The sequence below is a fragment of the Rheinheimera sp. UJ51 genome (assembly GCF_020819615.1).
Taxonomy (GTDB): Bacteria; Pseudomonadota; Gammaproteobacteria; order Enterobacterales; family Alteromonadaceae; genus Alishewanella; species Alishewanella maricola.
On sequence record NZ_JAJHOG010000001.1, the window covers coordinates 1 to 115,343 of the forward strand.

At 47.8% G+C, this 115,343-nt stretch carries 103 protein-coding genes and 3 tRNA genes (1 of these 106 running past the window's edge); 56 read left to right on the top strand and 50 right to left on the bottom strand.

Annotation, left to right across the window (positions count from 1 at the left end; translation table 11 throughout):
- Positions 1 to 349: 349 nt before the first annotated feature.
- Together LMJ53_RS00005 and LMJ53_RS00010 are read left to right on the top strand one after the other, a co-directional pair.
- Complete coding sequence (locus tag LMJ53_RS00005; RefSeq protein ID WP_229584210.1) at positions 350 to 1,567, top strand: aminotransferase class V-fold PLP-dependent enzyme; 1,218 nt, start codon at positions 350 to 352, stop codon at positions 1,565 to 1,567.
- Between the two features lie 2 nt (positions 1,568 to 1,569).
- Positions 1,570 to 2,013, top strand: a complete 444-nt coding sequence (locus tag LMJ53_RS00010; RefSeq protein WP_226750018.1) for a SufE family protein — start codon at positions 1,570 to 1,572, stop codon at positions 2,011 to 2,013.
- On the opposite strand, the gene tcdA is transcribed toward LMJ53_RS00010, so the two are convergent.
- The 7 genes from tcdA to LMJ53_RS00045 are packed head-to-tail and all read right to left on the bottom strand — an operon-like array spanning position 2,010 to position 9,249.
- Positions 2,010 to 2,795, bottom strand: coding sequence for a tRNA cyclic N6-threonylcarbamoyladenosine(37) synthase TcdA (gene tcdA / locus LMJ53_RS00015; protein WP_229584211.1), 786 nt, complete (start codon positions 2,793 to 2,795; stop codon positions 2,010 to 2,012). The genes LMJ53_RS00010 and tcdA overlap by 4 nt on opposite strands.
- An 11-nt stretch (positions 2,796 to 2,806) precedes the next feature.
- The gene (locus LMJ53_RS00020; protein WP_229584212.1) at positions 2,807 to 3,508 is read right to left on the bottom strand and encodes a pseudouridine synthase; all 702 of its coding nucleotides are present in this window, start codon (positions 3,506 to 3,508) and stop codon (positions 2,807 to 2,809) included.
- On the bottom strand, positions 3,501 to 4,256 hold the full coding sequence (kdsB, locus tag LMJ53_RS00025; RefSeq protein ID WP_229584213.1) for a 3-deoxy-manno-octulosonate cytidylyltransferase: 756 nt from the start codon (positions 4,254 to 4,256) through the stop codon (positions 3,501 to 3,503). The genes LMJ53_RS00020 and kdsB overlap by 8 nt, the downstream gene beginning before the upstream one ends.
- Positions 4,244 to 4,435, bottom strand: a complete 192-nt coding sequence (locus LMJ53_RS00030) for a Trm112 family protein (protein WP_229584572.1) — start codon at positions 4,433 to 4,435, stop codon at positions 4,244 to 4,246. The genes kdsB and LMJ53_RS00030 overlap by 13 nt, the downstream gene beginning before the upstream one ends.
- Positions 4,416 to 5,414, bottom strand: a complete 999-nt coding sequence (gene lpxK, locus LMJ53_RS00035) for a tetraacyldisaccharide 4'-kinase (protein WP_229584214.1) — start codon at positions 5,412 to 5,414, stop codon at positions 4,416 to 4,418. The genes LMJ53_RS00030 and lpxK overlap by 20 nt, the downstream gene beginning before the upstream one ends.
- On the bottom strand, positions 5,411 to 7,162 hold the full coding sequence (msbA, locus tag LMJ53_RS00040; RefSeq protein WP_229584215.1) for a lipid A export permease/ATP-binding protein MsbA: 1,752 nt from the start codon (positions 7,160 to 7,162) through the stop codon (positions 5,411 to 5,413). The genes lpxK and msbA overlap by 4 nt, the downstream gene beginning before the upstream one ends.
- A 35-nt stretch (positions 7,163 to 7,197) precedes the next feature.
- Complete coding sequence (locus LMJ53_RS00045) at positions 7,198 to 9,249, bottom strand: ComEC/Rec2 family competence protein (protein ID WP_229584216.1); 2,052 nt, start codon at positions 9,247 to 9,249, stop codon at positions 7,198 to 7,200.
- 196 nt (positions 9,250 to 9,445) lie between these two features.
- Between LMJ53_RS00045 and LMJ53_RS00050 the strand changes: the two genes are divergently transcribed.
- Complete coding sequence (locus LMJ53_RS00050; protein WP_229584217.1) at positions 9,446 to 9,979, top strand: DUF2062 domain-containing protein; 534 nt, start codon at positions 9,446 to 9,448, stop codon at positions 9,977 to 9,979.
- A gap of 67 nt (positions 9,980 to 10,046) precedes the next feature.
- Here LMJ53_RS00050 and LMJ53_RS00055 read toward each other — a convergent pair whose 3' ends face one another.
- The 3 genes from LMJ53_RS00055 to LMJ53_RS00065 are packed head-to-tail and all read right to left on the bottom strand — an operon-like array spanning position 10,047 to position 13,154.
- Positions 10,047 to 11,285 carry a lipoprotein-releasing ABC transporter permease subunit gene (locus LMJ53_RS00055; RefSeq protein WP_229584218.1) on the bottom strand — a complete coding sequence of 413 codons (1,239 nt, stop codon included), beginning with the start codon at positions 11,283 to 11,285 and terminating at the stop codon, positions 10,047 to 10,049.
- On the bottom strand, positions 11,282 to 11,962 hold the full coding sequence (gene lolD / locus LMJ53_RS00060; protein ID WP_229584219.1) for a lipoprotein-releasing ABC transporter ATP-binding protein LolD: 681 nt from the start codon (positions 11,960 to 11,962) through the stop codon (positions 11,282 to 11,284). The genes LMJ53_RS00055 and lolD overlap by 4 nt, the downstream gene beginning before the upstream one ends.
- Entirely contained in the window at positions 11,955 to 13,154 is a 1,200-nt protein-coding gene (locus tag LMJ53_RS00065) for a lipoprotein-releasing ABC transporter permease subunit (protein ID WP_229584220.1), read from the bottom strand. Before LMJ53_RS00065 ends, lolD begins: the two co-directional genes overlap by 8 nt.
- A gap of 108 nt (positions 13,155 to 13,262) precedes the next feature.
- On the opposite strand from LMJ53_RS00065, the gene LMJ53_RS00070 reads away from it, so the two are divergent.
- From LMJ53_RS00070 to LMJ53_RS00095, 6 genes are all read left to right on the top strand, one after another.
- On the top strand, positions 13,263 to 13,841 hold the full coding sequence (locus LMJ53_RS00070) for a PilZ domain-containing protein (RefSeq protein ID WP_229584221.1): 579 nt from the start codon (positions 13,263 to 13,265) through the stop codon (positions 13,839 to 13,841).
- A gap of 63 nt (positions 13,842 to 13,904) precedes the next feature.
- Positions 13,905 to 17,384 carry a transcription-repair coupling factor gene (mfd, locus tag LMJ53_RS00075; protein ID WP_229584222.1) on the top strand — a complete coding sequence of 1,160 codons (3,480 nt, stop codon included), beginning with the start codon at positions 13,905 to 13,907 and terminating at the stop codon, positions 17,382 to 17,384.
- Positions 17,381 to 18,424: a CsiV family protein gene (locus tag LMJ53_RS00080; RefSeq protein ID WP_229584223.1), complete on the top strand. Its 1,044-nt coding sequence runs from the start codon at positions 17,381 to 17,383 to the stop codon at positions 18,422 to 18,424. Before mfd ends, LMJ53_RS00080 begins: the two co-directional genes overlap by 4 nt.
- Before the next feature lie 81 nt (positions 18,425 to 18,505).
- Positions 18,506 to 19,012, top strand: a complete 507-nt coding sequence (locus LMJ53_RS00085) for a DUF3087 family protein (RefSeq protein WP_229584224.1) — start codon at positions 18,506 to 18,508, stop codon at positions 19,010 to 19,012.
- A gap of 16 nt (positions 19,013 to 19,028) precedes the next feature.
- The gene (gene ylqF, locus LMJ53_RS00090; protein WP_229584225.1) at positions 19,029 to 19,964 is read left to right on the top strand and encodes a ribosome biogenesis GTPase YlqF; all 936 of its coding nucleotides are present in this window, start codon (positions 19,029 to 19,031) and stop codon (positions 19,962 to 19,964) included.
- 11 nt (positions 19,965 to 19,975) lie between these two features.
- Positions 19,976 to 20,389, top strand: a complete 414-nt coding sequence (locus LMJ53_RS00095; protein WP_229584226.1) for a BLUF domain-containing protein — start codon at positions 19,976 to 19,978, stop codon at positions 20,387 to 20,389.
- 26 nt (positions 20,390 to 20,415) lie between these two features.
- Here the strand turns inward: LMJ53_RS00095 and ahr are convergent, their stop codons facing one another.
- The gene (gene ahr, locus LMJ53_RS00100) at positions 20,416 to 21,417 is read right to left on the bottom strand and encodes an NADPH-dependent aldehyde reductase Ahr (RefSeq protein WP_229584227.1); all 1,002 of its coding nucleotides are present in this window, start codon (positions 21,415 to 21,417) and stop codon (positions 20,416 to 20,418) included.
- Positions 21,418 to 21,786: 369 nt separating this feature from the next.
- On the opposite strand from ahr, the gene LMJ53_RS00105 reads away from it, so the two are divergent.
- Together LMJ53_RS00105 and rimO are read left to right on the top strand one after the other, a co-directional pair.
- On the top strand, positions 21,787 to 22,299 hold the full coding sequence (locus LMJ53_RS00105) for a DUF1993 domain-containing protein (RefSeq protein WP_229584228.1): 513 nt from the start codon (positions 21,787 to 21,789) through the stop codon (positions 22,297 to 22,299).
- Positions 22,300 to 22,508: 209 nt separating this feature from the next.
- Positions 22,509 to 23,912 carry a 30S ribosomal protein S12 methylthiotransferase RimO gene (gene rimO, locus LMJ53_RS00110; RefSeq protein WP_229584229.1) on the top strand — a complete coding sequence of 468 codons (1,404 nt, stop codon included), beginning with the start codon at positions 22,509 to 22,511 and terminating at the stop codon, positions 23,910 to 23,912.
- A gap of 71 nt (positions 23,913 to 23,983) precedes the next feature.
- On the opposite strand, the gene LMJ53_RS00115 is transcribed toward rimO, so the two are convergent.
- On the bottom strand, positions 23,984 to 24,682 hold the full coding sequence (locus LMJ53_RS00115) for a hypothetical protein (RefSeq protein WP_229584230.1): 699 nt from the start codon (positions 24,680 to 24,682) through the stop codon (positions 23,984 to 23,986).
- A gap of 115 nt (positions 24,683 to 24,797) precedes the next feature.
- A complete protein-coding gene (locus LMJ53_RS00120) occupies positions 24,798 to 25,511 on the bottom strand; it encodes an RluA family pseudouridine synthase (protein ID WP_229584231.1) in 714 nt (237 codons plus the stop codon).
- A gap of 296 nt (positions 25,512 to 25,807) precedes the next feature.
- Between LMJ53_RS00120 and fusA the strand changes: the two genes are divergently transcribed.
- The 6 genes from fusA (at position 25,808) to LMJ53_RS00150 (ending at position 35,148) form a co-directional block, all read left to right on the top strand.
- Positions 25,808 to 27,913 (top strand): elongation factor G, encoded by a 2,106-nt coding sequence (gene fusA, locus LMJ53_RS00125; protein WP_420778835.1) that lies wholly within the window; start codon positions 25,808 to 25,810, stop codon positions 27,911 to 27,913.
- Between the two features lie 147 nt (positions 27,914 to 28,060).
- On the top strand, positions 28,061 to 29,521 hold the full coding sequence (locus LMJ53_RS00130) for a circularly permuted type 2 ATP-grasp protein (protein WP_229584232.1): 1,461 nt from the start codon (positions 28,061 to 28,063) through the stop codon (positions 29,519 to 29,521).
- A 3-nt stretch (positions 29,522 to 29,524) separates the two neighbouring features.
- On the top strand, positions 29,525 to 30,496 hold the full coding sequence (locus LMJ53_RS00135; protein ID WP_229584233.1) for an alpha-E domain-containing protein: 972 nt from the start codon (positions 29,525 to 29,527) through the stop codon (positions 30,494 to 30,496).
- A 25-nt stretch (positions 30,497 to 30,521) separates the two neighbouring features.
- The gene (locus tag LMJ53_RS00140) at positions 30,522 to 32,888 is read left to right on the top strand and encodes a circularly permuted type 2 ATP-grasp protein (RefSeq protein ID WP_229584234.1); all 2,367 of its coding nucleotides are present in this window, start codon (positions 30,522 to 30,524) and stop codon (positions 32,886 to 32,888) included.
- Positions 32,885 to 33,766, top strand: a complete 882-nt coding sequence (locus LMJ53_RS00145; protein ID WP_229584235.1) for a transglutaminase family protein — start codon at positions 32,885 to 32,887, stop codon at positions 33,764 to 33,766. Before LMJ53_RS00140 ends, LMJ53_RS00145 begins: the two co-directional genes overlap by 4 nt.
- A gap of 104 nt (positions 33,767 to 33,870) precedes the next feature.
- On the top strand, positions 33,871 to 35,148 hold the full coding sequence (locus LMJ53_RS00150) for an acetyl-CoA hydrolase/transferase family protein (protein ID WP_229584236.1): 1,278 nt from the start codon (positions 33,871 to 33,873) through the stop codon (positions 35,146 to 35,148).
- 32 nt (positions 35,149 to 35,180) lie between these two features.
- On the opposite strand, the gene uvrB is transcribed toward LMJ53_RS00150, so the two are convergent.
- Positions 35,181 to 37,196 (bottom strand): excinuclease ABC subunit UvrB, encoded by a 2,016-nt coding sequence (gene uvrB / locus LMJ53_RS00155; RefSeq protein ID WP_229584237.1) that lies wholly within the window; start codon positions 37,194 to 37,196, stop codon positions 35,181 to 35,183.
- A gap of 11 nt (positions 37,197 to 37,207) precedes the next feature.
- Positions 37,208 to 38,542, bottom strand: a complete 1,335-nt coding sequence (locus LMJ53_RS00160) for an MATE family efflux transporter (RefSeq protein ID WP_229584238.1) — start codon at positions 38,540 to 38,542, stop codon at positions 37,208 to 37,210.
- Positions 38,543 to 39,082: 540 nt separating this feature from the next.
- On the opposite strand from LMJ53_RS00160, the gene LMJ53_RS00165 reads away from it, so the two are divergent.
- From LMJ53_RS00165 to nth, 11 genes are all read left to right on the top strand, one after another.
- A tRNA-Asn gene (locus LMJ53_RS00165) sits at positions 39,083 to 39,159 on the top strand.
- Between the two features lie 28 nt (positions 39,160 to 39,187).
- Positions 39,188 to 39,264 (top strand) — tRNA-Asn (locus LMJ53_RS00170).
- 21 nt (positions 39,265 to 39,285) lie between these two features.
- Positions 39,286 to 39,362: transfer RNA gene (locus tag LMJ53_RS00175), tRNA-Asn, on the top strand.
- A 167-nt stretch (positions 39,363 to 39,529) separates the two neighbouring features.
- Positions 39,530 to 41,458, top strand: a complete 1,929-nt coding sequence (locus tag LMJ53_RS00180; RefSeq protein ID WP_229584239.1) for an EAL domain-containing protein — start codon at positions 39,530 to 39,532, stop codon at positions 41,456 to 41,458.
- Between the two features lie 139 nt (positions 41,459 to 41,597).
- On the top strand, positions 41,598 to 42,182 hold the full coding sequence (gene rsxA, locus LMJ53_RS00185; RefSeq protein ID WP_229584240.1) for an electron transport complex subunit RsxA: 585 nt from the start codon (positions 41,598 to 41,600) through the stop codon (positions 42,180 to 42,182).
- Complete coding sequence (gene rsxB / locus LMJ53_RS00190; protein ID WP_226750050.1) at positions 42,179 to 42,730, top strand: electron transport complex subunit RsxB; 552 nt, start codon at positions 42,179 to 42,181, stop codon at positions 42,728 to 42,730. Before rsxA ends, rsxB begins: the two co-directional genes overlap by 4 nt.
- 7 nt (positions 42,731 to 42,737) lie before the next feature.
- Positions 42,738 to 45,212, top strand: a complete 2,475-nt coding sequence (gene rsxC / locus LMJ53_RS00195; RefSeq protein WP_229584241.1) for an electron transport complex subunit RsxC — start codon at positions 42,738 to 42,740, stop codon at positions 45,210 to 45,212.
- Positions 45,209 to 46,276 carry an electron transport complex subunit RsxD gene (rsxD, locus tag LMJ53_RS00200; RefSeq protein WP_229584242.1) on the top strand — a complete coding sequence of 356 codons (1,068 nt, stop codon included), beginning with the start codon at positions 45,209 to 45,211 and terminating at the stop codon, positions 46,274 to 46,276. The genes rsxC and rsxD overlap by 4 nt, the downstream gene beginning before the upstream one ends.
- Positions 46,273 to 46,902 (top strand): electron transport complex subunit RsxG, encoded by a 630-nt coding sequence (gene rsxG, locus LMJ53_RS00205; protein WP_229584243.1) that lies wholly within the window; start codon positions 46,273 to 46,275, stop codon positions 46,900 to 46,902. The genes rsxD and rsxG overlap by 4 nt, the downstream gene beginning before the upstream one ends.
- A complete protein-coding gene (locus tag LMJ53_RS00210) occupies positions 46,899 to 47,594 on the top strand; it encodes an electron transport complex subunit E (RefSeq protein ID WP_229584244.1) in 696 nt (231 codons plus the stop codon). The genes rsxG and LMJ53_RS00210 overlap by 4 nt, the downstream gene beginning before the upstream one ends.
- 13 nt (positions 47,595 to 47,607) lie before the next feature.
- The gene (nth, locus tag LMJ53_RS00215; protein ID WP_226750055.1) at positions 47,608 to 48,267 is read left to right on the top strand and encodes an endonuclease III; all 660 of its coding nucleotides are present in this window, start codon (positions 47,608 to 47,610) and stop codon (positions 48,265 to 48,267) included.
- Between the two features lie 141 nt (positions 48,268 to 48,408).
- Here the strand turns inward: nth and LMJ53_RS00220 are convergent, their stop codons facing one another.
- A complete protein-coding gene (locus tag LMJ53_RS00220) occupies positions 48,409 to 48,807 on the bottom strand; it encodes a MerR family transcriptional regulator (protein ID WP_229584245.1) in 399 nt (132 codons plus the stop codon).
- Positions 48,808 to 48,927: 120 nt separating this feature from the next.
- Between LMJ53_RS00220 and LMJ53_RS00225 the strand changes: the two genes are divergently transcribed.
- Together LMJ53_RS00225 and gloA are read left to right on the top strand one after the other, a co-directional pair.
- The gene (locus tag LMJ53_RS00225; RefSeq protein WP_229584246.1) at positions 48,928 to 51,099 is read left to right on the top strand and encodes a TonB-dependent receptor plug domain-containing protein; all 2,172 of its coding nucleotides are present in this window, start codon (positions 48,928 to 48,930) and stop codon (positions 51,097 to 51,099) included.
- Between the two features lie 221 nt (positions 51,100 to 51,320).
- Complete coding sequence (gloA, locus tag LMJ53_RS00230; RefSeq protein WP_229584247.1) at positions 51,321 to 51,722, top strand: lactoylglutathione lyase; 402 nt, start codon at positions 51,321 to 51,323, stop codon at positions 51,720 to 51,722.
- Positions 51,723 to 51,777: 55 nt separating this feature from the next.
- On the opposite strand, the gene LMJ53_RS00235 is transcribed toward gloA, so the two are convergent.
- From LMJ53_RS00235 to LMJ53_RS00260, 6 genes are all read right to left on the bottom strand, one after another.
- Positions 51,778 to 52,617 carry a substrate-binding periplasmic protein gene (locus LMJ53_RS00235; protein ID WP_229584248.1) on the bottom strand — a complete coding sequence of 280 codons (840 nt, stop codon included), beginning with the start codon at positions 52,615 to 52,617 and terminating at the stop codon, positions 51,778 to 51,780.
- A 45-nt stretch (positions 52,618 to 52,662) separates the two neighbouring features.
- On the bottom strand, positions 52,663 to 53,553 hold the full coding sequence (locus LMJ53_RS00240) for an aspartoacylase (RefSeq protein ID WP_229584249.1): 891 nt from the start codon (positions 53,551 to 53,553) through the stop codon (positions 52,663 to 52,665).
- A 160-nt stretch (positions 53,554 to 53,713) separates the two neighbouring features.
- Positions 53,714 to 53,929, bottom strand: coding sequence for a bacterioferritin-associated ferredoxin (locus tag LMJ53_RS00245; RefSeq protein ID WP_229584250.1), 216 nt, complete (start codon positions 53,927 to 53,929; stop codon positions 53,714 to 53,716).
- A gap of 75 nt (positions 53,930 to 54,004) precedes the next feature.
- Positions 54,005 to 55,207: an ABC transporter permease gene (locus LMJ53_RS00250; protein WP_229584251.1), complete on the bottom strand. Its 1,203-nt coding sequence runs from the start codon at positions 55,205 to 55,207 to the stop codon at positions 54,005 to 54,007.
- Positions 55,207 to 56,007, bottom strand: a complete 801-nt coding sequence (locus LMJ53_RS00255) for an ATP-binding cassette domain-containing protein (RefSeq protein ID WP_229584252.1) — start codon at positions 56,005 to 56,007, stop codon at positions 55,207 to 55,209. Before LMJ53_RS00255 ends, LMJ53_RS00250 begins: the two co-directional genes overlap by 1 nt.
- Before the next feature lie 9 nt (positions 56,008 to 56,016).
- On the bottom strand, positions 56,017 to 56,838 hold the full coding sequence (locus LMJ53_RS00260) for a DUF3025 domain-containing protein (RefSeq protein WP_229584253.1): 822 nt from the start codon (positions 56,836 to 56,838) through the stop codon (positions 56,017 to 56,019).
- Between the two features lie 163 nt (positions 56,839 to 57,001).
- Between LMJ53_RS00260 and asnB the strand changes: the two genes are divergently transcribed.
- Positions 57,002 to 58,666, top strand: coding sequence for an asparagine synthase B (gene asnB, locus LMJ53_RS00265; RefSeq protein ID WP_226750065.1), 1,665 nt, complete (start codon positions 57,002 to 57,004; stop codon positions 58,664 to 58,666).
- Between the two features lie 260 nt (positions 58,667 to 58,926).
- Here the strand turns inward: asnB and secF are convergent, their stop codons facing one another.
- The 3 genes from secF to LMJ53_RS00280 all read right to left on the bottom strand — a co-directional run bounded on the left by secF (position 58,927) and on the right by LMJ53_RS00280 (position 62,263).
- Positions 58,927 to 59,871 (bottom strand): protein translocase subunit SecF, encoded by a 945-nt coding sequence (gene secF / locus LMJ53_RS00270; protein ID WP_229584254.1) that lies wholly within the window; start codon positions 59,869 to 59,871, stop codon positions 58,927 to 58,929.
- 10 nt (positions 59,872 to 59,881) lie between these two features.
- Positions 59,882 to 61,735 carry a protein translocase subunit SecD gene (gene secD / locus LMJ53_RS00275; protein ID WP_229584255.1) on the bottom strand — a complete coding sequence of 618 codons (1,854 nt, stop codon included), beginning with the start codon at positions 61,733 to 61,735 and terminating at the stop codon, positions 59,882 to 59,884.
- A gap of 210 nt (positions 61,736 to 61,945) precedes the next feature.
- Entirely contained in the window at positions 61,946 to 62,263 is a 318-nt protein-coding gene (locus LMJ53_RS00280; RefSeq protein WP_229584256.1) for a hypothetical protein, read from the bottom strand.
- Positions 62,264 to 62,485: 222 nt separating this feature from the next.
- On the opposite strand from LMJ53_RS00280, the gene LMJ53_RS00285 reads away from it, so the two are divergent.
- The 6 genes from LMJ53_RS00285 (at position 62,486) to LMJ53_RS00310 (ending at position 67,851) form a co-directional block, all read left to right on the top strand.
- Positions 62,486 to 62,770 carry a J domain-containing protein gene (locus LMJ53_RS00285; protein WP_229584257.1) on the top strand — a complete coding sequence of 95 codons (285 nt, stop codon included), beginning with the start codon at positions 62,486 to 62,488 and terminating at the stop codon, positions 62,768 to 62,770.
- A 7-nt stretch (positions 62,771 to 62,777) separates the two neighbouring features.
- Positions 62,778 to 63,323, top strand: a complete 546-nt coding sequence (gene atcA, locus LMJ53_RS00290; RefSeq protein ID WP_229584258.1) for a cold adaptation protein AtcA — start codon at positions 62,778 to 62,780, stop codon at positions 63,321 to 63,323.
- Between the two features lie 2 nt (positions 63,324 to 63,325).
- Complete coding sequence (gene atcB, locus LMJ53_RS00295; RefSeq protein ID WP_229584259.1) at positions 63,326 to 64,090, top strand: cold adaptation protein AtcB; 765 nt, start codon at positions 63,326 to 63,328, stop codon at positions 64,088 to 64,090.
- An 11-nt stretch (positions 64,091 to 64,101) separates the two neighbouring features.
- A complete protein-coding gene (atcC, locus tag LMJ53_RS00300; RefSeq protein ID WP_229584260.1) occupies positions 64,102 to 64,998 on the top strand; it encodes a cold adaptation protein AtcC in 897 nt (298 codons plus the stop codon).
- A gap of 91 nt (positions 64,999 to 65,089) precedes the next feature.
- The gene (locus LMJ53_RS00305; RefSeq protein ID WP_226750073.1) at positions 65,090 to 65,947 is read left to right on the top strand and encodes a PA4780 family RIO1-like protein kinase; all 858 of its coding nucleotides are present in this window, start codon (positions 65,090 to 65,092) and stop codon (positions 65,945 to 65,947) included.
- A 386-nt stretch (positions 65,948 to 66,333) separates the two neighbouring features.
- The gene (locus LMJ53_RS00310; protein WP_229584261.1) at positions 66,334 to 67,851 is read left to right on the top strand and encodes a DUF3360 family protein; all 1,518 of its coding nucleotides are present in this window, start codon (positions 66,334 to 66,336) and stop codon (positions 67,849 to 67,851) included.
- Positions 67,852 to 68,029: 178 nt separating this feature from the next.
- Here LMJ53_RS00310 and LMJ53_RS00315 read toward each other — a convergent pair whose 3' ends face one another.
- The 3 genes from LMJ53_RS00315 to LMJ53_RS00325 are packed head-to-tail and all read right to left on the bottom strand — an operon-like array spanning position 68,030 to position 70,419.
- Positions 68,030 to 68,317, bottom strand: a complete 288-nt coding sequence (locus LMJ53_RS00315; protein ID WP_229584262.1) for a hypothetical protein — start codon at positions 68,315 to 68,317, stop codon at positions 68,030 to 68,032.
- A 45-nt stretch (positions 68,318 to 68,362) separates the two neighbouring features.
- Positions 68,363 to 69,532, bottom strand: coding sequence for a vWA domain-containing protein (locus LMJ53_RS00320; protein ID WP_229584263.1), 1,170 nt, complete (start codon positions 69,530 to 69,532; stop codon positions 68,363 to 68,365).
- Between the two features lie 44 nt (positions 69,533 to 69,576).
- Positions 69,577 to 70,419: an AAA family ATPase gene (locus LMJ53_RS00325; RefSeq protein WP_226750075.1), complete on the bottom strand. Its 843-nt coding sequence runs from the start codon at positions 70,417 to 70,419 to the stop codon at positions 69,577 to 69,579.
- A 125-nt stretch (positions 70,420 to 70,544) separates the two neighbouring features.
- On the opposite strand from LMJ53_RS00325, the gene cysK reads away from it, so the two are divergent.
- Together cysK and LMJ53_RS00335 are read left to right on the top strand one after the other, a co-directional pair.
- Positions 70,545 to 71,516 (top strand): cysteine synthase A, encoded by a 972-nt coding sequence (gene cysK / locus LMJ53_RS00330; RefSeq protein WP_229584264.1) that lies wholly within the window; start codon positions 70,545 to 70,547, stop codon positions 71,514 to 71,516.
- Positions 71,517 to 71,687: 171 nt separating this feature from the next.
- Complete coding sequence (locus LMJ53_RS00335) at positions 71,688 to 72,137, top strand: hypothetical protein (RefSeq protein WP_229584265.1); 450 nt, start codon at positions 71,688 to 71,690, stop codon at positions 72,135 to 72,137.
- Between the two features lie 41 nt (positions 72,138 to 72,178).
- On the opposite strand, the gene LMJ53_RS00340 is transcribed toward LMJ53_RS00335, so the two are convergent.
- Together LMJ53_RS00340 and ggt are read right to left on the bottom strand one after the other, a co-directional pair.
- On the bottom strand, positions 72,179 to 72,922 hold the full coding sequence (locus LMJ53_RS00340) for an enoyl-CoA hydratase-related protein (RefSeq protein WP_229584266.1): 744 nt from the start codon (positions 72,920 to 72,922) through the stop codon (positions 72,179 to 72,181).
- Positions 72,923 to 72,941: 19 nt separating this feature from the next.
- The gene (gene ggt / locus LMJ53_RS00345) at positions 72,942 to 74,681 is read right to left on the bottom strand and encodes a gamma-glutamyltransferase (protein WP_229584267.1); all 1,740 of its coding nucleotides are present in this window, start codon (positions 74,679 to 74,681) and stop codon (positions 72,942 to 72,944) included.
- Positions 74,682 to 74,751: 70 nt separating this feature from the next.
- On the opposite strand from ggt, the gene rrtA reads away from it, so the two are divergent.
- Positions 74,752 to 75,330, top strand: a complete 579-nt coding sequence (gene rrtA, locus LMJ53_RS00350) for a rhombosortase (protein WP_229584268.1) — start codon at positions 74,752 to 74,754, stop codon at positions 75,328 to 75,330.
- A 190-nt stretch (positions 75,331 to 75,520) separates the two neighbouring features.
- On the opposite strand, the gene LMJ53_RS00355 is transcribed toward rrtA, so the two are convergent.
- The 5 genes from LMJ53_RS00355 to LMJ53_RS00375 all read right to left on the bottom strand — a co-directional run bounded on the left by LMJ53_RS00355 (position 75,521) and on the right by LMJ53_RS00375 (position 80,256).
- On the bottom strand, positions 75,521 to 76,243 hold the full coding sequence (locus LMJ53_RS00355) for a YdcF family protein (protein WP_229584269.1): 723 nt from the start codon (positions 76,241 to 76,243) through the stop codon (positions 75,521 to 75,523).
- Between the two features lie 97 nt (positions 76,244 to 76,340).
- Entirely contained in the window at positions 76,341 to 77,549 is a 1,209-nt protein-coding gene (locus LMJ53_RS00360) for a hypothetical protein (RefSeq protein WP_229584270.1), read from the bottom strand.
- A complete protein-coding gene (locus tag LMJ53_RS00365; RefSeq protein WP_229584271.1) occupies positions 77,549 to 78,442 on the bottom strand; it encodes a glycosyltransferase in 894 nt (297 codons plus the stop codon). The genes LMJ53_RS00360 and LMJ53_RS00365 overlap by 1 nt, the downstream gene beginning before the upstream one ends.
- Positions 78,443 to 78,452: 10 nt before the next feature.
- Positions 78,453 to 79,199, bottom strand: coding sequence for a WecB/TagA/CpsF family glycosyltransferase (locus LMJ53_RS00370; protein ID WP_229584272.1), 747 nt, complete (start codon positions 79,197 to 79,199; stop codon positions 78,453 to 78,455).
- A gap of 1 nt (position 79,200) precedes the next feature.
- Positions 79,201 to 80,256: a glycosyltransferase family 4 protein gene (locus LMJ53_RS00375; protein WP_229584273.1), complete on the bottom strand. Its 1,056-nt coding sequence runs from the start codon at positions 80,254 to 80,256 to the stop codon at positions 79,201 to 79,203.
- A 229-nt stretch (positions 80,257 to 80,485) separates the two neighbouring features.
- On the opposite strand from LMJ53_RS00375, the gene wecA reads away from it, so the two are divergent.
- From wecA to LMJ53_RS00390, 3 genes are read left to right on the top strand one after another with little or no spacing between them, the layout of a single operon-like run.
- Entirely contained in the window at positions 80,486 to 81,526 is a 1,041-nt protein-coding gene (wecA, locus tag LMJ53_RS00380) for a UDP-N-acetylglucosamine--undecaprenyl-phosphate N-acetylglucosaminephosphotransferase (protein WP_229584274.1), read from the top strand.
- The gene (locus LMJ53_RS00385; RefSeq protein WP_229584275.1) at positions 81,523 to 82,863 is read left to right on the top strand and encodes a flippase; all 1,341 of its coding nucleotides are present in this window, start codon (positions 81,523 to 81,525) and stop codon (positions 82,861 to 82,863) included. Before wecA ends, LMJ53_RS00385 begins: the two co-directional genes overlap by 4 nt.
- The gene (locus LMJ53_RS00390; protein ID WP_229584276.1) at positions 82,856 to 84,019 is read left to right on the top strand and encodes a polysaccharide pyruvyl transferase family protein; all 1,164 of its coding nucleotides are present in this window, start codon (positions 82,856 to 82,858) and stop codon (positions 84,017 to 84,019) included. Before LMJ53_RS00385 ends, LMJ53_RS00390 begins: the two co-directional genes overlap by 8 nt.
- A 106-nt stretch (positions 84,020 to 84,125) precedes the next feature.
- On the opposite strand, the gene LMJ53_RS00395 is transcribed toward LMJ53_RS00390, so the two are convergent.
- From LMJ53_RS00395 to LMJ53_RS00430, 8 genes are all read right to left on the bottom strand, one after another.
- Positions 84,126 to 84,422, bottom strand: coding sequence for a DUF6482 family protein (locus tag LMJ53_RS00395; protein WP_229584277.1), 297 nt, complete (start codon positions 84,420 to 84,422; stop codon positions 84,126 to 84,128).
- A 118-nt stretch (positions 84,423 to 84,540) separates the two neighbouring features.
- Positions 84,541 to 84,978, bottom strand: coding sequence for a nuclear transport factor 2 family protein (locus tag LMJ53_RS00400; RefSeq protein WP_226750090.1), 438 nt, complete (start codon positions 84,976 to 84,978; stop codon positions 84,541 to 84,543).
- 164 nt (positions 84,979 to 85,142) lie between these two features.
- Positions 85,143 to 85,901, bottom strand: coding sequence for an SDR family oxidoreductase (locus LMJ53_RS00405; protein WP_229584278.1), 759 nt, complete (start codon positions 85,899 to 85,901; stop codon positions 85,143 to 85,145).
- A 422-nt stretch (positions 85,902 to 86,323) separates the two neighbouring features.
- Positions 86,324 to 87,220, bottom strand: a complete 897-nt coding sequence (mmsB, locus tag LMJ53_RS00410) for a 3-hydroxyisobutyrate dehydrogenase (protein WP_229584279.1) — start codon at positions 87,218 to 87,220, stop codon at positions 86,324 to 86,326.
- A gap of 3 nt (positions 87,221 to 87,223) precedes the next feature.
- Positions 87,224 to 88,378, bottom strand: coding sequence for an enoyl-CoA hydratase/isomerase family protein (locus LMJ53_RS00415; protein ID WP_229584280.1), 1,155 nt, complete (start codon positions 88,376 to 88,378; stop codon positions 87,224 to 87,226).
- A 93-nt stretch (positions 88,379 to 88,471) separates the two neighbouring features.
- Complete coding sequence (locus LMJ53_RS00420) at positions 88,472 to 89,629, bottom strand: acyl-CoA dehydrogenase family protein (protein ID WP_229584281.1); 1,158 nt, start codon at positions 89,627 to 89,629, stop codon at positions 88,472 to 88,474.
- Positions 89,630 to 89,735: 106 nt separating this feature from the next.
- Positions 89,736 to 91,232, bottom strand: a complete 1,497-nt coding sequence (locus LMJ53_RS00425; protein ID WP_229584282.1) for a CoA-acylating methylmalonate-semialdehyde dehydrogenase — start codon at positions 91,230 to 91,232, stop codon at positions 89,736 to 89,738.
- A gap of 134 nt (positions 91,233 to 91,366) precedes the next feature.
- Complete coding sequence (locus tag LMJ53_RS00430) at positions 91,367 to 92,551, bottom strand: acetyl-CoA C-acyltransferase (protein ID WP_229584283.1); 1,185 nt, start codon at positions 92,549 to 92,551, stop codon at positions 91,367 to 91,369.
- A 266-nt stretch (positions 92,552 to 92,817) separates the two neighbouring features.
- On the opposite strand from LMJ53_RS00430, the gene LMJ53_RS00435 reads away from it, so the two are divergent.
- From LMJ53_RS00435 to LMJ53_RS00480, 10 genes are all read left to right on the top strand, one after another.
- Entirely contained in the window at positions 92,818 to 93,222 is a 405-nt protein-coding gene (locus LMJ53_RS00435) for a MerR family transcriptional regulator (protein ID WP_226750097.1), read from the top strand.
- A 47-nt stretch (positions 93,223 to 93,269) separates the two neighbouring features.
- On the top strand, positions 93,270 to 94,439 hold the full coding sequence (locus LMJ53_RS00440; RefSeq protein WP_229584284.1) for an isovaleryl-CoA dehydrogenase: 1,170 nt from the start codon (positions 93,270 to 93,272) through the stop codon (positions 94,437 to 94,439).
- Between the two features lie 243 nt (positions 94,440 to 94,682).
- Entirely contained in the window at positions 94,683 to 96,227 is a 1,545-nt protein-coding gene (locus LMJ53_RS00445; RefSeq protein ID WP_267867421.1) for a carboxyl transferase domain-containing protein, read from the top strand.
- Between the two features lie 163 nt (positions 96,228 to 96,390).
- Complete coding sequence (locus tag LMJ53_RS00450) at positions 96,391 to 97,209, top strand: enoyl-CoA hydratase/isomerase family protein (RefSeq protein ID WP_229584286.1); 819 nt, start codon at positions 96,391 to 96,393, stop codon at positions 97,207 to 97,209.
- Between the two features lie 4 nt (positions 97,210 to 97,213).
- On the top strand, positions 97,214 to 99,199 hold the full coding sequence (locus tag LMJ53_RS00455) for an acetyl/propionyl/methylcrotonyl-CoA carboxylase subunit alpha (RefSeq protein WP_229584287.1): 1,986 nt from the start codon (positions 97,214 to 97,216) through the stop codon (positions 99,197 to 99,199).
- Positions 99,196 to 100,101, top strand: coding sequence for a hydroxymethylglutaryl-CoA lyase (locus LMJ53_RS00460; RefSeq protein WP_229584288.1), 906 nt, complete (start codon positions 99,196 to 99,198; stop codon positions 100,099 to 100,101). Before LMJ53_RS00455 ends, LMJ53_RS00460 begins: the two co-directional genes overlap by 4 nt.
- Positions 100,102 to 100,918: 817 nt before the next feature.
- On the top strand, positions 100,919 to 101,620 hold the full coding sequence (locus LMJ53_RS00465) for a CoA transferase subunit A (protein WP_229584289.1): 702 nt from the start codon (positions 100,919 to 100,921) through the stop codon (positions 101,618 to 101,620).
- Positions 101,621 to 101,630: 10 nt separating this feature from the next.
- The gene (locus LMJ53_RS00470; protein WP_229584290.1) at positions 101,631 to 102,290 is read left to right on the top strand and encodes a CoA transferase subunit B; all 660 of its coding nucleotides are present in this window, start codon (positions 101,631 to 101,633) and stop codon (positions 102,288 to 102,290) included.
- Between the two features lie 173 nt (positions 102,291 to 102,463).
- Positions 102,464 to 102,913, top strand: coding sequence for an antitoxin Xre/MbcA/ParS toxin-binding domain-containing protein (gene parS / locus LMJ53_RS00475; protein ID WP_229584291.1), 450 nt, complete (start codon positions 102,464 to 102,466; stop codon positions 102,911 to 102,913).
- 1 nt (position 102,914) lies between these two features.
- Positions 102,915 to 103,394, top strand: coding sequence for an RES family NAD+ phosphorylase (locus LMJ53_RS00480; RefSeq protein ID WP_229584292.1), 480 nt, complete (start codon positions 102,915 to 102,917; stop codon positions 103,392 to 103,394).
- Here LMJ53_RS00480 and LMJ53_RS00485 read toward each other — a convergent pair.
- A complete protein-coding gene (locus LMJ53_RS00485; protein WP_229584293.1) occupies positions 103,383 to 104,261 on the bottom strand; it encodes an NAD(P)-dependent oxidoreductase in 879 nt (292 codons plus the stop codon). The two genes, LMJ53_RS00480 and LMJ53_RS00485, sit on opposite strands and share 12 nt — an antisense overlap.
- 83 nt (positions 104,262 to 104,344) lie before the next feature.
- Between LMJ53_RS00485 and LMJ53_RS00490 the strand changes: the two genes are divergently transcribed.
- Positions 104,345 to 104,824: a glutathione peroxidase gene (locus LMJ53_RS00490; RefSeq protein WP_226750108.1), complete on the top strand. Its 480-nt coding sequence runs from the start codon at positions 104,345 to 104,347 to the stop codon at positions 104,822 to 104,824.
- 70 nt (positions 104,825 to 104,894) lie between these two features.
- On the top strand, positions 104,895 to 105,875 hold the full coding sequence (locus tag LMJ53_RS00495) for a 2-hydroxyacid dehydrogenase (RefSeq protein ID WP_229584573.1): 981 nt from the start codon (positions 104,895 to 104,897) through the stop codon (positions 105,873 to 105,875).
- A gap of 85 nt (positions 105,876 to 105,960) precedes the next feature.
- On the opposite strand, the gene LMJ53_RS00500 is transcribed toward LMJ53_RS00495, so the two are convergent.
- Both LMJ53_RS00500 and LMJ53_RS00505 read right to left on the bottom strand, forming a co-directional pair.
- Positions 105,961 to 106,353 (bottom strand): DUF2750 domain-containing protein, encoded by a 393-nt coding sequence (locus LMJ53_RS00500; protein WP_229584294.1) that lies wholly within the window; start codon positions 106,351 to 106,353, stop codon positions 105,961 to 105,963.
- A 90-nt stretch (positions 106,354 to 106,443) separates the two neighbouring features.
- A complete protein-coding gene (locus LMJ53_RS00505) occupies positions 106,444 to 106,866 on the bottom strand; it encodes a YqaA family protein (protein ID WP_229584295.1) in 423 nt (140 codons plus the stop codon).
- A gap of 212 nt (positions 106,867 to 107,078) precedes the next feature.
- On the opposite strand from LMJ53_RS00505, the gene LMJ53_RS00510 reads away from it, so the two are divergent.
- Positions 107,079 to 108,620 (top strand): methyl-accepting chemotaxis protein, encoded by a 1,542-nt coding sequence (locus tag LMJ53_RS00510; protein ID WP_229584296.1) that lies wholly within the window; start codon positions 107,079 to 107,081, stop codon positions 108,618 to 108,620.
- A gap of 16 nt (positions 108,621 to 108,636) precedes the next feature.
- On the opposite strand, the gene rlmC is transcribed toward LMJ53_RS00510, so the two are convergent.
- The 4 genes from rlmC to LMJ53_RS00530 form a co-directional block, all read right to left on the bottom strand.
- Positions 108,637 to 109,800, bottom strand: a complete 1,164-nt coding sequence (gene rlmC, locus LMJ53_RS00515) for a 23S rRNA (uracil(747)-C(5))-methyltransferase RlmC (RefSeq protein ID WP_229584297.1) — start codon at positions 109,798 to 109,800, stop codon at positions 108,637 to 108,639.
- Between the two features lie 4 nt (positions 109,801 to 109,804).
- The gene (locus LMJ53_RS00520; protein WP_229584298.1) at positions 109,805 to 111,064 is read right to left on the bottom strand and encodes an ectonucleotide pyrophosphatase/phosphodiesterase; all 1,260 of its coding nucleotides are present in this window, start codon (positions 111,062 to 111,064) and stop codon (positions 109,805 to 109,807) included.
- 183 nt (positions 111,065 to 111,247) lie between these two features.
- Positions 111,248 to 113,692 (bottom strand): penicillin-binding protein 1C, encoded by a 2,445-nt coding sequence (gene pbpC / locus LMJ53_RS00525; RefSeq protein ID WP_229584574.1) that lies wholly within the window; start codon positions 113,690 to 113,692, stop codon positions 111,248 to 111,250.
- Positions 113,693 to 113,737: 45 nt separating this feature from the next.
- Positions 113,738 to 115,343 carry the end of an alpha-2-macroglobulin gene (locus LMJ53_RS00530; protein ID WP_229584299.1) on the bottom strand. The gene runs 4,226 nt beyond the window's last position, so only the last 1,606 of its 5,832 coding nucleotides appear in the window; its start codon lies beyond the right edge, outside the window; its stop codon occupies positions 113,738 to 113,740.

The following is a 115,343-nucleotide window of genomic DNA, read 5'->3' on the forward strand; positions in this document are numbered from 1 at the left end:
GCGTCCTACTTCTTACTACCTGGACGCCGAGAGCGATGTTATCCTCGCTGCCTAAAGTCGAGTAAGCAGAAATACCCTGTCCGAAAGAAAAATGCCGGCCAGCTTAACTGACCGGCATTAGCCATTGGCCGCTTTTTTCATTGTTATCGCGGTAAATTCGCTCATCATTGTAAAGTAACCTCGGCTATTTTAATTCTTTTTACCTTAGCCTCATGCAGCAAAAACCAGCCGAAATCGCCAACACGCCTGAGTAATGACGCTTTTATTAGGCTCAATAAAAGGTGCTTCTCGCTAAAAGGGGTGGCTTTAGGCATAATAGCCGCCTTGTTTTTGTCTTGAGCTTCCCGACATGTCTGTGTTTGATGCCGCCGCTTTTCGTCAACAGTTCCCTTTTTTTCGTGAACAACCCGCTTGGATCTACCTTGATAACGCAGCAACTACGCACAAACCTCAGGTCGTCATTGATAGCCTGGTACAGTTTTATCAGCATGATAATAGCAATGTGCATCGCGGAACGCATCAGTTAAGCCAACAGGCAACAAGCCAATTTGAAGAGGCAAGACGCACAGTACAGCAGTTTATTAATGCCGCCGAGCCAGCCGAAATTGTCTTTACCAGTGGTACCACGGCGGCGTTTAACCAATTAGCCTTTGGTTTAATGCATACCGTATTGCAAGCCGGTGATCGCATTTTAATCTCGGCCTTAGAACATCACGCGAATATCGTACCTTGGCAACTGCATTGTCAGCGGCACGGGGTTATCATTGATGTGATCCCATTGACCGTTGATAAACAACTTGACCAAGCCGCCTATCAAACACTGTTAGACCGCAAGCCAAAAATTGTCAGTCTTACTCAAGTATCTAATGCACTTGGCAATGTTTTGCCTTTAGCACAGATGTTAAGCGACGCAAAAGCAGCCGGGGCCATTACCATCGTCGATGGCGCTCAAGGCATTGCTTGGCAACGACCCGATGTACAAAAATTGCCTGCCGACTTTTACTGTTTCTCAGCGCATAAGTTATATGGCCCAACCGGGATCGGTGTGTTGTATGGCAAGCGGGCATACTTAGAACGACTGACACCGTTACAGGGCGGCGGTGAAATGATTGAACATGTTAGCTTTAGTGGCAGTCGCTTTAACAGCCTACCCGCCCGTTTAGAAGCGGGTACCCCGCATATTGCGGGTGCGCTGGGCCTTGCTCAGGCCATTAAATTTATTAGTGGGTTTGACGCTCAGCAAATAAACAGTTATAAAGGCCTGTTATTAAAGGCTTTTCATAATGGTTTACAGCATATCCCTGGCATTCAATTGTTATCGTCTCGCCACGATAATGCCGGTATTGTGACCTTGAACATTCAAGGTGAACACCCTGCCGATGTCGCGGCATTGCTGAACGAACAACACATTGCTGTGCGCGCGGGCAGTCATTGTGCTATGCCCTTATTTGAACAATTAGCCGCGCCAGGCGCGCTGCGTTTCGCTTTTGCACCTTATAATCAGTTAACCGAAGTTGAGCAATGTTTAGCGGCATTGGCTCAGGCAGTGGAGATCCTTACGGTATGACCATGGCACAACTTATTACGGATACTGCGACAGCCCTTACGGCTATCCGGCAACAGGATTTGCCACAGTTACAACAACCCCAAGATTGGCAAAGTAAGTATCGTTTATTGATGCAATTAGGTAAAAAATTACCGCCGATCCCAGAAAAAATGCGCCAAAATGAGTGGCTAGTTAAAGGCTGCGAAAGTCGGGCTTGGTTACTGCACTACTATGATAGCCGCACCGAACAACACTTTTTTGTGTTAGACAGCGATGCCCGCATCGTCAAAGGGTTACTGGCCATCATGTTATGCTTTGTTAATGGCCTGACGCGGCAAGAAATCTCTACACTGGATTTACAACGCAGCTTTGATAGTTTGAATTTGAAACCCTATTTAAGCCAATCGCGAGGCAATGGCTTAAATGCGATGGTCAATCGAATAAAAGACGTGGTCGCCGCCCATTAAACGGCGGCTTTTTGCTGCAACTTGATTAAAATTCGCGACACGGCGGCCAAACCAAAGGTTGCCGTAACCACCATAGCGGCGCCAAAACCGCCACTACAATCTAAGCGCATACTGCCTGTATTATCGGGTTTTTGTTGGCAAATACTGCCGTCGGCTTGTGGATAACGTAATTGTTCAGTAGAAAACACGCAATCCACTCCAAAACGCCGCTTAGGATTACGGGTAAACTGATGATCGCGCCTGAGCATATTGCGTACTTTCGCCAACAACGGGTCATTATAGGCTAAGGTTAAATCAGCCAATTGAATTTGCGTTGGATCCAATTGCCCACCGGCCCCACCGGTTGTGATCAGTGGCATTTTATTGCGTTTGCACCATGCAATTAATGCGACCTTTGCTTTAACAGCATCAATCGCATCTAACACATAGTCTGCGTTAGCCGGTAACAGGGTCGCTAAGTTATCCGGGGCAATAAAATCAGCGACTTGATTCACTTTACACTCTGGATTAATTTGTAAAATCCGCTCAGCCATCACCGCCACTTTGTCTTGGCCGACCGTGTCGGTCAGCGCATGCGCTTGCCGATTGATATTACTTATACACACATCATCTAAATCGATTAGCGTTAACTCACCGATCCCTGAGCGCGCTAAAGCTTCACAAGCCCAGCTTCCGACGCCACCAATACCGATCACCACCACATGTGATCGCTGAAATTTTGCTAAGGCCTGCTGACCATATAAACGCGCAATGCCAGCAAAACGCGTATTAAAATCTGACATACTTCTTCCTGTTAACGCTCAAACGGCAAGCTAGGTGCCGCGGGCCAAGCATATTGCCATGGTGTTAGCCACGATCCGGGTAATCCGTGATGCACTAACGCCAGAAACTGCTCACCGCTATCGGGTAATAATTGATATTGATAGTCTATGCCAGCAAAACGAAACGCCAAGGCATAGGCATGCAGATAAACGCGGTCGGCCTCTGCAGCACCATATAAGCTATCGCCTAGGATAGGTGCACCCTGACTTTTTAACGCCACGCGTAATTGATGTGTTTTACCGGTATAAGGCCGCAGTAAATAAGCGCGAAACGGTAAGTTTTCAAAGCCCTGACTAACAAAATACGTGGCCGCTAAAGCCTGTTGTGCCGACGTTAACTTCCAACCGCCGCGCCGGCCAGGCTGCATGGCACCTTTCACCCAACCTTGTTTTTTGTTAGGCCGTACTGCACTTAACGCCAAGTAACATTTCTGGATTTGCCGACGACTAAATAATTGGGTAAATTCTGCTGCTGCAACAGCATTGCGCGCCAACAGCAATAAACCCGAGGTGACTTTATCTAATCGATGCACCGCAAACAACTTTTCGCCTAACTGTTGCTCGGCAATGGCCACTACCCCCGGCCCCTCTTCCGAATGAAAGCTTAAACCTGCGGGTTTATTAATAACCACAAAATCTGCGGTACTATCGACGATAGTCAGTGGTTTAAACATGTTGTTGAGTGGCAAAAGCAATGGCTCGCGCCAGATCTTCTGCGGTATCAACGCCGACCGCCGGCGTTTCTATCGCTGTCGCCACATGAATGGCTTCACCTTGCCAGAGCACTCGTAACTGCTCTAACGCTTCAATTTGTTCCAGGGTTGATGTTGGCCACGCCACGTAGTCGGCAATAAAACCCGCACGATACGCATATAAGCCGATATGCCGCCGATAATGTATTGCAAGGGCATCACGGTAACGATCGTCACGGTCAAACGGAATGGCTGAACGACTAAAATATAAGGCGTAACCGGCATGATCGGTTACCACTTTCACCACATTTGGATTTTTCAGCTCGGCAAGATCATGCAGCGGCACGGCTAAAGTGGCCATCCGAGCTTTTTGTTGCAGCGCTAAATTCTCTGCTACCTGACGAATAATTTGCGGTGGAATAAAAGGCTCATCACCCTGCACATTCACCACGATATCATCTGCAGCTAAACCTAATTGAGTGACCACTTCGGCCAAGCGTTCCGTACCAGAATTATGACTGGCCGCCGTCATGCACACTTCACCGCCAAACTGGCGCACTGCAGCGGCAACGCGCTGATCATCGGTCGCAACCAGCACGCGCTCGGCACCGCTTTGTATCGCTTGTCGATACACACGCTCAATCATGCTTTGACCTGCAATATCCGCTAACGGCTTACCCGGTAAGCGAGAGCTGGCGTAGCGAGCAGGAATAACGACTATGAACGCCATTTTTCACACTCTTCTGAGCTTAATGGCGTTGCTTCATTCGCCAGTAACACCGGGATATTATTGCTTAAACGATAAGCCAGTTGATCAAAGGTGCAGATCAAGCGCTCGCCTGTTTTGTCATATTTTAATTTACCCTTACATACCGGGCAGGCCAAAATATCAATCAATGCCAGATTCATGGCCATATTGACTCCGTAATAAGTTAAGTTTTTTGCTTAGTTGCTCAGTAAATTGGGGATCTAACCGCGCCTGAACGGCTAAATAGTACCAACCGCTTTTGGCAAAAGACCGACATTTTACCGCATCTTTTTCCGTCATTAACAGCGGGAGTGTCAAATCGGTAAAATCGTCAGGGCTAAAAGGATGGTGATCGGCAAAGAAATGCTGCCCTGCAATGTTAAAACCGGCCTCTTGCGCCGAACGAGCAAAACGTGCTGGATTGCCAATTGCCGCCACTAACTGAACCGGTGTCGACACCGCTAACGCCGGTTGCTCAGCCAAAAGGGGCCGCGCAGCAACAACGGCTAGCGTCATGTGGCCATCAACACCGTCTAATGGCCCACTGTTTGCCACCGTAAAATCCACTGAGGCTAAACGAGAAGGCAACTCGCGCAAAGGGCCGGCTGGAAGTAACCAGCCATTCCCCAGAACACGCTGACCGTCAATCAGCACAATTTCTAGATCGCGCGCTAACCGATAATGCTGTAGGCCATCATCAGAGATAATAATGTCGACGTCTGGGCAACGTGACAGCAAATGCTGGCCGGCGCTAACACGATCCGGAAAAACGACCACCGGACAGCCGCTGCGCTGAGCTAATAAGAGTGGCTCATCCCCCACCTGATTTGCCATGCAGTTAGCGGTAACTAAACGTGGCGCCGTTAATTTTACGCCATAGCCCCGACTAATAATGCCTGGGGTAAAGCCCTGCTCGCGCAATAACTGGCATAACCATAACGTAAACGGCGTTTTGCCCGTACCGCCAACGGTAATATTGCCGACAACAATAACCGGCACCGGTAAACGATAATGGCGTTTAATGCCCAGGCGAAATAACGCGCGGCGCAAGATCGACAATAACCAAAACAACAGGCTAAATGGCGCCAGTAAATAACACCACCATCGACCTTGATACCAGCCACGCTCCAGTGCGGTCATTTTTCAGAGCCGAACTGCAATTTATGTAACGAAGCATAAACGCCATCACGCGCTAATAATTCGGCGTGTGTGCCCTGCTCTAAAATACGACCTTGATCCATCACAATAATGCTGTCGGCATTTTCAATGGTTGATAAGCGGTGGGCAATCACAATACTGGTGCGCCCTTTTAACAGTACGTCAAGAGCGGCTTGGATCTTGCGTTCAGATTCTGTATCCAAAGCCGAGGTGGCTTCATCTAAAATCAGTACTGGCGCTTGGCGTAATAACGCGCGAGCAATGGCAATACGTTGGCGCTGACCACCAGATAAACTGACGCCATTTTCACCAATTTGTGTATCGAGGCCCTCTGGCATCTTCTTAGCAAATTCCATCACGTGGGCTTGCTCGGCAACCGCCAATAATTGCTCGCGACTGACCGGCTCTGCCATACCGTAACAAATGTTATTGGCGATTGAATCGTTAAACAGCATCACATGTTGTGAAACTACGGCGATTTGATGACGTAGAGAACTGCGGCTATACAATTGAATGTTTTGACCATCCACTAAAATCTCGCCCTGCGCTACCTCATAAAAACGCGGTAATAAACTGGAGATGGTGGTTTTACCACTGCCTGAACGCCCCACTAACGCCACCGTTTTACCTGCAGGCACGTGAAACGACACATCGTCGAGAACCTGCTGCTGATGGCCAGGATAGTTAAAGGTGACATGTTTAAACTCGATGTCGCCTTTGGCCTGCTTTAATTCAATGGTTCCCGTTTCCCGCTCCGCGGCTTCATCCATAACTCGAAAAATACTGGCAGCGGCGGCTAAGCCGCGTTGAAACTCGCTATTTACCGTGGTTAATTGTTTTAGCGGCTTTAACAGCATGACCATCGACGTGACAATGGCAGAGAAAATACCGGCGGTTAAGGTATCAAGCATTTCCGGTTGACTGGCCATAAACACCACAAAAGCCAAGGCAAAAGAGGCGATCAGTTGGATCACACCAGAACTAATGGCCGAGGTGGCATCCATTTTCACGCCTTGTAAGCGAGTTTGATTATTCACTTCTTCAAAACGCGCATCTTCAATCGCTTGGCCACCAAAGGCTAAAATCACTTTATGCCCATTGAGCATCTGTTCAGAAGCGGTCGTTACGCCGCCCATCGCATGTTGAATTTTATGGCTTAACTTACGAAAGCGTTTCGAGACAAAGCTAACAATAACGGCGATCACCGGTGCAATTAAAAAGAAGATTAACGAGAGCTGCCAGCTATACCAAAACATTACACCAATTAAACCCAGTACCAAGGCACCATCACGCACCAACACGATAAGGGCTTTGGTGAGCGATTGCTTGATTTGCTCTGAGTCATAGGTGATTTTAGAGATCAGCTCACCGGTAGAATGTTTATCATGAAAGCTCACCGGTAAACGCATCATATGGCTGAATAATTGCTGTCGCATATCTTTGACAATTTGATTACCTACCCAACTAATACAATAGGTTGCGGTAAAGTGAAAAATGCCACGCAAGATAAACATCAAAATGACCACTAAAGGCGCTAGGCGTAAAAATTCGGTATCTTTTTCTTGAATGCCGCGGTCAATAAACGGCTGTACCGAAGCAATAAAGCCCGCATCCACCGCTGAATACCCCACCATACCGATAATGGCGGCAACAAAACCTAAGCGGTAGGGTTTTAAATAGCTGAGTAACCGACGATAAACCGCCGCTGACGTTGTTTGCTCTGTCTGCAAAATTCTAAACCTTTTATCGTTATCATCTGGCTATTCTAACGTGTTGAGGCAGAGGTTTCAGCTATTGCTGTCGGCTTTTCTGCCCAAGGGTAGTGTTTTTCTCTATTTTCTTGGCGAATGCGCAGTTTTTCAGCCGTAAATTCAATCTGCAAGCTGCCTTGTAACCCAGTATGATACAGCGGTAAATTCAATAAGTTAATCCGTTGTTGCACGGCAGCTTGTGGATAAGTATAGGGCCCTTGTGCGTTGGCCGCTAATAGCAATTGCCGTGGCGCTAAAGCTTGTAAAAAAGCTAATGAATTAGCGTTAGCGCGCCCATAATCTGCCAGTAAATAAATATCCGCGGTTAAATCAGCATACTGCTGCAATAATGCCCGCTCTTGAGCCTGTTGCAACTTACCCGGCAACAACAGTTGCCAGCCTGCCATATTAACACTGAGCACACAGGGATCGGCTTTAGCTAACAACCAATGCCGAAAGCCAATGTCAGGATAAGCTGCAACTAATTGAGTACAGGTCTGCACTTCTGGTAATGTCGCTACCGCACTGTAAAATTTTGCCATTGGATAAGCGTGTTGAATTAACGCCATAGCCGGCGCCATTTCTCGCTCAAGTGCCGGTATAATGACCGGCCCCAATTGCCGCAACCGTTGTTGCTGTAACAAAGGTAATACCTGCTGGCGAACCAGCCCTTCCAGCTGTGTCGCAGGGGCATCTAAATATAAAATGGCGTTATGAGGTTGCTGTAATAATAATACCGTGCGCTGCCCGCTATCGATTAGCTGTAATTGCGGGTAAACATTCACCGGCAAACAGACCATTAATACCACCACAGTAAGCCATAACAGCCACAGAGAGCCCTTTACACGGCAGGCTAGCAGCAATGCTAAAGCCCCGGCCAGTAATAACGCCGTCAGGGGGGAAAGCTTAGGTAAACTCCACCACACTGCTTGAGAGGCACTCCACTCTAACCATGTCATTAAGGGAATAAACAACACATCGGTTAACTGCCAAAACCATTGAACATAAGGCAAGCCCGCCAAGCTCCAACAGACCGTGATCAATAAAAACGGGATCGCGAGCAACGTACACCAAGGCACAAACAACAGATTAGAGAGAATGGATAAGACACTCACACCCGAGAAAAAAGCCATGCTAATAAATGACATTAACAAGGTTAATGCTAATTGAAACCGCAACCAGTAACGTAATTTTGCCCAGCGCTGTGGCGCTGCAGGAGCTAAGCACCATAGCAGTAACACAATGCAGCCTACGGCTAACATCGACAACCAAAAACTATAACTGAGTAACCACAACGGATTGGCCAGGAGCAATAATGCCAATAACAGCAACCACGCTTGATGCTTGGCTAAGGGGCGCAGTAATAATCGGCTCAGCACAAAAATAGCCAATGCCACGGCCGCGCGTAATGTTGGGATGGTAAAACCAGCCAACCAGCCATAGCCTATGACCGGTAACACACTGAGTAATAAAGCCAGCTCCACTTTAAAGCGCCAGGGGCTAAGGCGTAGCACCCCGCTAAATAACAACAGGCTCCAACCATAGACCAAGCCAAGGTGTAAACCCGAGATAGTTAAAATATGTCCCAAGCCACTGTGCCGGATCCCTTGCCACAATTGCGCATCAAATTGTCGCTCTGCTACTGTTAACGCTAACAGCAGTGGCGCACTGCTAAGGGATGCAGTCGACGTTTTTAGCTGGGTAATGATGGTTTCTCTGGCTGACGCAGGGGCCTGTAATAAGATGACCGGCTGCTCTGGCAACACATATCCCTCGCCAATCACACCTTGCAATAAGGCTTGCAGCGAACGAGGCCGAGACAGTGGAGTCCAACTCTGTGCTACTGGTCGCAATTTTAACGGTAAACGCCAAAGTTGATTATTTTCGAGGCTTGGGGCTTGTCGCCAGCGCACAGAGAGCAGATACTGATCATATGAGCTTTGCTGTAGTTGCAGTTTCACTGTCAAATCACCGGTGCCGTGATCGGTCCAACTGACGATCCGCACATCATGATAGCTGCTTGCTGAGTTTAACAACGTATTCTGTGCCTGCCAGTATGCAGACAACTGCCAATGCCAACTGACTATAAACGCGCTGCAACCGGCTAAAAAAAACAGCCGAAAGCGGCAGCTGACTAGAAAAGCCGCTAGAAAAATATATTGAAAAAAAGCTGGCGGAAGCGGTAAAAATAACGACAATAGGCAGCCAGCTAATACACCTGTGCAAAAGTGTTGCATGTTTACTTTTCGTAAATAGGTTGTAATGCCAAAGAAGACTATTAAGAAATATTTACCATCTCCAGAAAAAATCAAGCAGATGAAATTATTAAATCTGTTCGGTTCGATGCTGCACGATGGTAATTTATGGCACTTAAACCGCCGCTCTGCGCGCGGCGCTTTTGCTGTCGGTCTTTTTTGGGCCTGGATGCCCTTCCCTTTTCAAATGCTATTCTCGGCGCTGATGGCCGTGCCTTTACGCGTTAACTTACCGTTAAGTGTGGCGTTAGTGTGGATTTCAAACCCGCTCACCATGCCGGTAATGCTGTATCTCAGTTATTTAATTGGCAGTGTAGTACTTAAAGCGCCTGCCGAGCCCTTTGCTTTTGAAGCTTCGCTCGGCTGGTTGTGGCATAGCATGCAAACCATCGGCAAACCTTTACTGACCGGCTGTTTATTAATGGGCATTACCGCCAGCATTGTTGGCTATTTTGCCATTGACTGGTTATGGCGTTTATCGGTAAAGAAAGAAAAGCTCGCGCGCTTGTTACGGCATAAAAATCGCCTAAAACAAAACTAATGGCTTAATTAGCGTTGCTTTAGGCAGAGAGTCACTAAAAAGCTTGAATAGAACACAACGGGGGATGTTATCGTTGCCCCAGCACGTTTGCCGGTTGCACCCTACTTGCACGAAATGCCGGATACAGCGTCGATAATAAACTTAAGCCCAATGCCAACAGCACCGTAACGACCACATCCTGCCACAGCAATAACGACGGCACGTAATCGATAAAGTAGATGCTCGGATCTAATAACGATTTGCCAAGTGTCGAGGTTACAAAAGCAAAGATCGGCTCAATGTAATGTGCCAGTAACACGCCAACAACAGCCCCGCCTAAGGTGCCAACCAAACCATTTAGCCAGCCTAACAACATAAAGGTTTTAATTAATGCCGCCGGTCGCATGCCCATGGTCAGCAAAATGGCAATATCCGATTCTTTTTCCCGCACAGCCATCACCAAGGTCGCGACAATATTAAAGCAGGCCACGGCGATCACCAGCGACAACACCAAATATAAGATGGCGCGCACCATTTGAATATCTTGATAAACATGGCCTTGGCTACGAAACCAATCGAGTAGATAGACATAATCATCCGACAACTGCCCGAGTTGCCGTGCCATGGCCGGTGCCGCAAAGATATCGTCTAAACGAAAGGCTAAACCGTGTACGGTGTCTTCTGGCATAGCTAAAAAATCGGCTAATGCATCCAAACCCAGCCACGCTTGGCTATAATCGAGTTGCCCGCCCACCGCAATAATGGCACTGACACTCAGCACCCGATTAGAATAACTGGCTAAACGACCATCATCGGTAAAACGAGGTAGCATTAATTGCACATTATCACCGACCTGCAAACCCAGTGCTGCGGCAATACCGCTGCCTAACACAACTTGCTCTGCCGCCAAGGTCTCTAGGCTGCCGCTTTGTAAGTAAGTGGCAAAGTCACTGAGTTGCTGTTCAAGTTGCAAATCAATACCGCGCAGCTGTACCGCTTTAATTTGGCTGCCCGCACGTAGCATGCCGTTGGCTTTAATATAAGGTGCGCCCGCTATTACGCCTTCTACAGCGCTTAAGCGCGGTAGCTTGCTTTGCCATTGCTGTAAGTTATTTTCCACTGACTCTAATTCAACATGCGGGATCACCGCCAACAAACGCTGTTTTAGTGCCTGCTCAAAACCATTCATCACCGACAGCGCTAAAATTAAAATCGCCACGCCTAAGCCAATACCCCAGGTCGATGAAGCCGAAATAAAGCGAATAAAGCCACTGGTATGGCGAGTATTACGATAACGTCGCGCCAGTTGCCAAACGAGAGCATTCATGGCGCAGGCTCCAAACGACCATCTGTCATCAAATAGTGTTTGTCTAAGCGAGCCGCTAAGGCACGATCATGGGTCACCACCACAAAACTGGTGGCAAATTCACGATTAAGCTCACGTAACAATTGATAAATAGACTCTGCGGTTTGCTGATCTAAATTACCGGTGGGCTCATCGGCTAAAATTAGAGCGGGTTTAGTCACCAATGCCCGAGCAATAGCAACGCGTTGCCGCTCGCCGCCGCTTAATTCAGACGGCTTATGGGTTAAACGATGCGCCAAGCCCACTCGGCTTAGCAAAGCGGTGGCGGCGGCATTCGCTTCGACAGGGGCTTGCCCACGGATCAGTAAGGGCATGGCCACGTTTTCAACCGCCGTAAAATCCATTAATAAATGGTGGAACTGATAAATAAAACCCAGTTTTTCATTACGCAAGCTGGCTTTTTGATTGGCGCTAAGCTTAGCAATCTGTTGCCCAGCGATCTGCACATTGCCACTGTCTGGCGTATCTAAAGTGCCTAAAATATGCAATAAGGTACTCTTGCCCGAGCCTGAACTGCCAACAATGGCCACCATTTGTGCTTTGGCAATGGTTAAATTAACCTGATGCAACACCTCGGTGACCTGCTGGCCATCACGGTAACTTTTACAAATTTGAGAGGCTTCAAGAACATTATTCATCGCGTAATACTTCCGCCGGATTAATTTTTACCGCACGCCAAGCTGGATACAACACGGCGAGCAAGGTTAAGCCAATAGCACTAATGAAGATGGTGGCAATTTGGCTGGCATCCATTAACACAGGTAATTGAATACCGCCTGCAACTTGGAAATTGAACAGATCTAATAACGCATTAAGCTGCCAACTGACTAACACGCCAGCCATCACACCAAGCACAGCACCGAGCAACCCGTTAAATAAACCTTGTATAGCAAACACAAAAAATAGCGCGCGGTCAGTCATGCCTTGCGTTTTTAAAATCGCCACTTCTGCTTGTTTCTCGGTAACCATCATCACTAAAGCTGACACAATGTTAAAGGCCGCCACAGCGACAATCAGCAATAACATCAGCCACATCATGGCTTTCTCCATGGCCACTGCCGCAAATAATTTGCCATGGCTCTGCCGCCAATCTTGCACTGAACTTATCTGCGTATCAGCCGATAATTGCTCTGCTAACAACGGCGCTTGAAAAGGCTCTAATAAACTGACCCGCCAACTCGGCGTGCGCTCGGCCACCGGCAATAACCGCATTAAATCTTCTTGCGCCGTGATCGCGATAACACTATCCACTTCAGAGCCGGTATCAATAATTCCGGCGACGGTAAATAAGCGCTGGCGTGGCATCCAGCCTAAGGGAGTATGGCTGCCACCTTGCGCTAATAGTACCCGAATTTGTTGCCCTAAATGCACATCCAGCTGTTCGGCTAAACCGCGGCCGAGCATCATGCTATAACGCTGCTCGCTTAATGTTTGCCAATCGCCCAGTGCTAAAGATTGTTTTAAAAACTGCGGTAACTGCTCAGGTGTTAAGCCTTGCAGCATCACAGCTGTTAACTGCCGAGGCGCTTGCACTAAGGCTTCAGTTTGCAGAAATGGCGTAATATCCAACACCTTGACTTGTTGTTGTAAGCGTTGTTGCCAGCGGGTATCCCCTTGGGGCGCTTGCACAATAAGATGGGGCACCACGCCTAAGATGCGACGCTTTAATTCCGCCTCAAAGCCGTTCATCACCGAACTGACAATGGTTAATGCCATCACCCCAAGTAAAATACCGGCAACAGAAAATAGGGTGATAAACGAAATAAAGGCATTACCCTTGCGACTTTGGCTATAACGTAAGCCAATAAACAGGCTGACTGGAAGGTGCATGTGAATTTTCAGGACTTTACCTAGGTTAGATGATAAATTAGCGCAAAAGTGGTGCCGATAATAGTGATAATTCGGTGCAATGACAAGCACCAACGGGGGAGAACCCAGATGAGCTCTGAACTGGACAGCCTAGCCGAAGATTTTCAACAGTATTTCAAAGTTGAGCATCGCATTGCCATTAATGTGATACCACTGAGTACGCCTCTGCCAAGCGAAGCAGACTTTACGGCGGCCATCCCCGAGCCTTTTTTGTTAGCTGGGAATGTGGGCCAACTGAATATGAATGCACTGCGCTCGTTACAACGCGTCGGTGAATTAGCCGAAGAGTTAGCGAATTACTTGCAACAGCAAGCAAAAAAGCTCGATTTGCTGCTGCATTACGTTTTACAACAACAAGATGTTGCGGCGTATCGCCATCATACGCAAAGCTACGGCGGTGCTGGCCTCACCTTTAAAACAGATCGCGCCATGCCAGCACTGCAAGCAGTTGAAGTGAAGTTATTTCTTGCTGACAATGCTGGGGCGGTTTTTTGTTTTGGTCAAGTATTAAGCGCTGAGCAAACCACAGATGGCTATCTGATCAAGGTGGTGTTTAAACTGATCCGCGATGAAGATCGCGAACTGCTAGTACGCGCCAGTTTGCAGCAGCAAGCCCGACAATTAAAATTAAAAGCGGAGCAGCGCTGAACTAGCAGCGCCAAATCACTGTAACAGCCAACGCGATTAATCAGGATACGAGTTTATAATTCAATGAGTGTTTTTCCTTCGATACCGCAATTACGCGGCGCTACTGATCAGCAAGCATGGGGCCAACTGACTGGCGCTGCCTTACCTCTAGCCATCAGCAGCTATGTCACACAGCAACAAGGCGTCTGTGTCTTAGTGGTACAAGACACCCCCGCAGCGATGCGCTTAGAGCAAGAGTTAACGGTCTTTCTTGACCCCGCCAAGTGCCCCATTCTCACGCTGCCCGATTGGGAAACCCTGCCCTATGATATGTTTTCGCCGCATCAGGACATTATTTCTCAGCGTTTAACCACGCTGTATCAATTGCCGCGGCTCAGTCATGCCTTAGTGATAGTGCCGGTAAGTACCTTGTTATTGAAAATTGCTGGCCGTGCCCATTTAGAGCAACACAGTTTTATTCTGGCCGAGCAACAACAAACCGATTTAAGTGCTTTTAAGCAGCAATTGGCCGCGGTGGGCTATCGACATGTCGATCAAGTTATGGAGCATGGCGAGTTCTCTGTTCGTGGCTCTTTACTAGACTTGTATCCGATGGGCGCAACGCAGCCTTATCGCATCGACTTTTTTGATAATGAAGTGGATGCCATTCGCACCTTTGATCCTGACACGCAGCGCAGTTTAGATAAAGTGAAACAGATTTCGCTCTTGCCGGCACATGAGTTTCCAACCGACAAGGCAGCGATTGAACGCTTTCGTTTGCGTTATCGCGAACGCTTTGCCGCTCGCAATGAAAAAGAATCTTTATATCAGCAAGTCACCCAAGGTATTTTACCGGCCGGTATTGAATATTATTTACCGCTATTTGCTGAAGATACCTCAAGTTTATTCAGTTACTTACCGGCTAACTCACATATTTTAACCTGTGGTGATATCGAGCACAGTGCCAATCAGTTTTGGCTAGAGTTAAAACGTCGCTATCAAGATCGCGCCATTGATTTACTGCGGCCCATTTTACAACCTACCGAATTGTATTTAGCCACCGATGAGCTGTTTGCCGCGCTAAAAGCTTACCCTAGGTTACGTTTAAGCCGTGCAGAGTTACCGCTTAAAAATGGGCACATTAATGCGCCGATTGCTAACCTGCCTGATCTTAATATTAATCATCAGCTGAAAAATCCGTTAGAAGCCCTTTTAAACTTTTTAACGGCGCTAAAAAAGCAGCAAGGCCGTGCGCTATTTTTAGTGGAAAGTGAAGGTCGTCGTGAAAGTTTATTGCAGCTGCTGCACAAGGCTGCCGTGCATCTACCGCAAACCAGCAGCTTGGCGCAGTTTTTAACGCAACAGCAAGATATTGCCGTGTTGGTCGGAACCCTAGATCAAGGTACCTTCGTTAACACCACCCCGCCGCTGGCCCTGATCAGCGAAAACGAGCTATTTGGCCAAAAAATTAGCCAGCGTAGGCGTCGTAAGAAAAGCCAGCAAATTTCTTCCGATACCATCATTCGTAATCTGGCCGAATTAAGCCTGGGTCAACCTATTGTGCATTTACAACATGGTATTGGCCGCTATCAAGGCTTGCAGGTGTTGGATGCCAATGGCATTAGTGCTGAGTTTGTGACCATTGAATATGCCGGTAGTAGCAAACTGTATGTACCGGTGTCATCACTGCATCTGTTAAGTCGTTACTCAGGCAGCGATGCCGAACATGCCCCCTTGCACAAACTCGGTAACGATACTTGGGAAAAAGCCCGCCGTAAGGCTGCTGAGAAGGTGCGTGATGTTGCAGCAGAATTACTCGATGTCTATGCGCAGCGTGCCGCTCATCAGGGCCATGCATTTAAACTGGATGAAAATGACTATGCGGCCTTTGCCGACAGCTTCCCGTTTGAAGAAACAGCCGATCAGCTCGACGCCATTAACGCTGTATTGCAGGATATGCAGCAACCGCAACCGATGGATCGCCTAGTGTGTGGTGATGTCGGCTTTGGTAAAACCGAAGTGGCTATGCGCGCTGCCTTTGTCGCGGTTAACGGCGGTAAGCAAGTGGCTTTGTTGGTACCAACTACCTTACTTGCACAACAACATTTTGAAAACTTTAAAGATCGTTTTGCTAACTGGCCGGTGCGAGTTGAGGTACTGTCTCGTTTTGTTAGCCCGAAAGCCCAAAAAGCCATTTTAGAAGATGTCAGTAACGGTAAAGTTGATATTGTGATTGGTACGCACAAGCTGCTGCAAGATGATATTAAACTGCACGATTTAGGCCTGCTGATTGTCGATGAAGAACACCGTTTTGGTGTACGCCAAAAAGAGAAAATTAAAGCGCTACGCGCCAACATTGATATTTTAACCTTAACCGCCACGCCCATTCCGCGTACCCTGAATATGTCTATGTCGGGCATGCGTGATCTGTCGATTATCGCCACCCCACCCGCGCGGCGTTTAGCCGTGAAAACCTTTGTGCGCGAGTACGAAAACGGCTTGCTACGCGAAGCGGTGATGCGCGAGATCTTACGGGGTGGTCAGGTCTACTTTTTACACAATGATGTTGCCTCTATCGAAAAAATGGCAGCCGATTTACAAGAGCTGATCCCTGAAGCGAATATCGCCATTGCCCATGGTCAGCTACGTGAACGCGAGCTCGAACAAATTATGGCTGATTTTTATCATCAGCGTTTTAACGTGTTACTGTGCTCCACTATTATCGAAACCGGCATCGATGTGCCCACAGCCAATACCATTATTATTAACCGTGCGGATAACTTTGGCTTGGCGCAGTTACATCAATTGCGGGGTCGGGTTGGCCGCTCCCATCACCAGGCCTATGCCTATTTAATGACCCCGCCGCCCAAGCGTTTATCTAAAGATGCCGAAAAACGCTTAGAAGCCATCGCCAGTTTAGAAGATTTGGGTGCCGGTTTTGCTTTAGCGACGCACGATTTAGAAATTCGTGGCGCAGGTGAGTTATTAGGCGATGAGCAAAGTGGTCAAATTGAATCGGTCGGTTTTAGTTTGTATATGGAAATGCTCGAAGAAGCCGTGCAAGCCTTAAAAGCTGGGCGAGTACCCAGCCTTGAAGCCATGCTCAGCCAACAAACTGAAATGGATTTAAAACTGCCTGCGCTGTTTCCAGAGAGCTACATCCCTGATGTCAATTTACGGCTATCATTTTATAAAAAACTGGCCAGTGCCAAAAATCCAGAAGAGATCGATGAAGTTCAGGTCGAGTTAATCGACCGTTTCGGATTATTACCCGATGCGGCGAAAAACTTAGTGGCCGTTGCTGAGTTAAAATTGCAAGCACAGGCACTGGGTATTAAACGGATAGAAGCCAATAGCAAAGGTGGTGTGGTAGAATTCGCCGAGAAAACCTTGGTCAATCCAAGTTACATTATTACGTTGATCCAAACCCAATCACGCGTCTTTAAACTGGAAGGCGGGCAAAAACTGCGTTTTAGTATTGCCGCAGAGGATCATAAAGATCGACTCAGCCTCATCAGCTCGATGTTGGCTGACTTTACCAAACATAAGGTAGGAAACGCATGAAAGTTCGGCTATTGCTGACCGGATGTCTGTTACTGAACACCATGCTGCTGCAAGCCAATGAGCGCTGGTTTGAAGTAGAACTGATTGTTTTTGAACGCACAGGCGATAGCCAATTACGCGAACATTTTCCCGAGCAGGTTACGCCAATTCGCTTGGGCCGCATTATTGATTTGGTGTCTCCTTTGTATAATCCGACTATTCAGCCGCTAGTCAGTGCTTTAGAAGATTGCAGCCCAGCACCGCTAAATACAGCAGCAAGCAGTGTGTTTCCAAGCGATTGGCAGGCCCCCCATAAACTGATGTGCCAACAGGAAACCCAGCCGTTGGCTTGGCAGCGTCTGGCGTTGTTTCCTGAAAAATGGCTCAGCCATAAGGTGCCTTGGCCCTCACGGCTGCCCCATACCTTAGCCGGTCGCGGTGAGTTTCAAGGCGTGCCCTTTTTAGCAGAGCCTGAAGCCTTTGCTTTAACTGATGTGGTCGCTAAACTGCGCCGACAACGCCAGCAACAAGTGCTGTTGCATACGGTATGGCGTCAAGCACCTGTCACCGAGCGCCGAGCGATCCCCAGCCGTTGGTTTGCCGGTGAAAACTTCAGCCAGCGTTTTGATTATTGGGGACAGCCCATCACCTCTGAGCAACATGATACCCCGGTGAATGACACCCAAGCTGCGGCCAATGCCAGCGACGTGACCAGCGTGCTTGAACAAATTAATAGCCGCCGCCAACAACTGGCCGCGGGTGTGTCGTTGGATCAACCCAGCACGGCGGCAATCGACAATAGCAGCAACGTACAAAACCAGGCCAATTTACCGACGGAAGTATGGCAACTGGATGGTTTATTTAAACTGCATTTAGATCATTATCTGTTTGTCAATACAGACTTTAATCTGCGCAGAATGCATAATGGCGCCCTACAAAGTATCAATGTGAAACAAAGCCGGCGGGTGATCAGTGGCGAAATTCATTATCTGGATCATCCTAAATTAGGCATAATACTGCAAATTCGCCGTTATCAACCGCCTGAAGTCGCGCAGCCATAACCTAGCATGCGCCGCAGTTTCCCCTTTGTCGGGCTGCGGCGTGTCGTTGGTTCAACCCCGCTAACAAATGAACGAGTCATCATGCAATTACGTGTAATTGAAAAACATCGCTATCGCCAACGGCTAAACCGCATCACTATTTCAAGCATTATCGCATTGTTACTGATCAGTTTAGGCAGCTCGACCTTACTGATCGCACTGTTCGCCACCGGATCAGGTTCAAATTTTTGGCTAAATTTTAGTGGTGTGGTGATCGGCTGTTTAGTGGTCGGTTTCAGTTTGAAACGTTTAAAAACGCATCCCTATTTTCATGATGTGGCCTACATTTGGGATCTGAAACACGAATTAAATTTAATCCAACGTAAGCAACGCTCCATCGACGCGGCCGCCGAACAAAATGATGTCATTGCGCTATTAATATTGGCGTACAGCTACGAAGCATCTAAGCTCGTGTGGCAATTGGATGATAATACCTTGATGATGTCTGAGCTCAATTTGGCCGCCAACAAACTGCAAAATAAACTGAACGCGGCAGGCTTAAGCATCAACTTAGCCGATTACCGTCGCGAATTACTGGCGCGTTTTTAACGCCAAAGGAACTGTCATGTCTATTAACTGGTTTCCGGGCCATATGCACAAAGCCCGCAAAGAAATCGCCGAAGTGATGCCGCAAGTCGATATTATTATCGAAATGCTCGATGCCCGTATTCCGTTTTCTAGTGAAAACCCGCTGGTGCCGCAACTGCGCGGTAATACACCCTGTATTAAAGTGTTAAACAAAGCCGATCTGGCCGATCCTGCGCTAACCCAGCGTTGGGTTCAGCACTTTGACAGTCAAAGCGGCGTGAAAGCCATCCCGATCAGTCAGCAAAATCCTGAACATATTCGCGCCCTATTACAGCTGTGTAATGACATGCTGCCAGAGCGTAACCTGGAGATCCGAGGCGCTCGTGCCATGATTATGGGGATACCTAACGTCGGTAAGTCTACGTTAATTAATACCCTTGCCGGGCGGACCATCGCCAAAACGGGTAACGAAGCCGGCGTGACCAAAACACAGCAGCGTATTAAGTTGGATAACAATGTGATTTTAACCGACACGCCGGGCTTTTTATGGCCAAAACTGAGCCCGCCTACCTGTGGCTATCGCTTAGCCGTCACCGGCGCCATCAAAGATACGGTATTTGAATATGCCGATATTGCCATGTTTGCGGCAGAGTATTTATTACAAGCCTACCCTGCTGCAGTGATGCAGCGCTTTGATTTAACCGAGCAACCGGAAAATGATCTGGCGCTATTAGATGCGATTGGCCTTCGTCGTGGCTGTATGCGCAAAGGTGGCGTTGTCGATCTAGAGAAAGCCGGTACTATCCTGATCACTGAACTGCGCGCCGGTAACTTAGGCCCCATTACGCTAGAAACCCCAGAGATGGTTAGCCAAGAGCAAATTGATGCCAAAGCCGATGAAGCGGCGAAAGCCAAAGACAAAGCCGAGCGAGAAGCCGAGCGTAAACGCAAAGCGCAACGTAAATACCGATAATTGAGAACAGCATGCCAGAGCAACCGTTATTGCAACTTGCCTATGTCAGTACTGCCCAAACGGACATAACCGCTGACTGTATTGCTGAAATTCATCAGCAAGCAGAACGTAATAATCGGTTACACCAAATCACCGGTTTGCTGCTCGCCACGGAGCAGCATTTCTTACAACTGCTTGAAGGGCCAAAACGGGATGTCGAGCTCACCTATGCGCGGATCCAACGGGATAAGCGGCATCATCATGTGCGGTTAATTTTTAAACATGGTGTAACTGAACGGCAATTCCCTGAATGGCATATGGGGCTGCGTCGTAGTTTTGATCAAGCACAACAAGATGTGACAGCCATCGTTAATTTGTATGGCCAGCGTTCGCAGTTTTCTGCCCAACATGGCGCAGCGTTAGTCTTGCTGTTAAGCTCGTTGTAAGCCGCTTAACAGCAAGTTAAAGTGGCTTAACGTTCTAACACGATACGATAACGCGCTTTACCACTTTCGAGGTGCGCTAAGGCTTCGTTGATCTGACTAAATTTAAAAGTTTCAACCACCGGTTTAATGTCATGTTGCACGGCAAAATCGAGCATCTTAGCAATGGTTGCAGGGCTTCCCACCGGTGAGCCTGATACCGAACGCTGTGCCATAATCAAACTAAACACATTCAAATCTAACGGCTCTAGCGTTGCGCCGACAAAATGCAAACGGCCTTTCGGTTTTAAAGTACCTAAATACAGGTTCCAATCAAGCTTCACATTGACGGTAGAAATAATAAAATCAAACTTGCCGGCCGCTTGCTCAATGTCTGCGGCGCTGCGTGAATTAATGCAATGATGCGCACCTAATTCTTTCGCTTCAGCGGCTTTACTGTCACTCGAGGTAAAAGCCGTGACTTCACAGCCCCAAGCCCGTAAAAACTGCAAGCCCAAATGCCCTAAGCCACCAATACCAATAACCGCCACTTTATCGGTTGGCTTCACGTCAAACTGCACCATCGGGTTAAACACCGTAATGCCACCGCAAAACAATGGGCCTGCGGTTTTTGCATCCATGCCCTCTGGCAATGGGATCACCGCACTGGCATTGGCCCGTACTTTATCGGCAAAGCCACCATGATGGGCTACGATAGTACCTTGCGCACTGGCGCAAAGGTTGTGATCGCCACTACCGCAGGTGCTACAGACCTTACAGTAATCAGAATGCCAGCCTAAGCCGACCACTTGCCCTATTTTTAAGTGGGTCACATCGGCGCCAACCGCAGCAATGCGGCCCACCACTTCATGCCCAGCCACCAGCGGGTAACTCGACATACCCCATTCATTATTTAACATTGAAATGTCAGAGTGACAGATGCCGCAATAATCCACGTCAATCTCGACTTGATCGCGCGCTAATGCGCCTGGATCATATTGCCAAGGTTCAAGTTTGCCATGGGCTTTCATTGCAGCGTATGCGTTAATCATAAAAACTCCTGTGTGCTAAAAAAATCCAACAGTGCAAAGTACAGTGCTAAGTATTAACCAGATCTCAAGAATTGCTTGTTAAATTTTGGAATAGGCACCTCAAGCACTATTTACAGCTGTTTTGTGCTGTCAATCGTTGAAAATGGCTAAAAGCGCCAGATAATCACTTTATACTTGTGTTTATTTGCCAAACCACAACCCCCGATGGCAAATAAAGAAATCACACCGTAACATTGTTAAACGCACTAAAACACCGCATAGTGCAGCCACATCTAACGTGACGGATATTGGCAAAACCGCAACCAATACCAACTGACCATTTAAGCTGTTCTATCACACTGATTATTAACCCAGCCCGAGGCCAACCCCATGTATTTTCAATTGAGCATTACCCAAGCCACTAAAATGTTGCATAACTTACAGCACATCTTAGACAAAAGCAGCGCTTATGCGCTTAGCAAAAAAATTGATATGAGCGTGCTGTTAAATGCGCGTTTAGCGCCTGACCAATTTCCGTTGATCCGCCAAGTACAAATTGCCTGTGATACCGCTAAGCTCGGTGCCGCGCGCTTGACCAACCAAGTCGAAAATGCACCTAAGCATGCCGATGACGAAAGTACACTTGAGCAACTGACGCAGCGCATCAATGACACTGTCGCGTACTTAGCCAGCTTTAAAGAAGCCGACTTTGCCAGCGCCGCCACGCAGCACGTCAGCCAGCCACGTTGGGAAGGAAAATACCTGACCGGTGAAGCATTTTTAATGCAACATGTACTGCCTAATTTGTATTTTCATATCACCACGGCTTACGCCATTTTGCGCCATAACGGTGTGGATGTGGGTAAAAAAGACTATTTAGGCGCGATGCCTTACAAAGTTTAACACCCCCTCCTCGATCATGCGGGCGATGCCCGTATGATCTTATTTCATCCGCAACGCCTTTGCGCATCAATAAAGCCGGCTTCGCCTTATTTTCCGCTGCAATAACTGACACCAGTGTTCATTTTTTGGTCAGCAACCCCTGTAACTTTGCTACGTATCAGGTATAATCCGCCGACTTTTTTCAGGCAACGCCCAATCTAAGAGACACTATGACTGTTCAAACCTTTGATCCAAGCCAAACCACGACCCTCGATACGCCTCGCAAAAGCCTGACCGAGCAAGCCGGCAGCGCACACAAGGGCAATAACACCATTGGCTTTGTGAGCTTAGGCTGTCCAAAAAACTTGGTCGATTCTGAGCGGATCCTAACGCAATTAAAAGCAGAAGGTTATAACATCGTACCCAGCTATGATGATGCCCAGTTAGTTATTGTAAACACCTGCGGCTTTATTGATTCGGCCGTACAAGAGTCACTGGAAACCATCGGCGAAGCTTTAGCCGAAAACGGTAATGTGATTGTCACCGGCTGTTTGGGCGCGCGCGAAGATGAAATTCGTCAAGTGCACCCGAACGTGCTGGGCATTACTGGGCCGCACAGTTATGAAAACGTGTTAAAGCAAGTTCACGAGTTTGTACCCAAGCCAAAATACGATCCCTTCACCATGCTGGTACCGGATCACGGGGTTAAACTTACCCCTAAACACTATGCCTATTTAAAAATTTCGGAAGGTTGTAATCACCGCTGTACCTTCTGCATTATTCCATCAATGCGCGGTGATTTAGTCAGCCGGCCGGTGGGTGAAGTGTTAGATGAAGCGCAGCGCTTAAAAAATGCGGGCGTAAAAGAGCTGCTGATCATCTCGCAAGACACCAGCGCTTATGGCGTAGATGTGAAACACCGCACTGGCTTTTGGAATGGCCAACCGGTGAAAACCTCGATGCAGTCACTGTGTGAAGCGCTTGGTGAAATGGGCATTTGGGTACGTTTGCACTACGTTTATCCTTACCCGCATGTTGACGATATTATCCCGTTAATGGCTGAGGGTAAGGTGTTACCTTATTTAGATATCCCGTTTCAACATGCCAGCCCACGCATCTTAAAACTGATGAAGCGCCCAGGCCAAGCCGAACGTGTATTAGAGCGCATTAAAAAATGGCGGGCAATCTGCCCAGAGCTGACCATCCGTTCAACCTTTATTGTCGGCTTCCCGGGTGAAACCGAAGAAGATTTCCAAATGTTACTTGACTGGTTAGATGAAGCGCAGCTTGATCGCGTAGGTTGTTTTAAATACAGCCCGGTCGAAGGTGCTAAAGCCAATGAGCTTGCAGACCCTGTGCCACAAGCGGTAATGGACGAGCGTTACGATCGCTTTATGTTAAAACAACAAGCGATTAGTGCGGCGCGGTTACAAGCGAAAGTGGGCAAAACCATTAAAGTACTGATTGATGAAGTTGACGCAGAAGGCGCTATTGGCCGCAGTTTTGCTGATGCGCCAGAAATTGATGGTGCGGTGTATTTAAACGGTTTAACTAACGTCAAACCTGGCGATCTGATTGATGCAGTAGTAGACGAAGCCGATGAATATGACTTGTGGGCGTCAATAGCAGAATAATTTTTTGCAGATGTGAAAAATAGTAACAGGCAGCTTCGGCTGCCTGTTTTTTTGTGCATGACGCACCACGATTAGCGAAACAATGTAAATAGCTCTGCCATATACTCAGCCGCAGCCTCTGCTGTGGTAAATTGCGCCGCTTTTGCCCCTTCAATTTTTAATGTATATAAATAACGGGGCGTTAGCGCGCGAGCAAACCACAGCCCATCTTCAGCTTTTTGCGCATCACTACCAATACAAATTCTATGACGCGGGGTGTGAGCTTGATAAGTAGCATGCCATAGCGGTAAGCCCGTCTGCTCTAAATAATTTAGGCAGTTGCGATAAAGCTGTAATTGCAAATCAATGTTGGCTTGCAGCGCTTTTTTAAAAAAAGCTTTTTGAGTGGTATCCGCCTCAGCCCGATCCCAGCGTTGCAAAGCGGGCATCACATCCAGCCCTAAAGCCGTTACCGAAAACGTCCAAACGCTCTGTTGATCAGCACTCATAAAAGTTGAAGTCGCTGTAGGTAACACCGCATCACAATCCAAATAGTGCTCGCTAATCGCTTCATCATTTAAGGCGTTAGGCAACAACGTAAATAAATCAGTAAAATGAGGGCAATCTATTAATAGGGTGTTTTCATCCGCCGTTGGCGAATCGTCACTGTAGGTTTCATTTATGGCTAGCGGCTGTTCAGACGGCTCGCCCAAACTTTGTGTATTATTTGCCTCAGAACAGGCGACCAACCACAGCAAAGTCCACAACCACCCCATTTTGTTCATCGTCATGCTTTTTCTCATCGGCAAAGTTATTTTGTCGTTTTAGTATTAAGCATCTTTAGCGAAATTCAACTTAACCAAAGACTAAATTTTATTTGCTTACCGCAGCAGGCCTAATGCACGCTTAAAATGGACTTGGACAATGCCAATGCATGGGCTGCAAGCGTGTGGGATGCTCAAAGTCGATATCACTGGCATGCAGTAATAAACGCTCAGCCATCTGCTCACTTTGTGTGTTGTGATATAAATCACAACCTAAAATAGGATGACCAATACTCTGACTATGAATGCGTAACTGGTGGGTTCGCCCGGTGTGTGGCGTAAACGCCACTAGGCTTCGCGGTGGATCATTTAACCGTTTAAGCACTCGAAATTGACTCAGAGCGGCCTTACCGGTATCCGCACACATTCTGACTCGCCCAAAACCGTGTTTATCTTTGACTATCGCCGCACTAATCATGCCTTCGTCCGCCGTTAGCCAACCGTCTAGCATCGCCATATAGCGTTTTTGCACGGCTCTTTTTTGAAACTGTTGGTTTAAATGCTGGGTAGCCTGCTCTGTTAGCGCCACCAACATTATACCTGAAGTGCCGTAATCTAGGCGGTGCGGCAATTTAGCTTGCGCAAATGCGGGGCTGATGCCCTGCTGACCATTTACTAAACGGTAATGCACCGAATCCCAATTAAGTGGGTTTTTACCCGATAAACTGAATAAACCACTGGGTTTGTTGATCACTAACATGTCTGCATCTTGATATAAAATATCAACACTCGCCGCACAGGGTTTGGCAACAAAGTGATCCATCAGACTGTCGTTTGAACGGGTACTGTTTGACATGGCGCTTTCTCAGCTCACTGGAGCATCGTGATAAATAGCTTAGTGATGGTAACCCACTGGCTGTCGAGGCGATACGGCTGATTGCTGCTAGCGCACACCGTTATTGAAAATTTGCCCTAAAATTTAGCGCATTATAAAAGCCGATTAGCGTCATGTCTTTGCTGTTACTGAAAAAGTCTGTAACTGTCAGTTGACAGTATCAGTAAAGAAATTAGCCGGTGACAATAATTTTTTCTGCAAAACATTTAAAAATCCTGTATATTGTCGCACTATTTTCAAACCCCTAGCTTATAGAGATGACTATGTCAGCAGATTTATCCTTATACAGAAACATTGGTATCTTCGCCCACGTTGATGCCGGCAAAACCACTACTACCGAACGTATCCTGAAACTGACCGGTAAAATCCATAAGTTAGGCGAAGTTCACGAAGGTGAATCAACTACCGACTTCATGGAACAAGAAGCCGAGCGCGGTATTACTATCCAGTCAGCAGCGGTTAGCTGTTTTTGGAAAGGCTACCGTTTCAACGTTATCGATACCCCGGGACACGTTGACTTCACTGTTGAAGTATATCGTTCATTAAAAGTATTAGACGGCGGTGTTGGCGTATTCTGTGGTTCTGGTGGTGTTGAGCCGCAATCAGAAACTAACTGGCGTTATGCTAACGACGCTGAAGTATCACGTCTGATCTTCGTTAACAAGCTTGACCGTATCGGCGCTGATTTCATCCGCGTAACTGAACAAGTTAAGAAAGTGTTAGGTGCTAAGCCATTAATCATGGTGTTACCTATCGGTCGCGAAGACACCTTTAAAGGTGTAGTTGACCTGTTAACTGAAAAAGCGTACATCTGGGATGAAACGGGTTTACCAGAAAACTACACCATTACTGATATTCCAGCTGACATGGCTGATGACGTTGCGATGTATCGTGAACAGTTAATCGAAACTGCTGTTGAGCAAGACGATGACCTGTTAATGGCCTACATGGAAGGCGAACAGCCTTCATTAGAAGACATTAAGCGTTGTATCCGTAAAGGTACTCGTGATTTAGCCTTCTTCCCAACTTACTGTGGTTCTGCTTTCAAAAACAAAGGCATGCAATTACTGTTAGACGCCGTTGTTGATTACTTACCGTCACCAACTGAAGTTATTCCTCAGCCACTGACTGACGAAGAAGGTAACGAAACGGGTAATTCTGCTATCGTCTCTCCAGATGAGCCATTCCGCGCGTTAGCGTTCAAAATCATGGATGACCGTTTTGGCGCCTTGACTTTCGTGCGTATCTACTCTGGCGTATTGAACAAAGGCGACACCATCCTTAACTCATTCACGGGTAAAACCGAGCGTATCGGCCGTATGGTTGAGATGCAAGCAAACGATCGTACTGACCTGACTACTGCGCAAGCCGGTGATATCATTGCTATCGTTGGTATGAAAAACAACACGCAAACAGGCCACACGCTGTGTGATCCGAAGCACCCATGTACCCTTGAGCCAATGGTATTCCCAGAGCCAGTAATCTCTATCTCTGTTACACCAAAAGATAAAGGTTCAGTTGAGAAGATGGGTATCGCTATCGGTAAGATGGTTGCTGAAGATCCAACGTTCCGTGTTGAAACCGATGTTGATTCTGGTGAAACCATCCTAAAAGGTATGGGTGAATTACACTTAGATATCAAAGTAGACATCTTAAAGCGTACTTACGGTGTTGAATTAGTTGTAGGTCAACCACAGGTTGCTTACCGCGAAACCATTACCCGTGAAATCGAAGATAGCTACACGCACAAGAAGCAATCTGGTGGTTCAGGTCAGTACGGTAAAATCGACTACCGCATCCGTCCGGGCGAGCAAAACTCTGGCTTCAAGTTCGTTTCTACTGTAGTAGGTGGTAGCGTACCAAAAGAATTTATGCCAGCCATCGAGAAAGGCTTTGCCTCTATGATGTCTACCGGTACTTTAGCGGGCTTCCCAGTATTAGACGTAGAAGTTGAAGTATTCGACGGTGGTTTCCACGCCGTTGACTCATCAGCCATCGCGTTTGAAATCGCGGCTAAAGGTGCATTCCGTCAGTCAATCCCGAAAGCAGGCGCACAACTGCTTGAGCCAATCATGAAAGTTGACGTGTTCACGCCGGAAGATCACGTAGGTGATGTTATCGGTGACTTAAACCGTCGTCGTGGCATGATCTCTGGTCAAGAAGCGGGTGTAACAGGCGTTCGTATCAAAGCTGACGTACCATTGTCAGAAATGTTCGGTTACATCAGTACATTACGTACGATGACATCAGGTCGTGGTCAGTTCTCTATGGAGTTCTCGCACTACTCACCGTGTCCATCTAACGTAGCGGAAGCCGTCATCGCTAAAGAAAAAGAAAAGAAAGCTGCTGCTGCTAAAAACTAAGCTGTAAGCGCATAAAAAGCCCCGCTGGTGAAAACCGCGGGGCTTTTTTTATACTTGTGCTCGCGCTGGCATAAGCTTTGCTATGCTTCTTGTACAAACTAAAGCGATAGCCCGTTGCTATCGGCTCAGAAGTGCAAGGAGCTGTGCATGAGTCTGGAAAATTTTACCGGGGGCCGCTACCCCCTTTTAAAAAATTGTTTTGATGAATTAGTCGCTACCGATGGAAGTGCCAGACCGCCCGCCTCTGCCATTGCCCGCTTTATTGCTAAACATGGTGATTTAGAACTGTGCAAAAGACAACTACAACTAAATCAAACGATTAGCGATATGGGGGTGTGCTTTACCTTGTATGCAGACGGGGCGAATATCGACCGCGCTTGGCCATTAGATGTGATCCCACGTACCATTCCAAGCTCGGAATGGCAACGCACTAGCGCCGGTTTAAAACAACGCTTAGCTGCACTTAATCTGTTTATTGATGATTTATACAACGAGCAGAAAATCCTCAAACAAGGCATTGTGCCGGCAGAATTAATACTCGACTCTAAAAACTTTCTTGCACCATGTCAGGGCGTATCACCGATCCATGGTGTCTGGGCAAACATTTGTGGCACCGATTTGGTGCGTGATGAGCATGGCCAATTTTTAGTGTTAGAAGATAACCTACGAGTACCCTCAGGGGTGTCTTACATGCTGGAAAACCGCACCGTGATGAAACGCGTGTTTCCCGAATTGTTCGCCGACTCTACTATTGTGCCGGTGGATGATTATCCCGCGCAATTGTGGCAAATGCTGGCATCATTATCGCCACGAGGAGAACATGTTCCGCCTTGCATCGTGGTACTCACGCCCGGTATTTATAACTCAGCTTACTTTGAACACAGCTTTTTAGCACAACAAATGGGCGTAGAGTTGGCTGAAAACCATGATTTATTTGTTGAAGATGACCGCGTCTGGCTAAAAACGCTGCGTGGCAAACGCCAAGTTGATGTGATCTACCGTCGAATCGATGACATTTTTATCGATCCGCAAGCCTTTAGGCCCGATTCCGTGTTGGGGATCCCAGGATTGATTGCCGTTTGGCGCAAAGGCTTGGTGGCCATTGCCAATGCACCGGGTTCAGGGGTGGCCGATGATAAAGTGATTTATTCGTTCGTGCCGAAGATTATTCAGTATTATCTGGGTGAAGAGCCGCTGCTACAAAATGTCGAAACCTACTTGTGCCAAGATCCCTTGCAACGCAGCTTTGTGTTAGCCAATTTAGATAAACTGGTGGTGAAACCCGCAAACGAGTCTGGCGGTTACGGTATTTTAATTGGCCCTCGTGCCAGCCAAAGCGAGCGCGATGAGATGGCCATGGCCATTAAAACCAACCCACGTAATTTTATTGCCCAGCCCACACTCAACCTGTCAACAGCACCAACGCTTTGTGAGGGGATGTTAGAACCACGCCATTTAGATCTTCGCCCCTTTATCTTACAAGGTGCCGATTTGTATTGCTCCACTGGCGGTTTAAGCCGTGTCGCACTGACCAGGGGCTCTTTGGTCGTTAATTCTTCACAAGGTGGCGGTAGTAAAGACACCTGGATCATCAATGATGAGGGCTAAGCAATGTTAGCAAGATCCGTAGAAAATATATTTTGGTTAGGCCGTTATTTAGAACGGCTCGACGATACTGCTCGTTTAGTCAATGCCACCAGCCACTTACTGATCGACAGCCATAAAGATACTGAGTTTGGCTGGCCGGTGTTACTCGAGGTAATGGGACAAGACAGTGCGAAGGTACTGGCCAGTTATGGCTTAGAGCATCAAAATCGGCAACAATTAGCGCAAATTGAACAAGCGGTGATGCAACACCTGATCAGCAATATCGACAGCCCCGTTTCTATCCGTAATGCCTGCAGTCAGTTACGTTATAACGCCCGAACAATTCGACAATTATTGCCGCGTGATATGTGGGAAGAGCTGAATAAACTCGACAGTTTCGTCCAGCAGCAATGTGTGGAAACGTTCAGTCGCCAGCAGCGCTATCAATTGATGACCGAAATCAGTCGCCGCTGTCAGATGGTCATTGGCACCTTAGATAGCGTAATGTTACGCGGTGATGCTTTTGATCTCTTTACTATTGGTCGTCATTTAGAGCGTGCGGATATGGTGACGCGGATCATGGACGTGATGGTGCTGCAAACCTTACAACCCACGCAGTTAAAACGGCCACGTTTTCGTTGGATCTCCATTCTAAATGCCTTGGGCGGAGCGGAATCCTATCAATATTATATCGCCAATAATCTGGCTGGGGCGGCTGCCGATGCCATTGATTATCTGTTATGCTATGCCGATTTTCCACGCTCAGTAAGTTATTGTCTGCACCGCATTGCGGCCTCAGGCAAAGCCTTACCGAATAGCCCGGCCATCTTGCAGCAAGTGCATCAATTACAGCATTTGATCACCGAGCAAGCGGTTACCGAGTTAAGTACTGTACAGTTGCATCAACTGATTGACCAGATCCAAACCGGCATTATTGACTCGCATCAGGTTCTGCTCAATATCGCCACAGCTGAGCAGCAACCATTAACCGCCTAGCGCCATCGCGCTTGCAGGAGTAGCCGTGCCAGCAGTGAATGCACCGCCAAGCTCAACCGAACAGCTTTTGGCGTGGTTTGCTAAGTTTCCTTTAGCGCTGCGTAGCCGTTGGTATGATGATATTCAACATCAGCTACGCGAAAATGGCGCAAACTTTGATCGTTGGCAAAAACCAGGGCGCAAACTTGATTTGTATCCGTGGTTAATCAGTACGGCAGATTGGCAACAGGTGCAGGCTGGTATCGCGCAGCGCCATCAATTACTCGCCTTGATCCTGCAAGATCTGTATGGGCCGCAGCAGTTAGTACAAAGCGGGATTATTCCCGCAGAACTCCTGTTTTCCAACCCGCAGTTTCTGTTTGAAAGTGCCAGCTTAGTGCAGCAACCTGAACAATGGCTACCGCTACTGGCAACCGATTTAGGCTTTGATCATCATGGTCAGATTTGCGCCTTTGCCGACAGCTGTAAGGCCCCTGCTGGCTTAGGTTTTGCACTAGAACATCGTTTAGCATTAAAGCAGAGTATTCCTGAGCTGCAACAACTGCGCGCTAAAGCTCATCTGTCTGGTTTTTTTCGGCAGCTACGTTTCTTTTTACAACAACAAGGCAATGGCATTGCGGCTATCTTAACTCATGGCGCGCGCGATGAAGCCTACTTTGAGCAAGCCTTTTTAGCCAACTATCTAGATTTAGCTTTGGTGCATGGTGCCGATCTGATGTTTAGCGAACAACGCATCTGGTTAAAAACACTCAGCGGTTTGCAACCGGTCAGTGCCTTGATGCGCTTTTTAGATGATCGTTTAACCGATCCGCTGGAACTTGACAGTGAAGGTGCTGGCGTAGCCGGGCTGTTACACAGTATTCGGCAACAGCAACTGTTTTGTGCCAACCCTCCCGGCACCGCGTTATTGGATAGCGGTATTTTGTTACCGTTTTTAACGGCCGCAGCCGATTATTTCTGGCAACAGCCGCTGTTGCTCAATACCGTGCAAGCGTATTGGTGCAAAGAAGCGCAACCCTTGCAGCAGGTGCTAAAAAACCCGGAGCAATTTTTACTGCATGACCTATCCGCGCAGCAGCAATATGCGGCAGATAACACCTGCGCCTTATTGCAGCGCCCTGCCGATTTTATTGCGCGGCAAAAATTGTCGTTACACATGCAGCCTTGCTATGATCAGCAAAACCCAACATGGCAATTGCCCGCGGTGCTTAGAACCTTTAGTTTGTACCAATCGAATCAAGCCCCGCTGCTGCTGCCTGGCGGTTTTGCGCGTTTAGGCGAGCTGAGTCAAATTCAATTACCGGTTATTGCCCAAGATGGCTCAGAGTTAAGTAAGGATGTCTGGGTGCTGGGCGTGGATCAACCCACAGAATCTTTACTGCAACCGAGCTACAACTCAATGCCGTTATCACGTGAAGCGGGCTTGCTGCCCAGTCGCGTCGCTGAGCATTTATTTTGGTTAGGTCGTTATAACGAGCGTTTAAACTTATTAATTCGGGCACTGCGGGTGGCGCTGCCGTTATTGCACCCTACTCAAACCAATCAAACTGAACAACAGCTCTATTGCTTTATCGATTTTTGTTTGTTGGCTAATGGCAGCCCTCCGCGCCAAGCCAATGAGCCCATTAGTGTTGCACTGGCGCAACTGTTCTCACCAGATAATCCGCTGAGTGTCATCGGCTTACTGAAAAATTTGATTTACAACGCGCAATCTGTGCGTGAGTACTTTAGTGAAGATACCTGGCTGTTACTCGATAAGTTACAAGCCACCGTCTATCAATGGCCGCAAACGCCAGACTTACAGCAGCCCATGACCATTATTTATCTATTAGATGAGATGGTATTACTACAAACCGCGATTTATGGCCTGAATAACGAAACGATGAGTCGCACCCAAGCATTGCGTTTTATGGATATTGGCCAGCACCTCGAGCGCGCGTTACAAACCAGTTTATTGTTGCAGCGTATTTACAGCCAAGATTTACCCTCTGCCGGCGTGATGGAAGCCTTATTACGCATGGCCGATACGTTGATGACCTATCGACGGCGCTACCGCTCAGAGCTCAACCCGATGGCAATTTTAGACTTACTGCTACTCGATACTACGACACCGCGCTCTGTCGGCTATCAAATCAGTCGATTACATCGACAAACGCGAGCCTTACCGGAATTAAACAGTGCGGATCGGCAGCATTTACCCGTGCTGACCACGGAGCTCAGCCAACTATTAGAACAAGTCAGTACCCAACAATTAGATGCTAATTATCCGTCTTGTTTAACCTTGCACGCGCAGCTTGGCCAGTTACAGTATTTGTTACGGCAACTGTCGAATGAATTATCGCTGTGTTACTTTACCCATGCGCATCGAAGCAGTCCTTGGTCCATGTCATGAATTACCAGCTTAAGCACCTTACCGAATATCAATACGAACATGCTGTAGCGAACAGTTACAACCTCGCGTGTTTAATGCCGCGGCAATTACCCTATCAACACGTTAGCCAGGCCAGTGTCCGTTTAACGCCCGATCTGGGACACATCAGCCAATATCAAGATTACTTTGGTAATACCCGACATTTAATTCATTTACAGCCCCCCCATCAACAACTAAAAGTATGCAGTGAAGCCTTAGTTGAGGTGTTACCGCGCCACAACAGTGCCTTACTCGACAGCGGCAGCGGTGTGGACATGCCACAGCTACAACATTATTTAAATAGCAACCTGTCAGCCGCGGCCATGCAAGCCAAACTGTTTTGCCAAGCCAGTAAGCTCGCTCCGTTTTTAACTGAAACCGCCGCGCTGTTACCGCCGTTACGCGCCCCTAAGCAAACCCTGTTGCAATTAGTAGAATGTTTAAACCAGTATATCTTTGAGAATTTTATCTACACGGCGGGCTTTACTACCGTTGTCACCCCCCTTACCGAGGTGCTACAACATCGGCGCGGCGTTTGCCAAGATTTTGCCCAGTTAGCCATCAGTTGCCTGCGGGCAAATGGCATCCCTTGTCGCTATGTCAGTGGTTATCTCGAAACACAACCACCACCTGGACAAGCACGATTGCAAGGCGCAGACGCCTCACATGCGTGGTTTGCGGTGTTTGATCCAGAGCTCGGCTGGATTGATTTTGATCCGACCAATAACGTATTGCCGTGCCAGCAACATCTGACCTTGGCTTTTGGTCGTGATTATGCCGATGTGGTGCCATTAAAAGGCGTAGTGCAAGGCAGTGGCGCCCATCAATTACAGGTCGCGGTGGATGTGATCCCGTGCTAAGTTAATGGCCTCTTTGCTCTGCACTGGCGCATACTCACGCAACTCAGGGATGTAACCCAGCACACGCCAGCGCAGTGAGCAGTTTTCAGCCAACGGAGTTCTCGATGCGCGTCACCACCGCCGAACAGGCCCTCAGTATTTTGCAAGATAACGATACTATTTGGTGTCAGTCGATGGCGGCAACACCCTATTTTTTATTACACGCTTTAGCCACAGTGGCGTTATCCCGGCGCAATCTTACCTTATTACAATTACATACCGAGCACAGCGAAGTATTGTGCGCACCGGAACTGAGCGGTCATTTACGTCAGCGGGCTTTTTTTGTGGGGAGCAGTACTCGCCAGGCCGTGCAATGTGGCTTAGCCGATTATGTCCCAATATTTTTATCTGAAATTCCCAAATTATTTCGAAGCGGCGAACAACCGCTTGATGCGGTGTTGATCCAGGTTTCTCCGCCAGATAAACATGGCTACTGCAGTTTAGGGATCTCGGTAGAAGCAACGCGTGCCGCCCTACAAATGGCCAAACGCGTGATCGCCTGGATCAATCCGTTAATGCCCAGAACCCACGGTGACTCTTTTGTGCATCTGAGTCGATTTGACCGTTATGTTGAGCACAGCGCCCCGCTACCGCAACATTTGCCCGTGCCGCTGGATGCCATTACCCAGCAAATTGGCCAACATGTCGCCAGCTTGATCCGCGACGGCGATTGTTTACAACTGGGTATTGGCGCCATACCCGATGCCACCCTAGCCTGTTTAGGCCAACATCAGCATTTAGGTATTCATACCGAAATGTTTTCCGATGGGGTGCTACCGCTTATCCAAACGGGCGTCATTAATAATCAGCGTAAACGCAAACATCGCGGTAAAATTGTTACTACCTTTGCAATGGGCTCTCAAGCCTTGTACGACTATGTGGATGACAACCCCGAAGTGGTCTTTTTAGATGTCGAGTACACTAACGATACCGCGGTTATTCGGCAAAACCCGCAAGTGGTCGCGATTAATAGCGCTTTACAAGTCGATTTAAGCGGTCAAGTGTGTGCCGATTCGCTGGGCACCAAAATTTACTCTGGCGTGGGCGGGCAAATGGATTTTGTGCGTGGCGCGAGTTTATCCGAAGGGGGGCGCGCGATTATCGCTCTACCCGCTACCGCAGCGGGCGGCACAGTATCACGCATCAGCAGTGTATTGGCCCCCGGTGCGGGAGTGGTTACCACCCGCGCTCATGTTAACTATATTGTCACCGAATACGGTATTGCTCAGCTTCGCGGTAAAAGTTTAACTGAACGTGCCAAGGCGCTGATTGACATCGCGGCGCCCGCTTTTCAAGAACGCCTGGCGCAGCAAGCCTGGGATGATTGGCGCTTAAAAGTGTAAGCGCCGTTAAGGAAAGCGACAGACGCAAGGGTTTAGCTTTCTGGTAACTCAAGCAAGCGCTGTTTGATTTTATGCACCTGATCACGCAGCGCTGCCGCTTGTTCAAACTCGAGATCCCGGGCATGTTGCAGCATCTTTTGTTCCAGCTGTTTAATTTCAGCCTGCATTTGATAAGGCGTTTTGCCTTTAAAGAAAGCTTTCGTTTCAGCTACTTGGCGCAATACAATATTTTTGGTTTGTGGCGATTGCCCCAGATCCATCACATCGGCTACTTTCTTCAGAATCGCCTTGGGCGAAATACCATGCTCAGCGTTAAAGGCAAGTTGTTTATCGCGACGACGATCCGTTTCATCAATCGCTTTGCGCATAGAATTGGTAATGCGATCAGCATATAAAATCGCCCGACCTGCTAAGTTTCGCGCCGCACGACCAATGGTTTGAATTAATGAGCGCTCTGAGCGTAAAAAACCTTCTTTATCTGCATCAAGAATGGCCACTAATGACACCTCAGGAATATCCAGACCTTCTCGCAGCAAGTTGATGCCCACCAAAACATCGAAGATCCCTAAGCGTAAATCACGAATAATTTCCATGCGCTCGACGGTATCGATATCAGAGTGTAAATAACGCACACGAATACCATGTTCACTTAAGTACTCGGTAAGATCTTCCGCCATCTTTTTGGTCAGGGTTGTCACCAGCACCCGCTCTTGTCGCGCAGCGCGCTGCATCGCTTCCGACATTAAATCATCAACTTGCGTCGCGACGGGGCGAATTTCAATAATCGGATCAACCAAGCCCGTTGGCCGCACCACCTGCTCAATTACTTCGCCATGAGAGTGTTCTAACTCATAAGCCGCCGGTGTGGCCGAAACATAGATGCGCTGCGGTGCGATCATTTCAAACTCTTCGAACTTCAGCGGCCGGTTATCTAAAGCAGAAGGTAAGCGAAAACCATAGTTAACCAAGTTTTCTTTCCGTGACCGGTCGCCCTTATACATCGCGCCAATTTGCGAAATAGTGACGTGCGACTCGTCAATAAACATTAAACCATCGTCTGGAAAATATTCCAGTAAGGTCGGTGGTGGTGCACCATCACCACGGCCGGATAAATAGCGCGAATAGTTTTCAATACCCGAGCAATAGCCTAATTCAATCATCATTTCGATATCAAACTGCGTGCGCTGCGCTAAGCGCTGCTCTTCAACCAGTTTATTGGCACTGAGTAACTGCTGACGACGCTCAGCAAGGTCAACCTTGATTTGCTCTACGGCTTTTAGAATCGTCTCTCTGGGTGTGACATAGTGCGTTTTAGGATAGATGGTATAGCGCGTGACAATTTTTTCCACCGCACCGGTGAGCGGGTCGAATAAACTGATGCGTTCAATTTCTTCATCAAATAATTCGATACGAACAGCAATCTCTTCCGACTCTGCCGGAAACACATCAATCACATCACCGCGTACCCGATAAGTGGCACGCTCAAAGGCCAGATCGTTTCGGCTGTATTGCAGTTCGGCCAAGCGCCGTAAAATAAAGCGCTGGTCAATAATATCGCCTTGCTTTAAATGCAACAGCATTTGCATATAAGACTGCGGATCGCCCAAACCATAAATGGCCGACACCGACGCGATAATCACCACATCACGACGCTCCATCAGCGCTTTGGTCGCAGACAGGCGCATTTGCTCGATATGCTCATTTATCGACGCATCTTTTTCAATAAAGGTATCCGTCGAGGGTACATAGGCTTCAGGCTGATAATAATCATAATAAGAAACAAAATATTCGACGGCATTATGCGGGAAAAACGCTTTCATCTCGCCGTAAAGCTGCGCGGCGAGTGTTTTATTGTGCGCCATAATCAGCGTCGGTCGGCCCACTTGAGCAATCACATTGGCCATCGTAAAGGTTTTACCTGAGCCGGTGACACCTAATAACGTTTGATGCGCTAGGCCACTTTCTAAGCCGCTGACCAACTTTTCGATCGCGCCAGGTTGATCGCCAGCCGGTTGATAATCTGATACCAGTTCAAAAGCACGTGACATGGTGTTTCCTATTACAAATAGCGTTGCTGCACTCGGTTAAACCAATAATAAGCCACGGCAGCCGTGAGCAAATTAGCAAGAATGCATCCGATAAAAATGCCGACCACGCCAAACATAACGCCGCCAAGCCAAGCAAGGGGTACATAGCAAACAAACAAACGGATCACGCTAAGTACTACGGCTTTCGCCGGTAAATGCAACGCATTAAAAGAAGAATTGGTTAAAATGATGATGCCTTGTAAGCCATAAGCCAAAGGCATCAGCCAGATAAACCAACGTAAATAACTGGCGACTTGCGGATTATCCGTGAACATAGCGGCAATCGGATAAGCCAGTAGCGCTAAGATAAGATAAATACCGGCTTGCCAAAACATCACAAAGCGACAACATAACTGATAAGCCTCTTTGACACGATCAAAACGCGATGCCCCAAAGTTTTGGCTAATCACCGGCGGCAGGGTCATCGATAACGCCAACACCACTAACGAAGCGATACTTTCAATCCGTGCCCCCACGCCAAAGGCCGCAACGGCTTCTGGACCATAAGTTGCCATAATCGCCGTGAGAACCGCCATCGCCACCGGCGTCAGCATGTTGGCGCCAGCAGCCGGTAGACCAATATGCAAAATTTTACGACAGATCTGACGAAACAATCCCCAAGGTAATATCCAAGCCGTTAATAAACCGCGCTTAACACTGAGCCAATATAAAATAAACACAAAGCCGGCTAACCAAGAGATGACCGTCGCAATAGCAGCCCCACTGATCCCCATAGCAGGAATAGGGCCAATACCAAAAATCAGGATCGGATCCAAAATGGCATTAATCACACCGCTGCCGGCCATCACTAAACTGGGGATCTTTGTATCACCGGCCGCGCGTAAAATGGCATTGCCGACCATCGGTGTCACTAATAAAATCGACCCCGCCAGCCAAATCAGCATGTAGCGTTCAATGTAAGCAAAGATCTCTGGCGTCGCCCCCAACAAAAAAAACAGCGGCTCTAACAACAGATAGCCCAGCAAGGCGAGAATACTGACTAAAATCGCCGACAGCCATAATGCCGCTAAACTGTCGGCCCGCGCCGTGTCGGTATGCCCTGCCCCCAGTGCTTTGGCAATAATGGCCGAAGTACCAATGCTTAAACCAATCGCTAAACTGATTAAGGTAAAGGTAACCGGAAAGGTAAAACTGATTGCCGCCAGCTGTTGAGTTCCCAGTAAGCTAATAAAAAAGGTATCGACCAGGTTAAAACTCATTAGCGTCAACATCCCGCCCATCACTGGCCAAGTCAGACGTTTTAATAAGGGAGCCATGCTGGCTGTTAACAGTGGATTCGTGCTCATCAAAGATAACTGCTTCTTACGATGTCAGAAAAGTCAGCCTCTATTGTAGAGAAAAGCGCGAGTCAGCACCATGCTCGTCGTCGAATAAGCCAAATTACCGGTTAAGTGGCATAAATGACCTGAAACTCACAAAAACAGTGCACAATGGCAAGCGGATCGGACAGACAGTAAACAAAAACTGCACTGAAAAAGCACAATCTGCATAAAAAATCATAAACCACTGAAATTTAACAAAAAAGATTTTTATCGCAAAGCTATTGACCACGATGAAATTAAGCAATGACAAGGCTTTGCTCGATTAAGCAACCAATCATTCACAGAGTTATCCACAGCTTTAGTGGATAACTCTACACAAGGCTTATTGGCTATGGTGTTGCGGTCATTGCCATCTGAATGACCAGTCATCGTTCGTTGATTCGTACTGAAAATGTGCATTTTGGCGAAACTATATGCAAGTAAACCACTTCTGTAAAAATCAGCTCTGCAAAGTGTTGACAGTCTCCTAAGGTGGCATTAGTATTGCGCCCCGTTGAATGCTGTTCCCTAGTAGCTCAGTTGGTTAGAGCGGCGGACTGTTAATCCGTAGGTCACTGGTTCGAGTCCAGTCTGGGGAGCCAACAGCAACTTCAACGAATGTATCACCCTTCCCTAGTAGCTCAGTTGGTTAGAGCGGCGGACTGTTAATCCGTAGGTCACTGGTTCGAGTCCAGTCTGGGGAGCCAAATCTCTGCACATCTTTTTGTTCCCTAGTAGCTCAGTTGGTTAGAGCGGCGGACTGTTAATCCGTAGGTCACTGGTTCGAGTCCAGTCTGGGGAGCCACAATTTTCTGTTATACTCCTTTTACCCCCTGTGTTTTATAATCTGACATTTGCGTGTTATTTATTTATTTATAAAGATTTTTTTGCTTTAATAGGCACAGTGAGTTGCGTGATAAAAGCCACATTTGCGCTTTTATAATGGATGCAATATTGATTGGTGGTCTGGGAATGATGAAAAACTTTCGAACGTTACTTACAGCACAGTTAGTCTCTGCGACTCTGCTAGTTATTGTCTTGCTGGTCGGTTTCCTCTATTACGGCAAGAACCTACTCATTTTAGAAGAAAATACGGCCAAACTTGCCATAGAACAAACTATCGCAACCCATGTTACCGCAGATGGTAAATCATTAAGCCGTCAACTGGACCGCAGCTTTAAGTTAAAAAGCCTGCAAGTCAGACGTTTAGATGGCACCATTTTATATGAACAAAGCAATAATGCTTATCAAACCAGCTTTATTAGTCAGCTGTTGGCGCTAGCCGGTAAAGCAGACGATACCGTGACCATTAAAGATGAACAACAAGACGTGCTGGTGCGTTATGAGTTAGATCACCGCGCCACCTTAAAAGGCATGCAATATTTTTTATTCGTGCTGGTTGCCAGCCCTTTTATTCTGTTTATGTTGCCAGTGCTCATTATCAAAAATAGTTTACAACGCAAATATCGTCGTATCTCGAGAGTGGTTAATGAGACCATCGAAGCGTTCTTATCAGACAATAAACAAACAAAAGCAGAAAACAGTCAACTCCCCGCTGAATTTTCTGAAATCAGTATTTCATTACGTAAGTTAGCGCAATATACCTCGCAACAAGCTGAAAAAATGAAAGCCGATGCCCAACTGATTGCAGAAGAAGCCTATAAAGATACGGTGACAGGCCTGCCGAACCGTAATCGCTTTGTACAAAATTATGAAGAGCATTTTAATAATACCAGCCAAGCCAACTATGGTATTTTTGGTATTACCCGCTGTACCGAATTACAAAGCATTAACCAAACCCGTGGCTTCCATGAGGGTGATCAATACATTAAAGAAGTGGCAGAAATTCTTAAACGGGTAATAGCAACCTATCGCGATAGCAAGTTATTCCGTTTAAATGGTTCTGACTTTGGTATTTTAATGCCCAAAGTGACCCCTAAAGAAGCAGAAAACTTTGCCCTGCAATTACAAAGCCGCTTTAATGAGTTTCAAAAACTGTCTGAACTTGACTCGGTGGCTTACACCGGTTTAGTGAGCTATGAAAATGGCAAAGCCTTAGGTGAGTTATTGGCCAGTGCCGATACCGCTATCAGTTTAGCGCAAACTAAACAGCCGAATGCCTGGCACTTACAAAAAGAAAGCAGTGGCTTAGACAGTGCGGGTAACAGTTACGGCAATCAAAATTGGCGTAATGTGATTGACGATGTGATCGCAAATAATCGGTTAGTGTTATTAGTTCAACATATCATGCCGTCTTCGCGCGCAGCTAAAGCCTATTCCGAAATTTTGGTGCGCTTTAAGACGCATGAAGAGCAAACGCTGCCTACGGCTTCTTTCTTAGCCATGGCAGAGAAACTGGACAAAATTATTGCCATTGACCGCTTAATTGTTGAAACCTCTTTGACAATGATCAAAACCAAAAGCATGCATGACCAGTATTTTGGTATAAATCTCTCGCCACGCAGTGTGCATGATGATCAATTTGTTATCTGGTTAGAACGGCGCTTGCTAAAAGATGCCAATATTGCCGCTAAATTGGTGTTTGAAGTCAGCGAATTTGGCTTACAACAAAATCTGAAAACCAGTAAACGTTTTATCGACATGTTACATCGTGCTGGTTCACGTATTACCGTTGAGAAATTTGGTGTAGGTATTACCTCATTTAAATTCTTCCGCGATTTAAAACCCGATTATGTGAAAATGGATGGCAGCTACACCCGCCATATCAATGAAGATAAAAACAATCAGTATTTTATGCGGTTAATGATCGATTTGGCACACCGCATTGGTGTGGGTGTGTTTGCTGAAAGCGTTGAAACGCAGGAAGAAAAACACATGCTGGAATCGTTGTTTATTGATGGCAACCAAGGCTATTACATCGGCAAACCTAGCCCCATGTAATACCCCATGCCGTGTCGCGGCTGCCAGCATAGTTTTACAGTTAAGGGCTTCTGCATAGCAAAAGCCCTTACTTTTATCAGGTTGTATGCCATACAGGCTAACGGCATAATACGCGCTGAGAACCCTATAACGTAACCCTATGACTGAATTTTTATTACTCCTTGTAAGTACAGTATTGGTCAATAACTTTGTCCTGGTTAAATTTCTTGGGCTCTGCCCCTTTATGGGCGTGTCGGGCAAGTTAGAAACCGCCATCGGTATGTCTTTAGCGACCACCTTTGTACTGACACTGGCTTCTATCAGTAGCTATCTTGTTGACAGCTATATACTCGCGCCGTTAGATCTGTTGTATTTACGAACCCTGAGCTTTATTTTGGTGATTGCCGTGGTCGTGCAATTTACCGAAATGGTCGTGCACAAAACGAGCCCTAATTTATATCGGTTATTGGGCATCTTTTTACCGCTGATCACCACTAACTGTGCGGTATTAGGTGTGGCTTTATTAAATGTTAATGCACGGCATAATTTTATTAATTCCGCATTATATGGCTTTGGCGCTGCCGCAGGCTTTTCGTTAGTGTTGATCTTATTTGCCGCTATGCGTGAGCGTTTAGCCGCAGCCGATGTGCCGGTACCTTTTAAGGGGGCGGCCATTGCGATGATCACCGCAGGTTTAATGTCGCTGGCCTTTATGGGCTTTAGTGGCTTGGTGAAGTCGGTATGACCATTATTACCGCACTCATCGCACTGGGTGTACTGGCGTTATTGTTCGGTGCTTTACTCGGCTATTCGGCTATCCGCTTTAAAGTGGAAAGCGACCCCTTGGTCGAGCAAATAGATGACATTTTACCGCAAACGCAGTGTGGTCAATGTGGCTATCCTGGCTGTCGCCCCTATGCTGAAGCGATTGCAAATGGCGATGACATTAACAAATGCCCACCGGGTGGCGATGCCACTATAAAAAAACTGTCCGAGCTGATGGGCGTTGAAGCGAAACCGTTAAATGCCGCGCAAGAGCCTGCGGTAAAACGTGTGGCCTTTATTCGCGAAGATGAGTGCATTGGCTGTACCAAATGTATTCAAGCCTGCCCCGTCGATGCCATTGTTGGCGCGTCAAAATTAATGCATACCGTACTGGTTGATGAATGTACGGGCTGTGATCTGTGTGTTGAACCTTGCCCGGTTGATTGTATTGATATGATCCCTGTTCCGGTGACCGCTGAGCGCTGGAAATGGGATTTACAGGCAATCCCGGTAAAAGTGGTGGAGTAACCCAACGGTGCCAAGTTTATTTAAACAAATTCAAGCCGGCGCGCTATGGGACTTTCATGGTGGTGTGCATCCCCCCAGGCGTAAAGCGGTAACCAGCGAAAAGCCGATCATCAGCATGTCGCTTCCCGAGCGCCTGTACATTCCACTGCGCCAACATATTGGTGTTGCGGGTCAATTGCTGGTGGAGGTGGGTGAACGCGTGCTCAAAGGCCAAGCGCTCACCGCTGCCAATAACTCCATGACGGTGCCCGTGCACGCGCCGACTTCGGGAATGATTATCGCCATTACCGATCACACCAGCCCACATCCATCGGCCTTACCTGAAAGCGTCATCGTCATTGAGCCAGATGGCTTAGAAGAGTGGCGTGAGCGAGAGCCGCTGAACTTTGCCACAGCGGACACCCAGACCCTTTTAGAGCGCATTCAAGACAGCGGTATTGCTGGTATGGGCGGTGCGGGCTTCCCCACCCATATTAAAGCGGGCTTGCACCAACCGGTCGATTATTTAATTATCAACGCCGTTGAATGCGAACCCTATATCACCGCTGATGATGCCCTGATGCAAGAAGCGCCAACGACCATCGTCAAAGGCATTGATATTCTGTGCAAGCTGCTCAATCCTAAAGCCGTATTAATTGGTATTGAAGCCGATAAGCCGATTGCGGCAGCCGGTATGCGCGCGGCATGTAGCCAACGCGAACATTACTATGTTCGAGAAGTGCCGGTTAAGTACCCCTCCGGCGGTGAAAAGCAACTGATCCAATTACTGACTAACAAAGAAGTGCCAGCGGGCCGTCGCCCTGCCGACATCGGTATTGTGATGCAGAATATCGGCACCGCCTTTGCTATCGCGCAAGCGGTGTTAGACGATCATCCGTTAATTTCGCGTATTGTTACCGTCACCGGGGAAACCTTGCAGCGGCCACAAAATGTGCAGGCGTTAATCGGCACACCTGTTGCGGCCTTATTAGATTTTTGTGGTTATCAGGCCGAATTGGAACAAAAAGTGATTATGGGCGGGCCGATGATGGGTTTTACCCTACCCGACTTAGCCGTGCCCGTTGTAAAAACCACTAACTGCATTTTAGCGCCCAGCCATACCGAATTACCCAACGCAGGGCCAGAACTAGATTGCATACGTTGTAGCGCTTGTGCTGATGCTTGCCCCGCCACCTTATTACCACAACAATTGCTGTGGTATAGCAAAGCCAAAGATCATGACAAACTCAAAGAGTATAATCTGGCCGATTGTATTGAATGCGGTGCCTGCGCTTACGTCTGTCCCAGTGAAATCCCGTTGGTGCAGTATTACCGTATTGCCAAAGCCGAGATCCGTGAGCAGCAGCGCGAAGCACTAAAAGCCGAACAAGCAAAAGCGCGTTTTGAAGCACGCAATGCCAGGCTGGAGGCGGAAAAACAAGCACGCCTGGCTAAAAATCAACAGCTGGCTGCGGCACGGCAACAGTCTCAACAACAAAATGCCGGCAGCAATACGGTTGCCGCAGCACTTGAGCGCATTAAAGCCAAACAGCAAAACGCTACCGAAACAGCACAGCGTTCGCATGCGGATATCGTGGCTGAACGCGAAGTGAAAAAACAACAAGCGCGCGCGTACCAAGCTCAACAAGCCGCGGCAACACATACCGATGCCGAGTCTGGCGCGCAAAGTCAGTCAACAAGCCAAAATCTCGACGCCACGTCCACCGATCCACGCCAAGCCGCAGTCGCAGCGGCTATTGCGCGAGCCAAAGCACGGCAACAACAACATACCACTGAGCCTGCTCAGACTGCACAGAATCGTGCAAGCGCACCAGCGGTAACTGACAGCCAAGCCACACAAAACCATGCTGATAAGGCACCAAGCCAAGATGATCCGCGTAAAGCCGCGGTTGCTGCCGCTTTAGCTCGGGCTAAAGCACGTAAACAACAGCAAGGCGCGGAAGCTGAACAAAACAGCGCTTTAGACAACAATGGTGAGGCCGCCGCTAGCAGCGAGGCTGCAGCAGATAAGGCGTCAAGCCATGACGACCCGCGTAAAGCTGCCGTTGCCGCCGCTTTAGCACGCGCCAAAGCACGTAAACAGCAGCAGGGCGCGGAAGCTGAACAAAACAGCGCTTTAGACAACAATGGTGAGGCCGCCGCTAGCAGCGAGGCTGCAGCAGATAAGGCGTCAAGCCATGACGACCCGCGTAAAGCTGCCGTTGCCGCCGCTTTAGCACGCGCCAAAGCACGTAAACAGCAGCAGGCCGCGGAAGCTGAACAAAACCATGCTACAGAAAACAATGGTGAGGCAGCCGCTAGCAGCGAGGCTGCAGCAGATAAGGCGCCAAGCCAAGACGACCCGCGTAAAGCCGCGGTTGCCGCCGCTTTAGCACGCGCTAAAGCCCGTAAACAACAAGCCGCTGCCGATACGAGGTCTGCCTCTGAGCACGACGAGAAGGCCCAGGCTGAATTAGCGAAAACAAAAGGTGACTCTGCATGAGTTTTAAAATTGCCAGTTCGCCGCATCATCACAATCGACGTAGTACGGCCAGCTTAATGCAGTTGGTGGCGATTGCCTGTATTCCGGGGATCGCCGTACAAGCCGTGTTTTTTGGTTATGGTGTGCTCGTGCAATTGGTGTTGGCGATTGCGACCGCCTGGTTGGCAGAGGCAATGATATTAAGCTTGCGCCACAAAGCCATCAGACCGCGCTTAATGGATCACAGTGCTTTAGTGACAGCCGTGTTGCTCGCTGTGGCTATCCCACCTTTTGCGCCTTGGTGGTTAATTGTTATTGGCACCGCTTTTGCCATCATCATGGTCAAACAGCTGTATGGCGGTTTAGGGCATAATCTGTTTAATCCGGCCATGGCAGCCTATGTCATGTTATTAATATCCTTCCCGGTACAGATGACACAGTGGCTACCGCCATTGCCCTTACAATCGGTAACCATTAGCCCATTAGATGCCATTTGTACCATCTTTACCCAATTTAGCTGCGGTGGCTTTAGTTTAAGCCAGATGCAACTTAGCGTGGATGGCATCACCCTAGCCACACCACTGGATACCCTACGTACTGATCTGGCTCAAGGCTTAACCTTAACCGAAAGCTGGCAAAGCCCAGTTTATTTAAGCTTTGCCGGCTCAGGCTGGTTATGGGTCAATTTAGCCTACCTCGCCGGAGGCTTATTTTTACTCCAGCAAAAAGTCATTACGTGGCGCATTCCGGTGGCAGTTCTGGCCAGCTTGTTTGTGTTGACTATGCTGAGTTGGTTAGCTTCACCGGATGCTTTTGCCAGCCCGCTGTTTCATTTATTTAGCGGTGGCACCATGTTAGCCGCCTTTTTTATCGCCACCGATCCTGTGTCGGCCTCTACCACCGATCGGGGGCGTTTATGGTACGGGGCGTTAATTGGCCTATTAATTTATTTAATCCGCAGCTTTGGCGGTTATCCTGATGCGGTTGCTTTCGCGGTGTTACTGGCCAATATGTGTGTGCCGCTGATCGACTATTACACTCGTCCGCGTACTTATGGCCACAAAGCCAAAGGAGCAACCAAATGATCCGTATGGTCAGTAAAAATGCCATAGCCCTAGCGCTGGTTGCGGTTATTTGTGTGGTCATTTTAGGCAGTTTACATTTATTAACGCAGCCCAAAATTGCCGAGCAGCGTCGCTTAAGCCAGCTGGCGATCCTCAGTGAAGTGTTACCTGAAGTACAGCAAACGCGGGCATTGTTGGCCAATTGTACGCTGGTTAATGCACCAGACGAGCTTGGCGGTAAGGCGCAGCGCGTGTATCGTTGGCAAGAAGATGACCAACTTCGTGCCTATGTGCTTGATGTCACCGCTCCAGACGGTTACAGCGGTAATATTGAGCTTATTGTTGCGATTAGCCCAACCGGTACCGTGCTAGGTACGCGCGTTTTAAACCATCAGGAAACACCGGGCTTAGGTGATAAAATTGAAACCAGACGCAGTAACTGGATCTACAGTTTCAGTGGCAAAGCCGCCACACCTGCTGAGGCTAAGCACTGGGCCGTTAAAAAAGATGGCGGCGATTTTGATCAATTTACGGGTGCAACCATTACGCCGCGCGCCGTGATTAACGCCGTGTATCGGGCCGCTAGCTATGTGCAGCAGCACCCTGAACTGGCCCGTGCCGCCACAAATTGTGAGTTAACCCCATGAGCCTATTTAAAGAACTGACGCTACAAGGATTATGGAAAAACAACCCTGGCTTAGTGCAATTATTGGGGCTTTGCCCGTTACTCGCGGTGACCAACACCGTGATCAATGCGCTGGGTTTAGGCTTGGCAACCTTGTTAGTGTTACTCGGCTCGAATATCGTGGTGTCGTCAATCCGTAGCCACGTGCCTAATGAAATTCGTATCCCGATTTTTGTGATGATTATCGCCACCTTTGTAACTGCCGTGCAATTGCTGATGAATGCGTTTACCTTTGGTTTGTATCAATCTTTGGGTATTTTTATTCCGCTGATTGTCACCAACTGCGCCATTATTGGCCGGGCAGAAGCCTTTGCTTCAAAAAATGCAGTACTGCCCTCAGCGCTAGATGCACTGATGATGGGGTTAGGTTTTTTATTGGTGTTACTGGTGTTAGGCGCTCTACGTGAAATCTTAGGTCAAGGCAGTTTATTTGCCGGGGCTGATTTATTATTAGGCAGTTGGGCTAGCGGCTTACATTTACAGTTATTTCAAAGCGATAGTCATTTTTTACTGGCGATACTCCCGCCAGGCGCATTTATTGGTATGGGCTTACTTATCGCATTAAAAAATAGTATCGATCAGCATTACGCCAGTAAAAAAGTAGTCAATAAAGGGGATATTGCTCGGGCCCGCGTGACCGGCAGCCCACAATAACCAGAGCGATAGTATGAATAAACAAAAACGTATTGCCATGCTCACTCGGCTGCGCGAGGCCAATCCGCATCCGAAGACCGAACTTGAATACAGTTCACCCTTTGAGCTCCTTATCGCGGTATTGCTGTCGGCACAGGCGACCGATGTTGGCGTCAATAAAGCCACACGGCAGTTATTTCCAGTCGCACGCACCGCACAAGCCATGCTTGATCTGAATGTTGAGGGCGTAAAGCACTATATTAAAACCATCGGCTTGTTTAATACCAAAGCAGAAAATGTCATTAAAACCTGTCGTATTTTGGTTGAGCAGCATGGTGGTGAAGTACCGCAAAACCGCGCGGCCTTAGAAGCACTGCCAGGGGTGGGTCGCAAAACAGCCAATGTGGTGCTTAATACCGGTTTTGGTTTACTGAAAGACAACGAAGGCCATTATTTTATCGCGGTTGATACGCATATTCAGCGGGTTGCTAATCGCACCGGCTATGCCAAAGGCAACACCGTTGAGGCCACTGAACAGAGCATTATAAAAAACACCCCGCAAAAATCTGAATTTATGTTTGATCTGCATCACTGGTTGATCTTGCATGGTCGCTACACCTGCACCGCCAGAAAACCTCGCTGTGGTTCTTGTATTATTGAAGACCTTTGTGACTTCAAACAAAAAACAGAATAAGCATTAATGCCGCTGAGTTTAGTGTTTAGCATCATGCGCTTTGCTGACATCAACACACCATGAATCATCCCATAGGCTCAATGTCGGCCATTCAGGCTGCGCCAACTCCCTAGCAAGCTGTGATGCGAGCGCTCAGTCAGATCATGCCCCGTCAGTGGCGCGCAGGCTTTGCAAAATGCAGCAGTCTTGGATCTGTTCACTACGACACGAGGTGACCAGTGCCTCTAGGGTATGTGCTAACTTTGCTAGCTCGCGCTGAGTTTGTCGCACTCTGGCCAGCTGTTCGCTAATAATGCTATCAACGGTGGCACATGACGCCTCAGGATCTCGCTGCACGCTAACCAACTGCTTGATATCGTCAATTGAGATATTCAACTCTCGACAACGACGGATAAAAACCAGTGTTTCTATATCTGCTGAATGGTAATACCGATAACCATTGGCCTGCCGTACCGCTGTACTCAACAGGCCAATACTTTCATAGTAGCGAATGGTTTTTGCTGGGACCTGGCTGGCTTCGGCCAGTTCACTAATTTTCATCTTGACCTTCCAGTAACGGTAAGCTTTAAGCTGCAAGCTATCACAGCACAAGCTAATTTCAATAAAGCCGGTAATATTCTTGCAAAAATAGTCGTTTTTCTCGTTAGATAAGGGGATTAAATGTCCAAAATGACACCTGCAACCCTGTTGCTGTTATCGCTCAGTGTTCACGGTATTAGTTACGCAGCACAAACCGCTGCTGTTACAGCAGAGCATAATGCCCGTCAGCAGCCGCAATCAGTTAAGCCTACAGCCCACCCAGAGACGGCGCTGGATCAACACGCTGACGAACACGATGACAGCCATGCAGCTGAACATGCAGACGAGCACCATGACAGCCATGCAGCTGAACATGCAGCTGAACATGAAGACGAGCATGAGCATGCCGACTCGCATACGGATGAGCATGATCATCACGAGCATATTGAAAAAATCGTGGTACAGGCGACTCGCAGCGGACGCATTGCCGATGAGCAACCGATCCGTGTTGAGCTGATCAACCGTGAAGAAATTGAAGAAAAAGCGGCTATGCGCCCTGGCAATATCTCCATGCTGGTTGCCGAAACAGGCGGTGTGCGCGTGCAAACGACGTCACCTGCGCTGGGCAGTGCCAATATCCGCTTGCAAGGACTATATGGCCGTTATACCCAACTGTTAGCCGATGGTTTACCGCTTTATGGCAATCAGGCCTCTTCGATTGGCCTGTTGCAAATACCACCAACGGATCTAAAACGTGTCGAAATTATTAAAGGCTCGGCCTCGTCTTTGTATGGCGGTTCAGCCATGGGAGGCGTGATTAATCTAGTCTCAAGAACCCCAGGGGATACACTTCAAGGTGAAGTATTATTAAATGCCACCAGCCGCGATGGCCAAGATATTACCAGCTACATTGAGACGCCACTGACAGCACGTCTGCAAGGTTCGATAACTGCCGGCGCACACCATCAGGCCAGCACCGATGTGGATCAAGACGGCTGGATTGATCTGGCCGGTTATGAACGTTATACCGCAAGGCCCAGGCTTTACTGGCAAGGTGAACAGGGGGCCACGCTATATGGCACGCTAGGCGTGATGTCTGAAAAACGTCAAGGCGGCACCATGCCCGGCAGCAGTGTCAGTGATGGCAACCCTTTTAACCAAAGCCAAGACTCCGAGCGACTGGATGGCGGCGTTGTCTTTAACCTGCCGGTGTTTGATAACCTGATCCTAAATAGCCGTGGCTCAGTCATGCAGCAACAACATTTACATCAATTTGGCGTGGTGCTAGAAGAGGATCAGCATGAGAGTTATTTGCTTGAATCCAGCCTCGCTGGCTACACGGCAAACAGTGACTGGGTGATAGGTGCCGCTTATCAAGCAGAGCAATTCACATCGCAAACCTTTCAACAATTTGATTATCACTACAGAGTGCCGGGGTTATTTTCTCAATTTGATTATGCGTTTAATGCGTTAATGAGTACCTCGTTAAGCGCCCGCCTGGAAAATCACAGTGAGTTTGGTCAGCAATTCAGCCCGAGAGTCTCACTGTTATATCGCCCTGGCGATCTCACGGTTCGCGCGTCTTATGGCCGAGGCTACTTTGCCCCAACCCCTTTTGTCGAAGAGATTGATGCCGCCGGTTTATCCAGACTCGAAACCATTGATAATCTACAGGCCGAAACCGCGCAAACGGCGTCTTTGGATGTTACCTACAGCCATGAAAACATTGAAAGTAGCATCACGCTATTCGCGGCCAATATTGATGATGCTATTGGTTTAGCGCCGATAGCCACGGGCAATGATGGCGTGTTCAATGGCGTACGCTTAGTTAATAATACGGGCGCCAGTAAAATCCGCGGCTCAGAGTTACTGCTGCGTTACTACTGGCAAGATATCAAGTTAACCGCCAGTTACCTCTATCTTGATGCCACCGAGCTCGCAGCAGATACCCTACAACAGCGCGAAATTGCACTAACACCCGAGCATTCAGCAGGCTTTGTCGCCATGTGGGAGCAACATGGTCGTTTCAGAGCGGGCTTTGAAGCCTACTATACGGGAGTACAACGCTTAAACGACAACCCCTTCACTGATTATTCAACGCCCTATTGGCACCTGGGCTTAATGGGAGAAATCACCGTGGGCCAATTTAGCTGGTTTGTGAATTTAGAAAACCTGCTCGATGTGAAACAAACCGATCAACACCCGATGATCTTACCAAACCGAGCCGCGAGCGGTCAGTGGACAACGGATATTTGGTCGCGTAACGATGGCTTTATTGTTAATGCCGGCGTTAGGGTAAAGTTTAACGGTTAACCGTTAAAACGCCTTGCGGTGTTTCTGCAAGGCGTTTTAACCTTAAGCGCTACCAGCACAACACAGATGGGCAGCCTAGCGAATAGCGGTCTTTTCATATAACAGAATATGTTACTATCTGCAGTGCTTTGCCATAGCGCATCCGTGCGATGATGCTGTCGACATTTAGGCAAGCATACAGTTTTAAGAACATTGCAAGCAAACACAGCAAAGGGGTCATCATGCGAATTTTACATACCATGCTACGCGTTGGAAATTTAGAACGGTCAATCGCCTTTTATACCGAGGTGCTGGGCATGAGATTATTACGCCAATCCGAAAACAGTGAATATCGCTATACGCTGGCGTTTGTTGGTTATGGCGATGAGAAAAGTGATGCCGTTTTAGAGCTGACCTACAACTGGGGTGTTGACAGCTATGAGTTGGGTGGCGCTTTTGGTCATATTGCCTTGGAAGTAGAAGATGTTTATGCCGCCTGCGACAAGATCCGCGCTAAAGGGGGTGTGATTAGCCGCGAGCCAGGCCCCGTAAAAGGTGGCACAACAGAAATCGCATTTGTGCGCGATCCCGACAATTACGCTATTGAGTTAATTCAGAAAAAAGCCAGTTACGATACGTTGTAAGGTTTAACCTGAAAACTCGACACTTAGCGGCTGAACGTTAAGTGTCGAGCAAGCATTAGGATGCCGTGTTTGGCGACTTACCGGCTAATTGCTCAAGCTTTTCAATCACGCGCGCTGGGTAATTTGATTGATAAAATCGACGTAAGGTGCCATCGCGATACAATTGTTCTAATTGTTGCTGCCACAACGCAATTTCACTGTCAGAAAAATCCAAAGAAAACGCCATATACAACGCCACTTCATTGAGAGGAATAAGCGGCACTAAACGCAGTTGTGGCTCTTCGTACATGTCGCCACGTCGAAAACCATTCATGGGCGTGACATCGGCGCGCCCTAATCTGAGCATATCTAAACAATCTGTCTGCGTTTTCATTAAGACCAAATTGGTATCTTCAGAAAAGCCTAGAGTCGCTAAGATCGGTAAGTAAGAGGCGCCACGATAACCGCAGGCAACATAATTTTTACTGATCTGCTCTGCATTCATGCCCTTTAGTTTCGGTGGGCCATATAGCTGCATGTCGAAATACATAATAGGGCCGACCCATTTAAATAATGGTTCGCGCTCGGCATTACGCACGGTTTCGAACAAAATACTGCGCGGTGTATGCTGAGCCCGTTGCATCGCTCGCGCCCATGGCATTAAATAAAACACCCTTTCTTTGCCAACACGTTCGGCTAAGATATTCATCAAATCGATAGTTGGCCCGATGACGTCACCATGGCTATCAAGTTGCACACCGGGGTAGCTCGTTTCAGTTAAGAACACCACTGAACTTTGACATTGTTTGCTTTGACAACCAAGTGCCGAGGCAGGCGCACAGGCAACCCCCAACACTAACCACAAGCCAAGTGCTCGAACACGCCGTAAAGTACTATGACTAACAGATAAGCTCATAAACATCCTATGTTTAAAGGCGAACTCGTTTAGCGCACGCCTTTTTTATTCCAATTCTATAATGACTTTTTCATTTAATGACATCGCCAAATTATTATCATAATAAGCCGCTTCATTAATAAAGGTAGGATAAACTACATTTTCACCTTCATAAAGTACTTCAGTACCATCAAACAAGGTGAAGATTGGATCGCCTGGGTTAATCGGTTGATAATCACGATCTTGCACATTTTTATGCACCATACCAATGCGCTCCCCCGCCGCATTCATTGGTAACTTAATCGAATATAAGTAACGAAACGCGTCGGTTTTTTTCGGTAAGACTGGCAAGTTATCCTGATTGTAAAGCTCAACAAAATCAAGAATGTGCTGCACCATTGTTTGCATTAACTCTAACACATCCTGGCGTAAAACCGATTGTGGCTGTGGCCCTACTTCGACCAACACGCCGTAACGGCCTAAGGTACACATTAAAGCGTGCTCTTCTGCCGCGAAATGATCTTCATCACGCGAAATTATCGCTTCTGGCATGTTCATTTTAACGTAGGCCGCCATTTTATTATAAAAAGGCCCGGCTTGCGTCAAAATCAAACAAGCGCCCATATTACTGGTGGTGTTGTGTAAATCGATCAGCAGATCGGTGCGCGCAGCGCCTTTGGGACCTAACTGGGCGTTTAACACTTTAGCTCGGCTTTGTTCGTAATCGGTAAGTTCAGGGTTTGCCAGATCCACGTTTTTAAATTGTCGATTTAAGTCACTGTGCAAATAGCGCTTATTCGCAGCATAAGCCGCAGGATTAGCCCAGACCGTTTCAGTTGTAAAACTGGTACGACGGCAGCGCTCAGGCTCAGCTTGATAGTGTTTCACCAAGTAGATCCCTGAAAACTCATTACCATGTACACCACCGACGATGGCAACCTGCTTAATCTTATCCATTAACTGCTCCAAAGCGTTCGACTTACCTTCACAAAACCACGTTTACTATACAGCAACGCCTTACAGGCCTCTGTATGAGCAAGATTGAGCTATTATGCTGGGCTTTGCGACGGAATGAAAATAGAAATGTGGCGATAAGCGGAATTAATTGTGTACGAACTTAAGCAGCCGGTTTTGCTAACTTATCGATAATATCGGCACTCGGTTGTTGCTTCACCAGTTCATTATGCAGCAACTGTGCAGCCTGACACAGACATTTACCACACTGAGAGCCTACCCCCAGCTGATTTTTGAGTGCGCGCATTGAATCGGCACCTTCAGCAATAGCCTGCTTAATGGCTTTGTCAGATACCGCTTTGCAAACACAAATGAACATGGCGTGATCTCCGTTCTGGACACCACGCCATATTAATACTATTGCGAATCGTTATCAATAGCTTTTAGTTGTCATTTAACGAAACAGCACTTTTTCTTGTTGGAACCAGTGCACACAAAAGGCAATTAATGCCGCAGCTAACAGTACTGTCGCACCAAAAATCAGCGCAATCATACTGGTTTCCGCCGTACCTTTAATCAACTCTTTAATGGCTAACGCGACATTCATTACCGGAATAAAAGCGGTTTTCGCATTTAACTCAACACCTGGCATCATGGCGGCAGCAAGAGGAACAAACATCAAAATACTGAGCGGGCTCATATAGTTTTGCGCTTCTTTAAAGGTTTTGGCATAAATCGAGATCGCCAATAATAAAGAGGCAAAGATGGCCGACGTTGGTACGATCATCATAAAAATTAACAATAACTCTGGTACAGAAATCGCTCCCATCGCCTCTTTGACCACTGAAAAACCGGCAAAAGAGCCTATCACCGCGCCCCATATACCGAAGCTGGCCACCGTGATCAGTGCCCCCGCCAAGCCTGTCGTCAGCACCGTAGCAAATTTACCCAATACAATGGCAGTGCGGCTAATCGGACAAATTAACAAGGTTTCCAGCGTACCCCGCTCTTTCTCCCCCGCGCCCATGTCAATCGCCGGATAAGACGCGCCGAGCAAGCACAACGGGATCAAAATATAAGCCACTAAGGCCCCAAATTTTTCACCCAGGTTTTCACGTTTCGCTGCTGTATCCAGTTTTTCAACCGACACGGGTTTTAAAATCGCAGTCAGCTTTTCAGGATCAACACCCAGTGCACTTAAGGATTGACGTTGTAAGGTGCCGGTATAATTTTCAAGCATTTCATTAAAATAACGAGACATAAAGTCTAACTGGCTAGCTTGGTTATAAATAAGCTGCCATTGGCTTTGCTCAACAGCTTGTTGTTTTGCTTGAAAATCAGCAGGGATCACCACGGCTACGTCAAAATCACCGGCACGAATAGCCGCGATCAACGCTTCAGGCTCGGTCAATGAGGTTGTCACCTGCTTAAAGTTTTTATGATAAAACAACGCTTGGGTAAACTCAGGAGCTTGCTGCTCGTTAATAATGACGTAGCGATGTTGCTCTTGCATGGCTTTATTGGTGGTTGAAGATAACACCAAGCCCATAATGCCGAAGATCACCGGGAAAATAAAAATTGGCAGTAGGATCACGAAAATTAATGTTTTTTTATCCCGCATTAATTCCGTAAGTTCTTTCAGATAAACTTGCCACATTAGACGGCTCCTTGTACTGCAGGTTGTTGCTGTAAGACAGATAAAAAGGCCTGACGTAAATCGCCCGTGGCACTTAAGGCACTAAATTGTGCCAAAGCACCCGAAAAGCTGCTGATCCCTTTATCAATGACCACCACACGATCACACAAACTCGCCACTTCATCTAAGTGGTGAGTAGAGAAAATCACTGGGATCCCTGTCGTTTTTAACGACTGAATAAAATCTAATACCGTTTGCACGGTCATGATGTCTAAACCTGTGGTCGGCTCATCGAAAATCACCACTTTGGGGGAATGAACTACCGCCCGCGCTATCGCCGTTTTTTGTTTCATACCGGTAGACATATTATCGGCACGCCGATTGGCAAAATCGTGCATGTTCAGCAAAGTAAACAGCTCATCAATGCGCTTTTTAATGGCCGCATCAGACATACCATGTAATTTGGCAAAATAAGCAATATTTTCATAGGCGGTTAATTTGCCATATAAGCCGGTATCCGCTGATAAAAAACCAATTAACTTACGCGCTTTTACGGGTTCTTTTAACACATCCACACCGTTAATCAACACCGCACCCGCATCAGGTTTTAAAGCCGTTGACAGCATCCGTAACGTCGTGGTTTTACCCGCGCCATTCGGGCCAAGCAAGCCTAACACTTCACCCTGACCACAGGTAAAACTGACATCACGTACCGAATGAAAGACTTTATTACTGTAGCGAACATCCTGTTTCTCTGTATCAGATAACTTATTGCCTTTACTTAACGTAAAGCCCTTGGCAAGTTGTTTTATTTCTATCATCTAACAGTCCTATTGTTGAGTCTTGCGTGGACGAAAATACTCCGTATTGGCATAAAAAACCTCTGCATTATTATCAGCATACCAACCGGGTAAGCCTAATAACGGCAAAGGTGTAAGCTGGTCATTATTAAGCAGTTGCCCAGTGTTAGCAATTTGTTGAGAGAGTTTTTCATCGAGAAAAGTGTAACGATCTGTTAAAGCCCATTGGCTAAAACCGGTAGGCACATCAATAAACCAGGTTTTCGCGGTTAAGCCGATAAAGGGTTGAGTGGCCATTTCATAAATAGCATGGCCGAAAATCACTGGCACGATAGCGTGCTGCCAATCGTGGCGCTGCTGCCAAAAACTGCGCCGCCAAGCATGTTGTTGTAACCACTGACGATGTGCCTGAGCGCTCGGCTCCAGCGCAATCAGCACACCACATTCATCCAGCAAGGTTAATTTGTTGCGAATTTTACTGCGCTGCTGTTGTCCATGTATGGCCATTTCGCTGATGTGCAGCTGGTTGATCTGACGTTTGGTTTTAGGAAACAACCCCCAAATTAAACCGCCAAACAGATCATGCCAATTTTCAGCACGGGTCGGAATGTGCGACGTCGCAAAAATAAAAGCTTCGTAGTAACGTCCGTCAGCTTGCAACAGCGCATCGTCCACCAAGCGATAATCGCTTTGGCCCAACCAATGATTAAGTTGCACTAAGGTTGGCCAGTTGTTAAGTTCGGTCAGTGGAAACAACTGACACAACTCGCTGAAGATCGGGTTAGTGCTTAAATACTGCGCCGACCAGTTGGCGGGGGCGTTAAAGCGGTTTTTTGCTGATTTTTTATTCATAAGCTTTCACATTTGACGAGAGTGGTTATTTTTTGGACTATTAAAGGAAATAAACCAAAAAGCACTTGCAATTTAACGCTAGCATGGCACATTCAACGGGTACGTATAGACGTACATACTGCCAAAACTTATTGTGTTATTAATTTGATTATCAGAGGTTATCATGTGTTCGATATTTGGGGTGCTTGACATCAAGACAGATGTTAAAGCATTGCGCCAACAAGCGCTGCAGTTATCTAAGTTATTACGTCATCGTGGTCCTGACTGGTCAGGCATTTGGAACGATGATAATGCTATTCTGGTGCATGAGCGCCTAGCGATTGTAGATACTGAAAATGGTGCCCAACCTCTCATTAATACCGAGCGAAATCACATTCTGGCAGTGAATGGTGAGATCTACAATCATAAAGCACTCGAAAAAACCTTGAGTACGCCCTATCCGTTTAAAACAAAATCGGATTGTGAAGTGATCTTACCGTTGTATTTAGAGCACGGTGCTGAATTTATTGATCAGCTGCACGGCATGTTTGCCTTTATTTTGTATGATGCTGAACAGCAACGCTATTTAATTGCGCGTGATCATATGGGCATTATTCCGTTGTATTACGGTTATGACGAACATGGTCAGCTATTTGTCGCCTCAGAGTTAAAAGCGCTGGTACCGGTTTGTAAGCAAATCAAAGAATTCCCGCCAGGCCATTATTTTGATAGCAAAATTGGTGAACTGCGTCAGTACTATCAACGCGATTGGCAAAGTTTCGATGCGGTTAAAGATAACCCTGCCAATGAAACTGAGCTGCGCGAAGCGCTTGAGCACAGCGTAAAAACCCACCTGATGTCAGACGTCCCTTATGGAGTGTTGTTATCCGGCGGTTTAGACTCGTCCTTAATTTCAGCTATTGCTCAGCAATTTGCTAAGCGCCGTGTCGAAGATGATGATCAATCTGAAGCGTGGTGGCCCCGTTTACACTCTTTTGCCGTCGGTTTACCCGGCTCGCCTGATCTGATTGCCGCCCAAAAAGTAGCAGATGCCATTGGTACTGTGCATCACACGGTGCACTTTAGCGTGCAAGAGGCATTAGACTCGCTGCGTGATGTGGTTTATCACCTAGAAACCTATGATGTGACCACGATCCGTGCTTCCACACCGATGTATCTGATGGCTCGTAAAATTAAAGCCATGGGCATTAAAATGGTGTTATCTGGCGAAGGCTCGGATGAACTGTTTGGTGGTTATTTATATTTCCATAAAGCGCCGAATGCCAAAGAGTTCCATGAAGAAACACTGCGTAAATTAGATCGTTTACATTTGTTCGATTGTAATCGTGCTAACAAAGCCATGTCGGCTTGGGGTATTGAAGCGCGTGTGCCGTTCCTAGATAAAGAATTTATGGATGTGGCTATGCGCTTAAACCCACAAGCGAAAATGTGCGGTGGTGGCAAAATGGAGAAACACATTTTACGCCATGCATTTGAGGGTTTACTGCCTAATGAAATTTTATGGCGGCAAAAAGAGCAATTCTCGGACGGCGTCGGTTACAACTGGATTGACAGCTTAAAAGCGCATGCCGCAAAAGAAGTGTCTGATCAGCAGATGGCCACCGCCAGCTTCCGCTTCCCGGTCAACACGCCAGATAGCAAAGAAGCCTATTACTACCGGGTGATCTTTGAAGAGCATTTCCCACATGCAGGTGCCATCTCTTGTGTGCCAGGCGGTAAGTCTGTCGCTTGTTCCACACCAGAAGCCTTAGCTTGGGATGCCAAAATGGCTGAAATGACCGATCCTTCGGGCCGGGCGGTTCGAGATGTTCACGCACAAGGTTATTAAGCCATCGCGTTTTTTAGCTATAAAAGTTGCCTGAAAAAGCGCAACCGCTATACAGTACACTTTTATTGTAGTGGCACAGTAACTCTGTTGAAAAGGACTCAGGTCCTTTTCAACTGAGCGACTCCCCCCCTCAATAGCGTGCTGATACCCTTGGTTGCTTTAAAGAGCACCGCTCATATCCGATGACCGGTGCTATTTTCTGCCCTATTCAGCCTAGTATGCTGAACGTCAAATGATTAACGACCTACCCTTAAGCACTTTTATAGTGGCAAATCATTCGAGGCGCCTTCTTTCTCAATCACGGGCACCAGCAAATCTTCCCGCGTTAAACCCAACACTAAAGCGATGGCACTGGCCACATAAACTGACGAATAGGTGCCGACCAAAATACCGAACAACAACGCCGTTGCAAAACCATGGATCAGTGCACCTCCCATATAAAACAGTACCAGTAACACCAATAGCGTAGTTAACGAGGTAATAACCGTACGGTTTAAGGTGGTGGTAATGGCATGGTTAATGGTTTCTTCCGCGCTACTATCACGCAGTTTGCGAAAGCTCTCGCGAATGCGATCAAATACCACAATCGTATCGTTGATTGAATAACCAATCAGCGCCAATACCGCCGCTAAAACCGTCAGATCAAACTCTAACTGCAATAATGAAAATAAACCCAGCGTTAAAATTACATCGTGCCCTAAAGCCAAAACGGCCCCAAGTGACAAGCGCCATTCAAAGCGCAGGGTGACATAGAGTAAAATACCTAATAAGGCGACTAGCAACGCTAAGCTCCCATCTTGCTTTAAGCCCGCGCCAACACTTGGCCCCACAAACTCAATGCGCTGCAAACTGATCAAAGGATCAATCTGCTGCGTTAACGCGCCTAATACCGTGTTGCCCAACTGTGTTTGTGCAAGCCCCTGCTGCAACGGAATACGGATTAACACATCCTGACTACTGCCAAACAATTGCACAACAGCATCGGCATAACCGGCACCGGCCAAGACCTCGCGCACTTGCACCAAATTAGCGGCTTGCTGAAATGCCACTTCAATCACTGTACCGCCAGTAAAATCTAAACCCCAATTTAAACCACGCGTGGCTAATAGCATCAACGAGCTAAGCACCAGCAGCACTGACACACTCACGGCCAGCCATTTATAGCGCATAAAATTAGCCGGTTGTGTAAAGTTAAATACTTGCATCAAATACCCCTTAAATAGACAGTGACTGCACACGGCGGCCACCCCAAATCATGTTAACGAGCAGGCGAGTACACAGCACTGCAGTAAAAATCGAGGTTAAGATCCCCAGCGCCAACGTAATAGCAAAACCTTTCACCGGGCCGGTGCCAATGCCAAACAGAATTAATGCCACTAACAAGGTGGTAATATTGGAATCGGCAATGGTGGCAAAGGCGCGATCATAGCCTTCATGAATAGCCTGTTGCACAGAGCGCCCTGCGCTGAGCTCTTCTCTGATCCGCTCAAAGATCAACACATTGGCATCCACTGCCATGCCAACGGTTAACACTATGCCGGCCATGCCGGGCAAACTTAGGGTGGCGCCTGGGATCATCGACAATAACCCCACCAGCAACACCACATTGGCGAGCAAAGCAACATTCGCGACCAAACCAAAGCCTTTGTAATACACCAGCATAAACAACAACACGGCCAGCATGCCAAAAGAGATGGCTTGCATACCAAGCTTAATATTTTCTTGGCCTAAACTAGGGCCGATGCTGCGTTCTTCTAAGATTTGGATCGGTGCGATTAAGGCGCCCGCGCGTAATAACGACGCCAGCTGTTGAGCTTCAGCAGACGAGCTTAAACCGGTAATTTGAAAACTATGGCCAAGGCGCATACGAATGGTGGCATCATTTATCACCTCTTGCTGTTTAATCAGCACGGCACTGCCATCCTCAGCACGCTCGGCACTGGCTTTGTATTCAACAAACACCGACGCCATGCGCCGCCCGGTGGCGTTTTTAGTGCCTGCCGATAGCAATTCGCCACCCTGTGCATCCAACATAATACTGACTTGCGGCATGCCATATTCATCGTAGCCAGAGCTGGCATCGGTGATCCGATCCCCGGTCAGCATAATACGTTTTTCAAGTAAAATGGGCTGCCCGTCACGGGTTTGGAATAGCTCAGCATCGGCGGGTACGCGACCGGCGAGCGCAGCGGCTAAATCAGCTTGAGTGTTCACCAGGCGAAACTCTAACGAAGCCGTCGCCCCTAAAATCTCTTTGGCTTGCGCGGTATCTTGCACACCGGGTAATTGCACAATAATCCGATCGGCACCTTGGCGCTGCACAATCGGCTCGGCCACACCAATTTCGTTTACCCGATTACGCAAAATCGTTATATTTTGCTCCAGCGCCTCTTCACGCAGCGCTTTTAATTGCAGCTCTGACAGTTGCAACAGCAAAGTAACACCATCATCGGCACGACTGAGCAACCACTGTCGATCTCGTTTTGACAGCAGTGATTCTAACGAGGCTAAATCAGCAGCACTTCGCAGTGCAATCTGCAGTTGAGCATCAGTTGGATCGGCTTGCACGCTGCGATAACGGATATCGGCTTGCCGCATTTCCACACGCAGTCGTTGCTGCAAATCATTCATGTGTTTTTGCTGTGCCGCTTGCATATCCACCGCTAACAAAAAATGCACGCCACCGCGTAAGTCTAAACCCAACTTCATTGGCGTCGCACCAATCCGGGCTAACCACGCGGGCGTGGCAGGCGCTAAACTCAAGGCCGTAACATAATTATGATCAAGTGTTTTGTTGAACAGCGTTTGCGCTTGTAACTGTGCTTCGGTATCAGCAAAACGTAACAGTACTTGACCATCTTGTAATTGCAGGGCTTTAACGGGGATATTCGCTTGTTGCAGCGTTTGGCTTAACTGCGCCTGAGTTTGTTCGCTGATTTTCGCGCCACGGGTTGCACTGATACTCAGTGCCGGATCGGCTGGATACAGATTAGGCAGTGCATAAATCAGTGCCAACAGCAGCAAACTGATCACCATGCATACCTGCCAAGTTGCATTCTTGTTTAGCATAGCGGCTCCTTGCTAACAGGCGCATCAACATGCCGACACACTTGAAGTAACAGCGGGGTAAATAATATAAAAAGCACAGGCAATAACGCTTTGCCAGGCATAAGCGCAATATCAATAAAAACCATATTTTCCTCTCACACCAAAGCGCTTCTTGGCTTTGGTTAAGCTATCTTAAACAGTGCGACGAACCACAATGGGTCGCGCCATAATCTAAATGCTGAGGAACAAAGGGGGGGCGCGTGCTTGCGCAGATGAAAATAAGCGGTTGGCCAACACCGCTAAGCGCTGCGTCAGCGCAACAACGGTACTAAGATGCCCTTGCCCAAGGTTGCGACTAAGCAGGGCAACATCAGGCTGATCGGGTTCTTCATCCGCTTCGTTAGCTAAAAACTGCGGCAGTGCCACAGGCACCGCTTGCAACTGGCTGTCTATCTGCGGCAATACTCTAACGTCATACACCGCAGACGAATGCGGTGTGCAAAGTACCGTTAGATACAACAGAATGATTAAACCGCTAAACCAGCGCATAACACCTCGATGCAGAGAAAAACCTGTTACGACGCTTAAAAGTGCAGTGTAAACGTAACATAGGCCTGCATATGATGCGGCTAAATAGCGCATTACTCAAGTGGCTAAACTTAATAAAGTGGAATTGCATAATGCGCTGCCAACACTGCATCAGATCTGCTATGATTTGCGGCTATAATTTACTGTTTAACCCCCTAGTCGCCGTCTGTACAGGATAACAACATGATTAATCACTTTCGGGTACTGGGCGTAAAGTCTAATGCCAGTGATGACGAGATTAAAAAAGCGTATCGCCGCTTAGCCAATAAGTTTCACCCCGATAAACTACACGGTTTATCAGAAGAAGAATTGCAGCAAGCCGCCAATCAATTACAACGGGTCAAAACAGCCTATGAAGTGCTGGGAAATCCGAAGTTACGTAGCGCCTTCTTAAAAGATTTTAATAACGTTATTGTTACCGATCCTGCAGCCGCAATGCGTGAGCTGTGGGACGAATATTACGCCTGAGGCCATCATGAGCAGCAAATTAAACTTGGCACGGATCCGCGCCTTACAAACCGACGCCGGTGAAAATATAGATTCGTATAGCGACCCAGAAAATCCGAAAGCGCTTGAGCAATTTACTAGCAAAATGAAAGCCGTATTACTAGCTGATCCTGAAATGCTTGAGTCGGTACCAGAGTATTTACCGATGGCGCTTTATGGCCGCGTTAAGTTCCCCCCTGCCGCGGCAGCAAAATGGCAGCAATGGTTAAGCGCCGCTAAAAAGCCCAGTTGGGAAGAGTTTAAAGTGTCTGTCGCCTTTAATAATGCGGATTTGCCCTTGGTAAAAGCCATTCGTGATTATTCTGAAACGATGTTAATTGAAGCCTGTGCCGCACTGTATTTACTAACGCAAAATGTGGCCATACCCAAAGGCCACGCGGCTGATGACAGCGATGATGAACAAGAAGACGCACCCTATGGTTTTGGTGGTGATGACGAACACGATGACGACGATAGCGATGAAGAAGGCTACGACGATCAATATGATGAAATCCGCTTTAACCGGGAGGGCTGAGAGTGAGTACTGATTTAATTGCTATTGCTGCAGCAGAAATAAAAGAATTAGCGCTAGTCGAACCAAAACAAGCCAGTAAGCGTTTTGAGATTATTGCCAACACCATGAGCGATCAACAACTGGTTGATGTGATTGAGCAAATTGATATTGTTACGCTAACACAAATGAACAGCCAGCATGACTTATCGTTCCCGTCGATTATTTCTGAGCTGATGACGCCAGAGAAGATCCGCGATATTGTGTGTCAGCAACCCTTGTATTGGGAAGAAAAAATCAAAAACAATGCGGAAGATCTGAAACAGCATACCTTTGATTTTTTAACTTACCTGATCCGCACCCAAGATAACGAAGAGAAGCAGGCCGAGATTTTAGAGTGTATTGCTGAAGATCCCGCCGGCTTGTTCTATTTATCCATTCCTTTTATCGAAATTTATCGCGGTGAAATTCTAGAGTATGAAAACTACTGGGAAGATAAGCTGTATGAAGATGAAGAACATTTAGAAGAGGCCGAAAGCTTCACTGAACGCCAGCTTGCCGAAGATGCCCACAATATTGGCTATGATGATCCGAAGAGCTTATTGGCGCTGATCCGCCAATTAACTCCTAAGGTAGAAACAGCCATTAAAGCGCTGATCCGCAATGAAAAATCTGGCTGGGAAGGTATTATCAATAAATTTGCTACCGAGTTGGTGATGCAAGCTAAAGAGAAAAACCAAGCTGAAGACGAATTTAGCGAAGTCGACGATATGTTTAGCTTTTTGGATTAGGGATAATTTTCATGCAGTTAGTGGTGCGGGATAGCCAGCAAGGCCCCTTTTTAACGCAGGTGATTCGACACGCGCAAGCGGCAGAACAATTAAATGCCGCTGAATTAGCGCAAATTAAAAGCAAAGCCGTGTTGATGAGCCTAAAGTTTGCTGACAAGTTCTATAACAAATACAAGATGCACCTGTTAGAACAAGCCGCTTACGATGTCATCGGCATTGTCAGTCTGGGCCTGATGGCATTAAGCGATAAAGATCAAGTACGGGCTCTCCAGCTCTTATTAGCGCCTGAAGGTTTGGTTAAACCGTTTCAAAAAGGCTGGCACATGCTCAGCACTGTGCATCGTAAAACCTCAGGCAAGAGTTCCTTATATGGCGAGGTTGATGAACAATTGCTGTCACAAGTGTCTTGTCCGCCAGATGCGGAAGAGTGGCAAGGTTGGCCAGCCTATCAACAAGCCTTGACCGAGCATCATCGTTTTCAGGCGATGCAGCTATTACGACAACAGTTTTATCAACGGCAACAATTTGATGAATTCGAGCATTTTAGCTTAGAAGAAGTGTTGGCTGAGATTGTGCTCTATCGTGCTTTGACCGGTGGTGGTCAAGTAAAGCAAGATTTAAAACGTCGGCTACGCGAAATTGACTTTGCCGAGCATTGGTTTAATGATGCTTACCTGATGTTACAAACCGAAGCGGTATTAGCTGAATTGCCCGCTGAAAACGCCAGTGCGATCCGCCAGGATCTGGGCCAGCATTTTCATCCTGCCTTACAGCGTACCTTGTTGTTTTGCCGTGAATATCAAAAACAGCAACGGTTAGACGCATCGCCAGAAAAACTCGATGCCTTTGAACATAAACACGGTTTAACCAGCCCACTGCTAGGTTGGCCACATTATTTAGATTTGTAACCTCCCGTTGGCAATATGCTGCTGCAACCGCAGCCTATTGCCATGGTTCGGCTTAACCTTTGGCACTTCGCCAATTTACTATAGGGGTGTTATGAAAACACCAAAACGCATCCAACCTTTAATTGATGAAGGTATTATCGATGAAGTATTACGGCCATTGATGAGCGGCAAAGAAGCCTCTGTCTATGTCGTTCGTTGCGGTAACGCCATTCGATGTGCCAAAGTGTATAAGGATGCTAGCCAACGCAGTTTTAAAAAAGCGGTACAGTATCAAGAGGGCCGCAAAGTGCGCAGCTCACGCCGCGCTCGCGCCATGGAAAAAGGTTCAAGCTTTGGCCGTGAGCAACAAGAAGAAAGCTGGCAACATGCCGAAGTGGATGCTTTATATAAGTTAGCCGATGCCGGAGTACGCGTACCTGAGCCTTACGGTTGTTATGATGGCATCTTGCTGATGGAATTAATTTTAGACGAAGATGGCGATGTCGCGCCGCGTTTAAATGATATTACGTTAGAACCCGAGCAAGCCAAACGCGATCACAAAACCATGATGCAACATATTTTGCGCATGTTAGCCGCAGGTTTGGTGCATGGCGATCTCTCTGAATTTAATGTACTGCAAGATCCTACTGGCCCGGTCATTATTGACTTACCTCAAGCAGTGGATGCGGCAGCCAATAACAACGCTCAGTGGATGTTAAGCCGAGACGTGAATAATATTACCCAATATTATGGGCAATTTGCGCCAGAGCTATTAAACACAAAATATGCTAAAGAAATCTGGGCCTTATTTGAAGCCGGTAACCTGAATCCTGACACTGAACTGACCGGTGAATTTGCCGAAGATGAACAGTTAGCCGATATCGATGCAGTGCTCGATGAAATTAACGCCGCTTATAATGAGATGCAAGAACGTAAAGCGCGCAATGCGGCGGCAGAGCAAGACGATTAGCCACAAAATCAGCGTTGCTTTTTCACCTCTTTCATAACGGACAGCGCATGTCCGTTTTTTTCACCTTGTGCGGGTCAGCAAAGATTCGCCCATCCACATCACGGCCCTGACTCGCTGTCATGCTTTAGCTGACGGCTTTCTTGCTAAGATAAAACCTTCACACATCACACACAACAACCTGCCCTCGCGTCAGCATCAACGCAGCAGAAAAACCACACTCACCTTAACGGTATTACACTAAAACCGCATAAATTTCTGTCAACCTCGACCTTTGACTAATAACAATTTTCTGACGGCTGCTTTATTCTGCTGCCTCAACATGTAATTGCTTATAAAAAAAGCCGTGATTTTAATTTTTTAGTAGCAACTATGTTGCCGGGGATAACATGAACACCAAGCCTGAAGATGACAGCTTGTCTGCAGCTGCACAGGTAACGACGGAGCACGCCGTTACTGATAGCTACCAAAATTTACACAAACCCAGTTCTGAGTTCAGTAGCCGTGAAGCGTACCTCGAGCATGAACTGCAAATTATGCAGCCAAAACGTTGGCGGCCTAATTTACCGTTTCGAGATTATCGATTCGAGTTTGAAGATACCATCCCAGCAATGGCCGCCACCATCGGTAAAGTCGTTATGGTGGCCGCCATTGCTGCGACCTTTGCCAATGCATTAGGTTTAGGCGATGCGTTTATTCTTGAGAACGTACGTTACGAACTCTTAATCGTTTCGGTATTTATTCTGTTATTTTCCGGTTTTATTTTACCCACCGCTAACTTAGCCGGCACCCATGGCCCACTGATCCCGTTGATCCCGATTGTTGTCGCAACAGGCGGTCACCCGATGGCCTTTGGTCTGTTAATTGGCGCTTTTGGTTTAATTTTAGCGCTCAGTAAAGGTGGTAGCTTATTGGCACGACTGACCAGTAAAGGCGTTTGTGGCGGCTTACTGCTGTACCTCGGCTTTATAGGTACCACCTCGCAGGTAAAAAAATTGTTCGTTTGGGCAGAAGGGATCGAAAAAACGCATATCGCCTTTGTGGTCATCCTATCGACCATATTGCTCTATGCGTTCTTAGAACATTTTAAGAAACGCTGGTTAGCCGTGCCCTTAAGCTGCTTTTTAGGGGGCGCGATGGCCTTTGCTCTTGGCGCGCCTTTTGAGTTTCATACGGCACCGGGCTTACCTAATATGAACCCGATGTACTGGTGGGGTGACAACACCGGCTGGATGCTAGGTTTACCCACAATAGAAAGCTTTGTGGTGGTTCTGCCTTTTGCCATCCTTGCCGTAGCCATGTGGTCACCTGACTTTTTAGGTCATCAAGTGTTTCAAAAAATCAGTTACCCACAACGGACTGAAAAAGTATTAATGAACATTGATGACACCATGTTAAGCGCTTCAGCCAGACAAACCTTTGGCTCATTGCTCGGCGGGGCTAACTTTGCGTCTTCTTGGGGAACCTATATTGTTCCTGCCGCTATTGCTAAACGCCCTATCCCCGCAGGTGCTATCCTCACCGCGCTATTTTGTATTATTGCAGGGATCTGGGGTTACCCGATGGATCTGGCCATTTGGCAACCGGTATTGTGTGTCGCCTTAATTGTTGGGGTGTTTATTCCCCTGTTAGAGGCGGGCATGGAAATGACCCGTGAAGGTAAAACCACTCAATCCGCAGCCATTGTGGTCTTTGCTTCAACCTTGGTTAATCCCGCTTTTGGTTGGTCATTAACCATTCTGTTGGACAACTTAGGCTTAATTGGCTGTAAAGAACGTAGCGCTGAGTTAACCCATATGAGCCGTTGGATCATCCCACTGGTGATGTTTATCGTGTTAACTACGGTGATGGCGATTGTCGGTATGCTACCGGGGATCCCCGCGCTGATGCCGAGCTTCCGGCAGTAAAGCCACTGTCATATAGGTTCACTGTTTAGTAAAGCATACCCCCTAAAAAACCCGCTAAGGCGATAAACGTCTTAGCGGGTTTGCAACATGACATCATAATGTTAAAGTGTTACGACGAGTCACCCCTCGCCATTGGCAAAAAATGTCTTTAAGTCATTCGTGTTGAAAGAAATGCTCATTACTTTGCTCGAAATCGTTTTAGATACCAAATCGACAAAGGAATTTCGAGGATCAGATAACATGCCAGCGTAAACCAAAACCAGTTAAGGTGCAGACCAGCCAACTCAAACACTTGCTCTGTTTGCCAATACTTGGTACCCACGATGCCAAGCGCGATGACGGTAGTTAAGCCATCCAATAACGCCACTTTTTTTAGATCAGCGCCAGCCACTCTGGGGTATAACCAAAAGTAGGCCAGTAACAACAATACTGTAGTCAGTAGAATAACACTGAGTTCCGCGCTCATCCGGATACTCCTATTAAGCGGCGCCAATAGCTATGGCCGTTGCGCTTAGCTAAGGCTTTTAATGGCATCAGATAAACCGGTAAGGGTTAACGGAAACATACGCTGCTGCATAATGCTTTGCATCAGACTGATGGAATGATAATGCCCCCACCATGCCAGCGGCTGCGGATTTAACCACGCCGCTTTGGGGTATTGTTGCAGCAAACGGTTTAACCACACTCGCCCCGGCTCGGCATTCCAGTGTTCAACACTGCCGCCAGGATAGTCAATTTCATAAGGGCCCATGGTGGCATCCCCAACAAAAATCAGCTTGTAATCACTACCGTAAGTGTGGATCACATCAAGCACTGAGGTTTGTTCGGTAAACCGTCGGCTATTATCACGCCAGACACCTTCATATACGCAATTATGAAAGTAAAAAAACTCCAGATGCTTAAACTCGGTTTTCACGGCCGAAAAGAGTTGCTGACAAAGCGTGATATGATCATCCATCGAGCCACCCACATCAAAAAACATGAGTACCTTGATGGCATTATGTCGCTCGGGTACAAAGCGCAGATCCAGATAACCGCCCTGCTCTGAGGTGGCTTGAATGGTGCCGTTTAAATCCAATTCCGTCGCCGCACCACTGCGGGCAAAGCGCCGTAACTGACGTAGCGCCAACTTAATACTGCGATTATTGAGCTCAGTATTGCTGTCTAAATCTTTAAACTCGCGTTTATCCCACACTTTTACCGCGCGGCGCGCACCACTGCCTTGTTGGCCAATGCGCACGCCTTCTGGGTTAAAGCCATAAGCGCCAAACGGCGAGGTACCACCGGTGCCGATCCACTTATTGCCGCCAGCATGGCGTTTTTGCTGCTCGGCCAAACGCTCACGCAACTGCGCCATTAAGGCCTCTAAACTGCCCAGCCCTTTTAACGCCGCTTTATCTTCCGCTGATAACTGACGAATAATATCCGGGATGAGCCATTCATCAGGAATGCTGCTGGCTAGATCGACCGCCGCGACCCCTTCAAAATACTCAGCAAAGGCACGGTCAAACTTGTCATACTGACTCTCGTCTTTCACCATGATTAAACGCGCCAGCTGATAAAAGGCTTCGCTATCGGCGAAAATCACCTGCTGCGCTAGCGCGTTGAGTAAATCCAGCAGCTCAGTAATACTGACTTTTAAGCCGTATTTGCGCAGGGTGAAAAAAAACTCAATCAGCATAACAACACACGATGGCAGTCGATAAAACACTTAACGGGCACATTCTAGCGCCCCCGCTTAGCAATAAACGCCAGTTTTTCAACCAACTGCACATCTTGCTCGTTTTTTAAAAGCGCGCCGAACATCGGCATTAAGCCGCCCTGCTGCTGTTTCTGTTGCAACACTTCGGCTGGAATTTGCTCGGCTAACAATAATTTTAACCAGTCAAGTAGCTCGGAGGTAGACGGCTTTTTCTTTAAACCCGGTAGCTCACGTAACTCGAAAAACACCTCAAGTGCGGTACTGAGTAATTGCTGACGAATAGTCGGAAAATGCACCGCCACAATCTCGCGTAACACCTCGGCATCAGGAAAGCGAATGTAATGAAAGAAGCAGCGCCTGAGAAACGCATCCGGCAACTCTTTTTCATTATTGGAGGTAATAATCACAATCGGCCGCTGCTCAGCGCTGATATGCTCACCGGTTTCATGCACATAAAACGCCATCCGATCCAACTCATGCAACAAATCATTCGGAAACTCGATGTCGGCTTTATCAATTTCATCAATCAACAACACAGGTCGTTTTGCCGCAGTAAAGGCCTGCCACAGTTTGCCCGGTTTAATATAATTGGCAATATGTTGCACTTTTTCACTGCCTAGTTGGCTATCACGCAAGCGTGACACGGCATCATATTCATATAAGCCCTGTTGCGCTTTGGTGGTGGACTTAATATGCCACTGAATTAGCTCAGTGCCCAAACTCTCGGCAAGCTCTTCGGCCAGACGTGTTTTACCGGTGCCCGGTTCGCCTTTAATTAATAAGGGTTTTTCTAGGATAACAGCGGCATTAACCGCCAGTGCCAGCTCGGCAGACACGATGTAGTTTTCGGTACTTTGAAAGGCCATACAGGCTCCGTGCTTAGTGAAAAAACTGATATATGTTATAGCAAATTGCTACTTTAATTTTTAGCTAGGCCGCGTATGCTATGGGTTATTGTAATGGTTATTCCCTATCTTTTTTTGGAGTTTTTATGGCTAATGTATACGCAGATAACACATTGTCGATCGGCCGCACCCCTTTGGTCAAATTAAACCGTGTCGTTAAAGGCGCCAATGTCTATGCCAAAATTGAAGCACGCAACCCAAGCTTTAGTGTGAAATGTCGCTTAGGCGCCGCTTTAATTTGGGATGCAGAGAAACGTGGCATCCTGACAAAAGACACCGAATTAGTCGAGCCAACCTCAGGTAACACGGGTATCGCACTGGCATTTGTGGCGGCGAGCCGCGGTTACAAGCTCACCCTCACCATGCCGGCCACCATGAGTTTAGAGCGTCGTAAATTGTTAAAAGCCTTAGGCGCCAACTTGGTGTTAACTGAAGGGCCAAAAGGCATGAAAGGCGCGATTGAAAAAGCCAAAGAAATTCAAGCGTCTAACCCAGATAAATACCTCATTTTGGGTCAGTTCGATAACCCGGCTAACCCACAAATTCACTTTGAAACGACCGGCCCAGAGATTTGGAATGATTTAGACGGCGCAGTGGATGTGTTTATTGCCGGTGTTGGTACTGGCGGTACTATCACGGGTGTCAGTCGCTTTTTAAAACAAGAGAAGCAGCATCCACTGGTCACCGTGGCGGTTGAGCCGTCGGAATCGCCGGTCATTAGCCAAGTTAAAGCCGGTGAAGAAATCAAACCTGGCCCACATAAAATTCAAGGTATCGGTGCCGGTTTTATTCCTGGTGTGTTAGATGTCGATTTAATTGATCGGGTTGAGCAAGTCAGCAGTGATGATGCCATTGCCATGACACATCGCTTGATGAAAGAAGAAGGCATTTTAGCCGGTATCTCATCAGGTGCCGCGGTAGTTGCCGCAGCACGTTTAGCCGAGTTACCCGAGTTTGCCGGTAAAAATATCGTGGTGATCCTAGCCAGCGCGGCAGAGCGTTACTTATCAAGCCCCTTGTTCGCCAATATTTTCACCGAGCAAGAATTAGAAGCCTAATGGATAAAGGCGGCTTTAGCTTTGATGCCCGTCAGTGAAGCATGACAGGTGTGCTTAAGCCCCGTTGTCGGCCATGGATGGCCGGATAAATAGGCTTTTCGCCGCCTTTTTCTTTACAGATAGCCTGAAAACACCCACAATTCTGCTATCGCTTAAGGAAAATATGATGTTATGGCTTATTTAAAACTCCTACTGTTACCACTGCTATTGCTGTTAGCCAGCTGTACTGAAGACAACCCGCAAGTTAATGCGCAAGTTGGCACGCCTGAATTTATTGCCGGTGAATTTTTTCATGCTATTTATAATGAAAAAGATTTAAATCGGGCGAAAAGCTTGTCGACCAACGAATACGCCAAACTTTTAGAGTCTTACGGCTCGGTAAAACAAGTCAGCCGTACTCTATTGAATATGAGCTTTGATACCGTAGTGATTAACGTCAACAATAGCGGTCGTAATTTGCGCCAGCAGTACGATAACGATGCGACTATTCAGCTGGTTTTTGATGGCGAATTTGATAACAAACGCGTGCAAGACACTCGGACAGTTGAAATGGTAAGACATCGAGGTTCCTGGCTAGTCAAAACGGTACAAGCCGACAAGTTTAGTACCGCCATTCGTTAGTTAATGGCGGTACTAAGGCTAAGTCAGTGCTTCGCTTAGCCTTAGCGCCGCTTAAAAAAAGCAGCCAGCTGTTGTTGGCAAGCGTCAGATGACAATAACTGCTGAAAATCCAGCAACTCCTGGCCAATCACTTGCTGCACTAACGCCTGTTGAGGGGCCTTTAATAGCGCCTTACTGCGTAACACCGCTTCGCTAGGTAATGCCGCCAGCGTTTCTGCTTTGGCCGCAACAAAGGCCAATAACTGCTCGGCCGGCACAATGTCATTCACTAAGCCAAATTGTGCGGCTTGCTCACTGCTAAAAGCCTCCCCCAATAACAAATATTGCGCGGCGCGCTGGTAACCGGCGATCTGCGGTAATAATAAACTGGATGCGGCTTCAGGGCATAACCCCAGAAGTGTGAACGGCATCTGCAAACGGCTGGCAGGCGCAGCGTAAACCAGATCGCAGTGCAGCAATAGCGTAGTACCGATGCCAATGGCCAGCCCTGCCACAGCCGCTATTAAGGGTTTGGGGAAACTGGCGGCTTCGTATAAAAACTGCACCACCGGATGCTGCATATCTAAAGCACCCGCAGATAAAAAATCTTGCAAATCATTACCACTGGTAAAGCAATCTGCATTCCCTTGAATTACCACAACCTTGGTCTGTGACTGCTGCCGTGCTTGTTGTAATGCCGCCGTAAGCTGCCGATACATCGCCAGATTTAACGCATTCTTTTTTTCAGGGCGCTGCATCGTCAGTGTTAACACACCGCTGGCCGCTTGCTCAATCAAGATAGTCATTATTACTCCAACCTCACGCTTAAAAACCACTGACCTTGCCTTCGCGGCGGGGATCTGCAGCACCTTCGAGCTGTTTTGCTTGTACTTCAATGGCGTGTAAACCACTGTTGAGATCTTGGATCCGCACATTATAACCCATTGCGGTTAAGCTCTCTTTTAACTCAGCCAACGGCGTGCCCTGCTCTAACGCCAAATAATCATTGCGATGGGTAAAACGAGGCAAGTTGATGGCTTGCTGCACATCTAAATCCCAATCTAATAGGGCGATAATACTTAACGCCACATAATTGATAATACGGCTGCCACCGGGCGAACCAATCACTAAACGTAAATTATTATCGGCATCAAATACCATCATCGGTGCCATCGAGCTGCGAGGCCTTTTACCACCTTCAACACGGTTGGCTACCCAAAGCTCACCATCGCGAGGCGCTAAGCTAAAATCCGTTAACTGGTTATTAAGCAAATAGCCGTTAACCATTAAACCTGAGCCAAACACATTTTCGATGCTGGTGGTCATACTCACCGCATTACCTTTTGCATCCACTACCGAAAAATGACTGGTATTCGGAAACTCCACTGCCTTTGAGGTGGTTTGTGCTTCAGCACCCAGCGGGATACCCGCTGTGGCCATGTGATCTTGAGCACTGATCAGGCTGGCGCGTTGCTTTAAATAGGCCGGATCGAGCAAACCGGCTAGCGGCACATGACCAAAAGCCGGATCAGTGACATACAGATCGCGGTCAGCAAAAGCGAGGCGAGAGGCTTGGCTGATGACATGCACAGCTTGGGCACTATTGGGCTGCATCTCGGCCAGTGGGAAATGCTCTAGAATACCGAGCATTTGCAACACCGCAAGGCCACCAGAGCTAGGGGGGGCCATGCCACACACTTGATATACCCGATACGCCACACAGAGCGCATCGCGTTCAATGGCTTGATAATTGGCTAAATCAGATAACGCCAAACTGCCTGGGTTAATCGCGGCTTGTTGCACCGTTTTGACCATCGCCTCGGCATTTTCACCTTGATAAAAAGCACTGACCCCTTCTTTGGCAATGTTACGTAACAGCGCCGCATACGCCGGGTTTTTCAGCGTTGCGCCTTCAAGTAATGGGCTGCCATTCGGATAAAAAAACTCTTTGGCCGGCGACAGCTGCTTCAAACCACTGTTCCAACCCATCGCTAATTGCTTCGAGGTGCGGCTACTCACGGCAAAGCCCTGCTCGGCTAAGGTAATGGCATCGGTAAATAGCGATTCCCAAGGCAGTTGGCCGTAGCGTTGATGGGCATCGGCTAAGGCTTTAAGTACACCCGGCACCCCCACCGATTTACCGCCAACATAAGCTTCGCGCCAACTCATCACCTTGCCATGATCGGCAAATAAATAAGGACCCGCCGCAGCAGGTGCCGTTTCACGACCGTCAAAAGTGGTTAAGGCTTGGTTATCCGCTTGCCAATGTAAGATAAAAGCGCCGCCGCCGATCCCTGAGCTTTGTGGTTCAACTAAACCCAGCACTAACTGTGTGGCAATAGCCGCATCAATGGCACTGCCGCCAGCTCGCAACACGCGCTCGCCCGCATCAGATGCTAAAGGATGCGCCGCAGAGACCATTGCCGTAGGAAAGCGGGTAAGTTGTTGTTGCACTATACCAGTAGTAGCTTCAGGCTCACGCGTTTCTTGCGTAGCTTGGGCTAATAAGCTGGGGGCAAAACTTATGAGGAATAACGAAACGAGTGGGATAAGAGTGCTTTTCATTATCAAGACTTTCCTTATAATACAGTCATAAACACCCTACTCAGTTCCTATAATAAGATCAACCAGCACTATGCTATCTCAAACAATTAAATCTTATGCGCCCTATTTGTTGCTAGGTTTTTTAATATTCTTGTTACATTTTAGTCCCTTAGCATGGCATGAGCTGCTGCAATACAGCCGACCAGCCATTGGCCAAGGTGAAGTATGGCGTGTTCTGACCGGCCATTTATTACACAGTAATGCCTATCATTTGCTGATGAATATGGTGGGTTTGCTGTTAATTATGCTGATCCATGGGCATTTACCAGGGCGCTTAGCCTTTGGCTGGCAATTACTGATCTTAGGCTTGGGCACAAGTGCGGGATTATGGTGGCTGGCGCCTGACATGCTGTATTACGTAGGGTTATCAGGCGTTTTGCATGGCATTTTATGCTATGGCGCGGTCATTGATATTAAACAAGGCTTTCGTACCGGCTATCTCATTTTAGCGGGTGTACTGGTAAAGATCCTTAGCGAACAATTCTCTGCGCCTGATTTAGCCTTGGCGGCACAAATTAACGCTGATGTTGCCATCGATGCCCACCTGTTTGGTGCCAGTGTCGGTTGTCTGCTAGGTCTGGTGTTATTTAGTCGGACACCACGCCAGTAACCCACCTGTTTGGTGCCAGTGCCGAGAGTCTGCTTGGCCTGGTGTTATTTAGTCGGACACCACGCCAGTAACCCACCTGTTTGGTGCTAGTGCCGAGAGTCTGCTCGGTCTGAAGTTATTTAATCGGACACCACGCCAGTAACCCACCTGTTTGGTGCCAGTGCCGAGAGTCTGCTTGGTCTGGTGTTATTTAGTCGGACACCACGCCAGTCACCTCTTTGCCGGCCACGCGATACACCGCATAACTGGCAAACTCGGCCATCAGCTTACTGTACAAATCCAAATTACTTAAGTTGACCGTTAACAGGCAGTTTAAACTGCAATTGACCGGGCGAAACGTTTGCGAGCGCACCACACCCACACTGGCTGATAATTGATATTCTTTAATTAACTGTCGCACCCGCCAGCTATGAAAATCACTGGTGATAAAGCGAATAGCGTGTTGTGGGTTTAAGCGCTTAGCAAGGGCTTGAAACTCTTGATAAGTATTTTCACCCGCATCAAAACAATCGATAGCGCCATGCGTTACCGTCTGTTGTAGTGCAGCTAAATAAGGCTCGCAATAGCGCGTGGTGATAATCACCGCCAGCGGCGCCGCTTGGGGTAACCGGGCAATTTCACTCTTTAATTGTTGAATACGCGCTGCTGCACAGGCCGGTATCTGCTCGGCTGAGCCACCACAGCCTAACATCACAAATAAATCAGGCGTTTGCCCTAATACACTGGGTGCTGAGGCAACAGCTTGCTGTTGATACCATTGCCTTACCTGATTAGCCACCCAGGTATTACCAAGCAAATAGTAAAACAGCAATAAGCACCACAAGCCCTTTTTGCGATAAGCGATACATGCGAATAACAACCCGTATAACAACAGATTATGCGGATAAATTAGCGGCTCAAGCAGATCTTTCATCAGCGGCTCCCGTTTCGGTCTGTAAAAGCGTTAATGCCAGGGCTCGCGGCAATGCTTGCTGTGCCAGTAAGGCGGCATTAATCAATGCCCAAGGTAGTCATAACATGCCGGAGGTCAGGACATGTCCGGCGAGTAACGCGACCAATAATAACAGGCTATTTAACAGTAACACCGGCCCCGCGGCTGAAGCTTTTTTCAAGGCGCCGGCACTTAAACCAAACACGCGCCAAAAAGATAAGGCGAATAATAAGCCTCCGGCTAAACCGTAAAACAACAGCAGATCGAATAAATCTAATTCGATAAAGTATTTTTTCAAATGCAGACGCAAGCCACCTTGGCCGACACCAAATAATTGTAACCACTCAGGGTAACGCTCAGCGACAAGGGTGAAATTACGCTGTAAATAATAATCGCGAGAGGACAAGATAATGCCCATAATACCCCGCTGTTCATAGGCAAATTGCAGCTTGTCGTAAATTCCTACCCATTGCAGAACACTGCTTAAATGCCACAGCAGTAGCATCAATAGGCCCAGAAGTATGGCGCCTAGCCCCAGCAGCCATTGCCGTTTCGCGTAAAAATAAGCGCGTGGCGTTAATAAAATGGGGATCAGTAGCACTAACAGCAGCACACCAAACAAACCGGTTTTCGTTAGCAATAACGCGGCTATCGACAGTGCCGCCAAACTGAGCAAGGGATAGAACCAGCGAAGCGCTTGCCAACTGCGAACTAACAACCAACAGCTGAGCACCAGTAACAAACCTGACAACTCATTGGTTGAAATAAAGAAACCTTTTACGCCAAGAAAGGGCTGCGCCACTTCATCCATCGGCTGATAGGCCGTGCCACCGTACCCGGCTAACCCCAGCAGGCTATTAACAAACAACAGCAGAAAGCTGGCAGCAAACACACCGTCTAGCCAGCGTAAAAAAGCCAGGGGTTGCTGGCGCGCCAATTCAGAAAAATAAGCCAGTGCCACTAATAGCGCTGCTGATTTACTGATTAATTGCAGATCGGCCAAGCCATAGTGATGGCCTGTTAGCCATAAAACATATAAAGGCCCGGGTAACATCAGCAGCATTAACGCCAAGGGCCAGTGCAAGGCTTGACGATTTAACTGCCAACCACGGTAAATTAACAGCAACAATAGCAGCAGTTTAATACTGGCCGAGAAACCAAAACTACTACCAAAGGTATGCCACAACAGGCCATTACCCCAATCAATAAACACCAACAACGAGGCGAGCAACACCAGAAGCTTATCAAGTGGCGTGGCAATACTGAGGTAATGTCGGATGCTTGGCATTATTTTTTAAATAATCCACTTAAGCCCTTGCTCAGCAATCGCATCCGCAACTGACTTAAACCGGCTAATTTATGTTTAATATAATAACGCCACTTCACTTTAACGATGCCATAACGGCACAGGCTTAAAAATTCTGTGAACCGCAGCACATGATGCTGCATCGTCAGCCGATAAAACATCTGGTTTTGTAAGTTACGCTCGCTCATTAAAGGGCGATGTTTCGCCACAAACTGCTGATGGGCATCTAAGCGTTTCGGTGAATTGGTAATACGGCCTTGCTCATGCCCTACATGCACGCGATAACTGGCTTCCGCCAAACGCAGTGCAGGGCCATAAGCCGCGACCACTCGCACCCACATATCGTAATCTTGAAAGGCGGCCAAGTTAATGTCGAAGCCGCCTAATTGCAGCATGCGTTCACGTTTAACTAAGGCTTGATTCGATAAGGTGTGTAAATCCAGTAAATTGGACAAATTCACGGTTTGTCTTTGCGCAAACAACGTTTTAGTAAAGCTGCCGTAATCCCACAAATAAGCCGAACACACGCAGCTATAACGATCATCATAAGCAGCATAAAGTTGGCTTAGGCGCTGAGGTAAAAATTCGTCATCGTCATCCAAGCCCGTGACAAATTCACCGTTAGCCACTTCAATGGCTCTATTGCGCGCGGCACAAGCCCCCTGCCCCTCGGTTTGCCGTAAAATTCGAACACGCACATCGGATGCATAACGATCGGATAACACCGCAAAGGTGTCATCTTTTGAGGCGTCATCGACCACAATAAGCTCGATGTTAGGATAAGTTTGAGCTAACACCGAATCGATAGCGCGACACGCCATCTGCGCACGATTGTAAGTCGGCATATATACACTGATTAATGGCCATTGCGACATGGTGCTTCCCTTAAATTTTACCCAGTCCATACCACCAAAGGTATCGGAATAAACGAAGTTGACGGCCAATGCGACTGGGCTGCGCTAACAACCGATACGCCCACTCTAAATTTAATTTACACCACAAGGCCGGTGCACGTTTCACATTACCGGTATACACATCATAAGTGCCACCGACTCCCATATAAAAACAGTGAGGATGGGCAGCTTGAATACGCTGGATCAATAATTCTTGCTTGGGCGAACCCATGGCAACGCTGACAATTTTCGCATCGGCGTGTTTAATGGCAGCGATAAGCGCGGCTTCATCTTTAAAATAGCCATCAATAGCCCCGACCACGTTAACACCCTCAGCCAGTAACTTGGCTTGTGTTTGCGCTAATACCTCGGGCTTGGCGCCAACTAAGAACACCGGTACTTGTTGTTTTGCCGCACGTGCCATCAGTTGTTGCCAAAGCTCACAGCCAGGGATCCGTTCAACATGACGACCTAACCGACGACGCATCACTTTCACCACGCCGATACCATCCGCATAACGAATATCCGCTTGCTCGATAACCGACATAATGGCCGAATTTTCCATCGCAGTTAACACTTTTTCAGGGTTAATGGCAATGGCTGAACCAGCATAGCTCTCGCCTTGCTCAGGTAAAATAAACTGCAGCAGATGCGTCATATCTTTAAAGGCTGACACCTTAACCGGGCCAATCTTGACTTCAGCAATGGCCTCCGTCAAATCCTGTTCTGTACCACTCATGCTAAAGTTCCTGATAAAGTTGGGTTAACTGATGTATCACTTCGGGCAACAACACCTGCTCTGCTTGTTGGCGACCCGCTTGCTGCATTGCACGATATTCTGGCTCGTCTAACATTAACAGCGCCTTTATGGCTAAAACCAATTGCTGACAGAGTTGCGCTTCTGCTTGTTGCTGTGAAACGCGATAACCGGTTACCCCCGATGTTATTTGCGCTTTAGCGCCATCCGTATCGGTAGCCACCACTGGCGTATAACAAGCCATTGCCTCTGCCATTACTAAACCAAAAGATTCATTACGCGATAAGCTGATAAAACAGCGGGCACGTTGATACAGTTTGACTAAAGCCGCAGCATCTTGAGCACCTAATAAACGCACATTGGGGTAGTCTGCAACCGCGTGTTCTAGCTGACGTTGCCACGGCCCGGTGCCAGCAATCACGATGTGCAGTTCTCTCAACGCGGGCAACATGGCCAATAGCCTGTCCATGCCTTTATTTCGATCTAAAGCGCCGACATACAACAGATCAATGTCTTTTTCGGTACGCGTTTGAAAACGCGCGGCAGCATAGCGACTCTGGATACCCGCTGACAAGATCCGTTGTGGCTTGGCTTGAAAATAAAACTGTTCACTTAATGCTTGGCTGGTAAAAACCCAGGCTTGCACCTGTTTTGCACACCAACGGTAAAGCTTACTGGGCGGTTGATAATGGTAAATATCACTGCCATGACAGGTAACAACAATCTTAACTTGCCGATTACGCAGGCCTCGATATAACAATGCTAGCCAAATCGTCGGATAAAAAAAGTGCACATGAATAAGGTCATAACGCTGACGGCTCAACATATATCGCCAAAGAAAATCCAAAAAGAAAACCGGATATTTCAATAACCTGTTCAGCCAAGAGTCACTATGCCAGCGCATATAATGATAAGCAGAAGGATGGCCTTGTGCCTCAAGTTCATCTACTTGTGCCCGCACAAACTGGCCTTGAAAAGGCGCAGACGCTTTCGGGCCCATATTGGTGATCACAAGCAGTTTTTTAGTGGCAACTAACACAACGATGAATGCTCCTTAAAGCCAACCGTCTAGTGCTAAAAAACGGGGCGGGGTCAGGGTTAAACAAGCGAGAAAAAACAATATTTTTAACTATTACGTAAAGCCAGTCGTTTATTCTGTCACTAAGCATTATTATTACAACAAGTTTCAGCTGACGCCTGGCTGAATAATTCTGCGGTTTAACAAAATTGAGAAAAATTAGTCGGTTATGAAATCCCAGTTACTGTTAATGAGTTCAGCTTTAGGCTGTTGCCTGTTAGCCATTATTCTATTGTATCCGCTGTCACAACGCGTAGGCTTAGTGGATATTCCTCGGGGTCGTAAACAGCATCAAGGTGCCGTACCGCTGATTGGTGGTTTATCGGTGTTTTGTGGTTTAGCGGTGGCCTTGGGCTTGTTCGCTCCTTCTGAACTGGAACCTATCTATTATTTGTTATTAGCCGGTGCCTTGGTGATCTTAGGTGCCTTTGACGATTACCTCGATCTCAGTGTCAAACTGCGCCTTGCTGTGCAATTAGTCATTGGCCTTGGCATGGTGTTCGCGCTTGATTTACACCTGAATAGCTTGGGCAATATTTTCGGCTTAGGCGAAGTCACCTTAGGCCCACTGGGCATCCCTATTACCTTGATAGCAGTTATTGCCGCGATCAACGCCTTTAATATGACCGACGGTATTGACGGCCTTGCCGGTATGCTCAGTTTGGTTAGCTTTGTGGTCATTGCCGGCTTTATGTTGCTGTGGGGCCAACAAGAATATGCCTTGCTACCGTTAACCTTAATTTGTGCGCTACTGCCCTATTTAGCCTTTAACCTGCAATTGGTTCCGGGTAAAAAAATCTTTATGGGTGATGCCGGCAGTATGCTGATTGGTTTATCTGTTATTTGGTTATTACTGATTGGCACCCAAAGTGAGACGGCCAGTTTTCGCCCAGTTACCGCGTTATGGCTAATTGCTATTCCGCTAATGGATATGGCGGCGATTATGTTGCGGCGCATTCGCAAAGGCCAATCGCCATTTCAAGCCGATCGCGAGCATTTGCATCATATTTCATTACGCTTAGGTTTAAATTCGCGAGAAGCCCTCACTTTAATCGTCGCGTTATCGTGTGTCTTTGCTTGTATTGGCGTGATTGGTGAGTATTTAATGGTGCCCGATCTGGTGATGTTACTGCTGTTTGCCGCTGCCTTTGCCGGCTATATTTTGCTGCTGCAAAATGTCTGGCGTATTGTTTCGACCTTGCGCCGCCGTGCCGCCGGAGCCCGTAAATGAAGATCATTAAAAAGTTATTGATGGCTCGGGCTACCGCCATGCTCGGCGATAAATTAGTTAAATTAGCCGCTGGCGCCATCTTAACCGTCTTTGTGGCGCGGATGCTCGGTGCGGCCGAGTTAGGTATTTATTCTATTGTCATGGCGTGGAGTGCGTTTTTAGTGCCCCTGACCAGCATGGGCTTAAATAACCTTGTGGTCAGGCAAATGACCAAGCTATCAAGCGGTCAAGAAGCCATGACGATGCTGTATACCGCGGTCAGTATTCGTTTAACACTTGGCCTGATAGGCGGTGGTGTCTTACTCGGCTTGTTTTATCTGCTGAACTCGGAACTGTTTAGTGGTCATCTTAACTATGCCATCCCACTGTTATTTATGCTGCAGGCCTTTTTTGGCTTTTTACTGTTTGAGTTTTACCTAAATTACCAAGGCACCTTTCGCAGCCCAGCCTATGCTAAATCGGTTATCTCGCTGCTCAGTTTCGCCATTAAGCTGCTGTTGTTACTGCAAGGTTTTGGCATCGCCAGCTTATTGTTAATGACGGCTATCGAGTTTTTATTGGTCGGCTTAACCCAATATCTGCTGTATCTACGTAAGCACCAACCGTTTAAAGAAGAAACCCAGCGTTGGCAGCGTTACCATCCGCGCCATTTCAGCTTCGCTCAAGCCAAAGTGCTGCTTAAACGCTCCGCTTGGTTATGGTTATCTGGCATTGTTTCGGTCATTTATCTAAAAATCGATATTGTGATGCTTGGCAGTATCGCCGGCGCAGAGCAAGCGGGTATCTATGCCGCCGCCAGTCGACTCTCTGAATTATGGTATATCTTCCCTGCCACCTTAGCGGTGCGCTATTACCCTGATATGCTAAAAGCCTTTGAAAAAGGCTGGAACGGCTATTTATTAAAACTGCGCCGCTTTGCGCTAATGTTTTTTTCTGCAGCCTTAGCTATCGCCCTGGTGATGACGCTTTGTGCCGAATGGTTAATTTTATTACTGTTTGGCGAAGCCTTTAACGATGCCGTAACTGTGCTACGCATCCATATCTGGGCCGGCTGTTTTATTTTCATACGCTACCTGATTGGCCAACACTTAGTGATCACCGAGCAAGAACCGCTATCGTTGTTTAGCCATGGTATGGGTGCGCTGATTAATGTCGGCTTAAATCTTTGGTGGATCCCACAATACGGCATCGTTGGTGCCGCTTGGGCCACCTTGATTTCTTATGCTTACGCCTCTTTTTTCTTCTTATTTTTTGCCAAAAGTACCCGCACGCAATTCTGGCAATTGCTGCGAGTAAAACGCGCATCCTTGACTGATAATGGAACTATGAATGACTAAACCTTATTTTATCGAAATTAAAGGCGTGCAATTTCGCAACAAAGGCGCCTATTTAATGTTATTAGCCTGTTTGCAAGGCTTAAAGGCGAAAGATAAAGCCTTTGAATTGGTGTTATCACCAGGGCCGAATTTGCCCTACCCCGAGCGAGCACGCCACGGGGCTTGGCAAAAATTGGCGTTTCGACGCAAAGGCATTGATTTAACCGGTCTGCTTGGCAAGCTGCCTGGCGGCCTGCGTAATTTATTTAAACGCTATGGCATGGTCACCGAGCGCGATGTCGATTTGGTGTTAGAAGCCAGCGGCTTTGCCTATGGTGATCAATGGCCGCTGACCTTTTTACAAAATACCGCAAAAGAAGTGGTACGCTTTGGCCTAGCGGGCAAACCATTTATCTTTATGCCACAAGCTTTTGGCCCCTTTACTTCCAAAGAAAGTAAAGCGGCTATGCGCGATATTATCCACCATGCTCGGCTGATTTTTGTGCGCGATCCGGTGTCTTTAAAGCACTTACAAAGCTGTGTTGAGGTGTTACCCGAGCATGTCGTGCTCACCCCTGATTTCACCGTAGGCTTAAGCCCTCTCGGCAATCAAGAGTTACCTGAGTTAGATATGCCTTTTGCGGCTTTAATCCCTAACTCCAAGGTCGTGTCAAAGTATAATCATGCCAATGCTGAAGCGATGCGCCAGCAATATGTGATGGCTTTTGCTGCCGCAGCGGATTACTTAACGGTGCTTGGCATTCAGCCCGTGCTGGTTAACCACGAAGGTAAAGAAGACGCCGAGTTATGTGCTGAAATCGCCGCCTTATCACCCTGTGGCTTAGTACAAATTGAGGACCCTCTCGCCGTTAAAGCCTTTATCGGAAAAGCCGAGTTAGCCATTAGTTCGCGCTTTCATGGCGCAGTCAATGCACTAAGCCAAGGTGTGCCTTGTATCGCGACCAGTTGGAGCCATAAATACCACGCCATGATGAGTGATTTTGGTATGGGTAAGTTTTGTGTCGAAGAGTTGACTGAAGACAACCTGCTGCGCAGCGTCGCCGAATTAATTGAGCAAAAAGAAGCACTCACCAAAGAAGTGGCCTTAAAAGCCACGAGCTTAAAGCAGCAGAACAAGCTGATGTGGCAACGTTTGTATCGGGCGATTGGTTGGTAAGCTTGCCACTGAGTGTCTGTTTAGCCGAAAGAACTCACACCGGCTAACAACAAACGGGCGGGTCAGAAAACTGACCCGCCCGTTTTCACAAAAAAAGCGCTAACGTTTAAACGAACAAAGCGAGTTTTAAGGTGTTATCCACTTTTTCTGCGCCACCGCACATTTCATCATAAGCAGATTTGTGAACTAACCAAGCCTTTTTAACCGTGCAGTCGCTGAGCGACTTTTTAACCTGTTCGACACTATGAAAATGTTGTGGTTGATTTTGCTCATCAACAATGAAGCCTTTACGGCCGTCAAAGTCAGCTTCAACCAAATAAAGACCCATTTCATAAGAGTGTACGGTTAACTCATCAATGCGTACGTCTTGATGGTTCAAATGGGTAAGGCGATGATGTGGCATAGCAGTAACTCCAAGCTGTGAAAGTTAAAGGGATTACCTAACTAGAGTTTGTCGAAAGAATGTACGACTTAACCTTAAGATCGGATCTTCACCTCGTCCAGCAGGCGTTTACTGACACTTAATTAATGCTCGGCTCACTCAATTTAGTGGCCTGCCAGTTGACCACTTGCCACTGTCCGTTGCGCTTGACCAAAGTACCACTATTTAAAAAGCGCAGTGTTTCTGTTGCTGATTTTCCTACCAAAACAAAAGCCACCACAGCAGTATCGCCATACTGCATAATTTGCAAATCTTCACGACCATAACGCATGCTCACTTCAGCAGCAGGGATCTCGCCACGGCTGTTTACGCCCTGCATTAACTGCGCTTTACCAAAACGGGTACCCGCAGAACTGGTGTAAATCAGCTCTTCTGCCCAAAAGGCATTATGTATCATGGGATCATTTCGGCTCGCCCCATCTAAAAAGGTGTCCAACATGTTCGTAAGGACGCGTTGTTCATCCGCCCATACGGCGCTAGGCAGCGCTAATAACAAACAAAAAAATAAGCTTTTCATCGGTCAGATCCTCTAAAGATAAGGGTTATCACAGGTTAAGGTGCAAAAGCGGCCATAGTGTCTTGAGCGTTTTGCACAAGCCCCGCTAAAGCCTGCAACACGACCTTTAGGGCGAAGCTCAAGGCTTCACCAATAGCAAACATTAGCACAAGCGCCTAACCGGTTTACATACTGATGCCACCATCGATTTCTAACACACGACCGGTAAAAAAATCATTCTCAAAAATGTACTTAGCGGTATGGGCCACTTCACTGGCCTCACCTAGCCGGCCAACCGGTTTCATTTTCTCTAAACGATCACGCGCTTCTGGCTTCATGGCATCGGTCATAGCCGTACGAATAACGCCCGGGGCAATGGCGCCAACCCGAATACCGTAACGCCCTAACTCACGTGCCCAGGTCACGGTCATTGCCACAACACCGGCTTTAGATGCTGCATAGTTGGTTTGCCCCATGTTACCGCCACGCGCGACACTCGACATATTGATAATAACGCCTTTGTTGCCACGCTTCACCATCGCTGCTGCCGCTTCACGGCCACACAAAAATACGCCTGTCAGGTTAACATCAATAACCGATTGAAATTGTGCCAACGGCATCTTGCTGGTGATTTCGCCATCCTTGAATTTCAATAACAATCCATCACGCAGGATCCCAGCGTTGTTAATCAAACCATCGATACCGTTAAAATCACTGTCGATTTGGCTGAAAGTCGCTTCAACTTCGCCTTCAGCGGCTACGTTAGCTTGGTAAACGTGCACCGTGGTATGTGCCGAGAGTTCGGCTTTAGCGGCAGCCAATTGCTCGGCATTCATATCAATTAACGCCAGCTTGGCGCCTTCACTAGCACACATCCGCGCCATCTCTAAACCCAGGCCTTGAGCGCCGCCCGTGATCACAATGGTTTTGTCTTTTAAATTCATTCTTTGTTCTCCGAAAGCGCCTAAGTTTCAAAGATTTTTGCTAAAACACGCCATAAGTCCATATAGGGGGGCTTTACATCCACCAATTCCGCAACGGTATTAGCAAAAAATATCTACGCAAAGGCTTATATTAAGTGTTACCGCAAAGCTCGCTGAAACATTCTATCTAAACTCACCTGAGTTTGTTATTTAGCAAGGCGGCTGGCACGGATGTACTTTTTTGTCAGACCGTGTTTTTCATGGATGAAAAACAGGAGCCTACAGGGATGTATTCACGGCGTGTCTGAAAAAAAAGTACGCAGTGACAAAAGCCCCCTCAAACAAAAAAATCAATCTATTTAATTAATCAACTAATCAACTAATCAACTAATCAACTAATCAACTAATCAACTAATCAACTAATCAACTAATCAACTAATCAACTAATTAGCATCTGACTTTTTAAATGACGTAAAAATACTCGAAAAATCTAATTTACCGTAACCAGCTTGTTGATGACTGACATACAAATCACGCACCAAACTGCCTAATGGCGTTTTACTTGCGCTTTGCTCTGCCGCTTCCATCGCCAAGCCTAAGTCTTTCGCCATCAAGTCGACCATAAAGCCACCTTGATAATGATTACTTGATGGAACCGTATCAATCACACCTGGGCAGGGATTGTATAACTCTAGCGTCCAGTTACGACCTGAGCTTTTCAGCATGATTTCAGAAAGCACTTTGGGATCTAAACCATTAGCAATACCCATCTGCAAGGCTTCAGAAGTACCCGCCATCAAAATGCTTAACAGCATATTGTTACAGATCTTCGCAACCTGTCCGGCGCCAACATCACCGGCATGAAACAGGTTTTTACCCATGTTCGCTAACACCGTTTTCGCTCGCTCATAATCATCTGCAGTGCCACCGATGATAAAGGTTAAGGTGCCGGCTTTAGCACCACCCACGCCACCCGATACAGGCGCATCAATAAAGGCAATTCCTTGCTCACGCAACCCGGCACCGACTTTACGGGCACTTTCAGCATCAATTGTCGAGCAGTCAATCACTAAAGCCGATTGACTAATATTGCCCGCGATGCCCTGTTCGCCTAAATATAAACCTACAACATGCTTACCCGCAGGCAGCATAGAAATGACAAACTCTGCACCTAACACCGCCTCTGCGGCCGATGCTGCAACAAGAGCACCTGCTGCTTGCACTTGTGCCAGTGCGGCTGCTGATAAATCAAAAGCCGTAACCTGATGACCTGCTTTCAGTAAATTGAGTGCCATCGGGCCACCCATATTACCTAAACCAATAAATGCCACTTTTGCCATGTTCTAATATCCTTGTTGTTGTTTACCCAATTGTGCAAGGGGATGTGCGGCTTCTGGCCATGGCGAACGAAACAGTTCTGCCACCACTTCCACCGGCACGGCTGCCACATCGGGATATAACCACTTAGGTTGTAAGTCTTTATCAATTAATAAAGCTCTCACACCTTCTTGAAATTCGCCTAACTTGCCACATTGCACACTTAAACCCAGTTCCAAACGGAAACTGTCGGCCAGTATTTTTGTTTGACCCAGCTGTAATAAACGAAACACAATATGAGCGGTGATCGGGCTGCCATAGCTCAGCGACGCTTTGGCTTTAGTCAGCCATTTATCTTCACCTGGCATCGCCATAATACTATTAACCACCTCGGCTAAGGTCGCTGCTTGGGCTAAAGCCGCGATAGGCTCTTGATGCACACGGATCTGGCTAAGTGGCATTTGTGTGCGACAACCTTGTTCTTGCACTCGTAGTGCATCAGACAGTTTCTGGTGGTTTAACGACACCGTATCCCCCCAGTTAATACTGCAAAGCTTTTGCACTAACTCGGCTTTTTGCTCATGGCAAATAAATACATCCGCTAAACCAATAAAGCGCGCATCTGCGGCATTAATGGATGCACCGGTTAAACCTAAAAATAAACCACAGCCAGCCGGCATCCGATTTAAAAACCAGCTTGCCCCAACATCAGGATATAAACCGATGGCCATTTCCGGCATGGCAATACGACTGCTCGCGGTCACGATCCGATGTGAAGCGCCCGCCATCAGGCCCAAACCACCGCCCATGACGATGCCATTACCCCACACTAACACGGGCTTGCCAAAGGTATGGATCAGATAATCGAGGGTGTATTCTTTGCAGAAGAAATCAGCAACATAAGGTTGAAATTGGCCGGGGGCATCCTGCATAGCTTGATACAAATCGCGAATATCACCACCCGCACAAAAGGCTTTATCACCCGCGCCTTGCAACATCACCATAGCAACGGTTGGATCCGCTTGCCATGCTTGCAATTGTGGCAGTAAGGATTCAACCATTGGCAAGCTTAAAGCATTAAGTGATTTTTCTGAGTTGAGTGTCGCCACGCCAATCAGTTTACCATTGGCTGCTTGCAACTCCTGATAAAGCACTACACTACTGTCAGTATTTACCAGCATAAACATTCCTTTAAAGTGTACAGTAACGCTTAGGGTAAGCCCTGTGTGTGACATCACATGGCATAAGCTCAGCGTTACCGTGATTTTTTATCGTTATAAGATATCGCCTGCCGCTTCATCTAATAAACGCCGGCCGATAATCAGCCGCATAATTTCGTTCGTACCTTCTAAGATCTGGTGTACGCGGACATCACGGAAATGTCGCTCAAGAGGATACTCTTTGATGTAACCGTAACCGCCATGCAGTTGCAGTGCTTGATCACACACTTGGAAACCAACATCGGTGGCAAAACGTTTGGCCATCGCACAATAAGCGGTGGCTTCACTGTCTTGCTGATCTAATTTAAAGGCCGCTAAGCGCACCAGTTGCCGAGCCGCCACCAGTTCAGTGGCCATATCGGCCAGTTTAAACTGCAGCGCTTGAAACGCCGCTAAAGGCTTACCAAATTGCTGACGCTCCAACATATAATTGCGCGCGGTATTCATCGCTTGTTGCGCTGTACCGATAGAGCAGGTCGCAATATTAATGCGGCCGCCGTCTAAGCCTTTCATAGCAAAAGAAAAACCTTCGCCTTCATTGCCTAATAAATTGTGCGCAGGAATACGCACATCTTCAAAAGTAATTAAGCGAGTTGGCTGTGCATTCCAGCCCATTTTCTCTTCGGCTTTACCGTAAATCACGCCTTTGGCATCGGCAGGTACAATAAAGGCTGAAATCCCTTTCGGGCCAGCTTCTCCGGTACGTGCCATCACCACTAATACTTCGGTTTCACCGGCGCCCGAGATAAACATTTTTGAGCCGTTCAGCACATAATGATCACCGTCTTTCTTCGCGCTGGTACGTAAACCCGCGGCATCAGAGCCTGAGCCCGGTTCAGTTAAGCAATAAGAGGCTAACTTTTGGCCGGTCACGAGCGACTCAACCCACTCACTTTTCGCGGTTGCCGTGCCCCAGGTTGCAATCATCCAGGTCGCCATATTGTGAATGGTCAACATCGCCGTGGTCGCAGTACAGCCCATGGCCAGTTGCTCAAAGATAATCGACGAATCTAAGCGTGATAACCCCATACCGCCATCTTCTTCTGCGGTATATAGCGAACAAAACCCCAGTTCACCCGCTTTTTGGATCACGGCTTTTGGAAAGAAGTGATCACGATCCCACTGTGCAGCATTTGGGGCTAATTCTTGCTCAGCAAACTGCTTAGCCACATCAACAAAGGCTTGTTGGTCTTCAGTTAAATTAAAATTCATAGAGATTTCCTGTACTGATCTAAGCAAAACGGACGACGGCGCAGCTGCAAATTTTTAATGGTTTTGTCTTCGCTGTCACCGTCGCCACGTTCGCCCCTGTCAACTCTTAACGTAAATTAATCGACATATTCGGGCCGGCTACCGGAATATCGTCATCGAACCAACGCGCCGTAATGGTTTTAGTCTCAGTGTAGAAGCGCACAGCTTGTTTACCGTAAGCATGTTGATCGCCGTAGAACGAGCCTTTCCATCCGGTAAAGGAGAAAAAAGGTAGCGGTACTGGAATGGGAATATTAATACCCACCTGACCCACTTCTACGTTGTGCTGATACTTACGAGCGGCAGCGCCACTGGCGGTGAAGATTGACGTGCCGTTACCAAAAGGACTGTCGTTAACGACTTTTAATGCCTCTTCTAACGAATCTACCGTCATGGTAGATAACACCGGCCCAAAGATTTCTTGCTTGTAGATTTCCATCTCGGTGGTGACATTACTGAACACGGTAGGGCCAACCCAGTTACCGTTAGGGTAGCCATCGACCACGCAGTCAGTGCCATCTAACACACAGGTCGCGCCTTCTTTTTTACCTTGCTCAATCAGTGATAGCACACGAGCACGCGCTTGTGGGCTGATTTGTGGGCCGTAAGCCGCATTGGCATCGCTGTAATGCCCCGGACGCACTTTACCAATGGCCGCGGCCACCTCGGGGATCCACTCTGCCGCGGCACCGACAAATACGGCTACTGAAATCGCCATACAACGTTGTCCTGCCGCCCCCACAGAAGCGCCTACCAAGGCATTCACCACCTGTTGCTTATTGGCATCAGGCATAATCACCATATGGTTTTTCGCACCGGCAAAAGCTTGTACACGCTTCAGGTTGTCAGTACCCGTTTTATAGATGTATTGACCCACGTTAACCGAGCCTACAAACGAAATCGCTTTAATATCAGGGTGATGCAAAATGGCATCCACTTGCTCTTTCGCACCGTGTACTACCTGCAACACGCCTTTTGGCGCACCGGCTTTAACAAACAGCTCGGCAATTTTGTTCACCGTCATCGGATCTTGTTCAGACGGTTTTAAAATAAAGGTGTTACCACAAGCAATCGCCATCGGGAACATCCACAGTGGGATCATCGCAGGAAAGTTAAATGGCGTGATGCCCGCGCAGACACCAAGCGGCTGAATGTAGCTGTAGGTATCAATGCTACGTGCCACGTTTTCAACGGTTTCACCCATCATTAAAGAAGGGATATTCGCCGCTTGCTCTACCACTTCAATACCGCGCCAAACATCGCCTTTCGCATCTTCAACGGTTTTGCCTAACTCTTCACAAATGATCTCAGCAATTTCGCCCTGATGTTCTTTTAATAAATGCGCAAAACGCATCATTAACCGAGCACGTTCAGAAACCGGCACTTCTTTCCATGTTTGAAAAGCCGCCTTAGCTGAGGCAATAGCGCGCGCCATTTCTTCGCTGGTGGCACAAGGCACTTGAGCAATCACCTGTTGCGTTGCAGGATTGGTCACTGCGATCAGTTTATCGCTCGTTGAGGTGACGAATTCGCCGTCGATAAAGTGTTGAACCTGTTGTGTCATGAAGCATCTCCCGATTGTTGGGCTATACCGACGGCATATTATCTATGTCATTATTATTTGCCGTCGGTAGATATGAATGGTTTATTGTTGCGTTGGCCGGTGTAAAACACCCAGCCCACGAAGCATAGCGTTTGTTACATGACTTCCACTGCAAGCGCGACGGCTTCACCGCCACCGATACACAGTGAAGCAATACCTTTACTTAAACCGCGGTTACGCAAAGCGTGGATCAAGGTCACCAAAATACGGGCACCTGAAGCGCCAATCGGATGACCTAAGGCACAGGCACCACCGTTGACGTTAACTTTGTTATTATCTAAACCCAGCTCATTCACGGCGAGCATCGTCACCATGGCAAAGGCTTCATTGATTTCCCACAGGTCAACCTCATCTTTTTGCCAACCGGTTTTTTTCAATAATTTTTGCATCGCACCAACGGGCGCAACCGTGAAATTTTCTGGTTCAATCGAGTGCGTGCTGTGGGCCACAACGCGCGCTAAAGGTTTAGCCCCTAAGGCTTTGGCATCGTCTAAACGCATTAATACCAAGGCGGCAGCGCCATCAGAAATTGAACTGGAGTTTGCGGCGGTAATAGTGCCGTCTTTGGCAAACGCCGGACGTAAAGTGGGAATTTTATCTAATTTGGCATTACCCGGTTGCTCATCGACGTTAAAGGTCATTTCGCCTTTACGCGTTTGAAAGGTGACCGGCGTAATTTCAGCAACAAAGGCGCCACTACTAATAGCATTTTGTGCTCTGGTCAGTGATTGCACCGCAAAGGCGTCCATCTGCTCCCGATTAATCGCTTTATCATTAGCCGTGTTTTGCGCGAAACAGCCCATGGCTTTACCGTCATAGGCGTTTTCTAAACCATCGAGCATCATATGATCTTTCATTTCGCCGTGGCCCATACGATAACCGCTACGCGCTTTGGGTAACAGGTAGGGCGCATTTGACATCGACTCCATGCCACCGGCGACCACAACATCGGCGCTGCCAGCGTGTAATAAATCACTGGCTAACATCACGGCTTTTAAGCCTGAGCCACACACCTTGTTAATGGTGGTTGCACCGGCACTTAAAGGTAAACCGGCTTTTAAAGTGGCTTGGCGCGCGGGTGCCTGGCCTAAACCCGCCGGCAGCACATTACCCATAATCACTTCGCTAATTTTCTCAGCAGCAATTCCTGCATCAGCCATCGCAGCTTTAATGGCCGCCGCACCTAATAGTGTAGCGTCAACCTCTGATAAACCGCCCATAAAGCCGCCCATGGCGGTACGTCTAGCAGCAACAATAACAACAGGGTTTTGCGGATTCATTCAGCTCTCCAAATCTTGGCGTTGACTTAAATAATGACACAGAGCCTACACCAAATTTACGTTTACGCCAACGTCAACTTGTTAGCACTATGGTATTACCACAGATTTAAAGTGCAAAAATCTGTACAGCGAGTGGCGTTTTGTTGGCATAAAAACTTTACAAAGAGCACTATTAACCCACTCAAACAGTGATAGCTTATGGCTGATTGCTTTACCTTTACGTAAACTTCACTTATAGTTGCCAGCACTTAGTGAGAAGGCATGCCATGAAAGAAAAAGACGAGAAAACCTACAGTATCAGCGAGCTAGCACGGGAGTTTGACATTACTACCCGTAGCATTCGTTTTTACGAAGATCAGGGTTTGATAACGCCACAGCGCGCCGGCCAAACACGAATTTACAGCAAACGTGATCGCGTTCGCTTAAAGCTTATTTTGCGCGGCAAACGCCTAGGCTTTAGCTTAGCGGAAACCGGTCAGTTGTTTGAATTGTACGATGCCGACAAAAGCAGCGTAAAACAACTCAGCACCATGTTGACCTTAATTGAGCAAAAAAAAGTCGAACTACACCAACAGATGGATGACATTAAAGTGGTGTTGATGGAGCTGGTTACCGTCGAAAAACGCTGCCGAGAAACGCTTTCTGAAGCCAAACAACCAAAAAGCGCCTGAACCAATAAGGTTTCGGGTGATAAGCCTAATACAGATGGGGATTTAACATGATTAGCAGTTACAAAGGCCTTAATTTCGATTTAGGCGAAACCGTCGATATGATCCGCGATCAAGTAAATGCGTTTGCGCGTGAAGAAATCGCACCGCGTGCCGCGGCAATCGACGAGCAGAACGAATTTCCACATGACTTATGGCGTAAATTTGGTGATTTGGGTTTATTAGGCATTACCGTGGATGAAAAATACGGTGGCTCAGGCTTAGGCTATATTGAGCACGTTATTGCCATGGAAGAAATCAGCCGCGCCTCTGCCTCAGTGGCCCTGTCTTATGGTGCTCATTCCAATCTGTGTGTGAATCAAATTTCTCGCAACGGCACTGAAGCACAGAAAATGAAATACTTACCCAAACTGTGCTCGGGTGAACATATCGGTGCCTTGGCCATGAGCGAACCGAATGCCGGCTCTGACGTGGTTAGCATGAAACTGCGCGCCGACAAACAAGGTGATAAGTACATTTTAAACGGTAACAAAATGTGGATCACCAATGGTCCGGATGCGCATACCTATGTGATTTATGCCAAAACCGACGTGAATGCCGGTTCAAAGGGCATCACCGCTTTTATCGTGGAACGCGGTTTTAAAGGTTTTAGCCAAGCGCAAAAACTCGACAAGCTGGGCATGCGTGGCTCAAACACCTGTGAATTAGTCTTTGAAGATTGTGAAGTCCCTGCCGAAAACGTATTAGGCGAAGTTGGTCGTGGCGTACAAGTACTGATGAGCGGTTTGGATTACGAGCGCGTGGTATTAGCCGCTGGCCCGCTGGGTATTATGCAAGCCTGTATGGATGTCGTAGTGCCTTATATCCACGATCGTAAGCAATTCGGCCAATCCATTGGTGAATTCCAATTAGTACAAGGTAAGTTAGCCGACATGTATACCCGCATGAACGCGGCCCGCTCTTATGTCTACATGGTAACGAAAGCCTGTGATAGAGTTGAAACTACCCGTAAAGATGCTGCCGGCGTGATTTTATATGCGGCGGAATTAGCCACCCAAATGGCTTTAGACGCCATTCAATTACTCGGCGGTAATGGTTATATCAATGAATACCCTACCGGACGTTTGTTACGAGATGCCAAGCTGTATGAAATTGGTGCCGGTACCTCAGAAATTCGCCGCATGCTGATTGGCCGTGAACTCTTTACCGAATCGAACTAAGCTTTTAAGCCGGATTAATAGTGGCAGCGTCAGCTTCCACTGTCTTATTAGCAATCTAGGCAAGTGACATTAACTAGGCGAAGCGCGCAACAGATTTAACGAAACGAGCGATTAAACGTGAGTCTGCTAAGTTGTTCCGGTTCCGCTTTGTTTAACCCGCTCTAGTACAAGGTGACTTAAGTGACCAGAATTACGTCAAAAGTAAATCCTCGCGCAGAGGATTTCCAAAAAAACGCTGCGGCGATGCAAGCTGTGGTGGATGATCTGAATAGCACAGTACAAAAAATTAAACTCGGTGGTGGCGAAGCGTTGATCGCGCGGCATACCGCACGTGGCAAGCTGTTTGTGCGCGAGCGGATCCAAAAGCTGCTCGACCCGGGCTCACCCTTTTTAGAAGTAGGCCAATTTGCCGGTTGGGAATGCTATGAAGATTACGTGCCCTGTGCCGGAGTGGTTGCCGGTGTAGGTCGTGTCAGTGGTGTTGAGTGCATGATTGTCGCCAACGATGCTACGGTGAAAGGCGGTACTTACTATCCGCTTACGGTAAAAAAACACTTACGTGCGCAAGAAATTGCTGAGCGCTGTCACCTACCCTGTATTTATTTAGTCGACTCTGGCGGCGCTAACCTGCCACGCCAAGACGAAGTTTTCCCCGATAAACTGCACTTTGGGCGTATTTTCTTTAATCAAGCGAACATGTCAGCCAAAGGTATTCCGCAAATCGCGGTAGTCATGGGGCTCTGTACTGCAGGTGGCGCTTATGTGCCGGCCATGGCCGATGAAAGCATTATCGTTAAAGATCAAGGCACCATCTTTTTAGCCGGTCCACCACTGGTAAAAGCCGCCACCGGTGAAGAAGTCTCCGCCGAAGAGCTCGGTGGTGCCGATGTGCACTGTAAAATCTCCGGCGTGGCAGATCATTATGCTTTAAATGACGAACACGCCCTGCAACTTGCTCGTAATGCGGTATCCAGACTGAACCGCCCCGCACCTCAGCAAATGGATGTAAAAGCAGCGCAAGAGCCTTTATATGATGCTAAAGAGCTGTACGGCATTGTCGGTACCGACTTACGCAAACCGTTCGACGTGAAAGAAGTGATTGCTCGTATTGTTGATGGCTCAGATTTTGATGAGTTTAAACAATATTACGGTGCTACGCTCGTTTGTGGTTTTGCGCGGATCTTCGGCTATCCTGTGGGCATTGTCGCCAATAACGGGATTTTATTCTCCGAATCGGCGCAAAAAGGCGCGCATTTCATTGAGCTTTGTGCCCAGCGCAAAATCCCACTGTTGTTTTTACAAAATATCACCGGTTTTATGGTGGGTAAAAAATACGAAGCCGAAGGTATTGCCAAACACGGTGCCAAAATGGTGATGGCGGTCAGCTGCGCCAAAGTGCCGAAATTTACCGTGTTAATTGGTGGCAGTTATGGCGCCGGAAACTACGGCATGTGCGGCCGGGCTTACGATCCCACCATGATGTGGATGTGGCCGAATGCGCGCATCTCGGTAATGGGCGGTGAACAAGCCGCCGGTGTTATGGCCCAAGTCACTAAAGATGGCTTAGCACGCAAAGGTGAAACCTTAAGTATTGACGCTGAAAAAGCCTTGAAGCAACCCATTGTTGAACAATATGAAAAACAAGGCCATCCTTACTATGCCAGTGGTCGCTTATGGGATGATGGCATTATCGATCCGGCACAAACGCGAATGACCGTCGGTTTAGCTTTAGCCGCCGCCTTAAATGCCCCAATTGAAGAAAGCCGTTTTGGTGTATTTAGAATGTAAGGTGTTACCGCAGCCAGTTTGCTTAATAGCGGGCTGGCTGCGCTAAAGTAGGTTAACCACAAAAGGTGTTTTATGTAGTAAGCAAACGCTTGCTGGCTTATCCAGCCATACCGGCAACCCCATTACTTTTATAAGCAGAAAGTCTTAACTTTCGGAGATAAAAATGACCCAGGTATACACAGAAGTTAATATCGATACCCGTGGCGTAGCAACTTTAACGCTGAACCGCCCTGCTGTGCATAACGCTTTTGATGACGCGATGATCGCCGAATTAATTAATGTGATCAACGATCTCGCCAATAACGATGCCGTACGGATTATGGTGCTCGCCGCCAATGGCAAAAACTTCTCTGCCGGTGCCGATTTGAATTGGATGCGCGCTATGGCGCAAAAAGATTACGATGAAAATCTGGGTGATGCCGCCGAATTAGCCACCTTAATGCACTTGCTCGATAAATTTCCAAAACCCACTATTGCTTTGGTTAACGGTGCAGCCTTTGGCGGCGCGGTTGGTTTAGTGGCTTGCTGTGATATTGCTATTGCCAGTGACAGCGCCACTTTCTGTTTAAGTGAAGTGCGCATTGGTTTAATGCCTGCCGTTATTAGCCCTTATGTGATGCGAGCATTGGGCGAGCGCGCCAGCCGCCGCTACTTTATCACTGCAGAGCGCTTTAACGCCGCTACCGCACTGCAATTGGGTTTATTACATGTTGTGGTAAGTAGCGATGACATGCAGGCTTGCTGTGAAGGTTTTATTACGCAACTGCTGCAAAATAGCCCAGCGGCGATGCGTGCGGCTAAAACCTTGTTGCAAAACATCTACAACCGAAAAATTAGCAACAATGTTATTGCTCATACCCAGCAAGCGATTGCCGATATCCGCGTATCTGACGAAGGCCAAGAAGGCTTAAGCGCATTTTTAGACAAACGTACCCCAGCTTGGCAAAACGCAGTAACCACCGATGATAAGGCAGGGAAATAACATAATGTTTCGTAAGATCTTAATTGCTAACCGTGGCGAAATTGCTTGTCGCGTGATTGATACCGCACACAAACTCGGTATTCGCTGCGTGGCGGTTTATTCTGAAGCCGATGCCAATGCCCGGCATGTCAGAATGGCCGACGAAGCCTACTTACTCGGCCCTGCGCCAAGTAAAGACTCCTATTTACGCAGTGACAAAATCATTGCTATCGCTAAACAAAGTGGCGCCGAGGCGATTCACCCAGGTTACGGTTTCTTATCTGAAAATGAAGATTTTGCTAACGCCTGTGCGCAAGCCGGTGTGATTTTCATTGGCCCACCGGTGGCGGCCATCACCGCGATGGGCTCAAAAAGCGCAGCCAAAAAAATTATGCAAGAGGCCGGTGTGCCGTTAGTGCCGGGTTACCATGGCGATGATCAAAGCGATACCCTGTTAGCTGAAGAATCAACCCGTATTGGTTATCCGCAATTACTGAAAGCTGCCTACGGTGGTGGGGGTAAAGGCATGCGGGTCGTCTGGAAAAAGGACGAATTTGCTGCCGCCTTAGCCAGTGCTAAGCGCGAGGCCAAAGCCGGCTTTGGCAATGATAAAATGCTGATCGAGCGTTATTTAACCAAACCGCGCCATATTGAAATTCAAGTATTTGCCGATAATCACGGCAATGCGGTGTATTTAGCGGAGCGTGATTGCTCTATCCAGCGTCGCCATCAAAAAGTGATTGAAGAAGCCCCTGCCCCCAATTTTAGCGCTGCGCAGCGCCAAGCCATGGGTGAAGCTGCTGTAAAAGCCGCTAAAGCCATTGACTACCGTGGCGCCGGTACGGTGGAGTTTTTGTTTGACGAAGACGGTTCTTTCTACTTTATGGAAATGAACACCCGCTTGCAAGTTGAGCACCCGGTGACAGAAATGATCACCGGGCAAGACTTAGTAAAATGGCAATTATTAGTGGCCGCGGGTGAGCCTCTGCCATTGGCACAACAGGATATTCAATTAGACGGCCATGCCATCGAAGTGCGCGTTTATGCCGAAGATCCGGACAATGACTTTTTACCGGCTACCGGCAAACTGACTTATTTACGTCAACCCGAAGCGAATCGCCATGTGCGGGTCGATACCGGCGTGGTAGAAAACGATGAAGTGTCGCCCTTTTACGATCCGATGATTGCCAAATTGATTGTTTGGGATGAAAGCCGTGACCGCGCCATTGCCCGCATGCTGCGCGCCTTGGATGATTACCGTATCGCCGGTGTGACGACCAACCTGAGCTTTTTAACCAGCCTGACCGAACACCCTGCGTTTAAAGCTGCACAGCTAGATACTAACTTTATCACTCAGCATCAAGAAAGCTTATTTGCCCCAGCGAATAATGAAACCAATCAAGCCTTAGTACTGGCTGCATTGTTTGTTTTACAACAGCAAAAAGCCCCCAGCTGCAGTCATACAACTTTTAGCCCATGGCAATTTAGCCATGGCTGGCGTTTAAATGAAATGCCGACCGTGCACATTGCTTTGCATTATGGCGAACAGAAACAAACACTGACTATTCAGCAACATGAGCAGTATTATGTTATTGATGTGCAGGGCCAACAATTATGCTGTACCGCCGAGCTTATCGGTGATGAACTTAGCGCCGTGTTAGGTGATCATCGTACCAAGGTGCAGGTAAGCCAATATGGCGACACCATCAGCATCTTTATTAAGCATCAGCGCTACGACTTTATCTATCAAACCGAAGTCGCTACCGAAGTTGATGGTAGCGAGCATGCCGGCAGCTTAACCGCACCGATGAACGGGACTATTGTCGCGGTGATGGTTGAAGCTGGCGCCAAGGTTAAAGCCGGTGAGACCTTAGTGATCATGGAAGCCATGAAAATGGAATACAGCATCAAGGCACCGAAAGATGGCGTAGTAAATCAGCTGTTTTATCGTGCCGGTGAGCTGGTACAAGACGGTGCAGAACTGGTCGATTTTACTGCGGAGGAGCAATGAGTTTTCCTAAAACCGTGCGCCTAGTGGAAGTGGGCCCTCGCGATGGTTTGCAAAACGAGCAAAATGTTAGCACAGACGCCAAAGTGCAGCTAATTAATATGCTTAGCGCTGCAGGTCATCGCTATATCGAAAGTGGCGCCTTTGTCTCCCCCAAATGGGTACCGCAAATGGCCGACTCAGCAGCCGTGTTCGCCGGTATTTCGCGCGGCGCCAATGTCACCTATGCTGCCCTCACGCCCAATTTAAAAGGTTACGAAGCCGCTAAAGCCGCCGGTGCAACTGAAGTGGCCATCTTTGGCGCCGCATCGGAAGCCTTTAGTCAAAAAAACATTAACTGCTCGATCAGTGAAAGCTTGGCGCGTTTTGCGCCGGTACTGGATGCAGCAAAAGCCGATGGCATAAAAGTACGAGGGTATATCTCATGTGTCGTCGGTTGCCCCTATCAGGGTGACGTTGCGCCAAGCGAGGTCGCGCGAGTAGCCAAAGCACTACTAGAGATGGGCTGCTATGAAATTTCGCTAGGTGACACCATCGGGGTTGGCACCCCGCTTAAGGTGAATGCCATGCTGGACGCCGTGCTCAAAGTGGCGCCTGTTGAACAACTCGCAGTGCATTTTCATGACACTTATGGCCAAGCCTTAACCAATATTTATGTGGCGCTCAGTCGTGGCATTAGCGTGATTGACAGCGCCGTAGCCGGTTTAGGCGGCTGCCCTTACGCTGCCGGTGCCTCAGGCAATGTGGCCACTGAAGATGTGGTGTATTTATTAAATGGCCTAGGCATTTCACATGGTGTAGATTTAGACGCTTTAGCCGCTGCAGGGCGGTTTATTACCGAGCAATTGGGTAAAACCACGAGCTCAAAAGTAGGCTTAGCACTTAACGCTAAATGCGCGCCGTAACATAAAAGTAGGCCTTACGCTTTTACTGAAAAAATCGAAGCGCTGCGAAATCGCAACAAACAAATAGCGCAGCACAATTTTTGGTGGGACCGTGTTTTTCAGAGATGAAAAACAGGAGCGTACAAGGATGTATTCACAGCGTGTCCCAACAAAATTGGGCGCAGCGACAGTGCTAGTTAGACAAAACGCAGCGCAATTTTTGGTGAGACCGTGTTTTTCAGGGATGAAAAACAGGAGCGTACAGGGAAGTATTTACAGCGTGTCCCAACAAAATTGGGCGTAGCGACAGTGCTAGTTAGACAAAGCGCAGCACAACTCAAGAAGGCAAGAATTTAACTGAGTACCTAGTGCTAAAGTAGGATTGGCACAAGGTGCCTGTAACCTTCAAACTAATACCATAAACAAAGCATATTATCGTAGTCTTTAATAAAAAAATTGATGACATGCAATGACTTGCTTAGACAACTTGCTAGCTAAAACAAAACAACAAGGATTGAGTAGCACAATTTCGTCGGGACCGTGTTTTTCATGGATGAAAAACAGGAGCGTACAGGGAAGTATTTACAGCGTGTCCCGACAAATTCGTGCAATTCAATCCGTGTCATTGAAATGATGACAAGGTGATATGTACTCGACGCGGTGCTCCGGCTATTTATTCTGAGGTACGCCGTAAACCCGTCCCTGGGGGCTCCATTCAGGCATCCATGCCTTCAAGGACCCTCAGAATAAAAGCCATACTCACCGCGTCTTTATGGCTGCAGCAGATAATCAAACACTCCAAGTAAGTTTGTTATTAAAACACGACAGAGGACACAAAATGGCAGGGTTTAATAAAGTCGTACATAGCTACGAAGACGCCATGGCAGGCTTGCAAGACGGCATGACCGTTATTGCCGGAGGCTTTGGCTTATGCGGTATCCCAGAAGGGCTTATCGCCCAAATCAAAAAAATGGGGACCACCGACTTAACCGTGGTATCTAACAACTGCGGTGTTGACGGTTTTGGTTTAGGCGTATTACTCGAAGATCGTCAAATCAAAAAAATGGTCGCCTCTTATGTAGGTGAAAACGCCCTGTTTGAAAAACAATTACTCAGCGGCGAACTTGAGGTGGAATTAACACCACAAGGCACTTTGGCCGAAAAAATGCGTGCTGGCGGTGCCGGTATTCCCGCCTTTTTCACTGCTACCGGTTACGGTACACCGGTGGCCCAAGGCAAAGAAACGCGTGAAATCAACGGCCGTAATTATGTATTAGAAGAAGCCATAACCGGTGACTTTGCCATAGTTCGCGCCTGGAAAGCCGACCGTTATGGCAACTTAGTGTTCCGTCATACCTCAATGAACTTTAACCCGATGGCCGCTACAGCCGGCAAAATCACCGTGGCCGAAGTGGAAGAAATTGTCGAGCCTGGCGAATTAGAGCCATCACAAATTCATACCCCAGGTATTTATGTGCAGCGCGTGATCAAAGGCAACTTTGAAAAACGCATTGAACGTCGTATGGTTCGTAAAGATTAAGGAGGCAGCAATGGCTTTATCACGTGAACAAGTTGCCATGCGTGTCGCGCAGGAACTTAAAGACGGTTACTACGTCAATCTCGGGATCGGTATCCCAACGTTAGTCGCAAACTATGTACCCGCCGGTATTGAAGTGATGCTGCAATCCGAAAACGGTTTACTCGGTATGGGACCCTACCCAACCGAAGCAGAGCTGGATGCCGATATGATTAATGCCGGTAAAGAAACCGTCACGGCAATTAAAGGCGCGGCTATTTTCAGCTCGGCTGAAAGCTTTGCGATGATCCGCGGCGGTCATGTCGATTTAACCGTACTAGGCGCTTTTGAAGTGGATCAAAATGGCAATATTGCCAGTTGGATGATCCCCGGCAAGCTGGTTAAAGGTATGGGCGGCGCCATGGACTTAGTGGCCGGTGCACTCAACATCGTGGTCACCATGACCCACGCTGATAAATACGGTAACAGCAAGTTACTGAATGATTGTACTTTGCCACTCACCGGTGTCGGTTGTGTGAAGAAAATCGTTACCGATCTGGCCGTACTAGAAGTGCGGGATGGCGCCTTCCATTTGTTAGAACGTGCACCAGGCATTAGCGTGGAAGAGATCCAACAAAAAACGGCAGGCAAACTGATCGTCAATGGCGACATACCAGAAATGGTATTTAATTAAGTTAGCCAAAAACAGATATTAGGGCGCGAGTACAGCTAAGGCTGATCAGTTTGGTGTTTTCCATAACACCTTTTATTTAACTGACAGGCATTGTTGATATCGCGCCTTTTTTTTGACCAAGCAAATATCATATGATAGAGTCAATACATACCAATTGATAAATCAGGTGTATTATGACCGCGCAAGTTCATGAGTTTATTCCAAGCCACTACGCTAGCCCGAACCTCTGGCAACAGCTAGGCATTGCCGAGCGCGGGCCTAAATTGTATCAAGCGTTACATCACGGCTTTCATTACAACGTCTTTGAAAAACTCGCTTTATCGGCACAGCTCGATAAAAAACAGTTGGCTCAGGTTTGCCAATTAGCGCCCGCAACACTGGCTCGTCGCGCGAAAAGTGGCCATTTTACTCAAGATGAAAGTGATCGTTTATACCGTTTCGCTACCGTAATGGTGGCCGCAAATGCCCTTTTTGCACAGGATAGCGCAGCCACTAAACGCTGGTTAACCGAGCCGGTGTATGGTCTGGGTGATAAAACTCCGCTCGATATGCTCAGTACCTCTGCTGAAAGCCAAGCCGTGTTAGATTTAATTGGTCGCTTATCACATGGTGTCTTTGCCTAAGATGGCAGCAAAAGACACCATTTCAGTTTATCGATTAGTGCATCAACAATGGGCTGCGCAAGCCTTTGATGGTGAAGGTGCCTATTTATATGGTGGGCGTTGGAATAACAAAGGGCAGTGTTGTATTTATACCGCAGGCTCAGAAGCGTTAGCCGTTTTAGAGATCTTGGTGCATTTAAATAATCGAGCGGCACTGCGCCAATATCGTTTATTTCAACTTAGTGTAGACAGCAGCGCCGTGTTGCAACTGAGCCAAGAGAACCTGCCCGCAAATTGGCGCGCCCAACCGGCTCCGGCTGATACGGCCCGTTTAGGTGATGATTGGCTACAGCAAAAGGCTAGCTTGGCTTTAGCGGTGCCCAGCGTGTTGGCACCGCGTGAAACCAATATTTTATTAAACCCGCAGCATAGCCAATTTAAGGGCTGCCTCAGCAGCCTTGTTGAATTGGAATTTATGCCCGATCCACGCTTAACGCTTTAACCGCGCCAGCAAGCTCGAGGTATCCCAGCGACCACCACCAAGCTGTTGTACTTCACTATAAAACTGATCAACCAATGCGGTTAGGGGTAAATGACTGCCATTTTTGCGCGCTTCATTCAGCGCAATCGACAAGTCTTTACGCATCCAATCCACAGCAAAACCAAAATCATATTCTCCGGCCAACATGGTAAGCGAGCGGTTTTGCATTTGCCAAGACGAAGCTGCGCCTTGAGAGATCACCTCGACCACCGCCGCACCGTCTAAACCGGCATTTTGGGCAAAATTCAGCGCTTCAGCCAAGCCTTGTACCACCCCGGCAATACAAATCTGATTGACCATTTTAGCTAGCTGGCCATTGCCCGCGGGGCCCAATAATTTTACGCAGCGCGCATAACTTTGCATGGCGGTTTCGGCTTTGGCATAGGCTGCGGGTTCGCCCCCAACCATCACAGTTAAAATGCCTTTCTCTGCACCCGCTTGGCCACCTGATACCGGCGCATCTAAAAAGCCGAGCTGTTGTTTAGCACAAGCCATGGCCAGTTCACGTGCTAAATCAGCCGACGCTGTAGTATGGTCAATCAATACTGCGCCCGCTTGCATGCTTGCTAACACACCGTGCTCGCCATACACCACTGAGCGCACATCATCGTCGTTACCTACACAAACAAACACTAAGCTCGCGCCACTGGCTGCAGCGGCTGGCGTTGCAGCCGCCTCACCTTGGTAGTGTTCAACCCACTTTGCCGCCTTGCTCGCGGTGCGGTTATATACGCTGACTGCATAGCCTTTTTGTTGCAAATAACCCGCCATTGGGAAACCCATTACACCTAAGCCGATAAAGGCCACTTTCACTGCTTGATTTGACATATAACTGACTCAAAAATATGACATACTGTGGCCATAGCTTACTAAGTTCTCTCACCGATGAACAGCAAATAAAAGGATCTGCAATGCCCTCTATCTATGATTTTACTGTGCAAGATAACCAAGGACAGCCCATCGAACTCAGTCAATATCGCGATAAGGTGCTGTTAATCGTCAATACCGCCAGCAAATGCGGCTTTACGCCGCAATATAAAGAGCTAGAAGCGCTCTATCAGCAGTATCACACGCAAGGTTTGGTGATTTTAGCCTTCCCCTGTAATCAGTTTGGTGGGCAAGAACCCGCAGGCAATTCTGAGATCCAACAGTTTTGTGAAATCAATTTCGGGCTAAGTTTCCCATTAATGGCTAAACTGAATGTTAATGGGCCTGATACCGCGCCTCTGTTTGATTATCTCAAAGAGCATGCCCGCGGTTTACTGAAAAGCCGAGCGATAAAATGGAACTTCACCAAGTTTTTGGTGAATAAAGAGGGGATGGTAGTAAAACGCTATGCACCGCGCACTAAACCCGCCAGCATAGCGCCTGCCATCGAAGAATTACTGTAAATTTGATCTGGCGCTAATTATGACCGAACAAGATACCCTACACTATCCGCAATCTGATGGGAGATTGCCGATGAAAGTCGCTGTATTCAGTGCCAAAAAATACGATAAAGAAGGGTTCAGCCAATGGGCCGATCCCAGTCTTCAATTTCACTATATTGAAAGCCGACTTAACCTAGAACACCTTAAACTGGCGCAGGGCTGCCATGCTATCTGTGCCTTTGTTAATGATGATTTATCTGCGCCAGTGTTAGAGCAGATGTCAGTGATGGGCATCGAAATGGTTGCACTGCGCTGCGCCGGCTTTAACAACGTCGATTTAGACACCGCCAAAGCTTTAGGCATTCGCATCGCACGGGTCCCCGCCTACTCGCCTGAGGCAGTTGCAGAGCATACCGTGGGTATGATGCTGACGCTTAATCGCAAATTACATAAAGCTTACAACCGCGTGCGCGATGACAATTTCGCCTTAGACGGTTTATTAGGTTTTAATATGCACGGTAAAACGGTGGGCATCATAGGTACTGGCCGCATCGGGCTGGCAACCGCTCGGATCTTAAAAGGGTTTGGTTGCAAACTGCTTTGCTATGATATTAAACCGGATCCGGAATTTGCCGAGCATTACACCAGCTTAACCGCGCTTTATCAGCAAAGTGACATTATTAGTTTGCACTGCCCGCTGTCACCACAAACCAAATATATCATTAATGCCGACAGCCTTAACTTAATGAAAGAAGGCGTGATGCTGATTAATACCAGCCGCGGTGCATTAATTGACACTAAAGCCGTTATCGATGGTTTGAAAAATCGTAAAATTGGTTATTTAGGCTTAGATGTGTACGAGCAAGAAGCGGATATTTTCTTTGAGAACTTATCAGAGCAGATGATTGATGACGAAGTGTTTAAGCGCTTATTAACCTTTTCCAATGTATTAATTACTGGGCATCAGGCGTTTTTTACCAAAGAAGCGTTACAGCAAATTAGCCATATTACCAGTGAAAACTTGTTAGCTTATGCCAGCGGCAGTTTTAACGGTAATGAATTAGCCAACTAAGTGTTAAAGCCGCAGTAGTAAAGTGTCTACCTATTGCGGCTTAATTATCATCGTTAAGCAAAACAAGGCCTAATGAAAAACAGTTTTACGCGTCGTCGCTTGTTTCATCGACCAGCGTTTCAGCCATTTCATCTGGCGACACCACCACACCGGGGCCATCCGCGTCTGGCAATACGGCAATACTTAACTCATCGCCATTTAAGCCTTCAGTCCACTTGTTTAACCAGGTTTCTAAATCCACGGCTTGCGCTTGACAGTTTGACCATTCGCCTTCAATCCACTGCTCAGCTAACTCAAGGTGTGGCCATACTGGGATACAACGTTCATCTTCGGCACTGACTAAAACAAAACCTTCATCATCTGTTAGGATCCAGATCTGCTGTAAATCTGCAACGGCTTGAATAAAGTAGTCGTAACGCTGCTCTGCATCAAGCGCCGTAATGCGTGCTAACTCTTCTGCCGATAATTGGTATTCCATGTGTCTATCCCATACTGTCAATAATAAGGTTAATGATGACGGATCTGCCGGCATAATGCCATCAGAAAAAGCGTTAGCGCAGCGCTTAGCTTAAAAAAAGGACAGTGCTAGCAGGATCAACACCGCATAACGCAAAGCCTTACCGATAGTCACTAACAGCAAAAATATCGAAAAAGGCATCTTTAACACGCCGGCGATCATCGTTAGGGGATCGCCTACTACCGGCAGCCAAGATAACAACAAACTCCAGCGGCCATAACGCAAAAACAGTCGCTCGGCACGCGCTAATTGGCTTGTCGATACTGGAAACCAGCGTTTATGCTGGTATAAACGTAGTTTTTGACCAAGCCACCAATTCACGCAAGAGCCTAAAGTGTTGCCCAAGGTGGCGCTAAGCCACAACAACAAGGCGACATGCCCCTGTTGCAGTAAAGCCAGTAACAGCAACTCTGAAGAGGCCGGAAATAGCGTAGCCGCGATAAAGCCGGTTAAAAATAACGAGAAATAAGCCAAAACGTCTACCTTTTACTCAATGGGGATGCGACCCAACGCCTTAATCGTGCCGTTGTTGATGGCGACATAAAAAACGGCTCATCATTGGCGTCATTATTAGTATAAAACAACCGCTTGGCTATACTTTAGTCGCAGCGCTCGGGGCACGCATTGACTTTGCTAACGCTTTTACCGAATCTGCTTAATCATATCAAAAATAACTGGGAGTCATCATGCCGCTAAAGTTGACACATCACCTGCTGTTTTTAGTGCTGTTAGCACTCAGTCAACTGCTGTTGCTCTGGCTAGACTATGCCAAGGTAGCGGTCGGCCTGTCTTTTTTACTTACTGCTTTCTATTTATATGCCGTCTCGAAATCAGTGCCACCCGACTCGCCGCTTGAAACAAAGACAACGCATCAGCCGGTATTAAATGACATTTCAACTGCCACCTCAAAAATGGCCATTGGTGCCGCTGAAGTGTCATTTTATATTGATGGCTTAATTAAAGATATCCAACAAAGTGGTCAAGATAGCCAGCAAATTGCCAACGCGACCAGCGCAGTGGCCGACACCAGCAGTAAACTGAATCATAATTTGCAAACCATCAACCTTGCACTCACGCAAACCGCCAGTGCCAGTTTACAAGCGGATCATAAATTACAATCTGGTGTGGATAAAATTCAACAGCTTGCCCAAGCCGTTAGCCATGCGGCGCACGAGTTGTCTGCCCTGCGCGGCAATGCGGATAAAATTCAGCACATTACTCAAGTTATTGATAATGTCGCGGCGCAAACCAATTTATTGGCACTGAATGCGGCCATTGAAGCGGCAAGAGCAGGTGAACAAGGACGCGGTTTTGCCGTGGTCGCCGATGAAGTGAGAGCTTTAGCTGGCAAAACGGCGAATGCCACCAAAGATATTGGCAGTATGCTGGCCGATATTCGCTCACAAAGCGCGCATACGGCAAATTTGATGACCCAATTAGAAGAAGCCAGCCATCAGGTGCAGTTAGAGTTACAAGATGTCGCCAGCGGCGTGCAGCATATCAGTCAAGAAGTCAGTCAATCCTCTACCACCTTAAACCAAATTGAACACCTCAGTGCCGATCTTGAACAAAACAGTGTGCAGATCAGTAGCGCTATCAGTAATATCAGCCAAGCACTGCAGGCTATCGAGCAAAAAGGCGGCAGTATTGCCAGTCAAGCTATTGATGTCTCGGTAGAAACCGAAACCATTTATCGCGCCCTCAGCCAGCAACAACACGATGCTTTTTATCAACCGATCTTACAAGAAGCACAACAAGCGGCAAGCGCCATTGGCGAGTTAATGCAACAAGCGATCAGTCAGGGTAAATTTAGCCAGCAACAATTATTTGCCGAGCAATATCAGCCTATTGCGAATACCAACCCGCAAAAATACCATACCGCCTATGATAAATTTACCGATCACGCCTTCCCGGCCATTCAAGAAGCCATTTTGGCTCGGCATGCCAACGTAACCTATGCAGGGGCGGTCGACCGTAAAGGCTATTTCCCTACGCATAATCGTAAATTTAGCCAAGCATTAACCGGTAATTATCAAAAAGACTTACTGCAAAATCGTACCAAACGCATTTTTAATGATCGTACGGGCAGCCGCTGTGGCAGTAATACCGAAGCCATGTTGTTACAAACGTACAAGCGTGATACCGGAGAGATCATGCACGATCTCTCGGTACCCATTTATGTGGCCGGTAAACATTGGGGTGGTTTTCGCATTGGCTTTACTCGCTAAGCCACTAAGGCAGGCATTAGCGCCGAACTAATAAGGTCAGCACCTCGGCATGGCTGCTATGAGCAAACAGATCGAACAACTGAGCTTTGACTAAGCGGTAGTCTTTTAGCCGCGCTATATCAGCCGCTAAACTTTGTACGTTGCAACTGGAATACAGCATAAAACGCGGTTGTAACCTTATGATATCGGCACATAAAGCGTCACCTAACCCGCGCCTAGGTGGGTTAACCACCAATAAATCAGGCGCCTGTGCGGCGGCATGGGCAAAGGCCGCAGAGTCTAACGCTTGAAAACCCACCTGAGTGAGCCCCAACTCGCTGGCCGCTTGCTCGGCACTGGCTATCGCAGCGGCGGCAATTTCAATGCCGGTTAACCTGGGTTGTTGCCCTGTTACTGCCGTTAATTGGCTTGCTAAGTGCAGCCCAAAGCCACCGACACCACAAAACAAATCCCAGATCTGTCCAAGTGGCTCACCTTGTTGCTGTAACTCAACCGCCCAAGTTGCGGCGGTAGCATATAGCGCCGCCGCTAAGCTGGGGTTGGTTTGAAAAAAGCTTTGGGGTGATAAATACAACGGCACCTGGTTTAATTGCTCGCGCAGCAAGCGCTCTGCCGTAAGCACAATCTCTTCTGCCCCTTCTAACAGCGCGGCAGGTTGTGGCTGCAAATTAATACTGACCACAGCTAGAGCGGGTACTTGCGCTAACAAGCGCGGTAGATACTTTTGAATGACCGCTAAATGATTTTTTGAACGCAGCACAAAACGCAGCATAAAACGGCCGCTATGCTGGCTTTGACTCAGTAAAATAAATTTCAGCTCACCACGGCGCTGCTGCACCTGGTAAGGCTGCAGTTTAGCTAAAACGATAAAATCTGTAATGGCGGCAAATACATCAGCAAAGCGCTCTGGATACAACGGGCAATCGGCCAAATCGACCGCTTCGTTTTGCTGATTAACAATCCCCAGCAATGGGGCTGCTGCCGTGCCAAGCACCACCATTTTGGCTTTATAGCGAAAACCCTGCTCGCTACTGGCGATGGGCGCTAATAACTGAAACGGCGTAAAAGCAGCCAATACATCTACTAACTGCTGCTGTTTGTTGGCCAGTTGTGTGGCATAGGGCTGAGCTAACCATTGGCAGGACTGACAACGACCTGCTATAAAATGGGCACACTGCACAATATTATTCCTCAGCCAGCATCAAAGCTACGGCTGCAGGATCACCATCATTCGGGGCCGGTGCAATTTGCAATACCGCCGCCATCACATTATAGATATCAACCATACTAAGCTTCTCGACGGCGGTGGCTTTTTTAAAGGCCGGGCCCACAGCAATCAAGGTCGTTTGCATATCTGGTTCGCTATTATCATAACCATGGCTACCACGCGGATCTAAATAAGTGGGATCCGCTTCTAAGCGGGCTAAAGCACTTTGCCGCACGAAAATCCACGGCTGTTCAGCCAGTAAAAAAATCGGTGCGATACGGCTATGCTGCTGATAATGAAAGCGTGCTGGGAAATCAGCTTTACGATATAAGCGCATCTGCTCTGGGTTATAACGCTCAGCAATTTGCTGATACAGCGTGTCTTCTGCGCCCTCTTTCGGGAAAATACTGATCAACTCACGTGAAAGCCGCACATTTAACGCTAAATCGGCTGAGAATAACTCATCCGCCACAATATGCTTGCGCTGATCCACTTCGGCCATGCCATGATCTGAGCTGATAATCAGATTTAACTCATCAGCTTGACCGCGAGCGGTTAAGGTTTGCATCAAATAGGCGATCTCAGCATCCACATCGGCTAAGGCTTGTGCCGTTTGTGCGGATAAGGGGCCAAAATCATGTCCGGCTGAATCCACATCGCTGAAATATAACGTAATGACCTTAGGCCGCTCAGCATAAGGTAACGCTAACCAATCAAGCACCTGCTGGGTACGCTGACGATTTGGCGTATTATGCACATAAGGAAACCAATAGCTTGGGCGCAGGCCATTGATTTCAGCTTCGGTACCTGGATAAAAATAAGTGGCCGCCATTTTACCTTGGCGCTCAGCCGTGATCCAAATAGGCTCACCCTGCCACCAGAAACCATCCCCGACTTCCTCTGACTTACTCAAGGCAAACATACGGCCCGTTGCCGGATCATAGATAGAGTTATCAACAATACCGTGCTTTTCTGGGTGTAAACCGGTTACCAAAGAATAATGATTAGGAAAGGTTTTGCTTGGAAAGACCGGTTGTAACTGTTTCACCTGCACGCCAGCTGCTGCTAGCTTAGAGAGAGTCGGTGCTTGATGCAGTTGCAAATAATCGTGACGCAAACCATCAATTGAAATAATTAACAAGCTGGTCTGTGCGGCGTCTTTTGCCGTCGACTCGGTTTGTTCGGGTTTAGCGCAAGACACTAACAACAGCAGCATAACAACAGTTAAAAATCGCATGAAACTAACCTTTTATTAGCAGAAACCAGCAGCGGAAAACCCACAAAGCCAAAGCATTAACCTGCCCAGTGCTGCGGTAACCCCTTGGCGAAAGTACACATTGCTGCTAACGCAGCATGCAATTTGGTAAAGGCAATTAGTTTACTGCTTTTTTACTGGCGCTTCATGCCATTTTGCCCATAATTATTGCACGTTCAACGTAATTTCACTGCTGCCGCCTAAATCATCCTGTACCCGTAACTGATATTCTCCGGTACTGGCTGACCAAAATAAGGTTTCATTCGCGCCAACCGCCCCTAAAAAACGCTTACCGGCAAACCAATAACTCTGTGTGGCGGCACCATCTAAGCGCACCTGTAAGGCTAATGGCCGGCCGGCTTGGGCAAAATAGGTTAAACCCGCTTGGGGCGACACAATCTGCGGCGGTTGTGCTTGGCTTTGGGTTAACTGTGAACATGGGCTGGCGTAAGCGGGCGGTTGCTGTAAACGCACACCGGCTTGCTGATACAAGGCCGCAATATCAGAGGGCCAAAACTCAAATACCTGTAACTCGGTCAAAGGCGGTTGATGGTAACAAGCACGCAAGCCTGAAGCGCGAAAAATCGGCACCGGCCGATGTAACTCTGATAAAGCAACCGGTGATACGCCAGGGATCACCCAACCCAGCTCAGTGGCAGGGCAAAAGCGATTAGGTAATTGAAAACTTTGCCGACACAGCGCAACTTGGCGTAAGTTAAGCTTTTCCGACACCGCAAACAGCTGCTGATTCGCATGTTGTTGCTCACCGAGCAGCGGTAATAACGAAAAGAACAAAGGTGCCGCTACCGTGCGCCCCACTAAATTCGGGTTGCTGCTGCCATCAAAGTTGCCAAGCCAAACGGCCACCACGTAATCACCATAGAGCCCCAGGGTCCAAGCATCACGATACGCATAAGAGGTGCCCGTTTTCCAAGCGATTGGCGGGCTATCCGTCATCGCGGCTAAACGCGCATTTTGTAAGGCGGGCTGACTACTGAGCATCTGTAAGGTTAAAAACGCCGCCTCGGGCAATAAGCCGGCGTTATTCTCCGTTGCTGCTACCCTCTTTAGTTCATGGGCGGTTATCTCAACAACATCTTGGGGGTGATTGGCTGTTTCCCCCCACGGCTTAGCCTCTATGCTCGCGTGTTGTGTCACTTCAACCTTGGTAGTCGCATCGCTGGCAAGCCACTGCAAATCACGATACTGCCCTTGATTGCCGAGCATGGCATATAAACGCACCATTTGCTGCATCGACAACTCCATGCCACCGAGCGCTAACGCTAAACCGTAATAACTGGCATCTTGCGGCAAGCGAACACCGTTAGCGCTAAGCCATTGGTAAAAATCAGGTTGTGCTAACTTTGCTTGTAACGTGACCGCCGGCACATTTCGACTTTGCACCAAGGCTGCCGTGGCGGTTAACGGGCCTTGAAAACGGCGATCGAAATTCTCTGGACTAAACAGGCCAAAGCGCTGCGGTAAATCTTTTAATAAGCTTTTCGGATGAATATGCCCTTGCTGTAACGCTAAGGCATAAATAAAAGGTTTTAAGGCTGAGCCCGGTGAACGTAGCGCCGCGGTACCATCGACTTGCCCCGCTATCTCCCGATTATAAAAATCGGCAGAGCCAATATAGGCTTTGATCTGCATGGTTGGGCGGTGCACCACGAGCACGCTGGCATTACGCAGCCCTAAACGCTGTTGCTGGCGCAAATAGCTGTCGACCCGTTGCTGCACTTGCTGCTGTAAATGCCAATCTAAACTACTGTGCAACTGGCCACTGGGGTGTTGCACAGCCAGTGCTTGCACAAAATGGGGGGCGGTGAAAGGCAAGTCGGAGCGGCGTTTAAAACGAAGTGGGATCTGCAATAACTGCTGCTCACTTGCTGTTAACGGATAATACTGTTGCCATATTTGCAGTAACCGGGCTCGCGCTGCTTCAAGTTGTGCCGCGCCGTTTTGCCGCTCAGGGTTACGTTGTAGCGGGTTTTGTGGGATCACCGCCAGCGCTAAGGCTTCAGCCGTGCTGAGTTCAGCGGCAGTCTTGCCAAAGTAAATTAGGCTAGCGGCAGCAACGCTTTCGATGTTGCCGCCGTAAGGGGCGTAATTTAAATAGGCTTCTAAAATGGCATCTTTGCTGAAATGCCGCTCTAAATACAAGGCCAAGCCAATTTGCTGTAATTTGCCCAGCACAGTTTGACTGTCAATTCCGTAATGCAAACGGGCTAATTGCATAGTGATGGTGGAAGCGCCCTGCCGCCGTCCCCCCTTCAGTACCCCTTGCGAAAACGCTCGTGCTAACGCTAGCAGATCCAAGCCAAAATGCTGGTAAAAGCGACGATCTTCATACAACAAGGTGGCTTGCTGTAACGCTGGGGCCATATCGGTTAGCGCCAGTCGTAACCGATAACGCTCATCCGTTGCCGGACGCAGTGCTAACAATTGGCCGCCTGCGGCAAAAACCGCTTGGCTTTGTGCATACTGGGCATACAGCTGCGGTTTGGCCGTAAAAAAGGGTAAGCCATACCAAAACAACGCCAATAGCGCGAGTAAGACCAACCCGCGTGCTATTTTCTGACGCCACAGCCGTTTTAACCGAAACCTCATCACTGACAGTGCCCCAGCGTATTAGCGGTCATAAGCTGCAAACGGCTAAGGTTGAGTTGGATCAGCTTGATAGGCACTCACCTCAAGCTGACCGGCTGGCGTGTAAGCGCGCACACGATTGTCGTACATGGCTTCAGCCGAGGCCACCGGCACCGTAAAACGACCGGCTGTGCTGACACGCACCTGATAAGTCAGCTCGGTCATTTGCGGTGCAATAGCGCCATACCACAGCACGCGATCTTCACGAATGTCCATATAATCGGCCTGCCATAGGCCACTTTGCCTGGGTACGGAGCTGCGCACCACCTCAAAGCCGGCCGGTAATAAATCGGTAATCACCATATTACTGATGGTGGCCCCCGTTAAGCTACGCAGCCGCAAACGCACGGTTAACAGTTGCCCTTGGCGCGCATGGGTGATTTTCTCGCCCTCACTGTTCAGGTAATCACGCACCAGCTCAACACCGTCTGCCCGGGCTTTGCTCGGTAATTGCGCCGCATAGCCTTGCTCTGATAAGGCATAAAACAATGGGTACGCTGCATTTAAGCTAAATTGCTGTACGGCTTTATCCGTAGTGGCGCGCGCATAAGGCCAGTTATCTAACAGCGCTAACTTTTCGCCGTCGGCTGATAAGGTGGGTAATACCGATACGGTATTTGGCTTGATATCAGTATAAGCCGCTAACGCCAAAATGCTGTAAGCCGCCGCTTGCGTATGATAATCGCCCGCAAATAGCGGCTCGAGCTGTGTTAACAGTTGCTCGCTACTAAGCTGTGCTGCCTGCTCTGGGAAATGCCGCGCTAATAACAACAGATACTGGCTATCTAAGTTAAACTGTGATTGAAACTCAGGGTTAGCAAAAGGCTGTGGCAAGCGATTAACCGGCTTGTAGTCGCGCTCAAGTAACGAGGTTTTGCCTGCTTGATAAGGCTTCAGCAAACTTTGCGCTAAGCTAGGTTGCTGTAAAATTTGATAACTGGCCGCCATGTACACTGCCAAAATATCTGATTGCCAACGCTGTTCATGCTGCCGTGTTAAGCGCTCATGCAGGTGTGTTAAGGCATTACTGACTTGCTCACCTTTTACGCTTAACAAGTAAATTGCCTGGGCGCGTAATCTCGCTTGATAAAGATTAGCACCAGCGCCTTGGCTTAAGGTCCGTAAATAATGCATCGCCCGCTCCAGCATATAATGTGGCACGGCAAAACCTTGCTGCTCCGCTTCCAGTAAAAACTGGATCACATACAACGAGGGGAAATCTGCGCTTTGGGTATGACCTGGCCAAAAAGCAAAGCCACCATCGGCTTGTTGCCGTTCGGCTAAGGCTTGCAGCAGCTTAGCAAATTTTTCATTTAATTGTGGCCACTGCGCTTGGAAATGCGCTTGTTTAACCAAGGGGATCCAAGGAAAAACTTGGCTAACCATCTGCTCAGTACAACCATGTGGATAAGTATCCAAGTAATGACTTAAACGGTCGACCAATAGTAACGGGCTGCTACCCGCCGTAAGCTGCCGATCAGCCAATACCGGCAACAAGGCCGTAGCATTCAGTTGTTGCTGCCCACTTTTACTGTAACCAAACTGCAATTGCCGCAAATAAGGCTGTGCCGGGCGAATACTTAAACTCAACTCTCGTTGACTGCTCTGCAGG

Bases quoted from the DNA above. Each gene is read 5' to 3' on its own strand.
- LMJ53_RS00005 (WP_229584210.1), top strand. From the start codon at position 350: ATGTCTGTGTTTGATGCCGCCGCTTTTCGTCAACAGTTCCCTTTTTTT.
- LMJ53_RS00010 (WP_226750018.1), top strand. From the start codon at position 1,570: ATGGCACAACTTATTACGGATACTGCGACAGCCCTTACGGCTATCCGG.
- tcdA (WP_229584211.1), bottom strand. From the start codon at position 2,795: ATGTCAGATTTTAATACGCGTTTTGCTGGCATTGCGCGTTTATATGGT.
- LMJ53_RS00020 (WP_229584212.1), bottom strand. From the start codon at position 3,508: ATGTTTAAACCACTGACTATCGTCGATAGTACCGCAGATTTTGTGGTT.
- kdsB (WP_229584213.1), bottom strand. From the start codon at position 4,256: ATGGCGTTCATAGTCGTTATTCCTGCTCGCTACGCCAGCTCTCGCTTA.
- LMJ53_RS00030 (WP_229584572.1), bottom strand. From the start codon at position 4,435: ATGAATCTGGCATTGATTGATATTTTGGCCTGCCCGGTATGTAAGGGT.
- lpxK (WP_229584214.1), bottom strand. From the start codon at position 5,414: ATGACCGCACTGGAGCGTGGCTGGTATCAAGGTCGATGGTGGTGTTAT.
- LMJ53_RS00050 (WP_229584217.1), top strand. From the start codon at position 9,446: ATGCCAAAGAAGACTATTAAGAAATATTTACCATCTCCAGAAAAAATC.
- LMJ53_RS00055 (WP_229584218.1), bottom strand. From the start codon at position 11,285: ATGAATGCTCTCGTTTGGCAACTGGCGCGACGTTATCGTAATACTCGC.
- lolD (WP_229584219.1), bottom strand. From the start codon at position 11,962: ATGAATAATGTTCTTGAAGCCTCTCAAATTTGTAAAAGTTACCGTGAT.
- LMJ53_RS00065 (WP_229584220.1), bottom strand. From the start codon at position 13,154: ATGCACCTTCCAGTCAGCCTGTTTATTGGCTTACGTTATAGCCAAAGT.
- LMJ53_RS00070 (WP_229584221.1), top strand. From the start codon at position 13,263: ATGAGCTCTGAACTGGACAGCCTAGCCGAAGATTTTCAACAGTATTTC.
- mfd (WP_229584222.1), top strand. From the start codon at position 13,905: ATGAGTGTTTTTCCTTCGATACCGCAATTACGCGGCGCTACTGATCAG.
- LMJ53_RS00080 (WP_229584223.1), top strand. From the start codon at position 17,381: ATGAAAGTTCGGCTATTGCTGACCGGATGTCTGTTACTGAACACCATG.
- LMJ53_RS00085 (WP_229584224.1), top strand. From the start codon at position 18,506: ATGCAATTACGTGTAATTGAAAAACATCGCTATCGCCAACGGCTAAAC.
- ylqF (WP_229584225.1), top strand. From the start codon at position 19,029: ATGTCTATTAACTGGTTTCCGGGCCATATGCACAAAGCCCGCAAAGAA.
- LMJ53_RS00095 (WP_229584226.1), top strand. From the start codon at position 19,976: ATGCCAGAGCAACCGTTATTGCAACTTGCCTATGTCAGTACTGCCCAA.
- ahr (WP_229584227.1), bottom strand. From the start codon at position 21,417: ATGATTAACGCATACGCTGCAATGAAAGCCCATGGCAAACTTGAACCT.
- LMJ53_RS00105 (WP_229584228.1), top strand. From the start codon at position 21,787: ATGTATTTTCAATTGAGCATTACCCAAGCCACTAAAATGTTGCATAAC.
- rimO (WP_229584229.1), top strand. From the start codon at position 22,509: ATGACTGTTCAAACCTTTGATCCAAGCCAAACCACGACCCTCGATACG.
- LMJ53_RS00115 (WP_229584230.1), bottom strand. From the start codon at position 24,682: ATGACGATGAACAAAATGGGGTGGTTGTGGACTTTGCTGTGGTTGGTC.
- LMJ53_RS00120 (WP_229584231.1), bottom strand. From the start codon at position 25,511: ATGTCAAACAGTACCCGTTCAAACGACAGTCTGATGGATCACTTTGTT.
- fusA (WP_420778835.1), top strand. From the start codon at position 25,808: ATGACTATGTCAGCAGATTTATCCTTATACAGAAACATTGGTATCTTC.
- LMJ53_RS00130 (WP_229584232.1), top strand. From the start codon at position 28,061: ATGAGTCTGGAAAATTTTACCGGGGGCCGCTACCCCCTTTTAAAAAAT.
- LMJ53_RS00135 (WP_229584233.1), top strand. From the start codon at position 29,525: ATGTTAGCAAGATCCGTAGAAAATATATTTTGGTTAGGCCGTTATTTA.
- LMJ53_RS00145 (WP_229584235.1), top strand. From the start codon at position 32,885: ATGAATTACCAGCTTAAGCACCTTACCGAATATCAATACGAACATGCT.
- LMJ53_RS00150 (WP_229584236.1), top strand. From the start codon at position 33,871: ATGCGCGTCACCACCGCCGAACAGGCCCTCAGTATTTTGCAAGATAAC.
- uvrB (WP_229584237.1), bottom strand. From the start codon at position 37,196: ATGTCACGTGCTTTTGAACTGGTATCAGATTATCAACCGGCTGGCGAT.
- LMJ53_RS00160 (WP_229584238.1), bottom strand. From the start codon at position 38,542: ATGAGCACGAATCCACTGTTAACAGCCAGCATGGCTCCCTTATTAAAA.
- LMJ53_RS00180 (WP_229584239.1), top strand. From the start codon at position 39,530: ATGATGAAAAACTTTCGAACGTTACTTACAGCACAGTTAGTCTCTGCG.
- rsxA (WP_229584240.1), top strand. From the start codon at position 41,598: ATGACTGAATTTTTATTACTCCTTGTAAGTACAGTATTGGTCAATAAC.
- rsxB (WP_226750050.1), top strand. From the start codon at position 42,179: ATGACCATTATTACCGCACTCATCGCACTGGGTGTACTGGCGTTATTG.
- rsxD (WP_229584242.1), top strand. From the start codon at position 45,209: ATGAGTTTTAAAATTGCCAGTTCGCCGCATCATCACAATCGACGTAGT.
- rsxG (WP_229584243.1), top strand. From the start codon at position 46,273: ATGATCCGTATGGTCAGTAAAAATGCCATAGCCCTAGCGCTGGTTGCG.
- LMJ53_RS00210 (WP_229584244.1), top strand. From the start codon at position 46,899: ATGAGCCTATTTAAAGAACTGACGCTACAAGGATTATGGAAAAACAAC.
- nth (WP_226750055.1), top strand. From the start codon at position 47,608: ATGAATAAACAAAAACGTATTGCCATGCTCACTCGGCTGCGCGAGGCC.
- LMJ53_RS00220 (WP_229584245.1), bottom strand. From the start codon at position 48,807: ATGAAAATTAGTGAACTGGCCGAAGCCAGCCAGGTCCCAGCAAAAACC.
- LMJ53_RS00225 (WP_229584246.1), top strand. From the start codon at position 48,928: ATGTCCAAAATGACACCTGCAACCCTGTTGCTGTTATCGCTCAGTGTT.
- gloA (WP_229584247.1), top strand. From the start codon at position 51,321: ATGCGAATTTTACATACCATGCTACGCGTTGGAAATTTAGAACGGTCA.
- LMJ53_RS00235 (WP_229584248.1), bottom strand. From the start codon at position 52,617: ATGAGCTTATCTGTTAGTCATAGTACTTTACGGCGTGTTCGAGCACTT.
- LMJ53_RS00240 (WP_229584249.1), bottom strand. From the start codon at position 53,553: ATGGATAAGATTAAGCAGGTTGCCATCGTCGGTGGTGTACATGGTAAT.
- LMJ53_RS00245 (WP_229584250.1), bottom strand. From the start codon at position 53,929: ATGTTCATTTGTGTTTGCAAAGCGGTATCTGACAAAGCCATTAAGCAG.
- LMJ53_RS00250 (WP_229584251.1), bottom strand. From the start codon at position 55,207: ATGTGGCAAGTTTATCTGAAAGAACTTACGGAATTAATGCGGGATAAA.
- LMJ53_RS00255 (WP_229584252.1), bottom strand. From the start codon at position 56,007: ATGATAGAAATAAAACAACTTGCCAAGGGCTTTACGTTAAGTAAAGGC.
- LMJ53_RS00260 (WP_229584253.1), bottom strand. From the start codon at position 56,838: ATGAATAAAAAATCAGCAAAAAACCGCTTTAACGCCCCCGCCAACTGG.
- asnB (WP_226750065.1), top strand. From the start codon at position 57,002: ATGTGTTCGATATTTGGGGTGCTTGACATCAAGACAGATGTTAAAGCA.
- secF (WP_229584254.1), bottom strand. From the start codon at position 59,871: ATGCAAGTATTTAACTTTACACAACCGGCTAATTTTATGCGCTATAAA.
- secD (WP_229584255.1), bottom strand. From the start codon at position 61,735: ATGCTAAACAAGAATGCAACTTGGCAGGTATGCATGGTGATCAGTTTG.
- LMJ53_RS00280 (WP_229584256.1), bottom strand. From the start codon at position 62,263: ATGCGCTGGTTTAGCGGTTTAATCATTCTGTTGTATCTAACGGTACTT.
- LMJ53_RS00285 (WP_229584257.1), top strand. From the start codon at position 62,486: ATGATTAATCACTTTCGGGTACTGGGCGTAAAGTCTAATGCCAGTGAT.
- atcA (WP_229584258.1), top strand. From the start codon at position 62,778: ATGAGCAGCAAATTAAACTTGGCACGGATCCGCGCCTTACAAACCGAC.
- atcC (WP_229584260.1), top strand. From the start codon at position 64,102: ATGCAGTTAGTGGTGCGGGATAGCCAGCAAGGCCCCTTTTTAACGCAG.
- LMJ53_RS00305 (WP_226750073.1), top strand. From the start codon at position 65,090: ATGAAAACACCAAAACGCATCCAACCTTTAATTGATGAAGGTATTATC.
- LMJ53_RS00310 (WP_229584261.1), top strand. From the start codon at position 66,334: ATGAACACCAAGCCTGAAGATGACAGCTTGTCTGCAGCTGCACAGGTA.
- LMJ53_RS00315 (WP_229584262.1), bottom strand. From the start codon at position 68,317: ATGAGCGCGGAACTCAGTGTTATTCTACTGACTACAGTATTGTTGTTA.
- LMJ53_RS00320 (WP_229584263.1), bottom strand. From the start codon at position 69,532: ATGCTGATTGAGTTTTTTTTCACCCTGCGCAAATACGGCTTAAAAGTC.
- LMJ53_RS00325 (WP_226750075.1), bottom strand. From the start codon at position 70,419: ATGGCCTTTCAAAGTACCGAAAACTACATCGTGTCTGCCGAGCTGGCA.
- cysK (WP_229584264.1), top strand. From the start codon at position 70,545: ATGGCTAATGTATACGCAGATAACACATTGTCGATCGGCCGCACCCCT.
- LMJ53_RS00335 (WP_229584265.1), top strand. From the start codon at position 71,688: ATGGCTTATTTAAAACTCCTACTGTTACCACTGCTATTGCTGTTAGCC.
- LMJ53_RS00340 (WP_229584266.1), bottom strand. From the start codon at position 72,922: ATGACTATCTTGATTGAGCAAGCGGCCAGCGGTGTGTTAACACTGACG.
- ggt (WP_229584267.1), bottom strand. From the start codon at position 74,681: ATGAAAAGCACTCTTATCCCACTCGTTTCGTTATTCCTCATAAGTTTT.
- rrtA (WP_229584268.1), top strand. From the start codon at position 74,752: ATGCTATCTCAAACAATTAAATCTTATGCGCCCTATTTGTTGCTAGGT.
- LMJ53_RS00355 (WP_229584269.1), bottom strand. From the start codon at position 76,243: ATGAAAGATCTGCTTGAGCCGCTAATTTATCCGCATAATCTGTTGTTA.
- LMJ53_RS00360 (WP_229584270.1), bottom strand. From the start codon at position 77,549: ATGCCAAGCATCCGACATTACCTCAGTATTGCCACGCCACTTGATAAG.
- LMJ53_RS00365 (WP_229584271.1), bottom strand. From the start codon at position 78,442: ATGTCGCAATGGCCATTAATCAGTGTATATATGCCGACTTACAATCGT.
- LMJ53_RS00370 (WP_229584272.1), bottom strand. From the start codon at position 79,199: ATGAGTGGTACAGAACAGGATTTGACGGAGGCCATTGCTGAAGTCAAG.
- wecA (WP_229584274.1), top strand. From the start codon at position 80,486: ATGAGTTCAGCTTTAGGCTGTTGCCTGTTAGCCATTATTCTATTGTAT.
- LMJ53_RS00385 (WP_229584275.1), top strand. From the start codon at position 81,523: ATGAAGATCATTAAAAAGTTATTGATGGCTCGGGCTACCGCCATGCTC.
- LMJ53_RS00390 (WP_229584276.1), top strand. From the start codon at position 82,856: ATGACTAAACCTTATTTTATCGAAATTAAAGGCGTGCAATTTCGCAAC.
- LMJ53_RS00395 (WP_229584277.1), bottom strand. From the start codon at position 84,422: ATGCCACATCATCGCCTTACCCATTTGAACCATCAAGACGTACGCATT.
- LMJ53_RS00400 (WP_226750090.1), bottom strand. From the start codon at position 84,978: ATGAAAAGCTTATTTTTTTGTTTGTTATTAGCGCTGCCTAGCGCCGTA.
- LMJ53_RS00405 (WP_229584278.1), bottom strand. From the start codon at position 85,901: ATGAATTTAAAAGACAAAACCATTGTGATCACGGGCGGCGCTCAAGGC.
- mmsB (WP_229584279.1), bottom strand. From the start codon at position 87,220: ATGGCAAAAGTGGCATTTATTGGTTTAGGTAATATGGGTGGCCCGATG.
- LMJ53_RS00415 (WP_229584280.1), bottom strand. From the start codon at position 88,378: ATGCTGGTAAATACTGACAGTAGTGTAGTGCTTTATCAGGAGTTGCAA.
- LMJ53_RS00420 (WP_229584281.1), bottom strand. From the start codon at position 89,629: ATGAATTTTAATTTAACTGAAGACCAACAAGCCTTTGTTGATGTGGCT.
- LMJ53_RS00425 (WP_229584282.1), bottom strand. From the start codon at position 91,232: ATGACACAACAGGTTCAACACTTTATCGACGGCGAATTCGTCACCTCA.
- LMJ53_RS00430 (WP_229584283.1), bottom strand. From the start codon at position 92,551: ATGAATCCGCAAAACCCTGTTGTTATTGTTGCTGCTAGACGTACCGCC.
- LMJ53_RS00435 (WP_226750097.1), top strand. From the start codon at position 92,818: ATGAAAGAAAAAGACGAGAAAACCTACAGTATCAGCGAGCTAGCACGG.
- LMJ53_RS00440 (WP_229584284.1), top strand. From the start codon at position 93,270: ATGATTAGCAGTTACAAAGGCCTTAATTTCGATTTAGGCGAAACCGTC.
- LMJ53_RS00445 (WP_267867421.1), top strand. From the start codon at position 94,683: ATGCAAGCTGTGGTGGATGATCTGAATAGCACAGTACAAAAAATTAAA.
- LMJ53_RS00450 (WP_229584286.1), top strand. From the start codon at position 96,391: ATGACCCAGGTATACACAGAAGTTAATATCGATACCCGTGGCGTAGCA.
- LMJ53_RS00455 (WP_229584287.1), top strand. From the start codon at position 97,214: ATGTTTCGTAAGATCTTAATTGCTAACCGTGGCGAAATTGCTTGTCGC.
- LMJ53_RS00460 (WP_229584288.1), top strand. From the start codon at position 99,196: ATGAGTTTTCCTAAAACCGTGCGCCTAGTGGAAGTGGGCCCTCGCGAT.
- LMJ53_RS00465 (WP_229584289.1), top strand. From the start codon at position 100,919: ATGGCAGGGTTTAATAAAGTCGTACATAGCTACGAAGACGCCATGGCA.
- LMJ53_RS00470 (WP_229584290.1), top strand. From the start codon at position 101,631: ATGGCTTTATCACGTGAACAAGTTGCCATGCGTGTCGCGCAGGAACTT.
- parS (WP_229584291.1), top strand. From the start codon at position 102,464: ATGACCGCGCAAGTTCATGAGTTTATTCCAAGCCACTACGCTAGCCCG.
- LMJ53_RS00480 (WP_229584292.1), top strand. From the start codon at position 102,915: ATGGCAGCAAAAGACACCATTTCAGTTTATCGATTAGTGCATCAACAA.
- LMJ53_RS00485 (WP_229584293.1), bottom strand. From the start codon at position 104,261: ATGTCAAATCAAGCAGTGAAAGTGGCCTTTATCGGCTTAGGTGTAATG.
- LMJ53_RS00490 (WP_226750108.1), top strand. From the start codon at position 104,345: ATGCCCTCTATCTATGATTTTACTGTGCAAGATAACCAAGGACAGCCC.
- LMJ53_RS00495 (WP_229584573.1), top strand. From the start codon at position 104,895: ATGAAAGTCGCTGTATTCAGTGCCAAAAAATACGATAAAGAAGGGTTC.
- LMJ53_RS00500 (WP_229584294.1), bottom strand. From the start codon at position 106,353: ATGGAATACCAATTATCGGCAGAAGAGTTAGCACGCATTACGGCGCTT.
- LMJ53_RS00510 (WP_229584296.1), top strand. From the start codon at position 107,079: ATGCCGCTAAAGTTGACACATCACCTGCTGTTTTTAGTGCTGTTAGCA.
- LMJ53_RS00520 (WP_229584298.1), bottom strand. From the start codon at position 111,064: ATGCGATTTTTAACTGTTGTTATGCTGCTGTTGTTAGTGTCTTGCGCT.
- pbpC (WP_229584574.1), bottom strand. From the start codon at position 113,692: ATGAGGTTTCGGTTAAAACGGCTGTGGCGTCAGAAAATAGCACGCGGG.